The sequence below is a fragment of the Streptomyces sp. HPF1205 genome, assembly GCF_020400825.1.
Taxonomy (GTDB): domain Bacteria; phylum Actinomycetota; class Actinomycetes; order Streptomycetales; family Streptomycetaceae; genus Actinacidiphila.
On record NZ_JAINVH010000015.1, the window covers coordinates 55,149 to 165,716 of the forward strand.

Below are 110,568 nucleotides of genomic sequence, written 5' to 3' on the forward strand. Positions count from 1 at the left end.
GGCCGCTGCCCATGACGGTCGCGCTCTGCGCCTCGCAGAACAGGTAGCCGGTCAGGACGGCCAGCCACACCGTGCGGCGCCAGTCGCGGTGCCAGGCCCCGCCCGGCAGGTCCCAGATCTTGCGGTAGGCGGTCTCCACGCTGGCCACGAAGGTCAGCCCGAAGTACGCCAGCGAGGCCAGGCTCCACGCGCTGGTCGCGCTGAGGATGGTGCGCGGCGCCGCGAACAGCCCGCGCACACTCGTCGCCCCGCGCTGGTCCAGGCCCATCCCGTCCACCACCCACTGGGCGAAACCGGGCCGGTGCTCCCAGGGCGTCGCCGCGGCCACCACCACCAGCAGCGGCATCAGCGTGACGAAGCCGAGCGCGGCGAAGCCCATCGACCGGTGCATCAGCTCGATGTGGACCGCCTGCTTCCACAGCCGCCCGATCACGGACCGCTTCCAGGCGCCCTTCAGTCCGGCCATGGCGTCACCTTTCCGCAGCGTTACCGCAGTGGATACCGGCCGGGGTTCCCCCCGCGCAACTCCCATCCCACCAGGTGTCGGTGACGTGCCGCCAGCCGGGTGCCACAGCCGTGGGTTCCGGCCGCCGGCCGGGTGCTACGACAGCAGGTCCACGGCCGCCAGCACCGCCCGCGCCTGCAGCTCGACCTGGTCGCCGACCGGCACCCACTTCCCGTCCATGACGCCCACCAGGTCCCGCGCGCCGGCGTCCAGCCGCCGCTCCAGGCCGGTCCGCAGGCGGGCGCCCTCGCCGTCGCGGGCGTCGTCGGCGTCGTCCAGGCCGGCCCGGTCCAGCAGCCGCAGCAGCATCCCGCAGGCGCGCAGCGGTATGCGGCGGGCGGCGATGTCCAGGGCGGCGATGTGGGCCATGGTCAGCGGTACGGGGGACCGGCCGGCGAGCCCCTCGTAGTCGTCCGCGAGCCCGGGGAAGGCGCCGACCGCCTGCTCGACACCCCGCAGCAGGGCGCCTTGGGGGCCGTCGAGGACGGGCAGCAGGGGCAGTGCCCGCTCCAGGGCCTCGGCGGCGGCCGAGCCGTCCTTGCGCAGCCGGGAGGCGAGCAGGGTGACCGCGTAGCCGGGGTCGGGGTGCGGCGCCGGGTCCGCGACGCGCCGGGAGGCCCACATGGGGACCTCGAACAGCGCGGTCGCCCCGCCGTGGCGGTGCGGGCGGCTCCAGGTGGAGCCCTTGGCGTTCTCCGGCTCGCTGGAGAAGCGTTCCTGCGCGCCGGGCGGCGGCATCACGAACACCCCGGGCCCGGCGCACGGCCAGTAGATCGCGTCATAGGTGCCGGTCTGCACCGGGATGTCGAGCTCGGCCGCGTACTTGCCGAACGGCTCCGACAACCCGGGGATGTCGGCGGTGAGCTGTATCCAGGCGCCGCCGACGTCCGTCCCGTGCAGCGAGCACTGCAGCACCGGCCGCAGTTCGTCGATGACCGCCAGCAGGGCGAGCGTCTCGGGCAGTTCGTCGCCCGGCGCCCGGAACGAGCCCGCCCACTCGGGCTGTTCGGCCGCCGCCGGGCGGAAGACGTGCCGGTAGTGGACCGCGGGCGGGCGCGGCCCGGCCGGGCCGGTCTCGTTGAGCACCATGCCGTCGGGGTCGAGGCACAGCAGGAAGTGCCAGGTCAGATCGTCCTCGGCGAGCTGCCGCCGGTTCCGGACGGCATGCTCGGCCAGCCACAGCGCGGTCGCGCCGCCTGCTTGTTCGTCCGGGTGCGGGCCGGCGACCACCAGCACGTGCCGCCCGCCGTGCCCCACCGACAGCAGCCACAGCGGACGCCCCGCCCGCGACTCGCCGGCCGGCCGCATCCGGCACAGGTCCGGGTGGCGCCGGGTCAGCAGGCGGGCCGCGGCCGCGACCCCGGACACGGTGGGATAGGCATCCGGCCCGCGCATGACGGCTCCTCCTCGTCCGTGCTGTGTCCGGTGGCACCCCCATGCGAAGCCGTGGGGGAGGATCCGCTTGCGCCAGGTGCCGGTCCAACTGTGCTGTTGTGCCGGTCGTGTTGCCGGTGCCGCCCCCCGTAACTGCCAGTGCCCCCCGTGCCGCCGCCCCGTACCGCCGTGCCGCCCCCCGTGCATCCGGTGCCGTGCCGGTCACGCCGCTCGTCCGGCTCGCACGGACCCCGTCGCGCGCATGCCCCAGACTCATCAGGACGCGAACGGGTGTCAAGGGCGCCCGGGGGCGGTGGAGGGGGCGGTCGCGGGGGCGGTCGCGGCGGTACGCGAGCGGGCGATGTCGGGACCCCGGTACATGTCCTCGGGGATGGTGGCGAGCGTCGACTCCCGCAGCCGGCCGCCGAGTCCGTACAGCTCCTGGAAGCTCATGATCAGCGGCCGCCACGCGTCGGGGTCGACGCGGTCGTGGCAGCCGGCCATCCGTATCCGCTCGTGCACCAGCACCCGCTGGACGCGCACCTCGAAGACGAGGATGCCGCCGCGCTGCTTCTCGTCGTCGGCGGCGAGCGGGTGGGTGGCCTCGACCACGGCCTCCATCGCCACCGGGCACTGCGCCGCCCGCGGCGGGGCCACCGTCCGCGACGGGACGGGGGTCAGTCCGGCGCGGCCGAACTTGTCGCCCACGTAACGGTATCCGCGCGCGGCCTTGCCCTCGGGCACCGGGTCGCGTCCCGTGGTCAGCGCGAGCCGGTCGACGGCGCCGGCGAGCGTGTCGTCGGGCAGGTTGAGCACGCACTCGCCGGTACGCAGCAGGTTGCGCGCGGTCTGCGAACGCGCTCCCAGGCCCAGCATCGCCCGCCAGCCCAGCCAGAAGGCGGAGGACATCGGGGCGAGGTTGGGGCCGCCGTCCTCGTTGACGGTCGAGATCAGGACGACGGGGGTGCCGAAGTAGAGGATGCCCGGCTCGATCCGGACATGAGCGGGGGCATCGGATACGGCGGGGGCGCCGGGTGCGGTCGAGGCGCCGTCGAGGCGGGTGTGCTCGGTGGTCATGCGGCCAGTCTCGCCACGCCGACGGCCCCTCGGCTGGCGGCTTTCGGACCTCGCTGTCGGCCCGCCGGACGCGGGCGGCGGGGGGCGACGTGACTGCTCCGGGGCAAAACTGTGACGGACCTATGACGAAGCGGTGGGGCTTCGGGGGGCCGCGAGGCGATAGCGTCGGGAGGCTTCCGTCGCGGAGTTCTACCCGCGCGAAGCACGGAACAATCCCATGAGGGGGACCCCAAGTGAACTCGCATCAGTCCCGCCCCGCCCGCTCCGGCCGCCGCGTCACCGCGAAGCTGGCCGCGGTCACCGCGGGAGCGCTGGCCCTCGCCCTCGGCACCACGGTCGCCGCGAGCGCCAGCCAGGGCACGCAGGCGGCGGGCAAGGCGGAGACCGCCCAGCCCGTGCACTCCGCGAAGACGGCCTTCAGCGCGCAGAGCCCGAACACGGCCGCGCTGACCACCTGGTCGTTCGGCATCGACGGCCGCGACTCGGCCGGCCGGATGTGGAGCTACGCGCCCGGCGACTTCTCCCACCGCGATCAGACCGGTTACGGCATGAACAACGCGAGCGCGTTCTTCAAGAACAACCCCGCCGGCAACGGGACGGTCTACACGTACGCCCGATTCGGCGGCACGCTGCGCATCTTCCGTGACGCGTCCGCCGACGCCGGCGACCCGATCGGCAACGGCTGGGACGTCTACAACGCCTTCGTGACGCCGGGCAACATCGGCGGCGCCTCCAACCCGGACCTGCTGGCCCGGGACAAGAGCGGCGTGCTGTGGGAGTACCTGTCGTACAGCGACGGCAACTTCGCCAAGCGCGTCAAGGTCGGCGGCGGCTGGAACACCTACAACCAGATCGCCGGCCGCGACGACCTGACCGGTGACGGCAAGCCCGACATCGTCGCCCGCGACTCGTCCGGCGTCCTGTGGCTGTACAAGGGCACCGGCAACTACAAGGCGCCGTTCACCGCCCGCACCAGGATCGGCAGCGGGTGGAACACCTACAACAAGATCCTCGGGCTCGGCGACACCAATGCCGACTACCACAACGACCTGATCGCCCGCGACTACAAGGGCGTCCTGTGGCTGTACAAGGGCACCGGCAGCGCGAGCGCCCCGTACCAGAAGCGGGTGCAGATCGGCACCGGCTGGAACACGTACAACTACCTGTTCTGATCGGCCCCGGCGGTGCCGGGCGCGCGATCCGTCCGCGCCCGGCGCCGCGGCCCGCACCACCGCCGTGACGGCGCCGCGCCACGGCGGGCGCGCCTTTGGCCCGCGGGCCGGAAGTCTCCTTCCGGCCCGCGGGCCTTTCGCGTGGGCGCCGGGGTCCCGCCGGCCGTCTCAGGCGCCGACGTACGCCGCGAGGTGCTCCCCGGTGAGGGTCGAGCGGGCGGCGACGAGGTCGGCGGGCGTGCCCTCGAAGACGATCCGGCCGCCGTCGTGGCCCGCGCCCGGTCCCAGGTCGATGATCCAGTCGGCGTGCGCCATCACCGCCTGGTGGTGCTCCACGACGACCACCGACGTGCCGGAGTCGACCAAGTGGTCGAGCAGGCCCAGCAACTGCTCGACGTCGGCGAGGTGCAGGCCCGTGGTCGGCTCGTCCAGGACGAAGACGCCGCCCTTGCCGGACATGTGCGTGGCCAGCTTCAGGCGCTGCCGCTCGCCGCCGGACAGCGTGGTGAGCGGCTGGCCGAGGGTGAGGTAGCCCAGGCCCACGTCGGCCATCCGCCGCAGGATCCGGTGCGCCGCCGGTACGCCGGCCTCCCCGGCGCCGAAGAACTCCTCCGCCCGCGCCACCGGCATCGCCAGCACCTCGCTGATGTCCAGGCCGCCGAGGCGGTACCGCAGCACCGACGCCTCGAACCGCTTGCCCTCGCACTCCTCGCAGGTCGTGGCGACCCCGGCCATCATCGCCAGGTCGGTGTAGACGACCCCGGCGCCGTTGCAGTTGGGGCAGGCGCCCTCGGAATTGGCGCTGAACAGCGCCGGCTTGACGCCGTTGGCCTTCGCGAACGCGCCGCGGATCGGGTCGAGCAGCCCGGTGTACGTCGCCGGGTTGCTGCGGCGCGAGCCGCGGATCGGGGTCTGGTCGACGGACACGACCCCCGCCCCGGCCGGTATCGATCCGTGCACCAGCGAGCTCTTGCCGGACCCCGCCACGCCGGTGACGACGACGAGCACCCCGAGCGGGATGTCGACGTCGACGCCGCGCAGGTTGTGGGTCGTCGCGCCGCGGATCGGCAGGACGCCGGTGGGCTCGCGTACCACGCCCTTCGGCTTCGCCCGGTCGTCGAAGTGGCGCCCGGTGAGGGTGCCGCCGGCCCGCAGCTCCTCGACGGTGCCCTCGAAGCACACGGTGCCGCCCGCCGTCCCCGCGCCGGGCCCGAGGTCCACGACGTGGTCGGCGATCGCGATGACCTCCGGCTTGTGCTCCACGACCAGCACCGTGTTGCCCTTGTCCCGCAGCCGCAGCAGCAGGCCGTTCATCCGCTGGATGTCGTGCGGGTGCAGGCCGATGCTGGGCTCGTCGAAGACGTACGTCACGTCGGTGAGCGAGGAGCCGAGGTGGCGGATCATCCTCACGCGCTGCGCCTCCCCGCCCGACAGCGTGCCCGCCGGCCGGTCGAGCGAGAGGTAGCCGAGGCCGATCTCCACGAACGAGTCGAGGGTCTGCCGCAGCGCGGCCAGCAGCGGCGCGAGCCGGGGCTCGTCGAGGCCGCCCACCCACGCGGCCAGGTCGCTGATCTGCATGGCGCAGGCGTCGGCGATGCTGACGCCCTTGATCTTCGACGACCGGGCCGCCTCGGTCAGCCGGGTGCCCTCGCAACGTGGGCAGGTGGTGAACGTGACCGCCCGGTCCACGAACTCCCGGATGTGCGGCTGCATCCCCTCCCGGTCCTTGGCCAGCATCGACTTCTGGATGCGCGGGATCAGCCCCTCGTAGGTCATGTTGATGCCCGCGATCTTCATCCTGACCGGCTCGTGGTGCAGGAAGGCGTGCAGCTCCTTCTCGGTGAAGTCGCGGATCGGCTTGTCCGGGTCGACGAGTCCCGACTCGGCGTAGAGCCGGGAGTTCCAGCCGCCGCCCTTGTAGCCGGGGACGGTGATGGCGCCCTCGTTCAGCGACTTGGAGCCGTCGAAGAGCTGGTCGAGGTCGAGGTCGGTGACCGTGCCCCGGCCCTCGCAGCGCGGGCACATGCCGCCGGTGATGCTGAAGCTGCGCCGCTCCTTCACCGTCTTCCCGGCGCGCTCCACGCTGACCGCCCCGGCCCCGCTGATCGAGGCGACGTTGAAGGAGTACGCCTTGGGTGAGCCGATGTGCGGGTGCCCGAGCCGGCTGAAGAGGATCCGCAGCATCGCGTTGGCGTCGGTGGCGGTGCCGACCGTGGACCGGGGGTCGGCGCCCATCCGCTGCTGGTCGACGGTGATCGCGGTGGTCAGCCCGTCCAGGACGTCGACGTCCGGCCGCGCCGACGCGGGCATGAAGCCCTGCACGAACGCGCTGTACGTCTCGTTGATCAGGCGCTGCGACTCGGCGGCGATCGTGTCGAACACCAGCGAGCTCTTGCCCGAGCCCGAGACACCGGTGAAGACCGTCAGCCGGCGCTTGGGGAGTTCGACGTGGACGTCCTTGAGGTTGTTCTCGCGCGCTCCGTGCACGCGGATCAGATCGTGGCTGTCGGCGGCGTGCGGCGACGATGGCCGCGGGTCCGTCGGGGCCGTGCTCATCCTGTCTCCCTGTGTGCTGTGCGGGGCCGGTCCGGCGGTCGGGGTCCGGGCCGTGGCGGTCCGGGTCCGGGCCGTGGCGGGTCGTACGGGGGCTTGCGGGGCCGATCCGGCGGTCCGTGCCCCTTGCCGGTGCCCCGTGGCCCCGTGCCCCGTGCCCCGGGCCGCGCGGCCCGGGGCGGCCGGCTCCGCATGCTACGTCCGCCCCGCGCGAGTTCCCCCGTCGATTCGAGCGGGAACCGCTCGGGGCACCCCTTCGGGGAAGGGCGGTCAGCGGTCCTGGATCAGCCCGAGGACATTGCCGTCGGGGTCGCTGACGGTGGCCACCAGGCGGCCGCCGCCGACGTCGCGCGGGGACTGCTTCACGATGGCACCCGCGGCGGTCACCTCGGCGAGCTTCGCCTCGATGTCCGGTACGTGCCAGTAGGCGGTCACCGCCTCCGGGCTCTGCGGGCCGCCGGCGGGCACCAGCCCGATCTGCTGGCCCGCCGCCTCGTAGCCGACGTAGTAGGGCGAGTCCGTGGCCGGCGCCACGCCGAGCAGCGCGGTGTACACGTCCTTGGCCTTGTCGAGGTCGGACACGGGGTGCAGGACGGTCTTGATCCCTTGGGTGGACGAGGTGCTCATGGTGGCTCCGTGAGGTCGTGGTCCAGGCGGACCAGAGGCCCGGGAATCGGTCGATCCGGGCAGGTCGGCGGCGCGCCGGCCTGCCCCTCACGGTAGGCGCGGCCCGGACGGGGCCGCTTCTCGAATCCTGACCGGTTCCCTGCCGGCTGTACGGGGGCTGCCCCCAGGGCCAGGACGGTGGTCAGCAGGAGTGTGCCCGCGGTGTCCCCCGCCTAGATTCGCTCGTCGAGGACAGCGACGGCGCCGAGGGGGAGGGCGGATGATGGTGCGGGGGAAAGGCCTGCTGCCACTGGCCGTGGCGGGCGCGATCGCGGTCACGGCCCTGGCCGCGACCGCTCCGCCGGCGACCGCCGGGACGGGGGCGGGGACCGCGAACGCGGCCGTGAGCGCGGGCGGGCCGGCCGCGTGCGGGGGCCACGCGGCCCTGCGCCGCGCGCTGCACCGGCTGACGCACACCGACGGCCTGGCGGGCGCGGCGGTCCGGGTGGACGCCCCCGGGTGCGGCGAATGGGCCGCGGCCGCCGGGGCCGCCGACCTCCGCACCGGCCGGCCGATGCCGGTCGCCGGGCGGATCCGCATCGGCAGCACGACCAAGACCTTCACCGCCACCGTGCTGCTCCAGCTCGTCGCCGCGCACCGGGTCGACCTGGACGCCACCGTGGACCACTACCTGCCGGGCCTGATCGACCGCAACGGATACGACGGCCGGAGGATCACCGTACGGCAGCTCCTCCAGCACACCAGCGGACTGCCGGACCACGTGGACGCCCTGGACTTCGACCACCCGCGGACCTGGCGGACGCACGACTTCACCCCCGGGGAACTCGTCGCGCTCGCGCTGGACCAGCCGCGCCCGGCCCGGGCCTGGTCGTACTCCACGACGAACTACATCGTCCTGGGGATGATCATCCGGAAGGTGACCGGGAACTCCCCGAGCCGGGAGATCACCGGGCGGATCATCCGCCCGCTGGGGCTGAAGGACACCTACTGGCCGCACGCGGACCGGGCGATCGAGGGCCCGCACCCCCACGGCTACGAGCGCCTGCCGCGAGGCGGCGGGACCGTCCTGACCGACACCACGGACTTCAACATGACCTACGCGGGCGTGGGCGGGGCGCTGGTCTCCAGCCTCGCCGACGAGAACCGCTTCTTCGCCGCACTGCTCGGCGGCCGCCTGCTGCCGCCCGCGCAACTGGCGCAGATGAAGGCCACGGTGCCCGCCGACCCGGACAGGATCTGGCCGGGTGCCCGGTACGGCCTGGGCCTGATCTCCACGCCGCTGCCCTGCGGCGGGACGTACTGGGGCCACGGGGGCACCACCCCCGGCTTCGAGACGACCGGCGGCGTCGCCCCGGACGGCCGCCGCGTGCAGCTCGTGATCAACCAGAACATCGACAGCGCGCGGTCCTTCGAGGACGAGCTGGCCACGATCAGCACGGCACTGTGTGAGAACCGGTAGTCGAACGGGTGGCCGAACCGGTGACGGAACCGGCGCTGCGGCGCGGCGCGGGCGCGTGACGAGCAGGACGACGGAGCACGACCACGGAGCAGGACGACGGACAGGAGGACCATGATTCGCGGCAGGTCGCTTCCGGCCGCGAGGACCCCGTCGGCGGTGAGGGCCGCCGCCGGGATGCTCGCCGCCCTCACCCTCACCGCCTCCGGGCCGGCGGCCGCGTCCGTCCCCGCGTCCGTCCCCGCGGGCGGCGTCCGGGCCCCGGCCCTCGCCCGCTTCGAGCACCAGAAGATCACCTGGACCGCGTGCGCGACCGGACCGTCGGACGAGGTCGGCCAGGCCCTCGACCGGGCCGGTGCCCAGTGCGCCGCGATCAAGGTGCCGCTGGACTACGCCCACCCGGCCCGCCGCGCCATCACCGTGGCCGTTTCCCGCCTGAAGGCCACCGACACCAGGCACCGCGTCGGCGCCATGGTGCTCAACGGCGGCGGCCCCGGCGGCGGCTCCATCGACCTGCCGCCGGACATCCGCGATCTGCTGGGCGGTGTCGGCGCCCGGTACGACCTGATCGGCATGGACCCCCGGTCCAGTGGCCGCAGCACCCCGGTCGACTGCCACTGGCCGACCAGCACCTGGATGCGCGCACCCGGGAACGGCAGGAAAGGCTTCGACGAGGTCGTCGCCCTGGAGCGCGGCCTGGCCGCCGACTGCGAGCGGACGGACGGCGACCTGCTGCCGTACATCAGCACGCGCAACATCGCGCGCGACATGGATGTGCTGCGAGCGGCACTCGGCGAGCGCAGGCTCTCCTATTACGGCGCCTCGTACGGCACCTACCTCGGCGCCGTATACGCCCGGATGTTCCCCGGCCACGTGGACCGCATGGTGCTCGACAGCGCGGTCGACCCCGGGAACTACGGGGCCCGGCGGATGCTCGCGGACGCCACCGGGGCCAACGAGGCCGCGCTGCGCGACTGGGCCGCCTGGACGGCCGCCCGCGACGCCCGGTACCACCTGGGCGGCACGCCCGGCGCGGTACTGGCCGCGGTGAACCGCGTCATCGCCGCCTCCGCCCGGCACCCGCTGACGGTGGGCGGCTACCGGGTGGACGCCCACGTCGTTCCGTTCGTGCTGTTCAACGGCCTGGACGACGACCGGGACGCGGCCTCCGCCTCCCTGGCCGGCGCTGTGCGCGTGCTCGCCGAGGCCGCCGCGGGCTGGCGGGCCGAGCCCACCGCCGATCTGGCGGACACCCTCGCCTTCGTGTCCACAGGCGTGGAGGAGGCGGCCGGCGGCTCCCAGGCCGCGATCTTCTGCGGCGACAGGGCGGTCGACCGCGACCCGGACGCCTACTGGCGCGACATCCGGGCAGCCACCGCCGACGGGCAGGTCCTCGGCCCCATGCTCCACGACATCAGCCCCTGCGCCTTCTGGCCGACGGCGCCCAGGGAGCGGCCCACCGCGGTCCGGAGCGGCGTCCCGGCGCTGATCGTGAACTCCACCGGCGACACTCGCACCACCTACCAGGACGCCGAGGCCCTGCACCGCCGCCTCACCGCGTCCCGCCTGCTCACCCTGCGGGGCGCCCGTATCCACGCCGTCTACCCCCGCTACGGCGACGCGTGCGTCAACACGGTGATCAACGCCTACTTCCGCACCGGCTCCCTCCCACCCACCGACGTGACCTGCGCGAGCCGGTGAACCCTACCGCCGGTACGCCGGTATCCGCGCTGCCGCCGCCGCACCCCTCGCGGGGTCCGGCGGCGGCCGGTGCCGTTCCCGGCGGCGGCCTCAGCCGGCCCCGATGATCCGCCACTGCTGGTTGGTGCTGTTGCTGCTGCTGTACTGCCCCAGGTCGGTGCCGGAGCCGGTACGGCCCATGCCGTCCAGGTACAGGCCGGTGGCGCGGTTCTTGATGCGGACGTTGTTGGCGTCGGTCACCACAGACCACTGCTGGTTGGTGCTGTTGCTGTCGCCGTACTGGCTCACCACGGAGCCGCTGGAGGTGCGGCCCCCGCCGTCCAGGTAGAGGCCGGTGGCGCGGTTCTTGATGCGGACATAGTTGCCGTCGTTCTCCACGGTCCACTGCTCCTCGTAGCGGCCGGCGCTGTCACTCCACTGGTCGGCGGTCGAGCCGGCGGCCGTACGGCCGGCGCCGTCGACGTACAGTCCGGTGGCCGCGTTGACGATCCGGACGTACGTGCCGCCGCCGCTGCCGATGCCCCACGCGTACTGCAGGCGGGTCAGCCCTGAGGGGTTCACCAGGGACAACTGGATGGCCGAGCCGGTGCCGGACTTGGTGGTCAGGCTGTACCAGTCGCCGTCCCGCAGGCCCGGCCAGTACACGCTGCCCATTCCGAGGGCGCGCAGTTCGCTGCTGACTCCGCGGATGTAGTCGGCGAAGAACGAGCCGCTGGGGATGCTGTAGTCGATCGTGCCGTACTGGACGCCGTTCTTGCTGCCGGGGCTCATCGGGCCGCCCCATTCGGTGGCGACGGTGCGGTCGGCGTATTTCCCGATGTATCCGGCGATGTGGTTCGCCCATTCCGTTTCGTCCTCGTATCCGGCGAAGAACGAGTAGTCGTGGACGGCCAGCAGGGTGTTGTCCAGGCGGGTGTCGTCGCCCACGGCCGACACGTTCTGAGCGTCTCCGGCGCCGTCGAGGATCACCCGGCCGCGCGGGACGGAGGAATAGCGGGCCAGCCAGTTGTTGTAGAAGTTGTCCAGGTCACCGGTGCCGTAGGCGTAGGGCTCGTTGATCACCTCGAAGTAGGCGTTGGGGTTGCCCCCGTACCTGGCGACGACGGTGTCCCACATCGAGTAGAAGGCGCTCGTACTGGCCGGTTTGCCACCCGAGTACGCCCAGTAGGCCAGTATCACCTTGCCCTTGCCGAGCGCGGTGTCGATCGCCCCGGTGTACGTCGACCAGTAGTTGGCGACGGTGGGCTCGTTGATCGGCATGCGCACGGTGTTGGCGCCGGTGATCGAGTACATCTGGCCGACCACCCGGTCCGCCACCGTGGCCGCCGAGGCGTTGGTGTCCGAGGGACCGAGCCCGGACACGTACAGCACGCCGTTGACGAAGTTGTCCCTCTGGTCGGCCCAGTTCACGCCCCTGAATTGGCTGGTGGCCGCGTGCGCCTGGTGCGAGCCGAAGGTCAGTGTGCCGGCGGCGAGTGCGAATACGGCGAAGAGTCGGCAGAGCAGGAAAAGCGTTCTGCGGGTGACCGCTTGATGCTGCGACAGCACGGATGGGTCCTTTCTTTTTCACGGCCGGGTGCGCGGGAATCCCGAGCAGTGTGGGACCTGGGTAACCGGCCGACAAGCCTTCCGATGCGACCCGAACCGAAAGGCTCACAAACGCAGGTATGCGAAACCGGACCCCGTCCTTCCGCGCCGCCCCTCGCGGGGGTGTCCGCGGCCGGCCGGCCGCGCGGTTTCCCGCGCTCGGTGAGCGGGCGTCGTGCGGAGGAATACGTGCGATCCGTTGCGCTTGCGATCGCAAGGGCGCGGCAGCGGGGGATCGCCATTACGGTGCCGGTGGCGCCGTTCCTTTCAGCAGCTTCCGGGAGCCCGTGTGAACGACCGTGCCCGCCATCCGGCCGGAACCGCCGCGCCCGGCAGTCTGGCGGGGCGTCTCGGCCCCGCCCTCGACCCGCCGGCGCTCCGCGACGCGCTGCACGGGGCGACCGGGCGGCTGCCCGTGCCCACGGCGGAGACGAGGGGGACCTGGGACGCGGTGCACCCCGCGACCCGCGGCGCCCTGCTGGCGGCAGCCGAGGCCGAACTGGCCCGGCCCGCCCCGGTCCTGCGCGCCTCCGACTGGGCCCGGACGTTCCGCGACGGGCTCCGCACGGCCTACGAGGACCCAGCGCGGGCCCTGCGTGAACGCGTCGCCCTGCTGGTCCTGGCCGCGGTCCTGCGCGACGAGTCCGCCCCGGCGCAGGCTCCGCCCGGGGCCGCGCCCTGCCTGGACGCCGCCGCCGACGGGCTGATGGCGCTGGCCGAGACCAGCACTTGGTGCTGGGCGCCGCACGACCGGTTCACCGCCGCCCGCCGGGAGCTGGTGCCCGACCCGGCCGAGCCGTTCCTGGACCTCGGGGCCGCCGAGGTGGCCTCCCTGGTGGCCTGGTCCGACCATGTCCTGGGCGGCAGGCTCGACCGGCGGGTCCCCGGGCTGCGGCGGCGGCTGCGGCACGAGGTACGGGCCCGCGTGCTGGAGCCCTTCCGCCGGATCGGCGACTGGCACTGGACCGGACGGGACGGCGACGCCCACAACTGGAACCCGTGGATCCACGGCGCCGTCCTCACCGCCGCGCTGCTCATGGCCGGCCACGGGGCCGAGCGAGCCGCCCTGGTCCGCCGGGCCGTCCTCGGCCTCGACCACTTCGTCGCCGTACTGCCCGACGACGGGGGGATCGACGAGGGCGTCGCCTACTGGTGGCACGGCGCCGGCCGGCTGCTGGAAGCACTCGACCTGCTCGCCGCGGCCGGCGGCCCGGCCCTCGACGCCCGCGACCTGCCCGTGCTGCCCGAGCTCGTCCGCTACCCGCACCGCGTCCACCTGGGCGGACCCTGGTACGTCAACGTCGGCGACGCCCCCGCGCGCCCGCCCGCCGAGCAGCCCTGGCACGTCCTGTTCCGGTGGGGCCGTCGCATCGCCGACCCGGCGGTCCGCGCGCACGCCGCGGACCGCGGCCGCGCCCGGGGCCTGGCCGCCGGCCCCCAGGAGGGGCTCGGCCGCGCGCTGGCCGGTCTGTGCGACCCGGACTGGCGCGCGGCACTCGAACAGCAGGTGCACGGGGGGCGCCCGTCCGCGGCGGTGCCGGAACGCCGTGCCGCGCGGCCGACGGCCGGGACCGTGCGGGAACACCCGCGGCCGGCCGTCCGCCCGGCGGCCCGGGCCGGCGAGCGGACTTGGGCCGCCCGGGACGTGTGGCTGCCCGGTGTCCAGCTCCTGGTCGCCCGTGAGGCGGCCGGGGCCACTGAGGGACTCACCGTCGCCGTCAAGGGCGGCCACAACGCGGAACGGCACAACCACCTCGATGTCGGCTCCTACTGGGTGGCCCTCGACGGCACCCCCCTCGTCGTCGACGCCGGCCAGCCCACCTACACCGCCGCCAGCTTCGGCCCGGACCGCTACCGCGCCTGGCCCCTGCGCAGCGGCTGGCACAACGTCCCCGACCCGGGCGCGGAACAGCTGCCCGGCGCGGACCACCGGGCCCTGGACGTACGGGTCGAGCGGCGCGCGGCCGGGACGGTGTGGTCGGCGGAGTTGTCGGCGGCCTACCCGGAGGGTCTGGTCGCGGGGTGGCGCCGCACCCTGCGCCTGGTCCGCCCGGGCGTGGGGCGCCCGGCGCACGTGCTCGTCGAGGACCGGCCGTACGCGCCCCGCGGCCCGGTTCGGCTCCACCACCTCCTGGCCGGGGACGTCACCCTCGCCGAGGGCCGTGCCCTCGTCGGGGACGGCACCGGGCGCACCCTCCGCCTCACCTGGGACCCCCGCCGGCTGACCGGCAGCCTCGAACACCGCCCCCTGGACGACCCGCTGCTGCGCGGCTCCTGGGGGGAACGCCTGACCCGGCTGACCCTTGCCTGCGACGCGACGGCCGAACCGGGACGGACGCCGGCACCGCTGCTGGTCCGTATCGAACGGGCGGAGGGCTGAAGGGTCCGGCCGCGCAGGAGCGGCCCCCGCGGTCAGCCCGCCGCCCCGCCTCCCGGCAATTCCACCGCCGTCCGTTCCCCGTCCCCCCAGGTGACCACCACCCGGTGCCCGCCCCCTGGCGCGGTCTCCACCGACAGTTCGGGCACGGCCGAGGCTCCCTGCGGGCCCTCCAGGACCACCGCCGCCGCCAGAAGCTCACCCGGCGGCGGGGGTTCCGCCGTGGCCAGCCACGGGACCGCCGTACACGTGCCCAGCGGGCTCGTGTCCCGCTCGGCCGCGACGCCCGCCTCGGTGAAGCCCCGCAGGCCGTGCAGGGCGGAACGCAGGGCCGGGGTCACGGCCTCGGCCCAGGGGCCGGGGCCGGAGCGTTGGCGGTCACGGGGTGGCAGGTCGGCGGAGACGGGCCAGCCGCCGAGCCGTACGGACCGCCAAGGGGCCTCCGGCGCGGGGAAGTCCGCGGGCGCGTCGATCCGTACCACACGGACCTCGATGCCGAGGCGCAGGACGGAGGCGACGGTGACCAACGGGCCGTGTGTGACGGCGCCGCGGCGGCCCGAGCCGTGGTCCGGGCTGTCGTCGCCGGTGGTGTCGGCCCAGCGGACCCGGCCGCGGGAGGCGGCCGCGAGGGCGCCGCCGGGCAGGGACAGCGCGAAGAGGGTCTCGAAGCCGCTGCGGTGGGTGGCGCGACCGGCCGGGTCGAGGAGGACGACGCTGTTGTCGAGCGGGTCGGCGACGGTGGGACCGGTCAAGGGCGGCAGGGTGGCGGTGGAGTAGCCGAGCCGGGCGTAGAGCGGGGAGTCGGCGCACTCGTCCCCTGGGCGGGCGTGGTCGGTGCCGTGGTTGACGACCCGGACGACGCCGTCCGCCCGCCGGGCGCAGACCAGCCAGCCGGGCGCGGCCATCACCCGGGCCTGGTCGGCCCGTTCCACCGGCAGCGGCTCCTCACGAGCCGTCCACACGGGGTGCGCGGCGGGCAGCATCAGGCCGAGCATGCCCTTGGCCGCCCAGTACGGCGAACCGGGCCCGGAGTAGGACTGCCGGATGGCCGGCCACTCCCGGTGCCAGCCGAGGGTCAGCAGCCCGTCGGGCTCGAAGGCGCCGCGGTCGGCGAAGTGCCGCAGCATGCCGCTCGCCGCCCGCCGTACCAGCCCCGGGGCGAGACCGCCGGCCCCGGTGACGGCGCCCGTCCACAGCGGCGCCGCCGCCGCGAAGCGGTAGGTCAGGCTGCGGCCCTGCAGCAGTGGTGAGCCGTCCGCTCCGATCAGCGCCACCGCGTCGTCCAGGTAGGCGGCCAGGTCCCGTTCCCAGCGCAGGCGCAACTCCGGCGGACACAGCGTGCCGGTCACGTCGAACAGGCGGGTCCACAGCAGCGGGTACAGGTGCAGTGCCCAGCCGGTGTAGTGGTCGTACGCCCGCTCCTGACCGTCGCTCAGCCAGCCGCCGGGGCGCCGCAGCGAGGCGTGGACGGCGAGGTCCTGCTCGATGTCCGCGACGGAGAACGGGCCGCCGGCCTCGCGCAGGAAGGACTCCACGACGATCCGGAACCACACCCAGTTGATGGGCGGGTACTCCTGGCCGACGACCGTGCCGAGCCAGTCCACGACACGTTCGCGTACGCCCTCGTCCAGCCGGTCCCACAGCCAGGGCCGGGTGAGCTGGAGGACCAGGGCGACCGAGGCGGCCTCCACCTTGGCCTGCCCGAGCCGGTCCGGCCGCGGCCACGCCTCGGGGGAGCGCGGGTCGGTGCCCGCGGCCAGGCCGCGCGCGTACGTCTCCAGCAGGCGGCCCACTCCGGGGCCGGCGCCCCGCGAGCCGGCGGTGAGGAATCCCGCGAGCAGGAACGTGCGGGCGAAGCCCTCCAACCCGTCGGACCGTACGCCGCTGCCGCTCGCCGGGCCGGGCAGGCCGACCAGCGCGCCGCCGGGGGAGCGGTAAGGGTCCACGGCGGCGAGCATCCGATAGGCCAGCGTGACCCAGTGGTCCCGGGTCCAGCCGGTGTACGGGGAGCGGGCCCGGTCCTCGGGCGGCAGGCCGTCGGGCATGGCAGTCTCCGTACGACGTCAGGGGGACGCGGCGCCGGAGCACCCGTCGCCCTGCCGGTCACTCAAGCGAACCGGCCGGCCGCGGTCAACCACCCCGTGATCACTCGAACGCGAACGATCGAAAACGCACCACGGGAATGCCGCCCGCCCGGGCGCGGCCGGCGGCGGTGGAGCACGGTGGGGCGGGCGGTTCGTACGGCCTCAGATGCCCGCCGCGGTGTTCACCGAGGAGTTGCGGATGACCAGTTCGGGCAGGATCAGCACCCGCTGGGCGGGCCGGCGCCTGCCCTCCACCAGCCGGGCCACCATCATCTCCACCGCCTCCCGGCCCACCCGCGGCTTCGGCGGCCGGACCGCGGTCATCGCCGGCTCGGCCAGGTGCGCGACCTCGTCGTCGTAGGTCACCATCGCCATGTCGCCGGGGATGGACAGCCCCTCCTCGGCGAGGTACTGCGCGATGGAGATCGCGTCGGGGTCGCTGTGCACGATCAGTGCGGTGATCCGCGAGCGGCGGGCGCGGACCAGCAGGTCCTGGATGATCTCGCGGTGCCCGGGCACGTTCAGGGCGACGCTCTCGCGCACCACGAAGGCGTCCGGCAGGCCGAGTTCCGCGCACGCCCGGGTCCAGCCCCGCGCCAGGTGGGCGGAGGTCGGGCTGCCCTTGGACAGGACCAGCCCGATCCGGTGGTGGCCGTGCTCGTGCAGGTGGCGCACCGCCATCTCCAGGCCGAGCGCGTGGTCGCTGCGCACCCACTCCAGCTGGCGGGGCGTCGGCGTCCACTGCGGGGTCTGCCGCTCGACCAGGATCACCGGCACCGGGAGGTTGCCGATCCAGTCGATCATCTCCTCGACCCCGTCCCCCTCCAGGTTCGGCGCGAGCAGCAGGCCCTGTACCTGCTGGGCGGCGATCAGCCGGCTGATCTGGCGACGGTCCTCGGCCTGGTCGTAGCTGGAGCCGCGCAGCTGTATCTGCACGCCGAGCGCGGCGGCCGCGGCGCGGGCCCCGTTGACGATCGGCGGCCAGTAGTAGTCCAGGGACGGCACCACCATGCCGATGGTGTACGCGGCGGCGGCCGGGCGGGGGCGGCGGACCGGGACGGCGTCCAGCTCGGTGGCGAGGGTGGCGCCGCCGTGCACCCGGGTCAGCATGCCGCGGGCGGCGAGCGCGGTGATGTCCCGGCGGATGGTCAGTTCGCTGACGCCGAGCACCCGGGCCAGTTCCCGGACGCGTACCGCTCCGCGTCGGCGCAGCTCGTCCATCAGGCGTTCTCTGCGCTGCAGCGCGAAGAGTCGTTCATCGGTCATCCCGGGCGCCCTCGCCAATCGTCGGCTCTGCGTCGGCTCTGGTCGTGTACCTGCTTACGGTGTTCGCATCTGTTCGTTTGATTGCTTTTGTGTCCGGACTCTGGTGGGTCCGATCGCTACACCACTATTCCTGTTCCAACGTGTTCAGCAAGTAGCTCTTTTGCACACAGCTCCCAACGTGTGCAGGGGGAGGACCCACCACCGATGCAGACCAAACCCAAGGCGCTGGTCGTGATGAGCGGGCAGAGCTTCGCCGCGCACTTCGACGCCGAACGGCTTGCCCGCCTGGCCGAGCTGGTGGACCTCGGTGAGCCGCTCTGGACCGACGACCTCGAACGGCCCGCCGCCCGGGCGCGGTTCGCGGCGGCCGAGGTGCTCCTCACCTCCTGGGGCGCCCCCCGCCTCACCGCGGAACGCCTGGCCGCCGCCCCCGGGCTGCGCCTGGTCGTGCACTGCGCCGGCAGCGTACGCGGCCTGGTCGGTGGCGAGGTGTGGCAGCGCGGCGTCCGCGTCACCAGCGCCGCCGACGCCAACGCCATACCGGTCGCCGAGTACACCCTGGCGGCGATCATCTTCGCCGGGAAGAAGGCGCCCTTCCTGGCGGCCGACGAACGGCGCGCCTACCAGGGCTGGGGGACGGTCACCGGCTACGGCGACCTGTCCAACTTCGGCCGGACGGTGGGCATCGTGGGCTTCTCCCGGATCGGCCGCAAGGTGGTCGACCTGCTCAAGGTGCTCGGGCGGACCACCGTCCTGGTCGCCGACCCGTACGCCGACCCGGCAGAGGTGGCCAGGGCCGGAGCGGCCCTCGTACCGCTGGACGAACTGCTGCCCAGGGCCGACGTGCTCTCGCTGCACGCGCCCGAACTGGCCGAGACCCGGCACCTGATCGGCGCCGCGCAGCTCGCCCTGCTGCCCGACCACGCCACCGTCATCAACACCGCCCGCGGCAGCCTGGTCGACTCCCAGGCGCTGGCCGCCGAGTGCGCCTCGGGACGGCTCTTCGCCATCCTCGACGTCACCGACCCCGAGCCGCTGCCCGTCACGTCACCGCTGCGCAGGCTGGCCCGCGTCATGGTCACCCCGCACATCGCCGGCTCGCTCGGCACCGAGATCGGCCGGCTGACCGACCACGCGCTGGACGAACTCACCCGCTTCACCGCCCGCCGGCCGCTGCAGGCCGAGATCACCGAGGAGCACTGGGCCCTCGGCCTGAGCGCCTGAGCGCCCGGCCGCCGAGCTGCCCGGCCGCCCGACCGCCCGACCCGTGAGCCCGCCGGACCCCCGGACCACGCCAAGGAGCCGCACACCATGAGGAAGATCCCCGCCAGAATCCTGCCCGTCGCCACCGCCGTGGCGCTGCTCGGCGCCGCCGGCTGCGGCGGCGACGGCTCCGGCAGCACCTCCGACGGCCGGACCGTCGTCAAGATCGCCGTGTGGAACTACGCCAAGACCCCCGAGTTCAAGGCGCTCATCGACGGCTTCGAGGCGAAGTACCCCAAGATCGACGTGCGGCCGGTGGACATCCTCGCGGACAACTACTCCGACAAGGTCACCACCATGCTGGCCGGCGGCGACAGGACCGACGTGCTCACCATGAAGAACGTCACCGACTACGCCCGCTACGCCACCCGCGGCCAGCTGGCCTCGCTGACCGACTACGCCACGACCCTGGACAAGGCGTCCTACTCCGGCCTCGGCGACTTCGACCTCAAGGGCCAGTACTACGCGCTGCCGTACCGCAACGACTTCTGGGTGCTCTTCTACAACAAGGCCCTCGTCGGCGGCACCGACCTGTCCCACCTGACCTGGTCGCAGTTCGACTCGGTCGCCAAACAGCTCACCAAGGGCTCCGGCTCGTCCAAGGTGTACGGCACCTACCTGCACACCTGGCGCTCGGTGGTCCAGGCGATCGCCGCCGCCCAGACCGGTGGCGACCTGCTGGGCGGCGACTACTCCTTCTTCAAGGACCAGTACACGATGGCCCTGGACCTCCAGAAGGCCGACGCGACCATGCCGTTCGGCACCGCCAAGAGTCAGAACGTCGGCTACGACTCGATGCTCACCACTCACAAGGCGGCGATCGTCCCGATGGGGACCTGGTGGGCCGCCGCGCTGCTGGCGGAGAAGTCCCAGGGCGCCAACGACGTCGACTGGGGCATGGCACCGATGCCGCAGATCACCGCCAACGGGAAGACCGTCACCTTCGGATCGCCGACCGCGTTCGCGGTGAACAAGCACGCCCGCAACGCCGACGCCGCCACCAAGTTCGTCGAGTGGGCCTCGGGCCCCGAGGGCGCCGCCGCCATCGCGAAGATCGGCGTCGTACCGTCCTACACCGACGGCAAGATCCTCGACGCGTTCTTCGGCGTCAAGGGGATGCCCACCGACGCCCTGTCCCGCAAGGCCATGCGGCCCGACACGGTCAAGCTGGAGATGCCGGTGAGCGACAAGTCCTCCGACGTCGACCAGATCCTCACCGAGGAGCACGAACTGGTGATGACCGGCGAGAAGTCCGTCGACAAGGGCATCGACGAGATGGACCACCGAGTGAAGACCGAAGTCCAGTGAGCGCCGCCGACGCCCGTGCGGCCGCGGAGGCCCGGGCCGGGACCACCGCGCACGCCGCCGCCGCCGCGCGGCGGCGCCGCCGCCGGGGCATCCTGGTCGGCTGGAGCTTCGTGCTGCCCAACTTCCTCGGCTTCGCCGCCTTCACCCTCGTTCCCGTCGTCGGCGCCCTGCTGGTGTCGTTCACCGACTGGAACTCCTACAGCTCGCCGCACTGGGTCGGCCTGGCCAACTTCCGCCGGATGTGGCACGACGACAACTTCCGTACCGCACTGGAGAACACCTGCTGGTACGCCGCCGGGCACATCCCGCTGACCCTGGCGGCCTCGCTGGGCCTGGCCGTGCTGCTCAACCAGAAACTGCGCGGGGTGGGCATCCTGCGCACCGCGTTCTTCTTCCCCTACGTCACCTCGCTGGTCGCGGTGGCCGTGGTGTGGAACATGCTGCTCAGCCCCGATGTCGGCCCGGTCAACCAGATCCTGCGGCACCTGGGCGTCGCCCACCCGCCGGGCTGGACCACCTCCACCGACTGGGCGCTGCCCGCGCTGATCGTCACCAGTGTGTGGCGGGACATGGGCTACTACATGGTGCTCTACCTGGCCGGACTGCAGGCCATCCCGGCCGAGCTGTACGAGGCGGCCCGGGTGGACGGGGCCGGCCCCTGGCAGCGCTTCCGGCACATCACCCTGCCGGGCCTGCGGCCCACCACCTTCTTCGTCCTGGTCATGCTGACCATCTCCAGCTTCAAGGTCTTCGACCTGGTGCAGGTGATGACCGAGGGCGGCCCCGGCCGCTCCACGCTGGTGCTCTCCCAGCTGATCTTCCGCGAGGGCATCACCCACGGCCGGTTCGGCTATGCCTCGGCGATCTCCCTGGCGCTGTTCGCCATCTGCCTGGTGATCACCCTCGCCCAGTTCCGGCTCCAGCGAAGGAGGGAGCGGTGAACACCACCCTGCTGCCCGGTGACCGCGCCCCGGCCAGGACGCTCCGCCGGGCCGGCCGCGGGCCGGCCCGGCGCCCGCCCCGGGCCCGCCGCATCGCCGGCCGGGTCCTGCTGTACGCGCTGCTCATCGGCCTCGCCGCGGCGATCATGCTGCCGTTCGCCTGGATGCTCTCCTCATCGGTGAAGGCCGATCGGGACGTCTTCACCGTCCCCGTCCACTGGATCCCGCAGAGCTGGCACTGGGACAACTTCGTCCACATCTGGACGGACATCCCGATGCTCACCTACCTGAAGAACTCGCTGATCCTCAGCGTGGTCATCACGGTCCTCCAGGTGCTCACCGGCAGCTTCGCCGCCTACGGCTTCGCCAAGGTGCGCTTTCCCGGCCGCGACGCGCTGTTCCTCGGCTACGTCGCCACCATCGCCGTGCCCTGGCAGGCGTACATGGTGCCGCAGTACATCATGATGCAGAAGCTCGGCCTGGTGAACACCCGCCTGTCGCTGATCCTGCTGCAGGCGTTCGGCGCGTTCGGCGTCTTCCTGATGCGCCAGTACTACCTGACCATCCCGGACGAGATGAGCGAGGCCGCCCGCCTGGACGGGCTGAGCGAGTACGGCATCTGGGCCCGGATCGTGCTGCCGCTGTCCCGGCCGGCCCTGGCCGGCCTGGCCCTGCTGACCTTCGTCAACACCTGGAACGACTACATGGGCCCGTTCATCTACCTCACCGACAACGACCTGTGGACCGTGCAGCTGGGCTTGCGTTCGTTCGTCGGCATGTACGACTCCCGGTACGCGATGATCATGACCGGCTCGGTGCTGTCCGTCCTGCCGATCCTGGTGGTCTTCCTGCTCGGGCAGCGCTACTTCGTGCAGGGCATCGCCACCAGCGGAATGAAGTGAGGTGCCTGAGATGAGCGGTACGGACACCACCGCCCGGTGGCCGCGCCTCAATCCCGCGAACAGTTCCTGGGACCTGATCTGGACACACGTCCACCGGGTCCTGGTGGTGAACCTCGGGGTCGCGGCCACCAACCTGCCGCTGCTGGTGGCGCTGCAGCGGGACCACCGGCCCTGGCACCACCCGGTGGTCTTCGCGGTCCTCGCACTGGGCACCGGCCCCTCGCTGGCCGCCGCCTTCGGGTACCTGCGGCTGGCCGACGAGGAGGACCGCCCCCCGGCCGCCGCCTTCGCCCGCGCCTACACCCGGCTGCTGCGGCGGGCGCTCACGCTGTGGACCCCGCTGGTGCTGCTGGCCGGCATGGCGGCCGCCGACGCGGTCTTCCTGAGCCACCGCGCGCCCGGCCCGGCCCTGGCCCTTGTCCCGCTGCAGGCCGTGGTCGCGCCGGCCGCGGCCGGCTGCGGGCTGGTGGCCATGGCGTTCGCCGCGGACGACGCGGGTGCCGCCGTCCCGCGCACGCTGCTGGCCGCGGCGTACGCCATGCTGCGGCGCCCGGTCCTGGCCGTGACGAACCTGGTGCTGGCGGCGGCCGGCCTGGCGGCCGTCAACCAGGCGCCGCTGTACGGGCTGGCCGTCGTCCCCGGCTGCGTGCTGTACGTGGTCTGGCGCAACTGCCGGGCCCTGTCCGCCGTGGTCGGCGCGGCGGCCGGCGGGTCACTCGCGGGGATCAGGCCGGGCCGGCGGGAGCGTCGTAGACCAGGCTGTACCGCCAGAACAGGCGACGCCGGATCCGGGCGCCGGGCAGCTCTTGCGCGGCCGCGGCCCGGATGTCGCCCAGGGTCTCCCGCGCATCGGCGGTGGGCGCGGTCATGTGCAGGGGCGGCGCGGCGGCGCGAGCCGGATGCTTGATCAGCCCCATAACCGGATTCAGGAGCACCGACAGCAGGGAGACGAGCAGATCGGCACGCCCGGTCTGCCGGTAGCAGCCGACGACCACCAGGCGCCCGCCCGGGGCGAGGCAGTCGCGCAACTCCCGCAGCGTGGGCGCCAGCGGCATGTGGTGCAGGACGGCGACCAGGGTGATCGCGTCGAAGCGCGCCCGCGGGCCGCGGCCGTCGAAGCCGGCTTCGACGACGGTGACCGCGGGGTCGTCGGCGAACCGCTCCGCCGCGGCCCGGGCCATCCGGGGATCGGGTTCGAGCCCGGTGACCGTGGCGGCCCGCTGCCGCAGAAGTGCGACGAGATTCCCCGCCCCGCACCCGACGTCGAGGACGTCGCGGGCCCCGGCCTCCGCCACCCGGGCCGCGATCCAGGGGCCGTAGTGGTCGTTGTGGCTCCACGGGTGCCGCTGATTGAAACGGTGGAGGCGGGAACGCAGTGCCATGAGGCCACGGTAGACGGGAGCGACGTACCGCTCGGGCGTGGGGCCCAGCCGTCCCGGCGTCCCGGCGTCACGCCGAGCCCAGGATGACACTTGCAAGCGATGTGCTTGCAAAAGTTAGCGATGCGCGGCATGGTGGAGTCATGGGTGCGCTGAAGCTCGGGGAGTATCTGCGGGAGCAGCGGCGCAACGCGCAGCTCAGCCTGCGGCAGCTCGCGGACGCGGCAGGGGTGTCGAATCCGTATCTGAGCCAGATCGAGCGCGGGCTGCGCAAGCCGAGCGCGGAGATCCTGCAGCAGCTCGCCAAGGCGCTGCGCATATCCGCGGAGACGCTCTACGTGCAGGCGGGGATCCTCGACGCACGGGAGCGGGACGAGCTGGAGGTCCCGGCCGCGATCCTCACGGACCCGTCGATCAACGAGCGCCAGAAGCAGGTGCTCATCCAGATCTACGAGTCCTTCCGCAAGGAGAACGCCGCCGCCGCGGCGGCCGGCGAGCACGACGAGCGCGGCCGGAACGACGAGCGCGGCCCGAACGGCCAGTACGACGAGAACGACGAGAACGACGAGTACGGCGAGAACGACGAGAACGACGAAGCAGTGGAGGCGGGGCGGCACGAGGCGCCCGGCCCCGCGGGGAAGGAAACGCACCATGACGATCACCGATGACATCAGGAAGAGCTTCCGCGACCCGACGCCGCTCTACGCGGTGGCCGGAGCGGCGGACCTGGCCGCCGAGAAGCTGCGGGAGGTCCCGCCGCTGATCGGGCGGATCCGCGAGCAGGCGCCCGAGCGGATCGAGAAGCTGCGGGCCACCGACCCCAAGGTGGTCCAGGAGCGGGTCACCGCACAGGCCAAGGACGCCCAGACCAGGATCAACCAGACCTGGCACGACCTGGACCTGAAGGAACTGCGGGACCTGAGGAAGATCGGCGAGTCCGTGCAGAACGCGGCGCTGCAGGGCGTGGGCCGTGCGGCCGGCGCCGCCGTGGCGCTGCGCGAGACGTACGACGACCTCGCCGTGCGCGGCAAGGGCGCCGTCGCGAACTGGCGCGGGCAGGCGGCCGACGAGGTGGTGGAGATCGCCGCCGCCGTCGAGCCCGACAAGTCCCCGGCGGCCCGCAGGAGCGAGGCGGCGAAGAAGCCGGCGGCCCGCAGGACGACCCCGCGCAAGCCGGCCGCGAAGTGAGCCCGGGCGGGCCGGCGGGCGGCCCGCCCCGCTCCGCGGCGCCCCCGCCCGGCGGGGCACCGAATGCCGAGCCGGGTCGTTGTCCTGACGGGACCGGTACCGTGGGGGCCGGAAGCCAACCGACTGAGGCGGTGGACGCGTGCTGATCACAGGGTTCTTCGGGGTGGTCGCCCTGCTCTCGTGGGCGCTCTTCCTGCTCGCGCTGTTCGCGTTCGTGGACGCGGCGATCCACCGCGAGGACGCGTACCGGGCGGCGGACAAGAACAGCAAGCCGTTCTGGCTGGTCATCCTGGGCATCGCCGCCGTGGTGATGAAGTTGTTCTCGGTGCTGTCGTTCCTGCCGGTCATCGGCCTGGTCGCGGTGATCGTGTACATGGTTGACGTACGCCCCGCCGTGCGCGCGGCCTCCGGCCGCGGCGGCGGGCGCGGCTCCTGGCGCCGCAACCGCGGAAGCAGCAGCGACGGTCCGTACGGCCCCTACAACGGCCGCCGCTGACCCGCCGGCTGACGACGGCCGGCGTACGCGCTCGCCCGACGGCCGCCGCCGACCCGCCGGCCGACGTGGCTGAAGGCCGCGCGGCCCTCGACGGCGGACCGGTCCGGCCGGGCCGCCGTACCGCCCGTCAGGCCTGCCGCTCCAGCAGCACCACGGCCACGTCGTCGGTCAGTTCGCCGCCGTTCAGCTCCCGTACCTCGGTGACGGCGGCGTCCAGGAAGGCCTCGCCGCGCAGGCCCGAGGCGAGCAGGCGGGCGGCCAGTTCGACCATGCCGTCCTGGCCGAGCCGCCGGGTGTCCTCGCCGACCCGGCCCTCGATCAGGCCGTCGGTGTAGAGCATCAGCGCCCATTCCCCCGAGCCGAGCGCGACCCGCACCCGCTCCCAGGAGGCGTCCGGCAGCAGCCCGATGGCCGGGCCGCCGTCCTCGTACGGCAGCAGGGCCGGCACCCGGCCGGGGGCGGCGAACAGCGGCGCGGGGTGGCCGGCCAGGTGCAGCCCGGCCGAGCGGCCGTCCGGCGCGATGTCCACCAGGCACAAGGTGGCGAAGACCTCCTCGCTCGCCCGCTCGTGGACCAGCACTTCCTGCATCGTGCGCAGCAGCGACTCGCCGCCGAGCCCGGCGAAGGTCAGGGCCCGCCAGGCGATGCGCAGCTCGACGCCGAGGGCCGCCGCGTCCGGGCCGTGCCCGCACACGTCGCCGATCATGGCGTGCACGGTGCCGTCGGGGGTGCGGATGGTGTCGTAGAAGTCGCCGCCGAGCAGCGCGCGGCTGCGGCCGGGGCGGTAACGGGCCGCGAACCGCAGCCCCGTCGCCCCCTGGAGCAGCGGGGTGGGCAGCAGGCCGCGTTCCAGGCGGGAGTTCTCCTGCGCGAGCAGGCGGCTCTCGGTGAGCTGGCGCTGGGCGAGGTCGGCCCGCTTGCGCTCCATGGCGTAGCGCACCGCCCTGGTCACGGTGGGCGCGTCGATCTCGTCGCGCGAGATGTGGTCCTGGGCGCCGACGCGCACGGCCTCCGCCGCGTGCGGGTCGTCGGCGCCCTCGGTCAGCACGAGGACCGCCGTGTTCGGCGCGAGGCGCCGCACCCGCGGCAGCGCGTCGAGCACGTCGGGCAGGTCGAGCAGGACGCAGTGCACGTCGTCGGTGAGGAGGCGGGCCGCCGCGGTGAGGTTGCGGGCCCGCAGGATACGGATGCGCGGGCCGCCGCCCTCCTGGAAGTACGGGGCGGTGAACGCGCCGTTCGGGTCGTCGCCCACCACGAGCACGGTCAGCGCCGCCGGTCCGCCCGTGCTCTGGCGCTGCCGGGGGAGGGTCACGGCGGTGGGCTCGTCGCGCGGGGCGCGTGTCTCGGCGGCCTCGCCCGCCTCGATCGCCTTGCCGGCCCCGGTGGCCCCAGCGGCCTCACCGGGTTCGGCGGCGGTGGCGCGCTCGGCCCGGTTGTCGCGGCCCGCGCTCCCGGAGGCGGGGCCCCGGTCCTCCGTGGGCACGACCGGTCCGCCCGCTGCCCCGGGACCGGTGGCAGGGGGCCGCTCAGTGCCGCGCCTTGCGGACATCAGCCGACTCCTTCCCTCCCCCGAGGGCCTTCCGAGACCCTAATGGCTGCGCGAGGCGGGACGGGAGAGCCAGTTGTAAACGGTCAGTGTCATATGCGGAGGTCAGCGGGCGATTTCGGCGCGGATGTGCCGATCCGCACATGACAAACATCACGCGCACCCGCCGCAACCGTGGCCCCGGCCCGACCCACTTGCGGGTTCGCGCCCCGTCCGACGCCCCGTCCGACGCCCCGTCCGGCGCCCCCTGCAGCGCCCGTCCGGCGCCCCGTACAGCGCCCCAACAGGCCCTCCGCCGGGCGCCCGCGAGGCCCGCCCGCACGCGAGGCCCACCCGCCCGCACGCCCCCGCGGCCGGGCCCGGGCCCGCCCTCACCCTTTCGGCGCCAGGGCCTCCCACCGCACCGTGACCTCGCCCTGCCGCCACCGCCCCGGCCCGTCCGCCACCGGCCATCCGGCCGCCCGCAGTGCCCGTACCGAGGCCATCCAGCGCTGGCGCGCGCCCAGGGCGGACAGCGGGGCGGCGGCGGCCCAGGCGCGGTCGAAGGCCGTCAGGAACGCGTGCACGGGTTCGCCCGGCACATTGCGGTGGATGAGCGCCTTCGGCAGGCGCTCGGCCAGGTCGGACGGGCGGGACAGGGAGCCCAGACGGGTGGCGAAGGTGACCGTGCGGGGGCCCTCGGGGCCCAGCGCCACCCACACGTGGCGGCGGCCGATCTCGTCGCAGGTGCCCTCGACCAGCAGCCCGCCGGGCGCCAGCCTGCCCCGCAGCCGCGCCCACACCTCGGCGACCTCGGCCTCGTCGTACTGCCGCAGCACGTTCGCCGCACGGATCAGCACGGGGCGGCGCCCGCCCGGCAGCGGCACCTCGAAGCCGCCGTGCGCGAAGGTGAGTCCGTCCCGGGCGTACGGCAGGGCCGCCGCGACCCGCGCGGGGTCGATCTCCAGGCCGACCACCGCGAGGTCCGGCCGGATCCGGCGCAGCCGGCCGAGGAGTTCCACGGCGGTCCAGGGCGCGGCCCCGTACCCGAGGTCCACCGCGAGGGGATCGGCGGCCCTGCGCAGCCCGGGGCCGTGCGCGGCGGCGATCCAGCGGTCCATGCGGCGCAGCCGGTTGGGGTTGGTCGTGCCGCGCGTCACCACGCCGACCGCCCGTACCGCGCCCACCGCCCGTACCACGCCACCCATGCGGACGAGGGTAGCCGCAGCGGTACGGGGCACCCGTAGGTCGCGGCGGCCGCTCCCGCGATCCGGGCCCGCGGCGCCGCCCGGCACCTGCCGGCGCTCCCGCGGCACCGGACGGAGGCGGCACGTATCGGTTTGGCGACAACGGCCGCGTCCCGGAAATGGAATGTCCGATTCCGATGTTGTGCGGAGTTGACGGCCGCCACCCGGCCGCCCACCCGGTCGCCATGCGGACCCTCACGGGACCGACCGGCACGCACGTCATGCACGAACGGCCCGGCACGACCGGCGGAAGGAACAGCGAACGTGACCACCTACACGTCCCGGCTCGGAGCGCTGCGCGCCCGCCCGCACATCCGCTGGGGGGCCGGGCGGCGGGTGCGGCGCGTGGCGATGCTGAGCGTGCACACCTCGCCGCTGCACCAGCCCGGCACGGGCGACGCGGGCGGCATGAACGTGTACGTCGTGGAACTCGCCAAGCGGCTGGCCGAGCAGAACGTCGAGGTGGAGATCTTCACCCGGGCCACCACCGGCGGCCTGCCGTGCAGCGTGGAACTGGCCCCCGGCGTGCTGGTCCGGCACGTGGACGCGGGGCCCTACGAGGGACTGGCCAAGGAGGAGCTGCCCGGCCAGCTCTGCGCCTTCACCCACGGCGTGATGCAGGCCTGGGCCCGCCACCGCCCCGGCCACTACGACCTCGTGCACTCCCACTACTGGCTGTCCGGCCACGTCGGCTGGCTGGCCGCCCAGCGCTGGGGCGTCCCGCTGGTGCACGCCATGCACACCATGGCCAAGGTCAAGAACGCCTCGCTCGCCGAGGGCGACTGCCCCGAGCCGCCGGCCCGGGTGATCGGCGAGACGCAGATCGTCTCGGCCGCCGACCGGCTGATCGCGAACACCGCGGAGGAGGCCCGCGACCTGGTCCGGTACTACGAAGCCGCGCCCGGCAAGGTCTCCGTCGTCCACCCCGGCGTCAACCTCGACCTGTTCCGCCCCGGCTCCGGCCGCGCCGCCGCCCGCGCCCGGCTCGGCCTGCCCCACGACGCCGTGATCCCGCTGTTCGCCGGCCGCATACAGCCGCTGAAGGCCCCCGACGTGCTGGTCCGCGCGGTCGCCGTACTGCTGGAGCAGATGCCCTCCCTGCGCGACCGCCTCGTCGTGCCCGTCGTGGGCGGTCCGAGCGGCAGCGGCCTGGCCAAGCCGGAGGCGCTGCACAAGCTGGCCGCCCGGCTGGGCGTGAGCGACGTCGTACGGTTCCAGCCGCCGGTCGACCAGATCCGGCTCGCGGACTGGTACCGGGCGGCGACCGTGCTCGTCATGCCGTCCCACAGCGAGTCCTTCGGGCTGGCGGCGATCGAGGCGCAGGCGTGCGGCACCCCGGTGGTCGCCGCGGCGGTCGGCGGGCTCCCGGTCGCGGTGCGCGACGGGCACACCGGCTTCCTCGTACCCGGCCACGACCCGCGCGCGTACGCGGAGGTGCTGCGCCGGTTCGTGGACCACCCGCACCTGGTCGACCGGCTCGGCGCGGCGGCGGCCCGGCACGCCCGCGACTTCGGCTGGGACGCGGCGGCGGCGGACACGGCCGGGGTGTACGCCGAGGCGGTCCACGACCACCGCCGTCGCCTACGATCGGCCCATGGCTGAGGACGTACGCGGCGGGGTACCCGAGGGCGCGCCGGGCGGCGCGCCCGCCGAGGAGGGCGCCCGCCGGGCCGTCGAGCAGGCCCTGGCGGAAGCCGGCCTGGAGTGGGAGTCGCCGCGGCCCGGCACCTATGTCACGCAACTGCCCGGCACCCGGAAGCTGTCCACCACCTGCCAGATGGTGGTCGGGCGGCACACCCTCTCGCTCAACGCCTTCGTGGTCCGCCGCCCCGACGAGAACCACGAGGCGTTCTACCGCTGGCTGCTGGAACGCAACCTGCGCCTGTACGGCGTCAGCTACGGCGTCGACCGGCTCGGCGACGTCTACCTGAACGCCCGGCTGCCGCTGGCCGCCGTCTCGCCCGCCGAGGTGGACCGGCTGCTCGGCGCGGTGGTGGAGAACGCCGACGGCTCCTTCAACACCCTCCTTGAACTGGGCTTCGCGACCTCCATCCGCAAGGAGTACGCCTGGCGGGTCTCCCGCGGCGAGTCCACTCGCAACCTGGCCGCGTTCAGCCACTTGACCGGCGAGCGGGAGTCCTGACGGCGGTCGTACGGGGGGTGGGCGCGGGGCGGGTGCCGCGCGGGTGACCGTCCCGACGGCTTCGCGCGGTTGCCTGCCGTGCGGTTGCTCGCCGCGCGGCGCGTTCAGCCGGTGACCGGCTCCTCCCGGGCACCCGCGGAGGCGTCCGGCAGGGCAGCCGGGAGGACATCCGCCGTGCCGTCCGCCGTGCCGTCCGCCGGGACATCCGCGGTGGCGGCCGGCGGGAGCGGGGCGGGGGAGGCGGCGGCGCGGACGCGCAGCAGCAGGTAGTAGCCGGTGGCCGCGGCCGTGCCGACCAGGGCGCAGCCGGCCCAGACCGCGTCGCGGCCGAGGCGGTCGTAGGCCAGGCCGCCCAGCAGCGGGCCGGCGAAGGTGGCCGCCGACCAGGCGAGGCTGTAGACGCCCTGGTACCGGCCGCGGGCGGTGGCGGGGGCGAGGTCGGAGACCACGGACATCGAGGCAGGGGCGTGCATGATCTCGCCCAGCGTCCATACGGCGACGGTGAGCGCGTACAGCCCGAACGTCCCGGCGAAGGCGGTCAGGCCGAGCCCCCAGGACAGCACCAGCGACCCGATGGCCAGCAGGCTCGCGCTGGAACGGCCGCGCAGCAGCCGCGTCACGGGGAGCTGCAGGATCACGATCACCACCCCGTTGACGGCGGCGGCCAGCCCGAACTGGCGGCTGCTCAGCCCGTGCGCGCCCATGTCGACGGCCAGGGTGGAGTTGCCCTGCTGCATCACGCTGCCGAGGAGGAAGGTGCACAGGACCATGACCATGAAGCGCTGGTCCCGCAGGACATCGACGAGGCGGGTGGCCGTACGGGGGCCGGCCGGCGCTGTCCGCACGGTCCGCGCGGCCTGCGTGGACTGCCTGGCGTGAGCGCGGGAGGCGGCCGGGGCCCCCGTATCCGCCGCGGCCGGCAGGGATTCGCGCACCCTCACGTACACCACCAGGGCGCACACCACCGTGCTGAAGGCGTCGCCGAGGAACAGCCACAGATAGCCGGCCGAGGCGATGAAGCCGGCCGCCGCGGAGGACACGCCGAAGCCGATGTTGATGGCCCAGTAGTTGAGGGAGTAGGCGCGGACGCGGTCGGCGGCCGGGACCACGTCGGCGATGATCGCCTGCACGGCGGGGCGGGAGGCGTTGCTCGTCAGGCCGACCGCGGCCGCGACCAGGGCGATGGCCGCGGGGTGGTGCACCAGGCCGAGCAGGGCGGTGGTGGCGGCGGCGCCGAGCTGCGCGGCGAGCATGGTGCTGCGGCGGCCCACCCGGTCGGCGAGCACCCCGCCGAGCACGGCGCCGGCCGCGCCGCCCAGCCCGAAGAGCCCGGCCACCAGGCCGGCGTACGAGGCGGAGTAACCGCGCTGGACGGTGAGGTAGAGGGCCAGGAAGGTGACGACGAAGCCGCCGAGGCGGTTGACGAGGGTGCTGGTCCACAGCCACCAGAACTGCCGTGGCAGTCCGCCCGCCGCCTCGCGCATGCCGCGTGACAGTGCCACGTCGTGCCCTCCCCCGTAATAGCCGCAATCGCCGTCGGCAGATTACAGAGGGCTCCGGTGAGGCGCCACGGCATTTCGATTAGGCTCAGCGGCATGGCTGCTGCTGCGTACAAGCTGATCCTGCTCCGCCACGGCGAGAGCGAGTGGAACGCGAAGAACCTGTTCACCGGGTGGGTGGACGTCAACCTGAACGAGAAGGGCGAGAAGGAGGCGGTCCGGGGCGGCGAGCTGCTCAAGGAGGCCGGCCTGCTTCCCGACGTGGTGCACACCTCGCTGCTGAAGCGGGCCATCCGCACCGCCCAGCTCGGGCTGGAGGCGGCCGACCGCCACTGGATCCCCGTGCACCGCACGTGGCGCCTGAACGAACGCCACTACGGCGCCCTCCAGGGCAAGGACAAGGCGCAGACCCTCGCGGAGTTCGGCGAGGAGCAGTTCATGCTGTGGCGCCGCTCCTACGACGTCCCCCCGCCGCCCCTGGCGGACGGCGCCGAGTTCTCCCAGTTCGACGACGCGCGCTACGCCACCGTCCCCCCGGAGCTGCGCCCGCGCACCGAGTGCCTCAAGGACGTCGTCGACCGGATGCTCCCCTACTGGTACGACGCCGTCGTCCCCGACCTGCTGGCCGGCCGCACCGTCCTGGTCGCGGCCCACGGCAACTCCCTGCGCGCCCTGGTCAAGCACCTCGACCAGATCTCCGACGCCGACATCGCCGCCCTCAACATCCCCACCGGCATCCCCCTGGTCTACGACCTCGACACCGCCTTCCGCCCCACCACCCCGGGCGGCACCTACCTCGACCCGACCGCGGCAGCGGCAGCGATCGAGGCGGTCAAGAACCAGGGCAAGAAGTAGGTCTTCCAGCCGACAATACCCCCGACCTGCGGTTTCGTCCGCGGGGCGGGGGCATGAATGCGTTCTGGGCCGTGTGTGGGCCGTGACTCTTCCCGTGGCTCGGACTGTGGCAGGTCGTTACGGCCTGGCCATGAGATCCAGTGGTTCGAGAAGCGACGGCCCCAGGGCCGAGCGCATCTACCGGTATGCTTTGCACGCTTCACTTCTCTTCCCCTGAACTCCGTTCGGGGCGACGCGAGTTCGCAGGCCCCGGCCCGGCGAGCGGGTCGGTCGGAAGAGGAAGGAGGCGGTGGGATGGGTGAGAAGCCCAAGCCCCGAAGGCCGTGGACCGGCGCCGAAAGGTGGCAGGTCTGGTTGGCGGGTGCTGGTCTGATCATGACCATCGTCACCAGCATGGCGCAGTTAGTGCGGTGACCATGCTGCGCGTGAGGACGGTAGCGACCGGAAGCCATACATGCGGCGAGCCCGGTCTGCGGAGGAGCGACCGGGCTCGGTAACGCGCAACGGGCCTGGTTCCGGCGGCATCCGGGGCCGGGCCCTTCTTGCATCGTTACGTTCACTGCGCCGACATACTGCGCAAGCGACACGGGAATCCTACTGCAAAATAGCCAGTTATTCAGAGGCCCCGTTGCCTCTGAAGCTAACGCGCAGTACCAGGACGCCGTGACGGGTGGTACACCGAGGCCACAGCCTTCCGCGTCCGTTCCTGGCTGGTCGGCATCAGATGCGCGTACACCCGCAGGGTGAGCCCCGGATCCGAGTGCCCGAGGTACTCGGCCAGCGCCTTGACGCTCTCGCCCGCGTCCAGCAGCACGGAGGCGTAGAAGTGCCGGAGCGCGTGCATGCCGTGCTCCCGCGCGAAAGCGTGCTCCTGACCCTTGGCCGGCACCGGGATGACCCCGGCCGCAGCGAGCGCAGGCTTCCAGGCGTCGGGGTTGAACGAGCTGCGCCAGACGTGCCCCACCCATGGGCCCGGTGAAGACCAGCTTCCTGGTCGCCAGCGGCCCGCTCGCCACCTTCCACGGCAGCGTGACGTCCACCGGCGGGAACCGCTCCATGTGCGCTCGTAAGGCATCCGTCACGGGACCGGGCAGCGGCACGTCCCGCAGCTTCCCGCCCTTCGGGGGAGCGAACACAGCCTTGCTCCGGCTGAGCTTGAGCTGCTGCACTACGTGCACCGTGTCCGCCTTGAAGTCGATCGCGTCGACGGCGATGCCCAGGATCTCGCCTTGCCGCAAGCCGCGGCGCGCACCCAGGTCGACGGTCGCCTGATACCGCTCCGACAGAGCCGCCCGCACGGCGAAGACCCGCTCAGCCGTCCGGGGCGCGACCCGCTTGATCTCGGCTGTGGGCGCCTTGACCGAGCGCGCGGCACACGGGTTCGTCGGCAGATGACCGTCGTCCACAGCCGCGCTGAGCACGCTGAAGCAACTCCTCCCGCGGGTGTGTCCAGTAGACGGCTGATCCACTTTTGTGTGTAGGGGGCCGGTTGACGGCCGGTGTGAGGGGCCTTCGAAGGCGATCTGGAAGGCGTTCAGGGCTGCCTTCCAGCGCATGGTCCACCGCTTGCGGCCCTTACCGGTCGGGTCCAGGCTCACCAACGCCATGTAGACGCACTTCAGGGCGGGCCCCTTCGAGTGCCGCTCGGGGGAGCAACTCCCCAAGGGGTGACAGCAGTACAACACCCAGATCGCGTTCGTCGAGCAGATGACCGTGCGTATCTCGACGTCGAACGAGAGGAAGGGCACGAACTCGGCCCGGGCGTTCTCCCAGAGCCGGATGACCGCCGGTCATGCCGTCGAAGCGATCAACCGTCAGGAAAGCGGCATTCCCGCCACCATCACCGCGTACACCGGGGAGTCCGGGAACGGCTGACGCTCGCCCACCTTGCGGAGACCCCAGGACTCGTACAGGGCCTGAACTTTCGGGTGCTCGACATCGACCAGGAGCACGACGAGGTCCTCATCCCGATCGGCGAGGAGGGCACGGGTGAGGCGCTCCGCCAGTCCCGTGCCCCGGTACTGGGGACGGAGTGCCAGCTCGGAGAAGGAGAAGGTCCGGTCCTTCTCCGGGGCGGGCTTCAGGTGCTCGCGCCACCACTCGCGCTGCGGGGTGGCCGGAGCGCCGTAGGCGAAGCCCACCGCTTCGTCACCGGAGTACGCGATGACGCACGCGAAGCCGGGGTTGCCACCCCAGTGGTCGACGAACCAGGGGAACCGCTCGTCGAACTCGGACATGTTGTCCTTGTACGCCTCGGCGTGGATGTCGATGATCGTCTGCCGTATCGCCGCGAGGTCCCCGTGCCTGAAGTGCCGAAGGTCGATAACGGCGGTCGTCATGCACGACTCCATTCAAGTCGGAAGCGATCTCCCCACTGTCGCGTGACGGGGGCGTTGGGCGCCAGTGTGATCAAGTCACGGTAGTAGTCGCCGAGCAGCGAACGCATCCGGCCTGGCAGGGGGGTGCCACTCATCAGACCGAAGACCGAGGCGGCCGTGTCGCACGCCTGGTCCACATCCCGCTGGTGGAGCTGCGCCAAAGCGAGCCGGGCGGTGGCCAGGGCCCGGTTCCGGCGAAACTGCTCCGGGATCGCGGACAGCGCCTGGTGCGAGGCGGCCTCGGACTCCGCGGCGTCCCCGATGCGGTCCCGGACGATGGCGGTGATGGCGTTCAGCTCAGCCGGCCCGTAGAAGGCCATCCAGCTCGGACGGGGCTCGGCCTGGTCAGCCTTGGCGAGCGCCTCCCTGGCGTGCCCCAGGGACCGCAAGGAGGCCTGCCGGTCGCCGAGGTTGGAGTGCCCGACAGCCGTGCGCGCGTGGGCGAGGGAGGCGAACAGCGGGTCACGGCGGGTGATGGCGGTGGCCTGGGCGGCCTGGGCGGAGTCGACAGCCTGAGTGAAGTCCTGCCGCTGGTGCGCCAGCATGGCGAAGGAGTTCCAGACCCGCAGCTCGACGATGGAGTCCTGGGCCAGCCCAGCTAGATACAGGGCGCGGCTGAGGTGCCGTTCGGCCCGGTCGGAGTGCCGGGCGTCCAAAGCCGACCAGGCCGCTGTGGCGGTGTAGTCGGCGGCCACGGAGAACAGGCGCTGCCTGATCCGCTGAGAGGCCGCCTGGTGTTGCATCTCGAGCGCCCGGGACGCCCCGACCAGAGCAGCCTGTTCGAGGCTTTCGTGGCCGCCTCGGGTGTCATCGAGGGCCATCAGATCGTCAAGACCGTTGCGGAGACGGATCACATCGGTGATGCCGACCATCGACCGCCTGGAGCTGATAGGGGTGACCATGGCCGCGGTCGTGCCGGTGGTGGCCATCAGGAAGTTTCGGCGCCTCACGTGCTGCTCCGGTTCGGTGGCGGGGCCCGGGCGACCGGGCGGGACGAATCCCAGTTCCTCGGCCTCACGGCCGAATACTGCCGCCAGCGCTTCCCGTTGCCGAGGATGGGGCCACCGGGTTTTTCCGGTCAGCCAGAAGCGCACTGTGCGGTCGCTGACCGATCCCTCGTGACCCCTGGCGCGTAAGTATGTGTTCACGGCGTCGGCCAACTCGCCTTGCGTCAGGCCCGCCTCGCGCAGTGCGCCGGTGAGGACTTCGTTCTCCTCCACGCACCGAACGTAGCGACACAGGACCTGTCGGTAGAAGCGCTGGACCGGGAATTTCCGGTGACCGCGACTGCACGACCCGTCGATTCTTCCTCCTCGCCGCGGACCGGTGGTCGTTGACTGAAACGGCCCACCCGTACTCACCGAGGTCGAGATGCCAGTGAGCAGCGTCGCACGCCCTACGGGACACCCCGGCTACACCCAAATCCTGCCGTGCGCGGCGGTACGCGGAGCGAGGACGGGGCCTGGCTCTCATCGAGCTGCTGACGGACCGCTGGGGAACCGAGGTGCTGCCCTTCGGAAAGCGGGTCCGGGGTGTGCTCAAGGAGCAGCAGACCGTCACCGTGTGACGGGCGATCGACCAGAGAGGTGAATCATGGAGTCGTTTGAGCGAGCCCGCCTGGATACCTACTTCAGCAAGATCACATCCCAGTTCCGCCCGGAGGAACAGCCCGCGTCGTTCCTCGTCACGCACCTGCTTCCCGAGCGCCCGAGCTTCGTCCGCGCCGTCGGTGCCGCCTCCGACCTCCGGGCCGTGCTCCCCAAGCCCAAGTCCATCGCTCTGTCCGCCCAGCGCGAGGTGGAGACCGTCGCGCAGTGCGACCCGCTCAGCCGGGACCTGTTCGCAGACCAGGACCGGACCCTGGAGTACTTCGAGAACCGAGCGCGCGGCGAGCGCCTCGTCCTCCTTGACGTCGGCGGCTACTTCGCCCCAACCCTCAATGCCATGGGGGACCGCTTCTCCGGGACGATCCTCGGCGTGATCGAGGACACCGAGAACGGCCACAAACGGTACGCCGAGCTGGACAAGCTCCCCTGCCCGGTCATCTCGGTGGCCCGCTCCCCGCTGAAGGACCCCGAGGACTTCCTCGTCGGCCAGTCCGTGGTCTTCTCCACCGAAGCCCTCATGCGGAGCCGGGGCGACATCCTGCACGGCCGGCCCGCGCTCGTCATCGGCTTCGGCAAGCTCGGCTCGTCCATCGCCCGCCTGCTGCACGCCAAAGGTGTCCAGGTCACGGTTTACGACATCGACCCGATCCGGCGCACTCAGGCCCTCTCCCAGGGCTTCACGGTCGCCCGGGACCGGGACGCCGCCCTGCACAACGCGGGCCTGGTCCTGTGCGCCACCGGGGCCGTTTCGCTCCGCAGCGAGGACTTCTCCACGCTCCGCAACGGGGCGTACGTCGCCACCGTCACCAGCAGCGAGGACGAGCTGGACCTGACCACCCTCCCTGCCGTGTACGACCGCACCAGGGACACGGAGCACGTCACCCGTTACCAAACCACGGGCCACTACTTCTACCTGCTCAACGGCGGCAACGCCGTCAACTTCCTGCACGGCGCCAGCGTGGGGCCGTTCATCTTCCTCGTGCAGGCCGAGATACTCGCGGCCATCCGGATGCTCGCCCGCGGCGACCTCACGGCCGGTATGCACGAGGTGTCCGCCGCCGACCGGGCCGTCATCGCCCACACCTGGCTGACGTACTTCAACCGCTAAGGGGACCTGTGACCATCACCGCCCAGCACATCCGCGACACCCTGACCGCCTACCTGGACCAGCGTCCTGAGGACAAGGACTCCATCTCGGCCCTCACCGACGCCCTGGAGGCCACCGCCGAGACGATCACCTCGCGGAAGGAGTTCCAGGGGCACGTCACGGCCGGAGCCCTGCTGCTGCGTGCCGACGGCCGCGTCCTGCTCGTGGAGCACAAGGCCCTCGGCAAGTGGCTTTTCCCCGGCGGGCACCTGGAAGAGGACGACGAGAGCCTCATGAGGGCCGCCCTGCGGGAGCTGGCCGAGGAGACCGGCATCGACCCCGGCCTGGTCACGCTCGTCAGCCCGGTGCCCCTGCACATCGACGTCCACCCCATCCCGGCCAACCCCTCCAAGGACGAGCCGGACCACATGCACTTCGACTTCCGGTTCCTGTTCCGCACCGATGCCGACGTCGCCGCTCTCCAGGCCGAAGAGGTCCTTGACTACTCCTGGCAGTTCGCCGACCAGATCACCGCCGAGCCGCTCCGCAGCCGCCTGCTGGCCGTCCCGACGCGCTGATCCCCCATACGGCCCGCCCGACCGCGCTCCCCCGTCGCGGCGGCCGGGGCCTTCCTTGCGATCACCCCTCAAACGACCCGGCTCCCCGGCCCAACCGGGTGATCGTCAGGTGCCTCGGCGCAGGCTTCTTCGCCATGAACCCCCTGGGGCGGGTTGGACTGTCAGTATTCGTTCAGGGAACTCGGGGCGGGTCGCGGGGGGCGTGTCAGGGTGATGTCGATCGGGTCCCGGGACTGCTCGGTGAAGCCGTGGCGCTCGTACAGGCGGCGGGCGGGGCTGCCCTGGAGGACGTGGAGGCGGACGGGGGCGCGCTCGGTGTCGGTACGTTCGAGGAGGGCGCGCAGGACGGCCGAGCCGAGACCGCGGCCCTGCTGGTGCGGGGCGAGATAGAAGTGCTCCAGCCACCACCCGTCCCCGGCCGGGCGGAGGGTGACGCAGCCCGCGAAGGCGCCGCCCACCTCGATGACCGACGTGTGGAGCGGGGAGAAGGAGTCGCGCAGGCGCTGCCGTACCCGGTGCTCGTCGTAGCGGCCGAGCCGCTCCAGGTCCGGGCGCATCACCACCGCCCGCAGCTCCGCGATCACCTCGATGTCCCCTGGCACCGCCGGGCGCAGCGCCCAGTCCGCGGCATCCGGCCGGCCGGACCGTGTCCCGTCCGGCGCCTCCGTACTCGTGTCCATGGCCGGAGTATTCCGGAGTTTCCAGGAGCGGGCCCGGGGACCCGGCGCGAGTGCGAAGCTCAGATCGTCATCAAGTCCGGTGTCGCGGGCCGCGGCCCGGGCAACACTCGGGAAGCAGGGCCCGGGCAACGGGCACGGAAGCGGGGGTACGGGGGGTTCGGATGTTGGTGTTCGTCGTGGTGTTCGTCGTGATCGTCGGGTGCGTGGCCCTGGCGGGCATCTGCGGCGCGGTGGCCGCCGGGAGGCGCGGTGGGCGGCGTGGGGGCCAGGGCCGGGGGGACCTCCGCTTCGAGGAGGATTCCGCCGGGCGCCACCACGGTCTCGGAGGTTCCGCCGCCGATGCCGCCGGCTGGAGCGGCGGGAACGGGGACACCGGGCACGGGAGCGGGCACCATGGACACCACGGGCACAGCCACGGACACGCCGGGCACGTGAGCGGGCACGGGCACGCCGGTCACGGGCACGGCGGGGCGGACGCGGGTGGCGGGTTCGCCGGAGGGCACGGAATGAGTCATGGGGGCGGTCACCACGGGTGAGCGCTGAAACGGCCCTCCATGCGTGAGGCCCTGCCCGACGGGATCGGGCAGGGCCTCACACCCGACGCCTGGAGGCGTCGGCGTCCGGTGCCGTTCGTTCGTCCTCCGTTCGTCCGTTCGTACGGACGACACGGCTCAGTGCGTGCAGCCGCCGCACTGGCAGGGGCGGCCCGACTGGCAGCCGCAGCCGCAGCCCGAGCCGCAGCCGCAGGCGGCGACCAGGGGGAGCGGGGCGCGCAGCAGAGCGGCGTCGGGCGGGGACTGGTCGCGGACAGGCTGTGGCGTGGCGGATTCCGGCATGGGAGCACCCTCCTCTGGCTGACCTACCAGGCAGTCAACCGCCCGGCACTCCCGCGCATCAACGGCGCACAAGGGCAAACCGCCCGCGTGCACCGACCCCGCGCGCCCGCGCGCACACCGCCCGGCCGCCGCGCGCCCAGCGCACCCCGCCCGTCCCGTAGCGCCCGCTCACCCCGCCGCCCGGCCCCAGGCGCCCCCGCGCGTACCGGCCGCGCCCCGCGCGTACCGGCCGCGCCCCGCGCGTACCGCCCGCGCCCCACGCCCCCGCTACGCCGGCTCCACCGGCGCCGGCATCAGCTCGTCCGCGTGCTCGCCCGTCACCAGGTAGACCACCCGCTTGGCCACCGACACCGCGTGATCGGCGAACCGCTCGTAGTACCGGCCGACCAGCGTGACGTCGACCGCCGTCTCGATGCCGTGCTTCCAGCGGTCGTCCAGCAGGTGCTGGAAGAGGGTGCGGTGCAGCTCGTCCATGCGGTCGTCGTCGGCCTCCAGCTGCAGCGCGTCGTCCACGTCCTTGCTGACGATGACCTCCGTGGCCTTGGCCATCAGGCGCTGGGCGAGCTGGCCCATCTCCAGGATGGTGCTGTGCAGGTCGCTCGGTACGGCGGAGACCGGGAAGCGCAGCCGGGCCAGCTTGGCGACGTGCCGGGCCAGGTCGCCGGAGCGTTCCAGGTCCGCGCTCATCCGCAGGGAGGTGACGACTATCCGCAGGTCGGTGGCCACCGGCTGCTGCCGGGCCAGCAGGGTGATCGCCCGGTTCTCCAGGTCCCGCTGCAGGCCGTCGACCTTCTCGTCGGCGGCGATCACGCTCTCGGCGACGTTCAGGTCGGCGTCCAGCAGCGCGGTGGTCGCGCGGCCGATCGCGGAGCCGACGAGCCGGGCCATCTCGACCAGCCCGTCAGCGATCGAGTCCAGCTCCTCGTGGTATGCGTCGCGCATCGCTTTCCTTCCTTCCGGGCCCCCTCTGGGCCGTTGCGCGGCCGGCCCGGCCCGGCGGGCCCGTACCGCGTATGGACGAGGCCGGGGCGCCGGAAACGTCCGGTGCACCGCGCGGCCTGCCTCCCCCACGCTGCCACGCTTCCGGCCGCACACATACCGGCCGCGCACCCGGAGTGAACCGGTCCCCACGTGGAGGTGAACTCTTGGCAACGTACATCCGAGAGCTGTCTTCCGGGGTTGTCCGGTGTGTGAACCGGCCACCTACCCTGGGGCCATGGACGTGAACGCGGCCGTCGCCGCGGCCTCTGCGCTCGCCGGTCTGCTGACCGGCGTGATCGCCGTGCTCGCGTTCCGCTGGAGCGAGCGGGAACAGGCCCGCCCCACCCGTAACGGGCCGCGTCCCGACAGCGGTACGGCGGTACTGCCCCCGGGCGTGGACACGGTCCTGTCGGTGCTCCGGTCCTCGGCGGTCGTCCTGGACGAGGGCGACACGGTGGTCAAGGCCAGCTCGGCGGCGTACGCCCTTGGGCTGGTACGGGGCGGCCGCCTCGCCGTGGACCAGATGCTGCAGATGGCGCGGGAGACCCGGCGCGACGGCGAGATACGGCAGGTCGAACTGGACCTGCCGCGGCGTGGCGCGGGCCGCGGGGAGGGTCTGGCGGTCTCCGCCCGGGTCGCCCCCCTCGGTTCCCGGCTGGTGCTCCTGCTGGTCGAGGACCTCACCGAGGCGCGGCGGATCGAAGCGGTGCGCCGGGACTTCGTCGCCAACGTCAGCCACGAGCTCAAGACGCCGGTCGGCGCGCTGTCCCTGCTGTCCGAGGCCGTGATGGACGCGGCCGACGACCCCGAGGCGGTAAATCGTTTCGCCGGCCGGATGCAGATCGAGGCCACCCGGCTGACCAGCCTCGTCCAGGAGATCATCGACCTGTCCCGGGTGCAGGACGACGTGGCGCTCGTGGACGCCGAACCGGTCGCCGTGGACGACCTGGTCGGCGAGGCCGTCGACCGCTGCCGCCACCAGGCCGCCGCCAAACAGATCACCATGGCCACCGGAACCACCCCCGACCTGTTCCTGTGGGGCAACCGGGGCCAGCTCGCCGCCGCACTGGGCAACCTGGTCGAGAACGCCGTCAACTACAGCCCGGCCCGTACCCGGGTCGGCATCGCCGGACGGCGCGTTCCCGGCGCAGGGCCGGGGGGCGGGGACCTCGTCGAGATCTCCGTCACGGACCAGGGCATCGGCATCTCCGAGAAGGACCGCGACCGGATCTTCGAGCGCTTCTACCGGGTCGACCCGGCGCGATCGAGGGCCACCGGCGGCACCGGGCTCGGCCTGTCCATCGTCAAGCACGTGGCCGCCTCCCACGGCGGGGAGGTCACGGTGTGGAGCGCCGAAGGACAGGGCTCCACCTTCACCCTCCGGCTTCCCGAGACCGGGATCGCCCGCGACCGCGCCCTCGCGCCCGGCACCGATCCGGACAACGAGGACGCCGAGGACGCGGACGCGGCCGACGAGCCGTCGGACGACCAGCTCTTCCAGACCCTCCCCGAACACATCCCCGCCCCGGAGGTCCTTCCGTGACCCGCGTACTCGTCGTCGAGGACGAAGAGTCCTTCAGCGACGCGCTGTCGTACATGCTCCGCAAGGAGGGATTCGAGGTCGCGATCTCCGCGACCGGACCCGACGCGCTGGACGAATTCGAACGCAACGGCGCCGACCTGGTCCTGCTCGACCTGATGCTGCCCGGCCTGCCCGGCACCGAGGTGTGCCGCCAGCTGCGCCTGAAGTCCAATGTCCCGGTCATCATGGTGACCGCCAAGGACAGCGAGATCGACAAGGTCGTCGGTCTGGAGATAGGCGCCGACGACTACGTCACCAAGCCGTTCTCCTCGCGCGAGCTGGTCGCCCGCATCCGCGCGGTGCTGCGCCGCCGCGGCGAGCCCGAGGAGGTCTCGCCCGCCGCCCTTGAGGCCGGCCCGGTCCGCATGGACGTGGACCGCCACGTCGTCACGGTCGGCGGCGGCAAGGTCGACCTCCCGCTCAAGGAGTTCGACCTCCTGGAGATGCTGCTGCGCAACGCCGGCCGTGTGCTGACCCGTATGCAGCTCATCGACCGGGTCTGGGGGGCCGACTACGTCGGCGACACCAAGACCCTCGACGTCCACGTCAAGCGCCTGCGCGCCAAGATCGAGCCCGACCCGGGCGCCCCGCGCTACCTGGTGACGGTGCGGGGCCTGGGCTACAAGTTCGAGCCGTAACGGGCGGCTCCTCCCGCGGATCCCCTCGCCGGCCCCCGCTGCCGGACGCGGTCCGGACGCGGTCCTGGCCGGGGCGGGGAGGGCGGACGCGAGGGGGCCCGGCCGACGAGACGACCGGACCCCTGTTCGTACGTGTCGTACGGTGTCGTACGTGTGTCTGCGTGCGCCTGCCCGCCCGCTCAGGACGTCGCGGTCGTACCGGTGGGCGTGGCCTTCGCCGGGGCGGTGCCCGCGGGGGTTCCCCCGGTCGGGGTGGCGCCGGCGGCCGGCGCCGACGGGTTCGCGCCCGGCTTCACGGTGGGCGCGGTCGACGGGGCCGGCGGCGGGGTGGTGGGCAGCGAGCTGGGGCCGTACGACTCGAAGTAGCCGGCGGCCGGGAGCACGTTGATCGGCAGCGCGACCGGCCCGGTGCTGCTGAAGACGAAGACCGCGTCCTGCACGCCGCCGTTCTGCAGCGACTCCGTGCCCGTGTTCAGGACGGCCGACGGGTTGCCCGTGCCGCCCAGCAGCACCGTGCCGTGCGCGGATACGGTGACGCTCCCGCCGCCGTTCGCCCCGGACAGCGTCGCCGAGAGCCCGCCCGCGAGCTGCACGGCCTGCAGGGTCTGGTCGGAGGAGCTGTTGTTGAACAGCCGGGCGGTGATCGTCGCCGGTCCGCTCGTCTGGGTGAGGACGAAGGCGTTCTGCACCTTGATGGGGCCCTTGCTGGTCTCCGGGCTGTCGGGGCGCACGTGCAGCGTCTGCGATCCGTTGCCGGAGGCGCAGGCGGCCAGAGGTGCGAGCGAGAGCGCGATGACGGCGGCGACGGCGCCGCGACGGAAGCTGCGGACCACGGCGGCGCATCTCCTTGGGCAGGTGTGGACGATCTTCTGGCGGCCTTAGATTACCGAGCCCCTCCGCGGGCCGCGCACCGGCCCCGGCTTTACCGCGGCGCGCCGCGGGGCCAATACCGCGCCGTACTCGCGGTGTACTCCCTCCGTTTTCCGTGGCGGACCGGAAATGGATCTTCGGACTCGCACAACTGCCACGAAACCCGAACGGAGTAGCGAAGATCCACTCCTGCGGGATGGACAAATGCGGATGTATCGCCGCGTCTTCCGGCCCATCCGGGGGTGTGACGGGGGTGTTTCGAGCCCGCCGTATACCCGCTCCGACCTGCGAATACCCCGCTCCCGGGGCACCCTCCAGCACGTCCCGGGGGCCCTTGTCAAGCCCCGAGATATGCCCTGACCTGCGAAAACGCCATTCAGATGAGGGCGTTCCCGTGTTACCCTGGATAGCCACGGAAGGGGTACCTGTCACATGACGTTCAAGGTTGGCGACACCGTGGTCTATCCCCATCACGGGGCCGCGCTGATCGAGGCCATCGAAATTCGCCAGATCAAAGGCGTGGACAAGACCTACTTGGTGCTCAAGGTCGCCCAGGGCGACTTGACGGTACGCGTGCCCGCGGACAACGCGGAGTTCGTCGGCGTACGCGACGTGGTCGGTCAGGAGGGTCTGGACCGGGTCTTCGAGGTGCTGCGCGCGCCGTACACCGAGGAGCCCACCAACTGGTCCCGCCGGTACAAGGCAAATCTGGAGAAGCTCGCCTCCGGTGACGTCATCAAGGTCGCGGAAGTGGTGCGGGACCTGTGGCGCCGGGAGCGCGAGCGCGGCCTGTCGGCAGGCGAGAAGCGCATGCTCGCCAAGGCCCGGCAGATCCTGGTCAGCGAACTCGCACTGGCCGAGAACACCAACGAGGACAAGGCCGAGGCGCTCCTCGACGAGGTCCTCGCGTCGTAAGACCGTCCCCTTCGGACGCTCTCGTGCCGCTCGTCACATCGGCGTGCCACCCCCTGGTGTCCTGACGTCGTCCCGGCGTCCGCGCCGGGGGGCCGCCCGACGGCCCCGCCGCTGTGACCTGCCGGCGTTCGCAGACGCAACCAACCCCAGGCCACGGGACGCCGCCCGTCCCGTCCGGGGACCGTGCCGCGGCACCCGGTTGAGCGCGTCGGCCGGGTGCTGCGGCATGCTTGCCACGGCTCCGCTTTCCCCGGGTTCACGGAAGGGGTCCACGCGAGGCCGTTCCCGGCACTTTGAGTGCGATACCCATCTCATACAAGGACACAAACCTGCGTACCGCAGCCGTCATTCCCGCCGCCGGACGTGGCGTCCGGCTCGGCCCCGGCGCGCCCAAGGCGCTGCGCACGCTCGGCGGGGTCCCGATCCTCGTCCACGCCGTGCGCGCGATGGCCGCCGCCCGGGCCGTCCAGGTGATCGTCGTGGTGGCGCCGCCCGAGGGCACCGCCGAGGTCAGGGCACTGCTCGACGCCCACGGACTGCCCGGGACGACCGACATACAGGTCGTGCCGGGCGGCGAGGCCCGGCAGGACTCGGTCAGGCTGGGCCTGGCCGCGCTGCCCGACGACGTGGACGTGGTCCTGGTCCACGACGCGGCCCGCCCGCTGGTCCCGGTCGAGACGGTCGAGGCGGTCGTGGACGCGGTACGCGCCGGGGCACCCGCCGTCGTCCCCGCCCTCCCGCCGGCCGACACCATCAAGACCGTCGACCCGGACACGGGCGCCGTGACCGGCACCCCGCGGCGCGACCTGCTGCGGGCCGTCCAGACCCCGCAGGGCTTCGACCGGGCCACCCTCGCCAAGGCCCACTCCGAGGTCACCGACGGCGTGACCGACGACGCGAGCATGGTCGAGCGACTCGGCGTGCGCGTCGTGGTCGTCCCCGGCCACGAGGAGGCCTTCAAGGTCACCCGCCCGCTCGACCTGGTCCTGGCCGAGGCGGTCCTGGCCCGCAGGAGGGCGACGGATGGCTACTGACGCCGCCGGCGGTACGGCCGCGGGAGCCGGCGCGGCCCCCGAGGCCGTACCCCCCGCACCGCCCGTACTGCCCCAGGTCGGTGTCGGCACCGACATCCACGCCTTCGAGGAAGGTCGCCCCCTGTGGTGTGCCGGGCTGCTGTGGGAGGGCGAGGGGCCGGGCCTTGCCGGGCACTCCGACGCCGACGTGGTCGCGCACGCCGCCTGCAACGCGCTGTTCTCGGCGGCCGGGCTCGGCGACCTCGGCGTCCACTTCGGCACCTCCCGGCCCGAGTGGTCCGGCGCCTCCGGCGTCACCCTGCTCACCGAGGCCGCCCGTGTCGTGCGCGCCGCCGGCTACACGATCGGCAACGTCGCCGTCCAGGTCGTGGGGCAGCGCCCGAAGATCGGCAAGCGGCGCGAGGAAGCGCAGAAGGTGCTCTCGGCCGCGGTGGGCGCCCCCGTCGCGGTCAGCGCCGCCACCACCGACGGGCTCGGCTTCACCGGCCGCGGCGAGGGCCTCGCGGCGATCGCGACCGCACTCGTCGTCCGCACCCCGCCGGCCGCCTGACCGCCCGACCGCCGGGCGGACCCCCGCCGAGCCCGGCGGACCCCGGCGAACATTGCGGTCCCGTGTACCCTGTGCGGCTTCCGCGCAAGGCACGGGCCGCCGCCCACTACCCTGGTGTCGTGACTATTCGCCTGTACGACACCAACGCGCGCCAGGTCCGTGACTTCGTCCCGCTCACGCCGGGTTGCGTCTCGATCTACCTGTGCGGCGCGACCGTGCAGGCCGCCCCGCACATCGGCCACATCAGGTCGGGGCTGAACTTCGACATCATGCAGCGGTGGTTCCGCTACCGCGGCTACGACGTCACCTTCGTCCGCAACGTCACGGACATCGACGACAAGATCATCGCCAAGTCCGCGCTGCAGGGCCGCCCGTGGTGGGCCATCGGCTACGAGAACGAGCGCGCGTTCAACGCGGGCTACGACGTCCTCGGCTGCCAGCCGCCCACCTACGAGCCCCGCGCGACCGGCCACGTGCCCGAGATGATCGAGATGATGCGGGGCCTCATCGAGCGCGGCCACGCCTACGCCGTGGACGGCAACGTCTACTTCGACGTGCGCTCGTACGACCGCTACCTGGAGCTGTCCAACCAGGAGCTGGAGAACCTGCTGCAGCCCGAGGGCGAGGGCGAGACCGGCAAGCGGGACCAGCGGGACTTCGCCATGTGGAAGGCGGCCAAGCCCGGCGAGCCGTCCTGGGAGACCCCCTGGGGCCGCGGCCGGCCCGGCTGGCACCTGGAGTGCTCGGCCATGGCCCACAAGTACCTGGGCAGCGCCTTCGACATCCACGGCGGCGGCATCGACCTGATCTTCCCGCACCACGAGAACGAGATCGCCCAGGCCCGGGCCTACGGAGACGAGTTCGCCCGGTACTGGGTGCACAACGCCTGGGTCACCATGAGCGGCGAGAAGATGAGCAAGTCGCTCGACAACTCGGTGCTGGTCGCCGACATGGTCCGGCACTGGCGACCCGTCGTGCTGCGCTACTACCTGGGCACCCCGCACTACCGGTCGATGATCGAGTACAGCGAGGAGGCGCTGCGCGAGGCCGAGGCGGCGTTCGCGCGGATCGAGGGCTTCGTGCAGCGCGTGGTGGAGAAGGCGGGCCCGGTCGAGCCGGCCGCCGAGGTGCCGCCCGCGTTCGCCGAGGCCATGGACGACGACCTGGGGGTGCCGCAGGCGCTCGCCGTCGTGCACACCACCGTACGGCAGGGCAACAGCGCGCTGTCCGCGGACGACAAGGAGACCGCGGTCGCACGTCTGGCCGAGGTTCGTGCGATGCTCGCAGTACTGGGCCTCGACCCGCTCGACCCGCACTGGACGGGCGCGGACCGCGGCGACGACCTGCACGGTGTCGTGGACAGCCTGGTCGGCATGGTGCTCGAACAGCGCCAGTCCGCACGGGCCCGCAAGGACTACGGGACCGCCGACGCGATCCGCGACCAGCTCGTCCAGGCCGGTCTGGAGATCGAGGACACGCCGACCGGTTCGCGGTGGACGCTGCGCGGGTGACGCAGCCGTCCGCGTCCCCCGTCCCTGTTCCCGTTCCCGTTCCCGTGTCCGGACCGCCCGTTCCCGACCGCCCCGGACGGTCACCGCACCGTCCGACCGCCAGACCGAAGAAGTGAGAGTGCCCCATGGCCGGCAACAGCCAGCGCAGGAACCGCCGTACCAGCAACAAGAAGGGCGCGACGGTCGGCAGCGGCGGGCAGCGGCGCAGGGCCCTGGAGGGCAAGGGCCCGACGCCGCCCGCCGAGATGCGCAAGGGCCACAAGAAGTACCGGGCGGCGGCCGCCCAGGCCAAGCGGGGCGTGTCCGCCCAGTCCCGGCGCCCCTCCGGGCGCGGTGCCAAGGACACCGCGGAACTCGTCGTCGGCCGCAACCCGGTGGTGGAGGCGCTGCGCGCCGAGATCCCGGCGACCGCCGTCTACGTCCAGCAGTTCATCGACAACGACGACCGGGTCCGTGAAGCGGTCAGGCTCGCCGGCGACCACGGGGTGCCGCTGCTGGAGGCCCCGCGCCCGGAACTGGACCGCCTCACCGCGGGCCTGAACCACCAGGGCCTGGTGCTGCAGATCCCGCCGTACGAGTACGCGCACCCCGACGACCTCGTCGCCCTTGCGGCGGATCAGGGTGAGGACCCGCTGATCGTGGCGCTCGACGGGGTCACCGACCCCCGCAACCTTGGCGCCGTCGTCCGCTCGGTCGCCGCCTTCGGCGGCCACGGCGTGGTGGTGCCCGAGCGCCGGGCGGCCGGGATGACCGCGGGCGCGTGGAAGACGTCCGCGGGTACGGCGGCCCGGGTGCGGGTGGCCCGTGCCACCAACCTCACCCGCGCCCTGGAGGCGTACCAGAAGGCCGGGCTCACCGTCGTGGGCCTCGCGGCCGACGGCGACGTGGAGCTGCGCGACCTCGAAGTGCTCGACGGCCCCGTGGTGATCGTCGCCGGCAGCGAGGGCAAGGGCCTGTCCCGGCTGGTCGGCGAGACCTGCGACCTGCGGGTGCGCATCCCCATGCCGGGCGGCGCCGCCGAGTCCCTCAACGCGGGCGTGGCGGCCGGCGTCGTGCTGTACGAGGCGTCCCGGCGCCGCGCGCGCTGACGCCGAGGGGCGTGCTCCTTGCTGACGCCAGGGGGCGCGCGTGCCGGCGTCACAGCCGCGGGCGCGCGCCCGCGGACATGTGAGACGGCGGCGCACACCTGTTCCCCTGGTCGCTGAGCGTCAACGTCAACCAACCCAGTGTCCTAATCCCCTGTCACTCGGTTAGATGAGTGTGGACACCAGAACACCCCGCACTCCCACGGGGGGAGGGGCGCCCGGATACGACGAGCGCGTGCTGACCATGCCTCGGGTGCCGAGCGATCCTGCCCAGGTCATCGTCAATCACGCGAGCTTCCGCGTGCAGCTCGGCGCGGCTTCGGCGCGTGCGCTCGGCCTCGACGACACCAGGAAGCTGCCCGTGGTGGCGGCCGCCCTCGCCTCCGCGGGGGCGAGGGGTGCCGGTGCTGTCGCCGGTGCCGGTTCGCGGTCAGGTGCGGGCTCGGGTTCAAATTCCGCCGCCGGGCGGCGCAGGCAGGCGCCCCTGGTGTGGTCCGGGCGCTCGCGGCCGGGCGACCCCCTCGCGGGTGAGTTGCTGCGGGCGGTGCGCCGGGCCGGCTCGGGCGGCGCGGGAGGCGTTGACGGTGCGCCGGGCGAGGACCTCGGCAGGGGAGCCGCCACCCAGGTGCTGCCGCGGGTCGACGAGACGGCCGTCCTCCCGCCGCTGCCCACCGTCGTCGGCCAGCGTCCCGCGCACGAGCCCACCCGGCTGCTCAGCGGCATGCGCCCGACCGGCAGCGCCTACGAGCCGGAGCCGCCCGGCTTCACGGGGCCCGATGCCGAGGGCGGTGCGTACGACGGGCCGGGCGGCGGCCCGGGCGGCGGCCTGGGAGACGGCACGTACGGTGCGGACGCCGGTTCGCACGGCGAGGAGCGCGAGGAGCGCTCGTCGCGCAACCGCCGCGGGGAGCCCGTGCGGCACGCCTGGTACCCCGGCCGCCGGATGAACCTGGGCATCGTGCTGCTGCCGCTGCGCGTCTTCCTCGGCTTCGTCTGCATCTACGCCGGCATGGGCAAGCTGTGCGACCGGGTCTACTTCGACGGCGGCCGGCGCGGCTCCATGGTCACCTGGCTGACCTCGCTGCACCCCTGGCCGCTCGCCGAGCCGCTGCGCGAGGCGGCGCTGCACCACCCGGTCGGTGCCGGGCTCAGCATCGCGTTCCTCCAGATCGTGGTGGGCGTCCTCACCGTCCTCGGCCTGTGGCAGCGGGTCGCGGCCGTGTTCGGCGCGAGCCTGTCCATCGCCCTGCTGGTCACGGTGAGCTGGCGGACCGTCCCCGTCTACGATGCCCCGCACTTCATCTACCTGGCCGCCTGGAGCCCCCTGGTCATCGCGGGCGCCCCCGTCTACTCCATTGACGGCCACCTCGCCGGCGACGCCTGGCGGCGGCTCGGCCCCCGGGTCTCGCTGTGGGACCTGCGCCGCCGGGTGCTGCGCCGCGGCAGCGTCCTGGCCGCCGTCATCATCGGCCTGACGCTGGTGGTGGGATCACTGCTGGGCGCCGCCGTGCGCGCCAGCACCCCCGTCCGCCACGACGGCGGCGACCCCACCGTCGTACCCACCAACAACCTGCCGGGTGTTCCGCTGCCCTCCGCCTCCGGAGGCATCGAGCCCGGCGGCTCACCCCGCCCGACCGGCGAGGCGACCTCCCCGGTCAAGCACCGCAAGCCCGCGGGCCGTACGCCGTCCGCCACCCCGGCCACGGGCACGGGCGGCTCGCCCTCCTCGACCGGTTCCTCGGGCCCCACCCGGCCGGCCGGCTCCCCGCCCTCGTACGGCACCTCGTCCGGGACCTCGGGCGGCACCTCCGCGGGAGGAGGCACGAACTCCGGCTCGGGCGGCGGCACCCACCACCCGCAGACCCCGTCCGCGCCCCCGGCCCAGCAGCCTTCCCAGCCGGAGCCGTCCGCCAAGCCGACCCAGGGCGCGATCGGCGGCCTGCTCGGCAGCCACTCACCGACCGGCCTGCTGCTCGGGATGTCCCCGCGCCGCCAGGGGAACCCGGCGGGTATGGCGTAACTCCTCCTGGACAGCGGCGGCCCGTACCGATCCCTCCCCGGTACGGGCCGCCGCGTCGGTACGCCGCCGGTCTCCCAGGTTCCCGTACCGGCCGCTCGCCGCCTCTCAGATCTCCTTGCGGATGCCGAGCTCCCTGGCGGCCTCGGTGAGGTCCTTGGCGGTGTCGATGGCCCGCCAGTAGGCGCCCTGGGGAATGGGGTAGCCGGCCAGCCGGCGCATGCGGGCCAGCCGCGGGAAGGTCGTGCGCTCGTGGTCGCCGAGATCCGGCAGCAGCCCGGTGAACTCGGGCGCGAAGACGTAGACGCCCGCGTTGATGAGGTACGGCGACAGCGGGGCCTCGATGAAGTCCAGCACCTGGCCGAACTCGTTGGTCTCCACCGCGCCCCAGGGGATACGCGGCCGGGCGAGCGCGATCGTGGCGGTGGCGTCCCGCTCCTCGTGGAAGGCGGCCATGTCGCGCAGCGAGAAGCGGGTCCAGATGTCGCCGTTGGTGGCGTACCAGGGCTCGTCGGGGCGCGGCAGCGAGGCGGCCGCATACTTCAGACCGCCGCCGCGGCCCAGCGGCTCGTGCTCGACGACCGTGGTGACGTTGAGCGGCAGCGGGGTGGCGTCCAGCCACTCCTGGAGCACCTCGGCCAGGTGCCCGCAAGAGACCACGGCGTCGGTGACGCCCTCTGCGGCCAGCCAGGCCAGCTGGTGGCCGATGATCGGCGTCCCGGTGCCGGGGATCTCCACCATCGGCTTGGGCCGGTCGTCGGTGTAGGGCCGCAGCCGCGACCCCTGCCCGCCGGCCAAAAGGACGGCTTGCGTGACCGGGCTGACGTCGTGGGGAGTGGCGGGGTGGTGGTCGGCGCGCGTCATGCAGCGCACCTTATGCGACGGGGGCGGGCGGGCGTCGGCGACAGGCGTACGGGTGCCCGGCCGGAGGGGCCGGTCCCCCTCCGGCGCCCGGCGGTCGGCGCCCGGCGCCCGGCGGGCCGTCACGCCCCGGCCGTGAGGGGCCGACCGTCACATCGGCCGCGGCACGGGCGTAGAGGCGGCCGGCCGCGGCACGGGCGTAGAGGCCGTCAGGCGCGACACGGGCGTAGAGCGGCCAGGCGCGACACGGGCGTACAGGCCGCCGCCGCGCCTGCCGTCACCCCACGGAGGCGACGCCGGTCGCGAAGGCCGTGTCGCACACCGGGCGCGACCAGCGCTGCGCCCGCTGGATCGAGCCGGCGTACTTCGCGACGGCCGCGCGCCCGAGGGAGCGGGCGATGGAGAAGCAGTAGCCGGACAGGGAGGGGTGCCGGGCCATGGCGATCTGCAGGTCGGTGAGGGCCACCCCCGGGTCCTTCGCCTGGAGTTCGGCGAGCAGTTGGCGGCGCAACGCCTCCTGGGGGGCCTTGGCGGCTGTCGCCGCGACCTCGGCCGGGCTCTTGGCGGAGGCGGTCAGTACCTGCGCGTCCGACGACGAGACGGCCCATGGGACGCGGGTGACGGCGAGCGTTCCCGACAGGACGAGAACGACCGGAAGAACGAGCGCGAGTGTCTTGCCGAGACGGCGTGCTACCTGGTTCACGCATGGGATGGTAGCGACTGGTAGTGATTTGGCGACATTTAGTCACCCTTACGAGGGAAAGCGCCTTGGATACGGCACAGCGATGGGCGGGTACGTACCATTACGTACCCGCCCATCGCTTTCGTACCGCTGCTGTACCGGCTGCTGCCAGCGGCCGGACGTCAGTTGCTCAGCTACTCAGCTACTCAGTCGCTCAGGCGCTCGCCGGTGGAGGTGGAGAAGACGTGGGTCTCGCCGGCCCGCGGGACGACGTGCAGGACCGCGCCCTTGTCCGGGATCTGGCGGCCGCCGACGCGGATGACCAGGTCCTTGGACTCGCCGCCGACCTCGGCGGTGCCGTAGACGTAACCGTCGGCGCCGAGCTCCTCGACCACGTTGACGGTGACGGCCAGGCCCGCGGGGGCGTCCTTGGACAGGGCGGCGCTGCTGTTGCCGTTGGCGATGTCGAAGTGCTCGGGGCGGACGCCGACCGTGACGGTCCTGTCGCCCTTGTTGGCGGCGGCCTGGACGGCGTCACGGGCCACGTTGACCACGGCGTTGCCGAACTTCACGCCGCCGTCGATGATCGGGACCTCGACGAGGTTCATCGCGGGCGAGCCGATGAAGCCGGCGACGAAGAGGTTGGCCGGCCGGTCGTACATGTTCCGCGGGCTGTCGACCTGCTGCAGGATGCCGTCCTTGAGCACCGCGACGCGGTCGCCCATGGTCATGGCCTCGACCTGGTCGTGCGTCACGTACACGGTGGTGACGCCGAGCCGGCGCTGCAGGCTCGCGATCTGGGTACGGGTCTGCACGCGCAGCTTGGCGTCGAGGTTCGACAGCGGCTCGTCCATGAGGAACACCTGCGGCTCGCGGACGATGGCCCGGCCCATCGCGACACGCTGCCGCTGACCACCGGACAGTGCCTTGGGCTTGCGGCCGAGGTACTCGGTCAGGTCGAGGATCTTCGCCGCTTCCTCGACGCGCTTGCGGATCTCCACCTTGTTGACGCCGGCGATCTTCAGGGCGAAGCCCATGTTGTCGGCGACCGTCATGTGCGGGTACAGCGCGTAGTTCTGGAACACCATCGCGATGTCCCGGTCCTTGGGCGGCAGGTGCGTGACGTCCCGCTCACCGATCCGGATCGCCCCGGAGTTGACGTCCTCCAGCCCCGCCAGCATGCGAAGCGAGGTCGACTTGCCGCACCCCGAGGGGCCCACCAGGACGAGGAACTCGCCGTCCCCGACCTCGATGTCCAGCCCGTCCACCGCGGGCTTGTCGCCACCCGGGTAGATCCGGGTCGCCTTGTCGAACGTGACAGTTGCCATGACTGTGTGCAGTCCCTCCACCGGCAGGAACGTGCCGGACGATCCGAGTAAAGGAGTGCGCCGCCCCCGCCATGTGACCCGGACCACTGGTCCAGTCCACGGCGAGCGGCACTGCCGGTGACGCTACCTGCCGGAACGCCCCTTGTCACCAGCCTCCCCCCGCGAATTTCCCCACCCCCCTCCCACCCCGACCCCGCTACACTGCACATGCGCCTCCTTAGCTCAGCTGGCCAGAGCACCGCTCTTGTAAAGCGGGGGTCGTCGGTTCGAACCCGACAGGGGGCTCACGCATCAGGGCCAGGTCAGGGGTGTGATTCCCCGAACCTGGCCCTGTCTCGTGATCACGGGCGTGCCACTTGCTGCCAGTGTGCGGCCCGAGCCGGATGGCACGCGGACCCCCGGCGGGGCCCGCGTGCGTCAGCGGCTCTCCTCGGAAGCGGCCAGTTCGTGGCGGTTCCCGAGGAAGGCCGGCCCGCACCGCGGAGGCAGGCGTTCGACCACCATGGCCACGGCTGCTTCCACCGTCGGCGCGGGCCCGACGACCTCCGCCCGGGACGGACCCGCAACGAGGAAGCCGCCGCCCTTGAGTGGGGCAATGTACGGGATATCCCAGGTGGGCGGGTGCTCGGTGCACCGGCTGAAGTGCAGTTCCCACATGCCGGACCACGGGAAGAGCTGGCGGAGCCGGGGTTCGGCGTAGGCCGCCTCCGCCAATTCGTGGTCGATCCGATCGGAGCTCAGCACCTTTTGCCACGCTGCCTCAACGACGCTCGTCGATGGTTCTGTCCCGGTCACACCGGCATTTTGGCCCTGGACGCACGCGAACCGGGCCAGTACCGAGGAAGAACCTCGACCGGCCCGGACGCAGTGCGGTTGCTGTTCAGGCGCCGCGACGCTGCGGCGGGCTGTCTTCAGGTGCCGCGTCCCTGATCACGGCGCCCACGCGGCCCGTGAGGTCGACGTCCTTGCGCCGGAGTGACGCCGGCTCCCCGAACCGGAGTGTGGTGAACGCCGCCAGGAGTACGAGGAGCCGGTACCGGGGCCCGATGGCGTCAGCGACGGTGTAGACCTCTGGCACGGTGAGGACGGGCCGCTCGGGCACGTCGTAGCGGTCGGCGCCCTTGATGCGGCATCGGTTGCTGCGGATCAACTCGTCGTCCACGGCGGTGTTCAGGACGGTCCGCAGGAGTTCGTACGCCTTGACGACGGTCGTTCGCCGACCCCGGCCGCCAGCAGCCGACCGCGCCAGGCCCGTACAAGGGCGGTGGTGATGCGGCCCGGACCACCTGCCGGCCGCTGACCGTAAGCGCAGCCTCGCGGCATTCGGAGCGACGGCGAGGTCTTCAGCAGGGCATGGGACGGAGTTCGTCGGCGTGATCGCATGTGGCCCTGTTTGCGGGTGGATCCCGTGTGGGCCAGGTGATGTATGGGGAGTCCAGGTGGATCGCCCTGGTGGGTGGGCGTCTGCCGCCGCCGGCAGGGATGACGGCGCAGTCGCGTGCCGGGGCCGGCGGTAGGATCCCGCGAGCGTCGCCGGCCCGGTCGGGCCGGCGAGTCCTGTGGGGGGAAGATGACGTTCCGGCTGCGCGCCGTCAGGGCGCTTGTGCTGCTCGCGGGTTTCCACGTGATGGGCCTCGTTCTGCTGGCGGCCTTGGCGGTGCTCGACTGGCTGCTGGTGACCCGGCTGTTCACTGCCCAGGCGGCCTGGTTCGAGGGCACGATCCTGACGGTCACCGTTCTGCTCGCGCTGGCCATCGTGCGGGGCATGGTCGCGTTTCTGCGGGCCGGGCGTCTGGGTCCGCTGCCGCACGCGGTGCAGGTCACCCCGCACGACCAGCCCGATCTGTGGGAACTGGTGTCCGCGGCAGCCGAGGTGACGGGAGAGCGGCCGCCCGACGAGCTCTACCTGGTCGCCAGGGTCAACGCGGGGGTCGCCGAGCAGAGCCGGCTGCTGGGGCTGCTGCCCGGGCGGCGCCGTATGCTGCTCGGCCTGCCGCTGATGGCCGGGCTGACCGTATCGCAGGTGCGTGCCGTCCTGGCCCACGAGTTCGGGCACTACGGCAACCTCGACACCCGGCTCGGCGGTGTCACCATGCGCGGCCGGGAGGCGGTGCTGCACACGGTGAAGGTGCTGGGGAAGGGCAGCACTCGGCTGCATCACGCGGTCGGCGCCCTGTACGTCGGCTACGCGCGGATGTTCCTGCGCACCTCGCAGTCCGTGGCCCGCCACCAGGAGTTCGCCGCCGACCAGGTGGCGGCCCGGCACGCGGGCCGTGACGCGACGGTGGCCGCGCTGCGGGCCCTTCCGGTGATCGAGGCCGCGCACACCTACTACATGGAGACGTACGCCCGCATGGGCGGGCCCGTCGGGGCGCTGCCGCCCGTGGGCGAGGTGCATGGCGGCTTCCGGCGACTGCTCGCCGCGCAGGAGGGCGAGCGGCTCGCCGCGCTGTCCGCGGGACGTCGTCCGCCGCGGCCGCACCGGTACGACTCGCACCCGCCGATCGCCGAACGGATCGCGCTGATCGAGAAGCTGCCGGCGGACAGCGGAACCGACGGGCCGGCCGACGAGCCGCCCGCGCTCACCCTGCTGCGTGAGCCGGACCGGGTGTTCGCCGACCTCGAAGCGCGCACGCTGCCGCGGGAGGCCGCGGAGCTGCGGCGCGTGAGCTGGGCCGGCCTCGTCATGGCCCGCGCGGTCGCCGACGCCGAGGGCTGGTCACGGCCGCTGCGGCTCGCCGTGGCCCGAGCCCTGCGCGCGGAGGCCCGAGGCGCGGACGCGGCGGCTCCCGTACGCCGGAACGCACCTGTCGAGGAGGTGGCCGACGACGAGTTGCCCGGCATGGGGGAGGTACTCGACGCGTTCGACCGCGGCCTGCTGTGGATGGCGGTCGCGGACCGCATGCCCAAGCCGCCACAGGCGGCGCGGCTGACCGGGTCGTCGGCCCGCAACTTCATCCGGCCCAGGATCTTCGACGGTCTCGCGGGCATGGTCCATCTGTGCCTCGCCGAGGCCGGACAGGCATCCCCGGACATCGCGTGGTCGGGGCAGCCGGGACTCGCCCTGCCGGAGGCGTGGGAGAAGAACATGGACGATGCCCTCGACGCTGCCGTCGCCGACGAACCCGACACCGCGCCCCTGCGCGCGCTGCTCGCCGGCGGCGACCGTATCTCCGCGTGACCACGGGCGGGTTGTCCCAACGCTGCCCCAGCGCTGCCCCAACGCTGAACGCGGGGGACCGCCCGGACCACCGCGCGTCGGCAGGCGGCGTCCGGAGACCCCGGTACGGCCGGTCAGGCCAACCGCCGTGCCCACTGCGTCACTTCACGGGGCCTGCGCGGCCTGCTGAAACCGCCGTGATCGGTACCGGTACGGCTCGGCCGGGTTCCGCGAACCGCCCGGCGCCTTTCCGCCTCCGGCGTCTTCGCCCCGCGCGTCGGGATCGGTTACGGCTACCAGAACTACGACCTGATCGCCGGCGTCCACGACCTGTCGCCGGCCGACCAGCCGGCTGGCAACGACGACCTGGTCGCCCGTGACAAATCCGGAGTGCTGTGGCGCTACCTCAGCGACGGCCACGGCCACCTCGCCGCCCGCCGGCGCATCGGCGGCGGCTGGAACGTCTACAACGCCCTGGTGGGCGTGGGCGACCTGAACAACGACGGTCTCAACGACCTCGTCGCACGCGACAAGAACGGCGATCTCTGGCGCTACAGCGGCCTGGCCGACGGGCTGTTCGCGCCGCGCGTGAGGATCGGCAGGGGCTGGCAGACCTACAAGGCGTTGTTGTGACCCGTACCCCGCGGCCGAACGGCCGCGCTCGGGATCGTCCTGGAAGGTGGGCTCAGGGCTCGTCGGGGACCCATTCGACCGGAGGCGGCATGCGGCTGTAGTGGGGGCCTCTCGGGCCGTAGAAGGCGAGGTGCAGGATCTCGCCGCCGACCTGGAGTTCGGCCGGGGGAGGGTTGGGAACGTGGACCCGCGGAAGGCGGTGGCCGTCGACGACGATGCCCTCGTGCGGGTCGTTCCGGGCGTCCGCCCAGCTCTGGGCACGTTCGCGGGTCCACGGGTTCTGCAGGGTCCGCGGGGCGGCCGGGTCGTGGTCCCGGCCGTTGAGGCTCCGGACGAGGGCCTCGCTGTAGACACCCTTGACGCGGAAGTTCTCCAGGTCGTCCGCGCGCACGACCATGGTGACGTACCGGCGGCTGTTGCCTCTGTGCCGCCCGACCGCGTGCCAGCGGCCCCAGCCGGGGTCCCAGCGCATGGGCGGGATCCACAGCAGGGCGCCTACGCGGAAGTGCTTCGTGCCGTGCTGGATGTCGAGGCCGCTCTCCCCGCGTGCGGTCTCCCGCGCCACGTTGGCCACCAGGCACCAGCCCAGCAGCCCCTCCGGCGTCTCGTCGTCAGTGGGTTCCGTGTCTGCCACGCCGTGAACTGTGAGGCATGGCACGGGGCGCGGGCCACCTCTTATCGGGACCGGGAGTGCACGGCACCGCCTGCGAGGGGCCTGCGAGGAAGCACCGGCGCAGCCGCCGATCACGAACCCGCGCGGGATCACCGGTGCCGGAGGCCGATCCCTCCCGCTCGTTCAGCGCGCTCAGGGGTGCTGGGCCCGGCGGCGGAGCAGGGTGCGGACGACCAGGGCGGCGGCGAGCAGAACCACGACCGCGAGCAGGTACAGGGAGTAGCGGTTGACCTCTCTGTACACGGTGGCGATGTGGTCGCCCGCGGCGTATCCGAGACCGGCCCACAGGCCGACCCACAAGGCCGCGCCGAGGGCGTTGAAGGCCAGGAAGCGGCGCCAGGGCATACGGGTGGCGCCGGCGATGATGCCGTTGGCCTGGCGCAGCCCCTCGACGAAGCGCGCGATCACGACGACCTTCCCGCCGTGGCGGGTGAAGAAGCGCTCGGCCTTCTCGAACCGCTCCGGGGTGAGCAGGACGTACCTCCCGTACCGCAGGACCAGGGGGCGGCCTCCGGTCCTGCCGATGAGGTAGCCGATGTTGTCCCCGGCTGTCGCGGCCAGGAATCCGATCACGATGACGGCGACGATGTTCAGCCGCCCCGCCCCGGCGTACAGGGCCGCGGCGATCAGGACGGTCTCGCCGGGCGCCGGGACGCCGAAGTCCTCCACCAGCACCAGGCCGCCCACGGCCCAGTAGCCCCAGTGGTTCAGCACCGGTGCCAGATCGCCCAGCACGCCGGGAAGAGGGGGTGCGCTCATCGGGCGGTCACCCCTTCCGTGAGACGGGGAAGGCGGGACGGATCGCCGCGCTCCTCTCTTTGGACAACGCACGGGCGCGCGGGTCGTTCCCGCTCCGGCCGCGTCGGCCGGACCGGGTTTCGCGACGGCTGTCCCGTGTGCCCGCCGGGGAGCAGCGGGACGGCACGCGCGAGGAGGGGCCTTCGCGGTCAGCCGTGCCCGGGCCCGGCCGGGGTGGCGGTCGGGGTGGCGGTCGTGCGCGGCACGGCCGGGCGGTCGGCCGTGCGGGATGTGGGTGACGGGCGGGGGGCCGGTGTGGCGGGGGGAGGCTCGGTGGCCACCGGCGGAGTGGCCGCTGTGGTGGGCAGGCGGAGGCCGGCGGTGAGAAGGCTGTAGTCGCCGACGAGGTCGCCGAGGAGGGCCCCGGCGAGGACGTCGCCGCGGAAGTGGCCGGCCATGTAGAGGCGGGAGTAGACGACCTGGGCGGCCATCCAGCGGTATTCCGCGGCCTGCCGGGGTGCGGCCTGGGTGAGCACGGTGGCGGCCGCGGCGGACAGGGCGGCGTGCTTGGAGGGGTAGGAGCAGGGGCATGGCTGCCCGGGAGTGATCTTCTTGTCGGGGCGCAGCGCTGGGTCCTGGACGTACGGCGCGGGGGAGGCGTACTTGGCGGCCAGGGTCTTGGTCAGGGTGCCGGCGAGTTTCATGGCGGCCTTGAGCCGTGACTTGTCCGCGGACGCGGCGGCCTTCGGCAGCAGGTCGCCCTGGTCCTTGGCGTACATCTTCCAGATGTCCTTCTTGCCGTGGATCTCCAGCCAGGTGGCGGCGCTGACGCCGGCGGAGGTGCGATGGCGTGCGAGGTCCTGGTCCTGGCGCAGTTCCGCGGTGTGTTCGGCGCCGCTGGGTGGCCTGGGGATCTGTGCCTCGGCCCAGGCGGTGAAGGCGGTGTCGTCGCGGGTGGTGCCGTGGGCGGCCTGCCACTGGGCGATGAGACGGTCGGCGACGCGCTGCTGGGCCGCGAGCGCGGCGGCGATCGGGGCCGTGTCGGCGTCGCTGAACAGGGGCGGGGGCGGGTCGGCCTGGATCTTCCGGGCGGCCGACTTCTTGGCGCCGACGTCGAGACCGACCGCGGGACCGACGATGCCCGCGCTCGCGGCGAGGGCGGCGACGACGGTGACGGCCACGTAGCGCGCGGGGATGCGGCGCCGGGTCCTGGGCGGGTTCATCGGGTGGGCTCCGTGATGGTGGCGCCGGCAGCCGGGGCGCTGCGGGTGAAGTGGGTGCGGGCCAGGCGGCGTACGTCGTTGTCGGGCAGGCCGGGGACGAGCAGCGCCAGCGCGGTGACGTACTTGCTCACGGAGACCTCGCGGGCGCCGAGGCGGTGCAGCAGCCGGTCGGCGGGTGCCGGGCGGGGGGTGCCCTTGGTCTCCACGAGCACCCAGCCGGGGGCGAGGGACGCGGTGAGGTTCTCGCGGTGAAAGGTCAGTTCGCTGTCGAGGGTGACGCGGGTGCCGGCGGTCAGGTCGGCGAGAGCGATGCGGCGGTAGCGCACGTCAGCGGTGGGAACGAGGGCGTCGGCCCGGTGCGCGATCGCCTCGCGGGCGAGGATCCCGCCGATGAAGCGGGCCTGTTCGCGGTCGAGGGTTCCGTGGGCTGTGCCCGGCACGGTGAGGGAGTGCTTGACCGTGGCGCCGCGCCCGTCCTTGGTCTTGACCTCCGTCCGGCACAGGCCGTCCTCGACGTAGAGGCGGGTGCGCACCTTCCAGCGTTTGCGGCGCCGCTGGGCGTGGCCGCGCCAGGCGGCGAGGCCGCGGGTGTCGAAGTACACGCTCCGGTAGGAGGTGCTGCGGCGCCCGTCGAGGTCGAGCACCCGGTGGGTGGGCGCGAGCTGCGACACCAGCCGGGCCGCGGCGGCCACGGGCAGCAGGTACTTGCGGTCGGTGCGGTGCTGCAGGGCGGCGGCCCGGTCGACCTCCGCCAGAGTGGCGCCTTCCAGCAGGTCCGCGCCGAGCAGGTCCGCGCCGAGCAGGTCCGCGCCGAGCAGCCCGGCCGTCATGTCGGGGGCGGCCCCGCGAAGTGTGGCCGGGGTCACGCGATCAGCTCCCGCTCGGGCGACGACTCGTCCGCGTCGTCCGTGGAGGCTGCCGGCGGTGCGGGGTCGTCGACCGCGTAGAGCACGGTCACCCGGGTCGTCTCCCGTACGTAATCCACGTCGTCCACGGTCACCGACAGGGGTTCGACGGCCATACGGCGTATGACGTCGGCTCGGATGTCCTCCGGCCGGGAGTAGAGCCGGTCCAGCGTCACACGCATCATCCGCGTACAGGGGTGGGAACGCGGGTCGTCCACGATCAGCACCATGACCAGCAGCGCGGCGTCGATCCCGGCCACCATCGGGAAGCCGCGCTCCGGCAGCCCGCCGGTCAGGGCGATCACCAGGGCCAGGAAGGTGTAGGCGACGTCGCGCAGGGTGAAGGCGGCGCTGCGCAGCCGTACCAGCGACAGGATGCCGAACAGGCCGAATCCGACACCGGCCGGGAACTTGCCCGCGCTGATCGTGGTCATCGCCGCGAACAGGCCCAGATTCAGCGCGGTCAGCACCATCGGCATCTCCGGCGCCGCCTTGCGCCGCCGGTACAGCCAGCCCACCAGCAGCAGGACCGTCAGCGTGTTCACGCCCGCCCGGGAGATCAGGTCGCCCACAGCCGACTGCCCGGCCGACCCGCTCGCCGCGAGCAGTACCGCCTGGTGATCCACGAGGTCTTTCCCTCCCTCTGCGGCGCGCCGTGACCGCCGGGTGATCCGGGCGCGGGTACCGCGAGGTGGCGAACGCTAGATGTTCCGCATGAAGGGAGCATGAACTGCCGGCGTCCGGCGTCCGGCGTCCGCGGCGGGCCGCCGGACGCGGCCGTCTATCCTTCATCGGTGCGCATCCTGGTCGTGGAGGACGAGATCCGTCTGGCGGAGCTGATAGTCCGCTACCTCGGCGAATGCGGGTACACCGCCCAAGCCCGCCACGACGGGGAAGCCGGCCTGCGGGCCGCGCGCGACCCGCGCCTGGACGCCGCCGTGGTGGACGTGATGCTCCCCGGCATGGACGGCACCGAGCTGTGCGCGCGCCTGCGCCAGGAGGGCAACGACCTGCCGCTGCTGCTGCTCACCGCCCGCGGTACCGTCCCCGAGCGTATCGCCGGGCTGGACGCCGGAGCCGACGACTACCTCGTCAAGCCCTTCGCGATGGACGAACTGCACGCCCGGCTGCGGGCTGTCACCCGGCGCCGTCCGCCCGCGACCGGCCTGCTGGCCGTACAGGATCTCGTCCTCGACCTGGAGCGTCACCGCGCGTGGCGCGCGGGAGCCGAACTCGACCTGTCCCGGCGCGAGTTCGCGATCCTGCGGGTCCTGATGGAGGAGCCCGGCCGGGTCATCGGGCGGGCGAGGCTGCTGCAGGAGGTGTGGGACGGTGAACCCGACATCCGCAGCAACGCGATCGACGTCCACATCTCGCGGCTGCGCGCCAAGGTCGACCGGCCCTTCGGCCGTGCCTCCATCTCCACGCTCCGGGGCGTCGGCTACCGGCTCGAAACCTCGGCATGACACCGTCGGCGCTGCGGGGTGCCGCGATGCGCGCCGCCAGGGTCCGCCTGCGGCCGCTTCGGCGGGTCCCGATCGTGCTGCGCCTGGTGCTCGCGGTCGCCGCCGTCATGACCCTCGTGCTCACCGTGGCGGCGGGGTTCGTCTACTGGCGGGTCGAGTTCGCCCTCGACCGGCAGCTCGACGGTGACCTGACGGCCTACGGCACCGACGTCACGCGTGCCCTGTCCGACCACGGCCCCGTACCGCGCGGCCCGGCCGCGAGCGCCTACCAGGTCCTGACGCCCGGCGGACGGATCGTGCGGGCCAGCCCGGACCTGAGGGGAGAGCGCCTGCTGACGGCCGCCGACCTCGCCGCCGTCGGCCGTGGCGGCACGGTCCGGCGCGACGTCGGCGCCCTGCTGCCCGCCGACCCCGCCGCGCTGCGGGTACGGGCCACGGGTACGCGCTCGGGCGGCCGGCCCCTGGTCGTCGTCGCCGCCATGGGACGCGGCCACCGCGACGAGGCGCTGCGTGAACTCCTCGCCCAGCTCGCCATCGCGGCCGGGCTGACCCTGCTGGCGTCCTCACTCGTCGGATACAGGGTGGCGCGCGCCGCCCTCGACCCGGTCGAACGCTACCGCCGCAGCGCCGCCGACCTCGCCGGCCACACCGCCGGGGCCCGGCTGCCCGTACCCGCCGACCGCGACGACGAACTGACCCGCCTCGGCCACACCCTCAACGGCATGCTCGACCGGCTCCAGGCCGCCGCCGACCGCGAACGCCGCTTCCTGGCCGACGCCAGCCACGAGCTGCGCACCCCGCTGACCCTCCTGCGGGCCGAACTCGACGTCGCCCTGCACCGCCCAAGGACCGCCGCCGAACTCACCGCGACCCTCACCGCCGTGGACGCCGAGGTACAGCGCCTGATCGACCTGTCCAACGCCCTCCTCGACCTTGAGGAACTCGGCGGCAAAGGGCGCGTCGCCCCCGTCCTGGTGGACCTCGCCGACCTGCTCCGGTCCACCGCCGACCGGCACCGGGCGGCGGCCGCACGCGCGCACCGCGCCGTCACGTACGACGTCACCGCCGACCCCGGCACCATCGTCCGGATCGACCCCCGCTGGATACGGCCCGCCCTGGACAACCTCGTCGACAACGCCCTGCGCCACGCCGCCGGCCCCGTACGCATCACCGCCACCGCCCGCGACGGCCGGCTGCGCCTGTCGGTGGCCGACCGGGGCGACGGCTTCCCGCCCGGCTTCCTCCCCCACGCCTTCGACCGGTTCAGCCGCGCGGCCCCTGGCCGTACCAGCCCCGGCTCGGGTCTCGGCCTGGCCCTCGTCGCCGCCGTCGCCACCTCCCACGGCGGCACCGCCCACGCCGAGAACGGCCCCGAGGGCGCCGTCGTCACCCTCGACATCCCCTGCACGGCTCAGGGCTCATTCTGACGCCGGCGGGGCCTTAGCTGTCGCCGACCGCGAACAACCGTCAGTGCCGCGGTTTCGTAGCGGTCGGTGCGGCGTGGGATCACGGTGGCCGCGCTCAGGACGTGCGGCCCCGGACTCAGGTGACGCCGAGGTCGGCCTCCACAGCGAAAGGCGCCACAGCGTTGACGACGCCGGTGAACACCTCGCCGTCGCGATAGACCCTGCCGGCCGGATCGAGAAGGTACGTGTACACGAGGGTGACGCCGGTGGGAACCTGCTCGACCCGCCAGTAGAAGGGGATCCCGGCCTTCGCGTACTGGTCGACTTTCACGAGCCGGTCGGTGGTCTCGGAACCGGGTGAGACCACCTCGACGACCAGCAGGACGTGTTCGGGACGGGTCGGCGTGACGTCGATGGTGTCCGCGCGGTAGACGACGACGTCGGGCCGGCGGTTGGTGAGCGGCACGTCCTGCAGTCGGACGTCGAAGTCCGTGTCCGCGTTCCAGTCCGGACCGGCGGCGGCGTCCAGGGCGTTCGCCAGGATGCGGGCGAGCCGGTTGTGCCGTTTGGAAGCACTGGGACTCACGACGACCATCCCGTCCACGATCTCGATACCCGCGCACTGCTCCTCGGACCAGGACTCGTACTGCTCGGCCGTGATCTGGGCGTGCATCCACGCGGGGGCGACCATCTCCGCGGCCATGGTGTGCCTCCCCTGATCAAGGTCGATGGACCCGACGGCGCTGAGATCAGGTTACCCCTGGCCCGCGCGCGGGCCGCGCTGTCGAATTCCGCTGGGTACGGGGCCGCGGCGCGACCCGGGGTTCCGCCGGGGGAGGGTTGGGAACGTGGACCCGCGGAAGGCGGTGGCCGCCGACGACGATGCCCTCGTGCGGGTTGTTCCGGGCGTCCGCCCAGCTCTGGGCACGTTCGCGGGTCCACGGGTTCCGCAGGGGCCAGGGCCCGCAGGGCCGGCCGGGGCGCGGCTCACCCCTCGTCGGGCGACTGGCCGTGCAGCAACCGCTCCAGCAGCCGTTCGTCCTCCGCGGACAGCTCCGACACGAAGCGGGCGAGCACCGCCGCGCGGTCCCCGCCCTCGTCCAGCAGGGAGCGCATGCCCGCGGCGGCGAGCCCGGCCCGGTCGTGCACGGGCGCGTACACGTGGCCGCGGCCCTGCCGCCGCCGGGTGACCAGGCCCTTGTCGCGCAGGCGGGTCATGATGGTCAGTACGGTCGTGTACGCGGCGCCGGTCACGTTCTCCTGGACCGCGGCCGCGGTCACCGGCCCGCCGGCCGCCCACAGGGCGGCCAGCACCTCCGCCTCCAGTTCGCCCCTCGCCCGCCGCCGATGCTCCTGCCGGTCGCTTCCTTCCCCCACCCGGCATCTCCTCCCTCCGCCGCCGGCGCACGCCGACCGTCTCAAGCTACTGCGAGCCGCGGACAACCGGCCGGTGCTTCGGGGGAGGGCAGGGGTCCCCGTATCCGGGGCGCGGGCCCCGCCGGTCAGGCGCGGGCCGCGCGGCGGGCGAGCAGGGCGGCGCGCCTCTCGTCGAAGCGCGCCGCCTGCTCGTTGAGCCCGCCCATGAACAGCCCCAGTTCCTCCTGGGCGCGCAGTCCCTCGGGGCCGAGCCCGTCGCGCTCCAGCACCTTCAGGTGGCGCAGCACCGGCATCAGTACGTCGTCGTGGTGGATCCGCAGGTTGTAGATCCCGCCGAGGGCGATGCGGGCCGCGGCCCGTTCGAAGCCGGGCATGCCGTGCCCGGGCATGCGGAAGCCCGCCACCACGTCCCGCACGGCGGCCAGCGCCAGGTCGGGGGCCAGGTCGAGGGCCGCGGCCAGCAGGTTGCGGTAGAAGACCATGTGCAGGTTCTCGTCGGTGGCGATCCTGGCGAGCATCCGCTCGCACACCGGATCGCCGGACTCCCGGCCGGTGTTGCGGTGCGAGACGCGGGTGGCGAGCTCCTGGAAGGCCACGTACGCCACCGAGTGGAGCATGCTGTGCCGGTGGTCGTGCTCGAACCCGTCGGACATGTGCCGCATCCGGAACCGCTCCAGCTCGACGGGGTCGACCGCGCGGCTGGTCAGCAGGTAGTCGCGCATCACGATGGCGTGCCGGCCCTCCTCGGCGGTCCAGCGGTGCACCCAGGTGCCCCAGGCGCCGTCGCGGCCGAAGACGGTGGCTATCTCGTGGTGGTAGCTGGGCAGGTTGTCCTCGGTGAGCAGGTTGACCACCAGGGAGATCCGGCCGACCTCGGAGACCTTGGACTGCTCCGGCGCCCACGCCTCGCCGCCCATCACGCCGTCGAAGTCGCGGCCCTCGCTCCAGGGCACGTACTCGTGCGGCATCCACTCCCTGGCCGCCGCGAGGTGCCGGTTCAGCTCGCGCTCCGCGACCTCCTCCAGTGCGTACAGGAGCGACGTGTCGCTCCGGGCGCCGGGACGGGACAGGTACGGGGAGGTAGGGGTCACGAAAGCTCCAGGGCAGAGTCGGGGTCAGGCCGCCACGTATGCGACGGCCAGGGCGAGCAGGTACAGGGCGACGGCGAGTACCCAGCCGGCCGGGCCGGCCCGGCGGCGCGTGCCGGGCGAGCGCATCGCCGCGGTCCAGGCCCCCGCGGCGAACGGCAGGACCACGGCCAGGCACTGGACGGCGATCCCCACTCCGGCCGCGAGGAGGTGGTGGGGGAGGACGGACGGCATGGACGGGCTCCATCGGGGCCGGAACGGATCCCCGACAAGCTACTACGTCATGTAGAAAGACGGGAGGGCCGAGCCCCTGGTGACCGCCGCTTCCGCGGGGGCGGGTTCGAGAGGGGGCGAGGGGCATTTCCGGCCGGTTCGGAACGGTTCGGGGAGGCCGGGTCCGGCCGGCCCACCCCCTGACCGGACAACGCGCACCCGCCCAGGTGGTTCCCGCCGGCGTCCTTGGTTTGCGCCGGGTTGTCAGGGCATACGGATACGTGGTGGCTGCCGGGCGCCGCTCACGAGCCGGTCGCCTCACGTCTGCGGAACGACGTCGGCAGGCGGCCGAGCTGTGTGTGGGGGGGCCGAGGTGGCAAATCCTGGTGGGGAGCGGGAGGAAGGTGTCCTGCGCCTGGACCGCAGGGACGGCGAGGACCGCAGGGACGGCGAGGACCGAGGGGACGGCGGCAGGGACAGCGGGGACGGCGAGGACCGCGGGGACGGCGGCAGGGACCGCAGCGGCGGCAGGGACCGCGGTCGTGCCGGGGACCGCGGTCGTGCCGGGGACCGCGAAGACCCGAAGGGCGGCGGGGACGGCGGGGACGGCCTCGTACTCCGTCACTCCTTCGAGGGGCAGCCGGGAAGCGTCGGCATGGCCCGTGACGCCGCGAAGCACTTCCTCGGCGCGCTGGAGGCCGCCCATCCCTCGGCCGACGACCGGGCAGCCGGCGACATCCTCCTGGCGGTCTCGGAACTCGTCACCAATGTGGTGCGGCACACCGCGGGACCGGGCGTGCTGGTGATGACCCACCAGGAGGGCCTGGTGCGGATCGTGGTCCGCGACACCGGCACCGCGTGTGTGCCCCCGCCCGGACGGGTGCCGCGGCTGGACGGCCAGGGCGGTCTGGGCTGGCCCATGCTCCAGGCGCTGGCCACCTCGTTGACCGTCGTGCCGCTGCCCGGCGGCAAGGAGATCCGCGCCGACCTGCCGTGGCCCGCGGAGCGCGAGGCACGGTAGCCGCAGCCCCGGCTCCTTCCCGCCCCGGCTCCTTCCCGCCCCGGCTCCTTCCCGCCCCTGCTCTTCCCGCCCCGGCTCTTCCCGCCCCTGCTCTTCCCGCCCCGGCTCTTCTGTCGCCCCGGCTCTCCCGCGGCCGTATGCTCGTCTGCGTTCGCATTCGTATTCGTGTTCGCATCCGCGTCTGCGGGCGACGGGCGGGGGCGGGGAGCATGGCGGGCATGGCGGGTGTGACAGGCATGACAGGCATGGAGGACTCCGCTTTCGCGGCGGCGATGAGACGGCTGCTGGAACGGGCGCACACCAGCGATTCGGGGCAGTTGGCGGAGCTGGTCTCCCGTGCGGCCCGGGAGATGGGCCTGCTGTCCGCGGAGGTCTACCTGGCCGATCTGCAGCAGCGCGACCTGGTGCCGCTGCCGGGCAGCCGCGGTAGTGACGGCGAGCCGAGCCGGCCGGTGGCGATGGAGGGCACGCTCGCCGGGCGGGCCTACCGTACGACGTCGACGCAGACCTCGGACCACGGCCGGCCCGCCCTGTGGCTGCCGGTCGTCAACGGACGGGCCCGCGTCGGTGTCATGGGCGTGGCCGTCCGGGAGGCGACCGCCGAGGTGCTCGAAGGGTGCCGTGCGCTGGCCTCGGTGACCGCGTTGCTGATCGCCTCGCACGCGGCTCACAGCGACGAACTGGCCCGCGCCGCACGGAGCAGGCCCATGCGCGTGGCGGCGGAAATGGTGTGGGCCTTCCTGCCGCCGCCGACGATAGGCAACGGCCAGGTGACCTCCACCGCGCTGCTGGAACCCGCCTACGAGATCGCCGGGGACGCCTTCGACCACACCCTGACCACGGGCATGCTGCACCTGGCCCTGGTCGACGCCATGGGCCACGACCTGGTCTCGGGCCTGGCCTCAGCGGTGGCCCTGGCCGGCTGCCGGGCCACGCGCCGCGCCGGCGGCACCCTGTCCGACATCGTCGCCGGCGTCGACCGGGAGCTGGCCCGCTGGGTGCCGGGGCGGATGCTCACCGGCGTCTTCGCACACCTCGACCTGGCCACCGGCGCGCTGGAGTGGGTCAACCGCGGCCACCCGCCGCCACTGCTCGTCCGCGACCGGGGGATCGTCACCGGCGCCCTGGAACGCGAGCCCGCCCTTCCCCTGGGCGTGGGGGACCGCGGTCCGCGCGAGAGCGCCCCCCACCGCGTCGTGCTGCAGCCCGGCGACCGGGTCCTGCTCCACACCGACGGCATCACCGAGGCCCGGTCCCCGACCGGGGAGGTCTTCGGCGAGCGGCGCTTGGCCGACTTCGTCATCCGCGCCACCGCGGCGGGCGAACCCACGCAGGAGACCACCCGCCGCCTGCTGCACGCGATCCTGGACCACAACGACCACCAGCTGCGCGACGACGCGGCCCTCATGATCATGGAGTGGCACCCGCGCACTGACCCGTGACCGTATGTGTACGCCTCGGTGTTCGTACGTGACCATGTTCGTGCGTATTCGTGTCTGTATGCATACCCGTACCGACCGGTACGGCACCGGCTCGCGCGGTGGCGGGCAGAGCGTCGCACCCCGGATCCGCGATCTTTACAATCACCTCCCGGGACGGCGGCTCCGGTGCTCCCGGCGGACGGGACAGTGAACGGCCGGGCCAGGGAAGGCCAGGTCAGGCCAGGGAAGGCGGGGGCGCAGGCGTGGGGAGAGACGACATGGCCGGGCTGGACGTAAGGGTCGCCTACCGCGCCGGCACCCTGGCCCTCACGTTGACCGGCGAGATCGACCTCGACTCGGTCGCCGTGCTGCACCAGGCGATACGGGAGGCCCGCGCCCCCTGGGGCACCCACGTGGCCATCGACCTGTCCGGTGTCACCTTCATGGACTCGACCGGCATCCACGCCCTGCTGACCTGCTACCAGCGCGCCCGTGACCACGGCGGATCCCTGAGCGTCACCGGCGCCCAGGGCGTGGTCGAACGGGTCCTCCACCTCAGCGGCATCCTCCCCCTCCTCCAGCCGCAACCCCCCGGCGGCACCCGCCCCGGCCTCAACTGACCACCGGGCCACGGGCGGCGGGGGCCGGTGCTGCGCGCGCTCGACCGGACCCGGGCCGGCCGGGGGCGCCGGTGGGTCAGTGGCCCGCGCTCTGGCCGCCGTCGACGTGCGAGATCTCGCCGGTCACGAACGGGGCCCGCTCCAGGTAGAGGATGGCGCGCACGACGTCGTCGATCTCGCCCATGCGGCCCACGGGGTGGCGCGCGGCCTGGAAACCGTCCGGGTCGGTCGGGTGCATCGGGGTGCGGATCACGCCCAGGGAGACGGCGTTCACCCGGATCCCGCGGGTGGCGTACTCGATCGCCAGCGACTTGGTGACGGCGTTCAGGCCGCCCTTGGTCAGCGAGGCGAGCGCCCCGTTCACCTCGGCGTCGGCGTTGTCGACCAGGCTGGTGGAGATGTTCACCACGTGTCCGCCGCCCTCCCGGGAGAGCATCGCGCCGATCGCGGCGCGCGAGAGCTCGAAGAAGCCGCGCAGGTTCACCGCGGTCACCTTCTCGAAGTCCTCGTCGGTGTACTCGGTGAAGGGTTTGGAGACGAAGATCCCCGCGTTGTTGACCAGGGTGTCCACGCGGCCGAAGCGCCCGACCGCCGCGTCCACCAGCCGGGCGCCGGCCCCGCGCTCGGTGATGTCGGCGGGCAGGGCGAGCACGCCGGGATCGTGCGAAGGCCGGATCGAGCGGGCGATCGCGGTCACCGCGTAGCCGAGCCCGCGGTAGGCCGTGACGAGGGCTTCCCCGATGCCCCGGGACGCCCCGGTGATGACGGCGACTTTCGGCGCGGTGTCCATGGCCGGATTCTCGGCCTCCCCCGCCGGCGGGCGGGCGCACCGGGCGGCGTGTCCCCACGCGGTACGCGCAATGTACGTGCAATGGGCGTACGGCGTGGCCGCCCCTGGTTCACCCGGCGCCCGGTGCGGCGGCCCACAGCTCCCAGGCGATGCCGTCCGGGTCGGTCACGGAGACGAACCACGCGTAGCCGGTGTCCCGTACCGGCGAGCGGGGCACTCCCAGGGCGTCCAGGTGCCGGGTCCAGCGGTCGAGGGCGGCGCGGTCGCGGACGGTGAGCGAGATGTGGTCCAGTCCGGTGCGGGACGGGTCGAACATGTCGCCGCTGCGGCGCAGCGGTTCGTGCACGGCGAGGACGAGCGCGCTGTCGGCATGACGCATGAGCTGCCGCGGGTGCCCGACGCCGGCCGGCCCGGGCATCACCTCGCCGACGGGCCGGAACCCGAGCGCGCGCCGGTACCAGTCGACGCTGGCGGCCATGTCGCGCACCACGAGGGCGATGTGCGCGACGCCGGTGAACGTGCCCATGCGGTCGCTCATACGGTGTGGTCCTCCCGGTGCGAAGGGACGTCCTCGGCCGCGGGCCCGGCGGCCCGCCGCTCCACGGGCCGGGCCGCGGCGGCGCGCACCGGCGCATGCCCGGGCGCCGGCGTGTTCGGCGTGTTCGGCGCGCCCGGCATGTGGTGCGGGAATCCGGCGCGCAGGACCAGGGCGGCCAGCGCCGCGGTCAGCACGACCGACGAGGCCAGGAGCAGCGCCTGGTGGTAGCCGTGGTGCAGCAACGGGGTGACGACCAGCGGCCCGGCGATCTGGCCGACCGAGTATCCGGCGGTCAGCAGGGCCACGGCGCGGGGGAACCGCAGGTGCGCGCCCGTCGCGAGGGCCAGCGTGCTCACGCCGATGAACGTCGAGCCGAAGAGCACCGCGGAGACCAGCGCTGCGGTGACCGCGCCGACCAGCGCGGGCAGCGCGATGCCCACCGCCTGCACGACGAGCGCGGCGAGCAGCAGGTCAGGACGCGACCACCGGCCTCCGAGCCAGGCCCACAGCGCGGACGACGGAACAGCCGCCAGCCCCACCAGCACCCAGGCGCCGCTGCCTATCCAGCCGGGCGAGGACTGCCCGATGGCCGCGACCAGGAAGGTGCCCGCGATGATGTAGCCGATCCCCTCCAGGGTGTACGACGCGAACAGCGCGCTGAACCATCGGTGGGTGCGGACGCCGGGGGCTGCCGGGGTCCCGGAGTCGCCGGAGGCGCCTGCCCGTGCCGCTTGTGCGGCGGCGGGCCCGGGCGGCGGTTCGGGGGCCGGTGCCGAAGCCGGTTCGGGGCTTGGTTCGGGTCGCAGGCCCCAGGCGGCGGCGGTGAGCGCCGCGGCCAGGGCCGCGGAGGCCCACCACGCGCTCTGCCAGGTGCCGACCGTCCGCAGTGCCAGGACGAGCAGACCCGACAGGGCGATGCCGCCGCCGACCCCTCCGAACGCCCACCCGGACAAGTGCGCGGGGTGCGCGCGCAGGTGGCTGAGCAGCGCGCCGGCGGTGATGACGAAGATCAGCGCGCTGAACACCCCCGCGCCCAGCCTGAGCAGCACCCACACGCCGGTGCTGTGGGTCAGCGGCATCGCGGCCAGGGACCCGATCAGCGCGACCATGCCGAGGCGCAGCACGGCCGCCGAACGCACCAGCCGCGGCAGGAAGGTCCCGGCGAGGGCGCCGATCAGGTAGCCGACGTAGTTGGCGGTGGCCAGGTTCGCGCCCGCCCCGGCCGACAGGCCGGCCTGCGCGTGCATCAGCGGGAGGATCGGGGTGTAGACGAAGCGGCCCACGCCCATTCCCGTCGCGAGCGCGGCGGCGGCCTGCCCGACGTGTCGCCAGGGGGCCGGGAGCGCGCCGCCGGCGCCCGGTGTCCCCTCCGTGAAGTGCTCCGCGTGTGGCATGCCCTCAGGCTGCTCCCGCGGCCCGGCGGGGGGCCACGACCGGCTTCCTCGCTGCTGCGAGCCTCAGCCTCCCAAGCGGCTACGGACGGTACGGGTCGTCGTCCGGCAGCCAGGCGCCGGAAGCCTGGACGCCCAGGTCGCCCACGCCGTCGGTCAGGGCCTTCACGGTGTCCAGCACGGCCGCGCGCACCTCGCCGCGCCGCCACACCAGGGACCAGGTCCAGTAGGGCTTCGGCTCGACCACAGGACACGCCACCAGCTCGGGCGGAAGGGGAGTGGTCTGGCCCTTGGGCGAGTTGAGGACCGGCCGGCCCGCCCGGCGCACATGCTCGAAGAACGCCGGTCCGGTGACGCCGCCGTCGGAGATGCGGACCGTGCGGGCGCCGGTGTCGCGGGCGAACTGCTCGGCGTAGACGTTCCAGGAGCTCCAGGTCGCCGCGTCGTCGTCCAGCAGGACGAGGACGTCACGGGCCCGCACCTCGCGCGCCTCGTGGCCGACGGCGACCGCGTACAGCCGGTCGGCGCCGAGCAGCCGGGCGTCGAGATTCCGCGCGTCCAGGTCCTCGCGGCGCGTCCAGCACACCGCGAGGTCGAGGCTGCCGCCCGCGACCCGGTCGGCCTGCGTGTGCGAGGGCGCGACCCAGGTGTCGACGTGCACCTGCGCCACGGTCGAGGTCCGTGCGGTCAGGTCCGCCGGCAGCCAGTTGACGTAGCCCAGTCGCACCGCTTCGGAACCGGCGAGCCGCGCCGCCTGCCGGCGCAGGTCGTCGGCGTTGTCCAGCAGCGCGCGCACGCGCGGCAGAAGCGCCGCCCCGGCCGGCGTGAGGCCGACCGACCGGCGGTCGCGGTCGAACAGGCGCACCCCGAGGTCGCGTTCGAGGGCCTTGATCTGCTGGGACAGCGAAGGCCCGGCGATCAGCAGCCGACCGGCCGCCCGGCCGAAGTTCAGCTCCTCGGCGACGGCGACGAAATACCGCAACTGGCGCAGTTCCACACGCCCATGCTACGTGCGGCGCGGAGCCCCACCGACCGGCGCCGACGCCCCCGGGCGGCGCTCCGCCGGACACGACGCCGCCGGGTCCGGCGCTCCCGCCGATCGCGATGACGTGGTGTCCGGCGTCCCCGTGCCCGGCCGCCGGCACGGCGCGTTTACGACGGCGATCCGGTCCCGGCCTGCTCGCGGACCATGTACGTCGCGTACCAGTCCGGCCAGTCCGGGTCCTCGGCGCCGATGCGCGCCTCGTGCTCGCCGTGCGCCGCCGCCGCGCGCCGCAGCGCGGCGGCGAGGTCGTCGGCCGAGGAGAAGGAGGTGACCGCCGGATCCAGCCGGCCCGGCAGCCGTTCGGTGATCTCCTGCACGATCCAGCCGTTGCCGTCCGGATCGCTGAACGACAGGAACGAGCCGTAGCTGCCGCGCCGCGGATCGGGTCCTGGCACCCGGCCGTCGGTACCGGCGTGGTGGAAGATCCCGCTCACGTCGTGGAAGACCTCGCTCGGGTCCGCGCCACGCCGCTTCAACTCCTCGTGGGCCGCCTCGATGTCGTCGGTCACCAGGTGCAGCCCCCGGGCCGAACCGGGCGGCTGCTCCGTGACCGAGGCGCCGAAGATCACCGACGCCGGCGAACCGGGCGGCGTCATCTGCACCACCCGGTAGCCGTCCTCGGGCGAGACGTCCGCGTCCAGCCGCCAGCCCAGCGAGGTGTAGAAGTCCTTGGCCCGGTCGACGTCGGACACCGGTACGACGACGACCTCCAGTTTCATGTCCATGACTCGCGTCTCCGTTTCCGGTACTCGACCTCGTACCGGTGCCCCGCCCTGCCTTCGCGGGCACCCGGTCGCCGTCCGCCGCGCGCCGGTCCTCTTCCGGCGGGGCGGCGATGGTCGATGGTGAACGTGCTGAGCCGGCCAGTTCCCAAGCTAGGCCAGTTCCCAAGCTAGACGGGCGTCCGACCGGTCGCACGCGGAGGGCCCGGCCCCCGGCCGGCGCGTGCTCCGCGCCCCCGGGGGTCCCGTGCGACACACGGCGCCGTGCGCGCGCCGGCCGGCGCGGACACGGCAGGATCCCTCATGGGTGCCGCGCGCCGGGCGCCGGGACCCGGCGGTCCCGCGCCGCCGCCCGCCCGCGTACGGCGAACCGCCCGCGTACGGCGAACCGCCCGCGTACGGCGAACCGCCCGCGTACGGCGAACCGCCCGTATCCGACCGACAGGAGGGTCCGCATGACCGGCACGGCAGCAGACGACCAGGCGATTCTGCGAGGCGTCCTCGACGAGTGGAAGGCGGGTGTCGACGCGCACGAACCCGAGCGCGTCGCCGCCTGCTTCACCGAGGACGCCATCTTCCAGGGGCTGCACCCGTACACCGTCGGGCGGCGGGGCATCGCCGAGTACTACGCGTCCCAGCCGCTGGGACTGACCGCGGCCTACGAGATCCTGGAGACGCGGCGGTTCGCCGACGACCTGCTGCTCGGCTACCAGGGCGTGGTGTTCTCCTTCACCGACCGGGCGCCGCTGAGCGTCAACCTCGGCCTGCTGCTCAGGCGCCTGGCGGACGGCTGGTCCATCGCGCACTACCAGGTGTCCCTGCTGCCCTGACCCCTGCCCACGGCCTCGGCCGTCTCCCTTCACGGACCGGACGGCCGGGGACGCCCGCCGCGCGGGCGTCCCCTCGGGGGCCGTTACTTCGCGCGCAGCGGAGCGAGTGCCTCGCTCCAGGCGACGACCTGGTCGATCGTGGTGTTCAGGGCCTCGACCTGGTGGTCGCCGGGCTTGAACTCGCTGAAGTTCACGAAGTCGTGGACGAGGGACAGGGCCACCTGCGCGCGCACGTCGGCCATGTGCAGCTCGCCGGCGATCAGGCGCAGGTGCTCGACCGCGCGGGCGCCGCCGAGCGAGCCGTAGGAGACGAAGCCGACGGCCTTGTGGTTCCACTCCGCGAAGAGGTAGTCGATGGCGTTCTTCAGCACCCCTGACGTGGAGTGGTTGTACTCGGGCGTCACCATGATGAAGCCGTCGTACGCGGCGATCGTGTCCGCCCACTCCCGCGTGTGCTGCTTGGCGTACTGGGCCATCAGCGGCGGAACGGCCTCGTCCAGGTGGGGAAGCGGGTGGTCGAGCAGGTCGATCAGCTCGAACTCGGCGTCGCCGCGCCGCTTGGCCACGTCGTGGACCCAGCGGGCCACGGCCTCGCCGTTGCGGCCGGGCCGGGTGCTGCCGAGGATTATGCCGATCTTGGTCATGCCAAAGCCTTTCGATGCGGGTCCTGGACCCGTGGATGTCTCGTGGACTCGACTGGCGCCCGGGCGGCGGGAGTTCGCCGCCCGGATCGGGGGCGCGGGGAGCGGGGGGTCAGTGGCCCGCGCTCATGCCGCCGTCGACGTGGAGGATCTCGCCGGTGACGAAGGGGGCGTTCTCCAGGTAGACCACCGCGTCCACGATGTCGCTCTCCTCGCCCATGCGGCCGACGGGGTGCAGGGCGGAGAGGAACTCGTGGTTCTCCTCGGGGTGCATCGGGGTCTTGATGGTGCCCGGGGAGACGGCGTTGACGCGGATGCCGCGCCCGGCGTACTCGATGGCCAGCGACTTCGTCGCGGACTGCAGCCCGCCCTTGGTCAGCGAGGCCAGCACGGACGGGACCCGCGAGTCGGCGCTGTCGACCAGGCTGGTGGTGATGGACACGATGTGCCCGCCGCCCTGGGCGAGCATCCGCTCGACGGCCAGCTGCGTGATGCGGAAGAAGCCGCCGAGGTTCACACCGGTCACGGCCGCGTAGTCCTCCGGCGTGTAGTCGGTGAAGGGCTTGGCGACGAAGATGCCGGCGTTGTTGACCAGCGTGTCGACACGGCCGAACCGCTCGACGGCGGCGGCGATGACGCGCTCGGCGGTGGCCGGGTCGGAGATGTCGCCGCGGACGGTGACGAGGTCCGGGTCGCTGCTCGGGGCGATCGTACGAGAGGTGGCGACGACGCCGTAGCCGAGCTTGCGGTAGGCCTCGGCCACGCCCGCGCCGATGCCCTGCGAGGCTCCGGTGACGACTGCGACCTTCTGGTTCTGAGAGCTCATGGTGACCTTCGATGGGATGAGGAGGGTGAGGTGGGATGATGTGCTGCCGGCCTTTGTAGACGTTCGGTCGACTATTGGCAGTTAACGCACTCGGGCCCGGTGAAGTCAAAGGTCAGAGGGGGTCCGCACAGGACCGGGTTCCTCCTACGTATGAGGAGAAAGCTCCCAGTGCAGGTCGGAGCGGAGATGGGCGTCGCGCGCGGCCGCGACCCGGGACCGACCGCCCCCGGAAGCGTGCCACAGGACGGCGGGCCGTGGGAGGTTCGGCCTCCCAGGAGAGAGGCAGCCGGTCATGGCCCGGCTCCCCGGCCCGGCGTAATGCTGTCAGGGCAGAGCATCCTCGGCGTCCCCGCAGGTGCGGGGCGCCCTTATCGAGTCGGAGAGCGTCATGCGAGAGTTTCTGGTCCAGCTCGTCACAACGATCCCGGAGGGGACGAGCCCCGAGGAGGTCGCCGAGCGGCGGGCCGCCGAGGCGGTGCGGGCGCGGGAGCTGGCGGCGGCCGGTCACCTGGCGCGGCTGTGGCGTCCGGTCGGCGAGCTGCGCAGCCTCGGTGTGTGGCTGGCCGAGGACGAGGCCGAGCTGCACGAGAAGGTGCTGGGCACGCTGCCGCTGCGCCCGTGGATGACCGCGACCGTCACCCCGCTGGAGTCCCACCCCAACGACCCCGGCAGGTGAGGCCCGTCCGCGGGCGCCGGTCCGCGCGGGCGGTCACCGCGGGCGCCCGGTCCCGTCGCCCGCTCCCGTTCCGCCGGTCCCGTCGCCCCGGTCCCGTCGCCCCGGTTCCGCCCGCCCGTGCCGCGGCGCCGGTCCCGTCACGCGGCTGCCGCGGCCCTCGTCACCGGGCCTGGCGGGCGCCCGGCGCCACGAGGTGCGCGTCGGCGCCGAGCAGCGCCCGGCAGTTCGCCCAGAGGGCGTTCAGCCGGCCGGTGTTGTTGTAGAGCTTGGCGAACAGCACCTGGCCCTCCAACTGGGCCACGACCGAGCGGGCGGCCTCGTGCACGTCGGCCACCGCCACCTCGCCGCGGGCCAGCGCCTCGGCGACGACCGCCTCGACCATGTCCACCTGCGCGTCGAAGATCTGCTGCAGCCGGGCGCGGACCACCTCGGTCTGGTTGCTCATCTCCAGCGTGAGGTTGCCGAACATGCAGCCCGAGACGGTGCCGCAGTCCCGCTGGCCGGCGAGCTGAGCGGCCTCGGTGAGCTCGAACAGCCGGCGCAGCCGCGGCAGCGGTTCCAGCGACGTGTCGCCCAGTACGGCCGCCCAGTCCCGCCGCTGGGCCGCCCACTGCTCGTCCAGAACGGCCAGCGCGAGGGCCTCCTTGGACTCGAAGAAGTAGTAGAAGCTGCCCTTGGGCACCGCCGCGGCCTTGCAGATCTCGGCCACCCCCAGCGCGGAGTAGCCCCGCTGCTCCATGAGTGACTGCGCCGCTTCGAGGATCTTCCGCCTGGCATCACTGGTCCGTCCCATGAGTCCAGTTTACGACCGGTCGTATATTCTTTACTAGACCGGTCGTCTACGACCGCCCCCCTCCACGCACACCCGCACGAAAGGCAGCCCGTCATGAGCCCCGCGACCACCCACCCGATGCACGCCGCACTCGCCGACTGGAGGTCCGCGTTCGACAGCCACGACGCGGACGCCATGGCCGAACTCTTCACCGCCGACGCCCTCTTCCAGGGCTTCGGGCCCGTACCGACCGCCGGCCGCGACGCCGTGCGCGCGTACTACGAGGCCGTTCCCACGGACCGCACCACCGACGGGACGGTCCTGCACACGTACGCGATCGGTGAGGACACGGCGGGCGGTTTCGCCGACGTCACGATCCGGGACCCGCACGGGTGGCAGGCCCACCTGTACATGTCGCTCGTCCTCGTACGGGAAGGGGCGGGGGAAGGGGCGAGGTGGCGGATCCGCCAGTACCACGTCTCGCCCGTCATGACGCAGTCCTGAGCGACGGACCGTTCGCTGACTGCCGCTGACTGCCGCTGACTGCCGCTGACTGCCGCTGACTGCCGGCTGCCGACCGCTGCCGACCGCTGCCGACCGCCGCCGGGCGCCGCCGGGCGCCGCCGACCGCCGCCGGGCGCGGCCCGCGGGCGCCGGGCCGTCCTCGTCCACATGCGGCGGGTGTGCCCTGTGCCTACGGTGGGAGCGGTTGGGCCCCAATCGCTCGGGAGCAGCCAGGAGGCTGAACGCAATGGCGAGAATTCTTTTCATAGTCAGCGGGGCCACTTACTGGGTTCTGAAGGACGGCACACGGTACGCGACCGGCTACTGGGCCGAGGAGTTCGCGATGCCGTACAAGAAGGTCACCGAAGCCGGGCACGACGTCACCGTGGGGACGCCCGGTGGCGTGACGCCGAACGTGGACATGATGAGCCTGCGCCCGTCCATGGCCGGCGGTGAGGACGGCGCTCTGGAACTGGAGGCCATCATCCGCTCCGCGGAGGTCATGCGGCGGCCGCTGAAGCTGTCGGACGTCCGTCTTGAGGACTACGACGCGGTGTACCTGCCCGGCGGCCACGGCCCGATGGCGGATCTCGCGTTCGACGCCGACGCGGGCCGGCTGCTGACCGCGCAGCTCGCCTCCGGCAAGCCGCTGGCGATCGTGTGCCACGCGCCCTCCGCGATCCTTGCCACCAGGATCCACGGCGAGTCCCCCTTCAAGGGGTACGACGTCACGTGCTTCACCAACGAGGAGGAGGAAGCCGTCGGCCTCGCGCCCCGGGCGCCGTGGCTCCTGGAGACGGAAATCCAGGAGAAGATCGGCGTGAACTTCAGCCGCGGCCCCATCTGGGAGCCGTACCGGGTGGAGGACCGCAACCTCATCACCGGCCAGAACCCGCACTCGGCGGACGTCCTGGCGGACCGGCTGCTGGAAGTCCTCGGGTGAGAGCCGCCCGCGGGTGACTCGCCCGTCCGTCGGTCACCCCGCCGCTCGCCCCGCCGCGGGATCCCGTGGCCACCGGCGGCGGGACGACCGATGGGCCGATGGGCCGATGGGCCGACGGGCCGACGGGAACCCCGGGCTTCGATCGGAACGCGGCGGCTCAGTCGGGCCGGCCCAGTTCGACCGAGATCCGCGCGAGCTGGTCCAGCCGGCGCTCCAGGGTGGGGTGGGTGGAGAAGAGGTTGGCCACGACCGTGCCGGGACCGAGGGCGGGGGTGAAGAAGAAGGCGTTGAACGACTGGGCGGTGCGCAGGTCCTCGGTCGGGATGCGGGCGATGTCGCCGGTGACCTTGGTCAGCGCGGAGGCCAGCGCGGAGGGTTTGCCGGTGAGCATGACGCCGGCCCGGTCCGCCGCCAGTTCCCGGTAGCGGGACAGGGCCCGGATCAGCAGGAAGCTCAGGGCGTACACGAGGGCGGAGACGGCCATGACGGCCAGCAGCAGCGCCGCGGTGTTCTGGTCGTCGCGGCGGCCGCGTCCGCCGAACAGCTCGGAGTAGAAGGCGAAACGCACCAGCAGCCCGGCGATCACCCCCAGGAACGAGGCGATCGTGATCACCGCCACGTCGCGGTGCGCGACATGGGACAGCTCGTGGGCCAGCACGCCCTCCAGCTCGTCGGTCTCCAGGCGCCGCTGCAGCCCGGCGGTGACGCAGACGACCGCGTGATCGGCGTTGCGGCCGGTGGCGAACGCGTTCGGCATCGGTATCGGGGAGACGGCCACCCGCGGCTTGGGCATGTCCGCGGTCGCGCACAGCCGGTCGATGATTCCGTGCAGCTGCGGCTCCTCCTCCTCGCCGACCGGACGGCCGTGCATCGCCATCAGCGCGATGCGGTCGGAGAACCAGTACTGCACGGCCAGCAGCCCGGCGGCGATGACCACCACCAGCACCCAGGAGTGCAGGAGCGCGATCAGCACGGCGACGAACGCCACGTACACCAGTCCCAGCAGGAACAGCGTGACGCCCATGCGGGCGGTCAGCTGCCGGTCGGGAGCGAAACGGCTGCGCATGTCATCACCCCGGGATCAGGCCTTCGCCGGCCAGCAGCTCGCGCACCTCGCGCAGGGTGGACTCCTCGCCGGGCAGGATGAGGTCGGACGGCACGATGGCGTCGTCCGGCAGGGGGGTGCCGCGGGCGCGTACGGCGGCCAGCAGGGTCCGCAGCCCGGCGGCGAACGCGGCCTCGTCGCCGCGGTCGGCGGCCGACTGCAGTGCGGCGTCCAGTTCGTTGAGCTCGGCCAGGTGCGCGTCGGCGATCTCGTACTGGCCCTCTCCGAGGATGCGCATGATCATGACGGTGCCTCGTCGTCCCGGCCGGCCGTGTCCGCGCGCCCGCCGTGTGCCGCCTCGTCCGCGGCCGGCCCGCCGGGGCCCACGGCGAGCCGCTCCCGCATCGCGGCCAGTTCCCGCTCCACGTCCCGGCCGGCCGCGGCCCGGTCCAGCTCGGCCTGGATGTCGTCGTGTCCGGCCGGCGCGGTGGCGTCCTCCAGCGCGCCGGAGGCGACGAGCTCGTCGAGGGCGCCGGCCCGGGCCTGGAGTTCCTCGGTCCTGTCCTGGGCCCGCTGGACGGCGAGCCCCACATCCCCCATCTCCTCGCCGATCCCGGTGACGGCCTCGGTCACGCGGCTCCGGGCCTCGGCGGCGGTGTAGCCGGCCTTGATCGTCTCCTTGCGGGTCCGGAAGGCGTCCACCTTCGCCTGGAGCCGCTGCGAGGCGAGGGTCAGCTTCTCCTCCTCGTCCCGCAGCGCGGCATGCTGTCCTTGCAGGCCGGTGAGCTGCTCGGTCACGGTGGTACGCCGGGTCAGCGCGTCGCGGGCCAGGTCCTCGCGACCGGTCGACAGCGCCTGCCGGGCCTGCTCCCGCAGCTTGCCGTCGGCCCCCTCCAGGTTGCGTATCTGCAGCTCGACGCGCTTGCGGCTGGTGGCGACGTCGGCCACGCCCCGCCGCACCTGCTGCAGCAGTTCGAGCTGCCGCTGGTAGGAGTAGTCCAACACCTCCCGCGGGTCCTCGGCCCTGTCCAGGGCCTTGTGGGCCTTGATCCGGAACAGTTCCGCCATGCGGTGCGCGATGCTCGCCACGGCCCTCACTCCCCAGCGGATCGACAGCCGGCCCTACCGATACGGCCTGCTATCTCCACTTTCCACCCATGGGCGCGATCGGGCACGGCGGCACCGGGCCGGGCCCCCCCGCCGGGCGGCCTGCCGCACGCCGCTCCCCCTCCCCGCGGCGTGCGGCAGGCGGCTTCATGGGAGCTGTCGGGGGCTGTTACGAGCCGGGCAGCTTGGCGCAGAGGATGTCGGCGAACTCGACCGCGGGCGGCCGGGCGAACAGTTCGCCGGCCGCCTCGCGCAGGGCGCCGCCGTAGGCGTCCAGGTGAGCCCGGCGGCCGGCCTCGTCGGCGAAGGCGTCGAAGACGGCGAACGTCGTCGGCCCGAGGCGCGCGGCGACCCAGACCGCCGTCGCCTCCTCCTCGCGTACCTGGTCCAGCGCCGATCTCAGGACTGCTTCGACGTCCGCCGCCCGGTCCGGCTTCGCCTCGATGCGGATGTGCAGGCCAACGGTCACCACGGGCGCGCTCCCCACTTCTGTGCCGATCACTTCTGTAACGATCACTTCTGTAACGATCGCTCCAGAAGGAGCGTAGCCCACTTCCCGAACGATCGCTTTAGAATTGGCGCATGAGGACGGGACGACCCCGGTCGTTCGACCGCGACCAGGCACTGGACCGGGCGGTCGACGTGTTCTGGGAGCGCGGCTACGAGGCCACGTCGGTGTCCGCGCTCACCACCGCCCTGGGCATCGGCCCGGCCAGCCTCTACGCGGCCTTCGGCGACAAGCGGACCCTCTTCCTCGAAGCGCTCGACCGCTACCTGCACACCTACGGCGCCTTCACCATGTCCGTCCTGGAGCGGGAGCCGCGCGCCGGCGCCGCCGTCGAACGCCTGCTGTACGAGGCGGCCGCCGCGTACACCAGGCCCGACCACCCGCCCGGGTGCCTGCTGATCACCGCGGCGACCAACTGCACCGAGCAGTCGGCGGACGTCGCCGCCCGGCTGCGGGACCTGCGCGCCGCCGGGAAACGCGCGCTGCACGACCGGATCTCCGCCGCCGTGCGCTCCGGCGAACTGCCGCCCGGCACCGACGCGCACGCCCTGGCGACCTTCTACTCGGCCGTCCTGCAGGGCATGTCCGCCCAGGCGCGGGATGGCGCCTCCCGCGCCGACCTGGAGCACGTCGCCGGCATCGCCCTCAGCGCCTGGCCGCCGCGCTGACGCGCTGCCGCCCGTGCCGGCGCCGCCCTCCCGGGCGCCGGGAACGGCCGGGCGCGGCACTACATTCGGGGCGTGGGCGACGACAGGACACCCGGGCGCGGCACGGTGGCGGCACTGTACGCCGCCGGGTTCACGACCGCCTTCGGCGCGCACGGGGTGGCCGCCACGCTCGGCGCCCGGTCGGCCGGCTCGGTGACGTCGCTGATGACGCTGGGCGCGCTGCTGGCGCTGTACGACGGGGCCGAGGTCGTGCTCAAGCCGGTCTTCGGGTCGCTCGCCGACCGGATCGGCGGCCGGGCCGTCCTGCTCGGCGGCCTCGCCGCGTTCGCGGCGGCGTCCGGGGTGTACGCCCTGGCCGGCGGCCAGGGGTGGCTGTGGGCGGCGCGGCTCGGGCAGGGCGCGGCCGCCTCGGCGTTCTCCCCGGCCGCGTCCGCGCTCGTGGCGCGGCTCAACCCGGCCGCCCGGCAGGGGCGGGCCTTCGGCGGCTACGGCTTCTGGAAGTCGGTCGGCTACACGCTGGGGCCGCTGCTCGGCGGCGTACTGGTGTGGGCCGGGGGCTTGCGGCTGCTGTTCACGGTGCTCACCGGGCTGGCGCTGGCCGTCGGGGGCTGGGCCGCGGCGGCCGTGCCCCGCGTACCGCCGCTGCCGCGTGCCCGGCAGACGGTCCTCGACCTGGCGCGGCGCCTGGCCGAACCCTCCTTCCTGGCCCCCACCGCGGCTCTGGCCGGGGCCACGGCCGCGCTGTCGGCCGGGGTGGGCTTCCTTCCGGTGTCCGGCCGGGCCGCGGGGATGGGGGCGGTGGCGACCGGCGCGGCCGTGTCCGTGCTCGCCGCCTGCGCCGCCGTCGTCCAGCCGCGTGCCGGGCGCGCCCTCGACACCGGGCGGCTGACGGCCTCCGCGGGGATCACGGCCGGCCTGCTGACCGCCGCCGCGGGCCTGGCCTGCGCGACCCTGCCGGGACCCGCCGGTGTCCTGCTGGGCGCCGCCCTGACCGGTGTCGGCACCGGCCTGATCACCCCCCTCGGCTTCGCGTGGCTGGCCGCCTCGACGCCCAAGGAGCGCCTCGGCCGGACCATGGGCACCGCCGAACTCGGCCGCGAACTGGGCGACGCGGGCGGCCCGTTGCTCGTCGCCTCCATCGCCACCGGGGCGAGCCTGGCGTACGGCTACGCGGCCCTGGCCCTCGTGCTGGCCGCCGTCCCCGCGGCGCGGCTGCTGCGGGCCGCGGCGCGCCCCCGGCGGTGACCCGTCCCACGCACGCCGCCGTGCACACGAGCCGGGCGAACCGGCGGTGCGGCGCGATCCGTTCCGGAGGTGTCCAGATTGGTAGCTGTCCCTTTTTGGACACGAGTCGGCTCATGAACGGGAAGGCACAGGTCGGAACCGGTTCGTGAGCGGAAGTGACCTACCGCGGGCCGGATTTCCGGTAGGCAGGGCCGGGGCTGATCGGGTACCAATCTCTTACGGCACTTCGAGGCGTGACTCCCCGTCTACCGAGAGTGCCGCAGGCACCCGCAAGGTGCCGGCTGGTCGCGGTATCCCCGAGCCACCGCGGCCGGTGCCGTCAAGCGCCAAGAAACCGGATTGCTCGCCCGGTGTCCCGGGGGGGAAACGCTTGGCGGCGCGTGGGGGCCCGGCCGGCCCGCCGACCCCCACTGCCTCCGGCGGCCGCTCGCTGCCCAGCTTCGCCCGCAGGGTTACGAGCGGCCGCCAGCGAGGTCACGAGCCCGGCGGTGCGCGGTGCGCGCTGCGCGTCCGACCGCCCCGCGACCCGGCGACCCGCCGTCAGCGGTTCGCGGGCTCGCGCCGCACCGCGCGCGCGAACTCCGGGTCCTGCGCCAGCCGCAGCCCCGCCTCGAACCGGCTCGCCGCGCCCAGGCGCTCCATCAGCTTGGCGACCGTGCGCTGCACCGTGCGGCGGTGGATGCCCATCCTGCGGGCTATCCGGTCGTCGCTGAGCCCGCCGGCCATGAGGCGGACCACCACCCGCTCCTGCGGGGTCAGCTGGGTGCCGCCGCGGGCCTCCAGCCCCCGCTCGTACGGCTCGGACCGCAGCCAGTAGTCCTCGAACGTCGCCAGGTGGATCTTCACGAGCATCGAGCCGCGGACCACGATCATCCCGCCGGAGGGCCGGTCCGGGTCCGTGGTCACGCAGACCACGAGCCGGTCGTAGATCACCAGGTCGGCCGGGCCGTGGTCGATCAGGCGCACGCGGATGCCCGCCTCCGCCAGGCGTTCCAGGTAGCGGGCGTGCCGCGGGTTGTGCAGCACGGACCGGTCGTAGATGTTCCGCACCTGCACGCCGCGGCCGATCATCTCCGCGTCCCGCTCCAGCGACTCCTCCAGCACCTCCATCGGTGCCATGCCGGTGGGGTGGAGTGCGTCCGAGGTCTCGCGGACGGTGGCGTCCAGCTCGGACATGACGCGCATCTTGCGGCGGGGCTCGGTGACGTACTCGATGTCCACGTGGGAGTTCTCGCGGGCGACGGCCGGGCGGTACACCGTCACCAGGGAGCGGGTCAGCCCCTCCATGTGGACCTGTGCGCGGGCGTGCTCCGCCGCGTTCAGCCGGTAGGCGTCAAGGGTGCGGACCAGCGCGGTGTCCGGCTCGACCGGTTCGAGCGTGCCGTCGGTCTCCTTGACCAGGCCGAGCTCGGCCAGCCTGGCCACGCCGCGGCCGGCCTGCGCCTCGTCCAGACCCGCCGCCTTGGCGACGCGGGCGCGTGCGAGGCCGCCCTGCGCGCGGAGGACCTGGTAGACCGCGAGAGCGTGCTGCTCCTCGTCTTCTGGCATGGGACGCCCCCTCGAACCGCCGCACTCCCTCCCCGTGGCCTCCGACCATACCCACGTGGTCGGACACCCGGGCCCGCCGGGGCGCCGGCGGGCGGCGGCGCCGCGGCGGGTCAGCCGCTCACAGGTCGAACTCCGCCGGGTTCAGCCCGACCGCGTAGCACGCCTCGCGCACCACGCCCTGCTCGGTCTTGTCGAACGTGCCGTCCGCGCCGCCGATCACGATCCCGATCTGGATCACCGCCCGGGCCTCGGCCGGCTTCTTCTGCACCTTGGCGATCTCCTGGAGGACCGAGACCTTGCCGAAGTCGAAGTCGGCGGTCAGCTTGCCCAGGTAGTCGTCGAAGCGGCGCTGGAGGTCCATGGCGGGGAAGTTCTGCAGCACCTCGTTGCTCGCGATCAGCGCGGCCACACGCTGCCGCTCGGCCGGGTCGACCGAGCCGTCGGCCGCGGCCACCAGCGCGCACATGGCCATGCTCGCGTCCCGGAACGCCCCGCTCTTCAGGTCGTTCTTCTTCGCGTTGAGCTGGGCCTGCATGGTCTGGGCGGATTCCTTGAACCGGTCCCACAGGGGCATCGCGGGTCTCTCCTCGTACGTCGTTCTCGGGGTCGTCGGCGGGCCGCCGCACGCGAGCGGCCTTTCGCTGACGACAACTCTCCGGGAGGGTAAAGCAGTTCCCAAAAGCCCGGAACAGGGGTCCCGGAGCGGGGTCCCCGCGGACGGCAGCGGCCCCCGCTCACCTCGCGCGAGGCGGGGCGGCCGGGGGCCGTGCGGGCGGCGGACGACGGATGCCGGGTGCCGGGTGCCGGACGGCGTCCGGGGCGTCCGGGGCGTCCGGGGCGTCCGGGGCGTCCGGGGCGTCCGGGGCGTCAGACGGTGACGCCGAAGTCCGTGGCGATGCCGACCAGGCCCGAGGCGTAGCCCTGACCGACCGCGCGGAACTTCCACTCGGCGCCGTTGCGGTACAGCTCGCCGAAGACCATGGCGGTCTCGGTGGCGGCGTCCTCGCTCAGGTCGTAGCGGGCGATCTCGGCGCCGCCGGCCTGGTTGATGATGCGGATGTAGGCGTTGCGCACCTGGCCGAAGTTCTGGTTGCGGCTGTCGGCGTCGTAGATCGACACCGGGAAGACGATCTTGTCGATGTCGGCGGGCAGCCCGGCGAGGTTGACGTTGATCTGCTCGTCGTCGCCCTCGCCCTGGCCGGTCCGGTTGTCCCCGGTGTGCACGATGGTCTGGTCCGGCGTCTGCTTGTTGTTGAAGAAGACGAAGTGGGCGTCCGAGTAGACCTTGCCGGTCGCGTTGACGGCGATGGCGCTGGCGTCGAGGTCGAAGTCCGTTCCGGTGGTGGTCCGGACGTCCCAGCCGAGGCCGACAGTCACGGCCGTCAGACCGGGCGCCTCCTTGGTGAGCGAGACGTTGCCGCCCTTGGACAGGCTTACCGCCATGGGAAGTCCCCTTTTGTGGTCGCGGGTGTTGCCGACGAAACTACCGTCACCCCTCCATACGCGGCGCCCGCCCCGGATGGTTCCGCGACCGGTGGCGAAACCCCCGTGACGGGCGGCCGGACGCGCGGGATCATGGAGCCATGTCCGGGCCACTGCTCATCCGCGGTTCGGTCGCCGTGCCGGAGGCGGAGCTGACGTGGCGCTTCTCCAGGTCCTCCGGGCCCGGCGGCCAGCACGTCAACACCTCCGACTCGCGCGCCGAGTTGCGGTTCGACCTGGCCGGCACGCCGTCGCTGCCGCCGGTGTGGAAGCAGCGCGCGCTCGAAAGGCTCGCCGGCCGGCTGACCGACGGGGTGCTGATCGTCACGGCGTCCGAGCACCGCTCGCAGTGGCGCAACCGCGAGACCGCGGCGGCCCGGCTGGCCGCCCTCCTCGCCGAGGCGACCGCCCCTCCGCCCAGGCCCCGCCGCCCCACCCGCGTCCCGCGGGGGGTCAACGAGCACCGGCTGCGCACCAAGAAGGCGCGCGGCGAGACGAAGCGGGGCCGCGGCCGCACGTGGGACTAGCCGCGCGCGGACCGGCCGTGCGCAGGACCGGCCGCACCAGCCGCGCGCGTCCCCGGTCTCAGGGCGAGCGGCTACCCCAGGTACCGGTACCGGCCGCGGAAGTAGGTGAGCGGGCCGCCGTCCGCGCTCGGCGTGCGGGCGGTCAGGACACGGCCGATGATCAGGGTGTGGTCGCCGGCCGGCACCCGCTGCTCGGTCTCGCACTCGAGTATCGCCAGCGCGCCGCCGAGGACCGGCGCGCCGGACTCCTCGCCGCGGTAGTACGCGATGTCCTCGAACAGGAGCCGGTCGCTGATCCGCCCGCGCAGCGCGAAGCGCCCGGCGATGTGCCGCTGGCTCTCGCTGAGTACGGACACCGCCCACCGCTCCTGGCGTTCGAGGAGGTCGTCCATCCGCGAGCCGATCCGTACGCTCACCAGGACCAGCGGCGGCTCCAGGGAGACGGACATGAAGGCGGTGGCCGTCATGCCCACGTCCTCGCCGCGCGGGCCGTCCTCGGGGTCGTGCGCGGTGACGAGGACGACGCCCGCGGCGAGGCGGGCCATGGCGGCGCGGAAGTCATCGATGTTGACGGTCTGACCCATGGTGGTCCCAGGATGCCGTCCCGGCGAGGTCTGCAGCACGCACCTCACGTTACGGCCCGGTAGGAATGCGGGCATCGGGCTGCGGGACCAGAACCGCAGGACGGGGGTCCTAGGTCCGCCACCCACCAGAGGATATACGTTCTGTATTCAACTGCTTACCTGATGGTGTGACTTGGATCACAAGGCGCGGGAATTGTTGACCCTGTGTACCGGTTGCACAGCTCGCTGTGATTCAGTGGCCGTGTCATCGGGTGAGTGCGTACGCGCAAGCGATGGCGCGGGCGCCCGCCGCACCCGCGGCGACCGCACGGAAGCGACCGGGAAGACCGCGGACCGGCCACCACCACCATCGGACCGGAAGCCGTCGACGACGCGGAGGGGGCATGGACACCGAGTCGGAGCCGTACGTCCGCCTCTCGACCTTGCGTCGGCTCCACAAGGTCGTGGCGGATCTCAACACGGCACGCAGTCTCGCCGACACCCTGCAGGCAGTCGCCGACGGGGTGGTCCGCGGGCTGGGCTACGAGCTGGCCGCCGTCAACCTGGTGCGTCCGGACGGCGACCTCGTGGTGGCCGCGTTCGCCGGGAGCCCGGCGGGGGAGGCGCTGCTGGCCGGCCGGGTCGGCTCGCGCGCGTCCTGGGAGCGGCGGCTGGCCATGGGGGAGCGCTGGGGCGCCCTGCGGTTCATCCCGCACACCGAGGGCTGGGTGCTGATCGACGACGACGTGCCGCAGTGGCACAGCGAGGGCCCGCTGCCGCGCTTCCCCGACGAGTGGCACCCCGGCGACCGGCTGTACGCGCCCATGTACTCCTCGCAGAGCGCCGGCAGCGACCTGATCGGCGTGATATCCGTCGACCGGCCGGCCAACGGCCGCCACCCCGGGCCGTGGGGCTGCGAGGCGCTGCAGATGTACGCCTTCCAGGCCGGCATAGCCATCAGCAACGCCCGCATGCGCGCCAACATGCAACGCGCGCTGGTGCGGCTGGAGCGCGACCAGCAGGCGCTGCGCGCGAGCGAGGAGAGCTTCCGGCAGGCGTTCGAGTACGCGCCCAGCGGCATGGCCATCGCCGAGATGGGCGGTGACCAGCACGGGAAGCTGCTGCGGGCCAACGACGCGCTGTGCCGGCTGCTGGGCCGCTCGGCGTCGGTGATGAGGCGCTACTCCTTCTCCGACCTGGTGCACCCCGAGGACGTGGGGCTGCTGCTGCGCACCTCCGCCGAGGGCGGCCGGGCCGAACTGCGGCTCGCCCGGCGGGACGGCAGCTACGTCTGGGTGTCCCTGCGCAACTCGGTGGTCGCCGACACCGCCGACGGGCCGCGCTTCCTGCTCACGCACGTCGAGGACATCGAGGAGCGCAAGAGCCGCGAACTGCAGCTCGCCCACCGGGCCAGCCACGACTCGCTGACCGGTCTGCCCAACAGCGCCGAGCTGCGGGCCCGGCTGTCGTCCCGGCTGTGCGGCAGGCCGCACGACAAGGACGCGGCCGCGGCGGCCGCGGCGGCCGCCGATCCCGAGGACCTGGACGAGTTCGCCTTCAGCTACGGCTACGGGCCGGACGAACTCGCCGCCCCCCTCGGCGCGCTCGACTCGCACACCCACGCCGTGACGCCGGACGAGAACGACGAGGCGGCGGGCAAGGGGCTGGCGGTCCTCTTCTGCGACCTCGACGGCTTCAAGCTGATCAACGACCGGTACGGGCACCACGCCGGTGACGCGGTCCTCATCGAGGTCGCCCGCCGCCTGACCGGCGCGGTCCGCGACGGCGACACCGTTGCCAGGCTCGGCGGCGACGAGTTCGTCGTCCTCGCCGACGGCCTCGCCCCCGCCGACGCGGCCGACCTCGCCGTGCGCCTGCGCAACGCGATCGTCCCGCCGATCCGGGTGGACGGCCGCTCGGTCCGCGTCGGCGCCAGCTTCGGCATCGGCTGGGCCGGCTGCGGCATGACCGCCGAGGAGGTCCTCCACTCGGCCGACCAGCGGATGTACGTGGAGAAGCGCAGCCGGTCGGCGAAGCCGAACCACCGCAGGGCGGGCTGACCCCGAGGGGTCCGCCCCGGGCCGCGGACGGCCGCGCGGGCGGGGGAGGGTCCACCTTGCGGCGTAGAGCGGATCGCTCTGGGGGGTGACCCCGGGACGGCATCGGCGTGCATACGCTGGGTGATGTGCAGCGCATCTACGATTTCCTCCGCCGGCACCCGATGTGGGTCGACAGCTTCTGGGCCGTCGTCCTGCTCGGCGTGTCCGGGGTGTGGATCGTGGCGGCCCCGGACCTGACGCCGGCGTCCCGGGTCGCCGCCGTGCCGTTGTCGGTGGCCCTGGGCCTCGTGGTCGCGCTGCGCCGCAGGGTCCCGGAGCGGATGCTGCTGGTCGCGGTGGCCACCGGTCTGCTGCAGCTCGCCCTGGACGTCTCGACCAACCCGGGCGACATCGCCTTCCTGGTGATCATCTACACCTGCGCCTCCAACGGCGCCCGCTGGTCCTCCCGGCTCGCCCTGGCCGCCGGCCTGTGCGCCGCCCCGCTGTCGATCATGCGCTGGCCCCCGCACGGCGACGGCACCACGATCTGGACCACCCTGCTGACCACCGGCTTCCTGATCGGCATCTACGCGCTGTCCTGGGTGGTCGGCGACCGTCTGCGCACCCGCCGGGCGTACTACGCCGAGCTGGAGGAGCGCGCGGCCCGCCTGCACCGCGAGCGCGAGGCCCAGTCCAAGGCCGCGGTCGCCGCCGAGCGCGCCCGTATCGCCCGGGAACTGCACGATGTGATCGCGCACAACGTCTCCGTCATGGTCGTCCAGGCCGACGGCGCCGCGTACGTCCTGGACTCCGCCCCCGACCAGGCCAAGCAGGCGCTGGACACGATCTCCACCACCGGCCGCCAGGCGCTGGCCGAGATGCGCCGCCTGCTCGGCCTGCTGCGGGCCGGGGACGACGCCGGCGGCGAGTACGTGCCGCAGCCCGGCGTGGACCAGCTCGGCGACCTCATCGACCAGGTGCGCGGGGCCGGCCTGCCGGTCCGCTTCGAAGTGGCCGGCGAGGCCCGCCCGCTGTCCAGCGGGGTGGAGCTGACCGCGTACCGCATCGTGCAGGAGGCCCTCACCAACGTCCGCAAGCACGGCGGCGACGGCGCCAGCGCCAGCGTCCTGCTCGGCTTCGGCGACTCCGCCCTCGACCTGCTGATCGAGGACGACGGCCGGGGCGCCCGCACCGACGTCTACGAGCACGGCGGCCACGACGGCCTCGGCCAGGGGCTGATCGGCATGCGGGAACGTATCGGCATGATCGGCGGCACCCTGGTCGCCGGCCCGCGGCCCGGCGGCGGCTTCCGGATCAGCGCGGTGCTGCCGCTGCGGACCGGCCGGTGACGGCGGATGGGACCGTAGGACGGCACAGGCGGCGGGACGGCGACCAGCCGGCCCCGCGACCCGTACCCACCCGTACCGCCCGAGGAAGGCTCACGATGGCGATCCGCGTCATGCTCGTCGACGACCAGGTCCTGCTGCGCACCGGCTTCCGGATGGTGCTGGCCGCACAGCCGGACATGGAGGTCGTCGCCGAAGCCGGGGACGGCGCGGAGGCGCTGGAGGTGCTGCGGCGCACCAAGGTGGACGTCGTGCTGATGGACGTGCGCATGCCGCGCATGGACGGGGTGGAGGCGACCCGGCGGATCTGCGGCGGGGAGCGCGGCACGGAGCCCGAGGCGGGCGTGCCGCGCGTGCTGATCCTGACCACTTTCGACCTCGACGAGTACGCCTTCGCCGCGCTCAAGGCGGGCGCGAGCGGCTTCATGCTCAAGGACGTGCCGCCGGACGAGCTGCTGACCGCGATCCGGGCGGTGCACAGCGGCGACGCGGTGGTGGCGCCGAGCACGACCCGGCGGCTGCTGGATCGTTTCACCCCCATGCTGCCCAGCTCCGGCGCGGAGGAGCGGAACAAGGAGCTCGACCGGCTCACCGAACGGGAGCGCGAGGTGCTCATGCTGGTCGCCCAGGGCCTGTCCAACGGCGAGATCGCCGCCCGCCTGGTGCTGTCCGAGGCCACCGTCAAGACCCACGTCGGCCGGATCCTGACCAAGCTGGGGCTGCGCGACCGGGTGCAGGCCGTCGTCCTCGCCTACGAGTCGGGACTGGTGCGCGCCGGCGGCGGCGCCATGTGATACCAATCCGCCTACCGGGACGTAACGTTGGGCTCACAGCGCCCCCGCGGGAGCGGAATGATCCTTACACTCCTGGGTGTTGGCCCCGACAGCGAGTGCCATCAGGCGTCGGGAGCGCTGCCGGCGCCCCGCCGGCGCCCGGACCGAGCAACACCCGTACTGCTAGGGGGAGCACGACATGCGTGCCATCGTCATCGAAGAGTTCGGCGGTCCCGAGGTACTGAGGTCCGCTGAACTGCCGGCGCCGCGACCGGGCCCGGGCGAGGTCGCCATCGACGTCGCGTACGCCGGGGTGAACTTCGCCGACATCAAGGCACGCGCGGAAGGCTACCGGGTGGAGTCGCTGCCCTTCCGGCCCGGCCTCGACGTGTCCGGCACGGTCCGCGCGACCGGCCCGGGCGTCACCGGCCTCGCCCCCGGCCAGGAGGTCGTCGCCTTCATGACCGGCGGCGGCTACGCGGAGACCGCCGTCGCCCCCGCGGACACCGTCTTCCCGCTCCCGGCGGGCGTCGGCCTGCGGACCGCGGCCTCCCTGCCGACCGTGCTGCCCACCGCGTACGCGCTGCTGCACGAGATCGCGCGGCTGCGCGAGGGCGACACCGTCCTCATCCAGGGCGCGGCGGGCGGGGTCGGCACCATCGCCGGCCAGCTCGCCAGGACCTTCGGGGCGTCGGCGGTCTACGGGACGGTGTCCAGCCTCGACAAGGCCGAGCACGCCCTGAAGTCCGGCTACGACCAGGTCTTCCTGGCGGACACGTTCGACACCGATGTCATGGAGGCGACGGGCGGGCGCGGGGTCGACATCGCGCTGGACGCGCTGGGCGGGGAGACGTTCCGCCGCACGCTCGCGGTGCTGGCCCGCTTCGGCCGGCTGGTCTCCTTCGGCAGCGCGGGGACCGAGGAGCCGTGGCAGGTCGGCCCCGGGGAGACGTACGGGCGCGGGATCTCGGTGGCCGGCTTCTCGATGATGGCGATGGCCGCGAACGACCCGCGCGCGCTGCGCGACCTGGTGATGCGCTCGTTCGCCGTACTGACCGACGGCGGCCTCGAACTGCCGATCAGCGCGGAGTTCCCGCTGGCGGAGGCGGCCGAGGCGCACCGGCTGGTCGAGTCGCGCACGACGACCGGCAAGCTGCTGCTGCGGGTGGCGCGGTAGCGCCGTAGCGACCCCGCTCGGGCGGGCGGCCGTCCGAGCGGCCGGGGCGGGGGCCGCCACCTCCTCGGGCCTGCCTTCTCGTACGCCGTCCCGAAGCTCTCCCAGTACGTCCGCCCGTACGTCCGCCCGTGCGTCTGCCCGTACGTCCGCCCGTGCGCCCGTGCGCACGTCTCCGGTGCCTCTTCCCGTACGCCGCGCCCGTCCGCTCCGGGGCAGCCGCCCCGCGGCCCCGATCCCGGGGCGGGGCGCTACGTGCGGACCGTCACTCCGACGGGGAACCTCCGGCCGGAGGGTCTTCGCGTAGGATTGACGAGAAGTGCTGCCCCGGGAGGCGTTGTGGTCGTGGACGAGAAGCCGGCGAGGCTCGCCGTGGGGGTGGTGGGCGCCGGCCGGGTGGGGCCCGCCCTGGCCGCCGCCCTGCGTCTGGCCGGGCACCGGCCCGTCGCCGTGTCGGGGGTGTCCGACGCGTCCAGGAGGCGCGCGGAGGCCCTGCTCCCGGGCGTGCCGCTGGTGGAGCCGCACGCGGTCATGGAAGCCGCGGACCTGGTCCTGCTGACCGTGCCGGACGACGCCCTGCCCGACCTGGTCACCGGCCTCGCCGAGACCGGCGCCGTCCGCCCCGGCCAGCTCCTGGTGCACACCTCGGGCCGCTACGGCACCGGTGTCCTGCGCCCCGCCCTGCGGGCCGGCGCCCTGCCCCTCGCCCTGCACCCCGTGATGACCTTCACCGGCACCCACGTGGACGTCCAGCGGCTGGCCGGCTGCAGCTTCGGCGTGACCGCCCCCGGCGAGCTCCGGCTGGCCGCCGAGGCCCTGGTGATCGAGATGGGCGGCGAACCGGAATGGATCGAGGAAGCCGCCCGCCCGCTCTACCACGCGGCCCTGGCCATCGGCGCCAACCACCTGGTCACCCTGGTCGCCCAGGCCAGGGACCTGCTCGGGCAGGCCGGCGTGGCCGAGCCCGGCCGCATGCTCGGCCCCCTGCTCGGCGCCGCCCTGGACAACGCCCTGCGCTCCGGCGACGGCGCCCTGACCGGCCCGGTGGCCCGCGGCGACGCCGGCACCGTGGCCGCCCACCTGCGGGAACTGGGCGAGCACGCGCCCGAGACCGTGGCCGGGTACGTCGCCATGGCACGGGCCACCGCGGACCGCGCGCTGGCCAACGGAATGCTCAAAGCGGAATACGCCGAGGCGCTGCTGGGCGCCCTCGCCGACGGGGGGACCCGATGACCGAACTCGTACACCACGCGCGGGACCTGCCCCCGGCCGCCGCCGTGGTGATGACCATGGGCGCGCTGCACGAGGGGCACGCCTCCCTGATCCGCGCCGCCCGCGCCCACGCCGGGGACGGCCCGGTCACCGTCACGGTCTTCGTCAACCCGCTGCAGTTCGGCCCGAACGAGGACCTCGACCGCTACCCCCGCACCCTCGACGCCGACCTCGAACTCGCCGCGGCGGCCGGCGCCGACCGCGTCTTCGCCCCCGCCGTCGAGGAGGTCTACCCGGGCGGCGAGCCCCAGGTCCGCGTCACCGCGGGGCCCATGGGGGAGCGGTACGAGGGCGCCGCCCGCCCCGGCCACTTCGACGGCATGCTCACCGTCGTCGCCAAGCTGCTGCACCTCACCAGGCCGCGGGCCGCCTTCTTCGGCCAGAAGGACGCCCAGCAGCTCGCCCTGATCCGCCGCATGGTCACCGACCTGAACTTCCCGGTCGGGATCGTCGCCGTCCCCACGGTCCGCGAGCCCGACGGCCTGGCCCTGTCCAGCCGCAACCGCTATCTGAGCGCCGAGGAGCGCACCCGCGCCCTGGCGCTGTCGCGCGCCCTGTTCGCCGGCCGCGACCGTCTCGCGGAAGGCCCCGAGGCGGTGCGCAAGGCAGCCCGCGAGGAGCTGTCCGCCGCCGGCGGCCTGGCCGTCGACTACCTGGACCTGATCGACCCGGCGACCTTCACCGGGGCCGGCCCGGACCACACAGGACCGGCCGTCCTCGCCGTCGCCGCCAAGGTCGGCACCACCCGCCTGATCGACAACGTCCCGCTGGACTTTCCCGGCGGGTCGCCCGCCACCTCGGAGTTGGGAGCCGCCCGATGACCGCGAACGGAGCCGGGGCGAGCAGCGCCGGCGCACCCCCGGCGGGCCGGCCCACCGGCATACGCCTGTACGCGCCCGCGCCCGGCTGGGCGATCGACTCCGACGTCGTGGTGGTCGGCTCCGGCGTGGCCGGGCTGACGGTGGCGCTGCGCTGCGCCGCGGCCGGGGCGAAGGTCACCGTGGTGACCAAGGCGAAGCTGGACGACGGCTCGACCCGCTGGGCCCAGGGCGGCATCGCCGCCGCGCTCGGCGAGGGCGACACCCCCGCCCAGCACCTGGACGACACCCTGGTCGCGGGCGCCGGACTGTGCGACGAGCCGGCCGTACGCACCCTGGTCACCGAGGGGCCCGGCGCCGTACGCCGCCTGATCGACACCGGCGCGCGCTTCGACGTGGACGACCTCGGCGAGCTCATGCTGACCCGCGAGGGCGGCCACCACCGCCGCCGCATAGCCCACGCGGGCGGCGACGCGACCGGCGCCGAGGTGTCGCGCGCGCTCATAGCGGCGGTCCGGCAGGCCGGCACCGCCCGCGACGGGGACGGCGGCACAAGCGTGGCAGGCGGCACAAGCGTCGCCGGCAGCATAAGCGTCGTCGAGAACGCGCTCGTCCTGGACCTGCTCACCGACGCCCACGGCAGGACCGCGGGCGTCACCCTGCACGTGATGGGCGAGGGGCAGCGCGACGGGGTCGGCGCGGTCCGCGCCCGGGCCGTGGTGCTGGCCACCGGCGGCATGGGCCAGGTGTTCTCCGCCACCACCAACCCGTCGGTGTCCACCGGTGACGGGGTGGCGCTGGCGCTGCGGGCCGGGGCCGAGGTCAGCGACCTGGAGTTCGTCCAGTTCCACCCGACGCCCTTGTGGCTGGGCCCGGACGCCGAGGGCCAGCAGCCCCTGGTGTCGGAGGCGGTGCGCGGCGAGGGCGCGTACCTGGTGGACGCCGACGGCGTGCGCTTCATGGTCGGGCAGCACGAACTCGCCGAGCTCGCGCCCCGCGACATCGTCGCCAAGGGCATCACGCGGCGGATGCTGGAGACCGGCGCCGACCACATGTTCCTCGACGCCCGCCACTTCGGCGCGGCCATGTGGGAGGAGCGCTTCCCGACCATCCTCGCCGCCTGCCGCGCGCACGGCATCGACCCGGTCACCGAACCGATCCCGGTCGCCCCGGCCGCGCACTACGCGTCCGGCGGCGTCCGTACCGACCTGTACGGGCGGACCACCGTCCCGGGCCTGTACGCGTGCGGCGAGGTCGCCTGCACCGGCGTGCACGGCGCCAACCGCCTCGCCTCGAACTCCCTCCTGGAGGGCCTGGTCTTCGCCGAGCGGATCGCGGCCCGGGTCCTCGCCGACCCGGTCGTCCCCGGCCCGCCGGTCGTCCCCGAGCCCACCCACGCCCCGCTGCTGGCCTCCGAGGCGCGGTACGAGGTGCAGCGCATCATGACCGCGGGCGCCGGCGTGCTCAGGAGCGCGGAGAGCCTCGCGGTGGCCGCGGGCGCCCTGGAGCGGCTGCACACCGCGGCCGTGGAGGCGTACGACCGGGACGGCAAGACCGCCGAGCCCTGTGTGGAGACCTGGGAGGCCACCAACCTGGGCCTGGTCGCCCGGGTGCTGGTGGCCGCCGCTAGGCGGCGCGAGGAGACCCGCGGCTGCCACTGGCGCGAGGACCGGCCCGAGCGCGACGACGAGGCCTGGCGCCGCCACCTGGTCGTCCGGCTGACCCCGCACCGTACCCTTGAGGTCCGCACCACCCAGGGGCCGGACTTCGACGCCACCGTGCCCGTACCGCCCCCGGCCGGCGTCGTGGACCCGGCCGCTTTCGGGGATGATGGGGCGGCCGCCGCGCACCGCACAGCACCGACAGCACCCATCGGATACGCCGCTTCGAAGGAGCAGCCGTGACCACCCCGGACCGCCCCCAGCCCCCCGTCGTCCTCCCCATGCCGCAGTTCGGGCCGCCCGGCGAGGCCGCGTCCGCGGCGGCCGGCGGCTGCGGTGACGGCTGCGGCTGCGGCGCGGGAAGCGCCGGGGAGTACGAACTGGACCCGCTGGAGTGCGGCCTCGACCCCGACCTGGCGCAGTTGATCGTCGCGGACGGGCTCGACCCCGTGCAGGTCGAGGACATCGCGCACATGGCCATCGAGGAGGACCTCGACCAGGGCGTGGACATCACCACGATCGCCACTGTGCCCGAGGACGCGATGTCCGTGGGCGACTTCACCGCCCGCGAGGCCGGCGTGGTGGCCGGGCTGCGGGTGGCCGAGGCGGTGCTCTCCGTGGTGTGCACCGACGAGTTCGAGGTCGAGCGGCACGTGGCGGACGGCGACCGGGTCGAGGCCGGGCAGAAGCTGCTCACCGTGCGCACCCGCACCCGCGACCTGCTCACCGCCGAGCGCAGCGCGCTCAACCTGCTGTGCCGGCTGTCCGGCATCGCCACCGCCACCCGCCGCTGGGTGGACGCCCTGGAGGGCACGCGGGCGCAGGTGCGCGACACCCGCAAGACCACCCCGGGCCTGCGGGCGCTGGAGAAGTACGCCGTCAGGTGCGGCGGCGGCGTCAACCACCGGATGTCGCTGTCGGACGCGGCACTGGTCAAGGACAACCACGTGGTGGCCGCCGGCGGCGTCGCCCAGGCGTTCAAGCTGGTCCGCGAGGAGTTCCCCGACGTGCCCATCGAGGTCGAGGTGGACACCCTGCACCAGGTGCGGGAGGTGCTGGAGGCCGGCGCGGACCTGATCCTGCTGGACAACTTCACGCCCGCCGAGACCGAGGAGGCCGTCGCCGTCGTCGGCGGCCGGGCCTTCCTGGAGTCCTCCGGCCGGCTCACCCTGGACAACGCCCGCGCCTACGCCGAGACCGGCGTCAACTTCCTGTCGGTCGGGTCGCTCACCCATTCCTCCCCGATCCTGGACATCGGCCTCGACCTGCGAGCGGAAGCGTAGAGGCGGATGCTGCTCACCATCGACGTCGGCAACACCCACACCGTGCTGGGCCTCTTCGACGGCGAGGAGATCGTCGAGCACTGGCGGATCTCCACCGACGCCCGCAGGACCGCCGACGAACTGGCGGTCCTGCTGCAGGGTCTGATGGGCATGCACCCGCTGCTGGGCGACCTCGGCGACGGCATCGACGGCATCTCCATCTGCTCCACCGTGCCGTCGGTGCTGCACGAGCTGCGCGAGGTGACCCGCCGCTATTACGGCGACGTCCCCTCCGTGCTGGTCGAGCCCGGCATCAAGACCGGCGTGCCCATCCTCGTCGACCACCCCAAGGAGGTCGGCTCCGACCGGATCATCAACTCGCTCGCCGCCGTGCACCTGTACGGCGGCCCGTGCATCGTCGTGGACTTCGGCACGGCCACGACCTTCGACGCGGTGTCCGCCCGCGGCGAGTACGTGGGCGGGGCCATCGCCCCCGGCATCGAGATCTCGGTGGACGCCCTCGGGATGCGCGGCGCCCAGCTCCGCAAGATCGAGCTGGCCCGGCCGCGCAGCGTGATCGGCAAGAACACCATCGAGGCGATGCAGTCGGGCATCCTCTACGGTTTCGCCGGTCAGGCCGACGGCATCGCCGAACGCATGGCCCGCGAGCTCGCCGACGACCCGGACGACGTCACGGTGATCGCCACCGGCGGCCTCGCCCCCCTCGTCCTGGGCGAGGCCTCGATCATCGACGCCCACGAACCGTGGCTCACCCTGATCGGCCTGCGCCTGGTCTACGAGCGCAACGTCCAGGTGAGCTGACTCCCGCGGGGGCAGGGGGCCCGGGCGGCGAGCGCCGGAGGGGCGGGCGCGACGAGCGCGAGGCGACGCACCGCGTATACCTTCTTACGCGAAGTTTGTCCTCTTAGCACTTAAAGTCCATGCATGCCCACGCCACACGGAACCCGAGGCGCACTGGCGTTCAGCGCGGACGAGGTGCGGGTGGTGCGGCGCGTCCTGGCGGAGGCGCTGCGCCCGGGCCGGACCGCCGCCGCGGCCGGCCCCGCCTGCCGTACCGTCGTCGCGCCGCGCGCCCCCGCGCACACCCCCGCACACCTGCAGGCGCACGTGCTGGACTGCCTCCGGCTGGCGGCGGCGGTGGACGACGCGCTGGAGGAGGCGGCCCGCACGCGCGCCTTCCTGCTGGCCGAGCTGCGCCGCTACCGGCACGCGCTGCCGGGTACGGCGGCCGGCTACCTGGAACGGCTGCGGGCCGCCCTCGCGGACGGCTACGTGCCCGGTTCCGCCGACCTGGCCGCGCTGCGGGCGCTGCGGGCGCTGCCGTGCGGCACCGCCGAGCACCAGCGCCGCACCGCGCTGCTGCGCCGCTGCGAAATCCTCGCGGACCACGACGTACGACTGCGCCTGGAGGCCCATATGCCCGCGCCGCGCCGCCTGCCGACCCCGCCGCCGGTACCCGCCCTGGCCGAACCCCCGGCCGAGGAGCCGGGCAAGGAGCCGAACAAGGAGCAGGAGCGGCCGGAGGAGTCCCCGGCCCCGGAGCCCGAGGAGCCGCGCCCCCAGCCGCACCGGCCGCGGCCGCGGCCCGAGCCGGGCCGCCGCACCCCCACCCCCGCCGAGATCTGGCCCCCGCACCGCCGCCCGCACCACCCGCCGAAGTCGCGCTCGGCGTGACTCGGCGTGACTCGGCGTGAGGCGGCCGCCCTGCCCGCCGCCGTCCGGGCAGGGCGCCCCCGGGGCCGCCGGAGGCCATGGCTACGCTGGACGCCATGGACTACGTTTCCGCGATCGTGCCGCCGCTGGTGATGGCCGTGTTCTTCATCGGCCTGGTCGTGACGATCATCAAGCACCAGGGCGGTGCCAACAAGGCCAAGGAGGACGCCGCCGTGGACGCCGCCTTCGCCGCCCAGGCGGAGGCCGCCCGCCGGGCCGGCCGGCCTGCCGCCGGCGACCAGTAGACCCGGTTCGCGGCACCGGTGGTCCGCGGCACCGGTCCACCGGCACGGCCGGACAACCAGCTGCGATCCCGGCAATTCGGGCAATTACCTATAGTCGCCCGTAGTATTTCCAGTGTGCCCCGACCACTGGGAGAGCTCGAAGACGCCGTCATGACGCGGGTGTGGGAGTGGAACCGCCCGGTCACGGTTCGTGAGGTTCTGGAAGACCTGTCGCAGGACCGTACGATCGCCTACACAACCGTGATGACCGTAATGGACAACCTGCGCCAGAAGGGCTGGCTGCGCCGGACCGAGGAAGGCCGGGCTTATCGCTATGAGGCGGTTTCGACAAGGGCGGCATACGCGGCCGCACTGATGAACGAAGCGTGGTCGGCCAGTGACAACCCCGCCGCCGCCCTGGTGCACTTCTTCGGGATGATGTCGGCGGAACAGCGCGAAGCCCTCCGCGACGCAATGCGCATCATCCAGTCCGTGGACCCCTCCGGACCGCCGGAACCCGAAGGACGATAGCGTCCGGTCCATGCCCCTGCTCTCGAATGAGGTCACCATCCGCCGCGCCAGGACCGGCGATGTCCGCGCCCTGCGCCGGCTGCTGGACTCCTATGTCCGTGACGGCATCCTGCTCGACAAGGCGACGGTGACGCTTTATGAGGACATCCAGGAGTTCTGGGTGGCCGAACGCGACGAGGACGCCGCCGTGGTCGCCTGCGGCGCCCTGCACGTGATGTGGGAGGACCTCGCCGAGGTCAGGACGCTGGCGGTGGACCCGGCGCTGCGCGGCCGCGGCGTGGGCCACCTGCTGCTGGCCAAGTTGCTGCAGACCGCGCGCTGGCTGGGAGTCAGGCGTATTTTCTGCCTCACCTTCGAAGTCGACTTCTTCGGCAAGCACGGCTTCGTGGAGATCGGCGAGACCCCGGTGGACGGCGATGTCTTCGGCGAGCTCCTCCGTTCCAATGACGAGGGCGTCGCCGAGTTCCTCGGCCTGGAGCGGGTGAAACCCAACACCTTGGGCAACAGCCGCATGCTGCTGCAACTGTGAGTGATCCGGTTTGTCCGGATCGCGCTACCTCGTGCGAACCTCTTCGCGCAAGGGGTTTGAGTTTTCCGGTGAAAGGCGCTTTGCTTTTACCGTTAATCCGTTTTCGATGAAAGGGAAGCCGGTGGCACAGAAGGTTCAGGTCCTTCTTGTCGACGACCTCGACGGTGGCGAGGCGGACGAGACCGTGACGTTTGCACTCGACGGTGTGACGTACGAGATCGACCTCACCACGGAGAATGCAGACAAGCTGCGCGGGCTGCTCAGCCCGTACACGGACAGTGGCCGCCGGACCGGCGGACGGGCCGGACGCGGCCGTACCAAGGCGGTCCGCGGCAGCGGCGGCTCCGGTCCCGACACCGCCAAGATCCGTGCGTGGGCCAAGGAGAAGGGCTACGAAGTCAACGACCGCGGCCGCGTGCCGGCGACCATCCGTGAGGCGTACGAGAAGGCCCACGGCTGATCCTGGCAGCGTGTCCGCAGGGTGATCCGATGGCAGGCCGTCGCCAGGGCGGCCACCAGCGCCGGAAGTCCGACGGGCGCCCCCGTTCCGTCGGCCTGGCCCGCGCCGTCCAAGCGGAGCGCGGGCACGGTGGACTCCACGTCGATCCCGGAGCGGGGAGGCCGCAGCCACACCGGTGCCGACCGGTCGTAGGCGGCCTCCCGGCGCCCCCACTCCGGGTGGGCGGGCGCCCGCATCACCTGCCCCGCGCCCATGGCTGTCAGGTCCAGTGGGATCCCGCCCCACTCCAGCCACTCCAGGAGCCCTGGCAGCTCCTCGGCGGATCCGGCGGCGACCAGCAGCCGGATCCGGTGGCCCTCCAGCGCCACCGGACCCAGTAGCCCCGGCCGCGCGAAGCGGCTCAGCATGGCGAAGCCCGCCTCGGCCGGCGCGTCCAGCGCGTCGAACCGCACCCCGGTGACCAGCCCCGGGGGCACCGTGCCGGTCACCGGCCAGCCCAGTTCGTGCTCGTACCAGCCCATGCCGTGTGCAACTGCGGGCCCCGCGCCCGGTTACGCGGCGGGGCGGCTCGTAACTGTGTGCTGTCCGCCCGGGACCGCCCCCGGCAGCCTCCGGCCGACCCCCGGCCGACCCCCGGCCGACCCCGGGCCGATCCGGGGCGCTCGGGCCCGTCCGGGGACTTGTCCGGCGGGGCGAATCTGTTCGCCCGTAGCGCACTCCGGATCGCCCGGCGATGTGGATTACGGGCGGCTGAGGGTAAGAAGTACCTAGTGAGAAGGGCTGGTGTTCGAGCAGGGAACGGCAGGCGTTCGCCACGGGCGTAGTGGTTCGCGGGGTATTCGTCTGGCCTGCGGGAACATCGTCTCGCACCATCGAGGTTGTGGGAGTGACGTCAGCCGGTAGCGAGGCTTTCCCCGCGCGAGCGGGGGTGATACGTGAGCCGCGCCGCTGTGCGGGACTAGCATGCGGTAGGACAGGGAGGGGACCGACCCCTCACTGCCCGACCGCTCTGAGGAGCGATTAACGATGTTCGAGAGGTTCACCGACCGCGCGCGGCGGGTTGTCGTCCTGGCTCAGGAAGAAGCCCGGATGCTCAACCACAACTACATCGGCACCGAGCACATCCTCCTGGGCCTGATCCACGAGGGTGAGGGTGTCGCCGCTAAGGCCCTGGAGAGCCTCGGGATTTCTCTTGAGGCGGTCCGCCAGCAGGTGGAGGAGATCATCGGCCAGGGCCAGCAGGCCCCGTCCGGTCACATCCCCTTCACTCCTCGTGCCAAGAAGGTCCTGGAGCTGTCGCTCCGTGAAGCCCTTCAGCTCGGCCACAACTACATCGGCACCGAGCACATCCTGCTCGGCCTGATCCGCGAGGGCGAGGGCGTCGCCGCCCAGGTCCTGGTGAAGCTGGGCGCCGATCTCAACCGGGTGCGGCAGCAGGTCATCCAGCTGCTGTCCGGGTACTCCGGCGGGAAGGAGTCGGCCACGGCCGGCGGGCCGGCCGAGGGCACCCCCTCGACCTCGCTCGTCCTGGACCAGTTCGGCCGCAACCTCACCCAGGCCGCCCGGGAGAGCAAGCTCGACCCCGTCATCGGGCGCGAGAAGGAAATCGAGCGGGTCATGCAGGTGCTGTCCCGCCGTACCAAGAACAACCCCGTCCTGATCGGCGAACCCGGCGTGGGCAAGACCGCCGTCGTCGAGGGCCTGGCCCAGGCGATCGTCAAGGGCGAGGTCCCCGAGACCCTGAAGGACAAGCAGCTCTACACCCTGGACCTGGGCGCCCTGGTGGCCGGCTCCCGGTACCGCGGCGACTTCGAGGAGCGCCTGAAGAAGGTGCTCAAGGAGATCCGCACCCGCGGCGACATCATCCTGTTCATCGACGAGCTGCACACCCTGGTCGGCGCCGGCGCCGCCGAGGGCGCGATCGACGCGGCCTCGATCCTCAAGCCGATGCTGGCCCGCGGCGAGCTGCAGACCATCGGTGCCACCACCCTGGACGAGTACCGCAAGTACCTGGAGAAGGACGCGGCCCTGGAGCGCCGCTTCCAGCCCATCCAGGTCGCCGAGCCGTCCCTGCCGCACACCATCGAGATCCTCAAGGGCCTGCGCGACCGGTACGAGGCGCACCACCGCGTCTCGATCACCGACGAGGCCCTGGTGCAGGCGGCCACCCTGGCCGACCGCTACATCTCGGACCGCTTCCTGCCGGACAAGGCGATCGACCTGATCGACGAGGCCGGCTCCCGGATGCGGATCCGCCGGATGACCGCGCCGCCGGACCTGCGCGAGTTCGACGAGAAGATCGCCGAGGTGCGCCGGGAGAAGGAGTCCGCGATCGACTCGCAGGACTTCGAGAAGGCCGCGTCCCTGCGGGACAACGAGAAGCAGCTCCTGGCCGCGAAGGCCAAGCGGGAGAAGGAGTGGAAGGCCGGCGACATGGACGTCGTCGCCGAGGTCGACGGCGAGCTGATCGCCGAGGTCCTCGCCACCGCCACCGGCATCCCGGTCTTCAAGCTCACCGAGGAGGAGTCCTCCCGGCTGCTGCGCATGGAGGACGAGCTCCACAAGCGCGTCATCGGCCAGAAGGACGCCGTCCAGGCGCTGTCCAAGGCGATCCGCCGCACCCGCGCCGGTCTGAAGGACCCCAAGCGTCCCGGCGGCTCGTTCATCTTCGCCGGCCCGTCCGGCGTCGGTAAGACCGAGCTGTCCAAGGCGCTCGCCGAGTTCCTGTTCGGCGACGAGGACGCGCTGATCTCCCTGGACATGTCGGAGTTCAGCGAGAAGCACACCGTCTCGCGGCTCTTCGGCTCGCCCCCCGGATACGTGGGGTACGAGGAGGGCGGCCAGCTCACCGAGAAGGTGCGCCGCAAGCCGTTCTCCGTCGTCCTCTTCGACGAGGTCGAGAAGGCCCACCCGGACATCTTCAACAGCCTGCTGCAGATCCTGGAGGACGGTCGTCTGACCGACTCCCAGGGCCGGGTCGTGGACTTCAAGAACACGGTGATCATCATGACCACCAACCTCGGCACCCGGGACATCTCCAAGGGCTTCAACCTGGGCTTCGCCGCCCAGGGCGACACGAAGTCGAACTACGACCGGATGAAGGCCAAGGTCAGCGACGAGCTGAAGCAGCACTTCCGGCCCGAGTTCCTGAACCGCGTGGACGACGTGATCGTCTTCCCGCAGCTCACGCAGGAGGACATCCTGCAGATCGTCGACCTGATGATCAGCCGGGTGGACGAGCGCCTCAGGGACCGCGACATGGGCATCGAGCTGTCCACCGAGGCCAAGGTGCTGCTGTCCAAGCACGGGTACGACCCGGTGCTGGGCGCCCGGCCGCTGCGCCGGACGATCCAGCGCGAGATCGAGGACTCGCTGTCGGAGAAGATCCTCTTCGGCGAGCTGCGCCCCGGTCACATCGTGGTCGTCGACACCGAGGGCGAGGGCGAGTCCGCGAAGTTCACCTTCCGCGGCGAGGAGAAGGTCACCGTGGCCGACGCCCCGCCCGTGGAGGCGGCCAGCGGCCCGCCGAACCTCTCCAAGGAGGCATGAGAGCCGCTGCCAGTCCCGTGGACTGACGGCTCCCATCGGCCGGCCCCGGCTCCGAGCTCACCGCTCGGAGCCGGGGCCGGCCGCTATTTTTGCCGTGCGGCCACGAGAAGCACTCGTGCGCAGTGAGTGAGGGGGCCGGCCGGTGACAGTTCTGGACGAGCTGTGGCGGGAGATCGACACCACGGTGAAGACCGAGGGTTTCACGATCGAGATCCTGGACGGGAAGGTCGTCATGACGCCCCGGATTCCGGAGCAGGACTGGACGACGGTCCGCATCAGGCAGGCTGCGGAGGGCTCCGGTATCTCCTTCGAGCGCCTGGTCAGCGATGTGGCGATCGACTTCCCCGACGAGACGTCGTCCGCTCCGGACGTCTCCATTCTCGACAAGGGCGCCCACCGCCGTCAGAACCGCTTCACCTGTGTGGACCTGCTGGCTGCCTTCGAGGTCGTCTCCAGGCCGGGCGACCCCAACGACTACGTCCTCAAGGTCGAGAAGTACGGCCGCTACGGCGTCGGCGTCTATGTCATCGCCGACCCCTTCACCCGCCTGTGCACCGTCTTCGAGCAGCCCACCGGCTCGGGCTACGCCGAGCGCACCGAGGTCCCGTACGGCCACTCCGTGGAGGTTCGGCTGCGCACGGGGGAGACGTTCACCGTCGACACCGGGACGTTCCCGGGGAAGGTGTGACCGGCGACACGGAACAGGCGGGAACGGCGGGGGCGGAAAAACACGGGAACGGGGGGCGGGGGTGAAGTGTCCCACGTGACGTGAACCACGTACGAAGGGAAATAGTGGGGGCCGGGCCGGGGACGGGGCAGGCCCGGGGGTGGCGGGGGATCGTGTCCGGCTTGTGTGGATACGGGTAGGAGCGGGTTCCCGGCGATTCGCAATAAAACGGGCAATTCCCTCCGAGGTGCCGAGTGGACGTCCGCTACGAACACTCCTAGTAATTGCGCCTCTTGTCGGCCTCACGAATGGCGGGTTACCAAGGATTCGCGGCGCACCGCAGCCGGAATCGCCGCTCCCCCATCCAGTGAGGTCATTTCTCCATGCGCAAGAACTCGACGATGAAGAACCGCACCCCGAAGTCCCTGCTCCGCGGCCGCGCGGCCGTGGTGACCGGAGGCGTGGTGGCGGCGCTCGCGCTGGGCTCCACCGCGGCGTTCGCGGCGGGCGGCACGCAGCACGAGGGGTTCCTCGCCGCCGGGAGCACGAGCACCGTGGCGCAGGCCGTGCACCAGCAGGCCGCCGGCCAGAAGGCCGCCGCCGCCAAGGCCGAGGCCGCCGCGCACAAGGCCGCGGACATGGCGAAGGCCAAGGCCGCCGCCCAGAAGAAGGCCGCGGCCAAGGCCGCGGCCGCCAACGAGAAGCGCGCCGCCTCCTGGGTGACGCCGACCACCGGCTACGTGCTGGGCGCCCACTTCAACCAGGCCGGCTCGCACTGGATGCACAAGCACTCCGGCCAGGACTTCGTCGTGCCGTCCGGCACCACGGTGCGGGCCGCCCACGCCGGGACCGTGGTGGAGGCCGACTGGGGCGGCGCCTACGGCAACAACATCGTGATCAAGCACGGCGGCCACCTGTACACGCAGTACGGCCACCTGTCGAAGTTCCTGGTGCACGTCGGCGAGCACGTGAACACCGGCGAGACCATCGCCAAGTCCGGCTCCACCGGCAACTCGACCGGCCCCCACCTGCACTTCGAGGTGCGCACCACGCCGTACTACGGCTCGGGCGTCGAGCCGGTCCACTTCCTGAAGGAGCACGGCGTGAACCCGTAAGGGCGTCACCCGGTCAGCGCCGCCTCCGCCTGGGCGGCGAGATCGAGGGCGACCTCAAGGATGGCCGCGCGCTTCTCCTCGGGGTCGCCCTCGACGTTCTGCATCACGAACATCCCGGCGTGCATCGACAGCAGCGCGCTGACGGACCGCACCTGGGCGGTCAGGGGGGCGTCCGGCTCCTTGAGCAGGTCGCTGAGCGACACGAACCGGGTGCGGAAGGACTCGCCGATGCTCAGCTCGCGCACCGCCGCCTGGTTCTCCTGGATGAAGCGGAAGAAGGCCGCCGAGGCCCACAGCGCGTCGGCGTAGCGGCGCAGCAGCTCCTGCTTGGTCGCCAGCGAGCGCGGCTGGGACTCGCCCCACTCGATCAGCTCGTCCAGCGGCCTGGCCAGGTCCTCGGAGAGGCTGATGAGGATGTCTTCCTTGGTCTTGAAGTGGTAGTAGAGCGCGGCCTTCGTGACGTCCAGGTGCTCGGCGATCTCGCGCAGCGACGTCTTCTCGTAGCCCCGCTCGGCGAACAGCTCCAGCGCGACGTCCTGGATCCGGCGCCGGGTGTCGCCACGGCGTGCATGCGGTGGCTGCTGCTGCGGCTGCGGTGTGGCCATGACTGTGTCGCTCTCCTGCTGCTGCGCCGTGCGCCACGCGGTGTCACCGAGTGACGGTCCCAATGCCCAACGGTACGGCCTGGCCGGGCCTCAGGGCACTTACTTGACGCCCGGCTAGTTGGCACCTACCTTTGACGATGACAGATGTGCTAACCGGGCGGCAAGTAAGAGTCGCGGACGGTCCCCGGGAAACCCGCGGGTCCCGCGGACCTTCCGGGTCCGAGGACCAGAGAGGCGCCGCCCTCGACGGGGGAGGAATCCGGTCATGACCCCGACCGAACCGGCGGTCACCGCCGCCAAACCAGGGCCCCGCCCCCGCAGCGTGCGCGTGGTGATGGTCGGCCTGCTGATCGCGATGCTGCTGGCGATGCTCGACAACATGATCGTCGGCACCGCGATGCCGACCATCGTCGGCGACCTGGGCGGCCTCAACCACCTGTCCTGGGTGGTCACCGCCTACACGCTCGCCACGGCCACCTCGACCCCCATCTGGGGCAAGCTCGGCGACATGTACGGCAGGAAGGGCATCTTCCTGACCTCGATCGTGCTGTTCCTGTGCGGTTCCGCGCTGTCCGGCATGTCGCGGTCGATGGACCAGCTCATCACCTTCCGCGCGATCCAGGGCCTGGGCGCGGGCGGCCTCATCGTCGGTGTGATGGCGATCATCGGCGAGCTGGTCCCGCCCCGCGAGCGCGGCAAGTACCAGGGCATGATCGCGGGCGTCATGGCCATCGCGATGATCGGCGGCCCGCTGGTCGGCGGCTCGATCACCGACCACTGGGGCTGGCGCTGGAGCTTCTACATCAACCTCCCGATAGGCGCCGTCGCCCTGACGATGATCACCATCGTGCTGCACGTGCCGAGGAAGCGCGCCGAGGGCCGCGTCGACTACCTGGGCGCGTCGCTGCTCACCGTCGCCATCACCTCGCTCGTACTGCTCACCACCTGGGGCGGCACGCAGTACGCCTGGGGCTCGGCGACCATCATCGGGCTGCTGGTCGTCGGCCTCGCCGCCCTGGCCGCCTTCATCCACGCCGAGACCCGCGCCGCCGAGCCGGTGCTCCCACTGCGGATCTTCCGCAGCGGCAACTTCACCCTCATCTCGCTGATCGGCTTCCTCGTCGGCTTCACCATGTTCGGCGCGATGACCTTCCTGCCGCTCTACCAGCAGACCGTCCAGGGCGCCTCGGCCACCAACTCCGGTCTGCTCCTGCTCCCGATGCTGCTGGCCATGATGGCCGTGTCCATGGTCGCGGGCCGGGTCACCACCTCCACCGGCAAGTACAAGATCTTCCCGATCATCGGCGGCGCCCTCATCACGGTCGGCCTGTTCCTGCTGTCCACGATGGGCGTCCACACCAGCCGCCTGACCTCGGGCCTGTTCATGGCCGTCCTCGGCGCCGGCATGGGCTTCATCATGCAGATCACCATGCTGGTGGCCCAGAACAGCGTCCAGCTCGCGGACATAGGCGTCGGCTCGTCCTCCGCCACCTTGTTCCGTACGATCGGCGGTTCCTTCGGCGTCTCCCTCTTCGGCGCCCTGTTCTCGCACCGCGTCCAGCACGGCATGGCCGGCGGCGCGGGTTCGCGGGGCGCCGCGGTCACCAAGGCCGGCGCGCAGCTCGACCCGGCGACCATCGCCAAGTTCTCGCCGGACATCAAGAACGCGTACTTCCACGCGGTCGCCTCGGGCACGCACATCGTCTTCCTGTGCGGCGCGGCCGTGAGCGTCATCGGCTTCATCGCGGCCTTCTTCCTCGTCGAGACGCCGCTGCGCGGCTCGGCGGCCAAGAAGCCCGCCGAGGGCTCCGAGGAGCAGCCGCAGCTCGTCGCGGACGCCGTCTGAGGGCGGTGTCACGGGGGTACCCCGCCACGGTGGTCCCGGCCGATTCCGTACGGCCGCGGGCCGCCGTGGTGGTACGTTGCCGGTGCGGCGGCCGGATGTCAGGGCCGCCCGGCGTACGTGACACCGCGAACAGCAAAGGCACCGTCTGAGATGGCCGACGCACGGGAGAAGGAAGCGCTGTACGCCCTCGACTTGAGCGGCGTGGAGTGGACGGCCGCGCCGGACAGCGACCCGGCGAACCGCGTGGAGATCGCGTACCTCCCCGAGGGTGCCGTGGCCATGCGCAACTCGGCCGACCCGGACGGGCCGGTCCTGCGCTACACCGCCGCCGAGTGGCGCGCCTTCGTCCTGGGCGCCCGGGACGGCGAGTTCGACATCTGAGGCCCGGGCGCCCGGGCGTCTCGGCGCCTGTACGCCCCGACGCCTGTGCGGCCGGACACCCTGGCCGCGACGACCCGGCGCCCTTGCTTCGCTTCGACGCCTATGGCCCGCGACGCCTCGACGCCATGCGTCCGGCGGCGGGAAGGCCCTGCCGCGCGCGGGCGTTGCCCCTGCCATGAGGATCGGCGAAGCCGCCAGGACCAGCGGCGCGAGTGCCAGGTCGCTGCGGTACTACGAGGACGAGGGCCTGATCGTCCCCGGCCGGCTGGGCAACGGGTACCGGGACTACTGCCCCTCCACCCTCGACCGCGTCCGCGTCATCCGCGACCTGCTGGGGTCCGGACTGCCCGTGCGGCTGATCAGGGAGATCCTGTCCGAGCCCGCCTCGGGACCCGGCGCGGGCACCGGCTCCGGCGCGGACGAGGCGTGCGCGCGGTTCCTGCGGGAGGTACGCGGGTACCGCGACCGGCTCGCCGAGCGGATCGCCGGTCTCAGCGAGCGGCAGGCCGCCCTCGACGCCTA

General features: G+C 73.0%; 109 protein-coding genes, 1 tRNA gene and 1 pseudogene (2 of these 111 running past the window's edge). 59 read left to right on the top strand and 52 right to left on the bottom strand.

The genetic code is table 11. From position 1 onward, the window contains the following. The 3 genes from K7G61_RS18750 to K7G61_RS18760 all read right to left on the bottom strand — a co-directional run. A protein-coding gene (locus K7G61_RS18750; RefSeq protein ID WP_225848030.1) for a YhjD/YihY/BrkB family envelope integrity protein crosses the window boundary here: on the bottom strand, positions 1 to 466 show its 5' portion. 431 nt of this gene lie to the left of the window's left edge; the window shows 466 of its 897 coding nt (coding positions 1-466); it begins with the start codon at positions 464 to 466; the stop codon falls past the left edge of the window. A 135-nt stretch (positions 467 to 601) separates the two neighbouring features. After that, on the bottom strand, positions 602 to 1,900 hold the full coding sequence (locus tag K7G61_RS18755; protein ID WP_225848031.1) for a M14 family zinc carboxypeptidase: 1,299 nt from the start codon (positions 1,898 to 1,900) through the stop codon (positions 602 to 604). Positions 1,901 to 2,173: 273 nt separating this feature from the next. Further along, complete coding sequence (locus tag K7G61_RS18760; RefSeq protein WP_225848032.1) at positions 2,174 to 2,956, bottom strand: flavin reductase family protein; 783 nt, start codon at positions 2,954 to 2,956, stop codon at positions 2,174 to 2,176. A gap of 233 nt (positions 2,957 to 3,189) precedes the next feature. Here K7G61_RS18760 and K7G61_RS18765 point away from each other — a divergent pair, with 233 nt between their 5' ends. Continuing rightward, entirely contained in the window at positions 3,190 to 4,128 is a 939-nt protein-coding gene (locus K7G61_RS18765) for a VCBS repeat-containing protein (protein ID WP_225848033.1), read from the top strand. 168 nt (positions 4,129 to 4,296) lie between these two features. Here K7G61_RS18765 and K7G61_RS18770 read toward each other — a convergent pair whose 3' ends face one another. Then, a complete protein-coding gene (locus K7G61_RS18770; protein WP_225848034.1) occupies positions 4,297 to 6,684 on the bottom strand; it encodes an excinuclease ABC subunit UvrA in 2,388 nt (795 codons plus the stop codon). A 267-nt stretch (positions 6,685 to 6,951) separates the two neighbouring features. Continuing rightward, a complete protein-coding gene (locus K7G61_RS18775) occupies positions 6,952 to 7,308 on the bottom strand; it encodes a VOC family protein (RefSeq protein ID WP_225848035.1) in 357 nt (118 codons plus the stop codon). Between the two features lie 262 nt (positions 7,309 to 7,570). Here K7G61_RS18775 and K7G61_RS18780 point away from each other — a divergent pair, with 262 nt between their 5' ends. Beyond that, complete coding sequence (locus K7G61_RS18780; protein ID WP_225848036.1) at positions 7,571 to 8,767, top strand: serine hydrolase; 1,197 nt, start codon at positions 7,571 to 7,573, stop codon at positions 8,765 to 8,767. 111 nt (positions 8,768 to 8,878) lie between these two features. Then, positions 8,879 to 10,465, top strand: coding sequence for an alpha/beta fold hydrolase (locus K7G61_RS18785; RefSeq protein WP_225848037.1), 1,587 nt, complete (start codon positions 8,879 to 8,881; stop codon positions 10,463 to 10,465). 90 nt (positions 10,466 to 10,555) lie between these two features. Here the strand turns inward: K7G61_RS18785 and K7G61_RS18790 are convergent, their stop codons facing one another. Beyond that, the gene (locus K7G61_RS18790; RefSeq protein WP_225848038.1) at positions 10,556 to 12,013 is read right to left on the bottom strand and encodes an RICIN domain-containing protein; all 1,458 of its coding nucleotides are present in this window, start codon (positions 12,011 to 12,013) and stop codon (positions 10,556 to 10,558) included. Between the two features lie 328 nt (positions 12,014 to 12,341). Here K7G61_RS18790 and K7G61_RS18795 point away from each other — a divergent pair, with 328 nt between their 5' ends. After that, positions 12,342 to 14,432, top strand: coding sequence for a heparinase II/III family protein (locus tag K7G61_RS18795; RefSeq protein ID WP_225848039.1), 2,091 nt, complete (start codon positions 12,342 to 12,344; stop codon positions 14,430 to 14,432). A gap of 32 nt (positions 14,433 to 14,464) precedes the next feature. Here the strand turns inward: K7G61_RS18795 and K7G61_RS18800 are convergent, their stop codons facing one another. After that, the gene (locus K7G61_RS18800) at positions 14,465 to 16,474 is read right to left on the bottom strand and encodes a DUF2264 domain-containing protein (RefSeq protein ID WP_225848040.1); all 2,010 of its coding nucleotides are present in this window, start codon (positions 16,472 to 16,474) and stop codon (positions 14,465 to 14,467) included. Positions 16,475 to 16,675: 201 nt separating this feature from the next. After that, positions 16,676 to 17,779, bottom strand: coding sequence for a substrate-binding domain-containing protein (locus K7G61_RS18805; RefSeq protein WP_225848041.1), 1,104 nt, complete (start codon positions 17,777 to 17,779; stop codon positions 16,676 to 16,678). A gap of 204 nt (positions 17,780 to 17,983) precedes the next feature. Here K7G61_RS18805 and K7G61_RS18810 point away from each other — a divergent pair, with 204 nt between their 5' ends. From K7G61_RS18810 to K7G61_RS18825, 4 genes are all read left to right on the top strand, one after another. Then, on the top strand, positions 17,984 to 19,003 hold the full coding sequence (locus K7G61_RS18810) for a hydroxyacid dehydrogenase (protein ID WP_225848042.1): 1,020 nt from the start codon (positions 17,984 to 17,986) through the stop codon (positions 19,001 to 19,003). A gap of 87 nt (positions 19,004 to 19,090) precedes the next feature. Further along, positions 19,091 to 20,350, top strand: a complete 1,260-nt coding sequence (locus tag K7G61_RS18815; protein WP_263984541.1) for an ABC transporter substrate-binding protein — start codon at positions 19,091 to 19,093, stop codon at positions 20,348 to 20,350. After that, positions 20,347 to 21,291 (top strand): carbohydrate ABC transporter permease, encoded by a 945-nt coding sequence (locus tag K7G61_RS18820; protein WP_225848043.1) that lies wholly within the window; start codon positions 20,347 to 20,349, stop codon positions 21,289 to 21,291. Before K7G61_RS18815 ends, K7G61_RS18820 begins: the two co-directional genes overlap by 4 nt. Further along, complete coding sequence (locus K7G61_RS18825) at positions 21,288 to 22,193, top strand: carbohydrate ABC transporter permease (RefSeq protein WP_225848044.1); 906 nt, start codon at positions 21,288 to 21,290, stop codon at positions 22,191 to 22,193. The genes K7G61_RS18820 and K7G61_RS18825 overlap by 4 nt, the downstream gene beginning before the upstream one ends. Before the next feature lie 725 nt (positions 22,194 to 22,918). Here the strand turns inward: K7G61_RS18825 and K7G61_RS18830 are convergent. Further along, complete coding sequence (locus tag K7G61_RS18830) at positions 22,919 to 23,575, bottom strand: bifunctional 2-polyprenyl-6-hydroxyphenol methylase/3-demethylubiquinol 3-O-methyltransferase UbiG (protein ID WP_225848045.1); 657 nt, start codon at positions 23,573 to 23,575, stop codon at positions 22,919 to 22,921. 140 nt (positions 23,576 to 23,715) lie between these two features. On the opposite strand from K7G61_RS18830, the gene K7G61_RS18835 reads away from it, so the two are divergent. From K7G61_RS18835 to K7G61_RS18845, 3 genes are all read left to right on the top strand, one after another. Beyond that, positions 23,716 to 24,240 carry a helix-turn-helix domain-containing protein gene (locus K7G61_RS18835; RefSeq protein ID WP_225848046.1) on the top strand — a complete coding sequence of 175 codons (525 nt, stop codon included), beginning with the start codon at positions 23,716 to 23,718 and terminating at the stop codon, positions 24,238 to 24,240. Next, positions 24,224 to 24,760 (top strand): hypothetical protein, encoded by a 537-nt coding sequence (locus tag K7G61_RS18840; protein ID WP_225848047.1) that lies wholly within the window; start codon positions 24,224 to 24,226, stop codon positions 24,758 to 24,760. Before K7G61_RS18835 ends, K7G61_RS18840 begins: the two co-directional genes overlap by 17 nt. Before the next feature lie 139 nt (positions 24,761 to 24,899). Then, positions 24,900 to 25,256: a DUF2516 family protein gene (locus tag K7G61_RS18845; RefSeq protein ID WP_225848048.1), complete on the top strand. Its 357-nt coding sequence runs from the start codon at positions 24,900 to 24,902 to the stop codon at positions 25,254 to 25,256. A 127-nt stretch (positions 25,257 to 25,383) separates the two neighbouring features. Here the strand turns inward: K7G61_RS18845 and K7G61_RS18850 are convergent, their stop codons facing one another. Together K7G61_RS18850 and K7G61_RS18855 are read right to left on the bottom strand one after the other, a co-directional pair. Then, on the bottom strand, positions 25,384 to 26,805 hold the full coding sequence (locus K7G61_RS18850) for a PP2C family protein-serine/threonine phosphatase (protein ID WP_225848049.1): 1,422 nt from the start codon (positions 26,803 to 26,805) through the stop codon (positions 25,384 to 25,386). Between the two features lie 368 nt (positions 26,806 to 27,173). Beyond that, positions 27,174 to 27,989, bottom strand: coding sequence for a class I SAM-dependent methyltransferase (locus K7G61_RS18855; protein ID WP_225848050.1), 816 nt, complete (start codon positions 27,987 to 27,989; stop codon positions 27,174 to 27,176). A gap of 303 nt (positions 27,990 to 28,292) precedes the next feature. Here K7G61_RS18855 and mshA point away from each other — a divergent pair, with 303 nt between their 5' ends. Together mshA and K7G61_RS18865 are read left to right on the top strand one after the other, a co-directional pair. Continuing rightward, entirely contained in the window at positions 28,293 to 29,630 is a 1,338-nt protein-coding gene (gene mshA, locus K7G61_RS18860; protein ID WP_225848051.1) for a D-inositol-3-phosphate glycosyltransferase, read from the top strand. Further along, positions 29,623 to 30,171, top strand: coding sequence for a YbjN domain-containing protein (locus tag K7G61_RS18865; protein ID WP_225848052.1), 549 nt, complete (start codon positions 29,623 to 29,625; stop codon positions 30,169 to 30,171). Before mshA ends, K7G61_RS18865 begins: the two co-directional genes overlap by 8 nt. A gap of 104 nt (positions 30,172 to 30,275) precedes the next feature. Here the strand turns inward: K7G61_RS18865 and K7G61_RS18870 are convergent, their stop codons facing one another. After that, positions 30,276 to 31,655 carry an MFS transporter gene (locus K7G61_RS18870; RefSeq protein WP_263984561.1) on the bottom strand — a complete coding sequence of 460 codons (1,380 nt, stop codon included), beginning with the start codon at positions 31,653 to 31,655 and terminating at the stop codon, positions 30,276 to 30,278. A 111-nt stretch (positions 31,656 to 31,766) separates the two neighbouring features. On the opposite strand from K7G61_RS18870, the gene K7G61_RS18875 reads away from it, so the two are divergent. Further along, entirely contained in the window at positions 31,767 to 32,525 is a 759-nt protein-coding gene (locus K7G61_RS18875) for a phosphoglyceromutase (protein WP_225848054.1), read from the top strand. Between the two features lie 640 nt (positions 32,526 to 33,165). On the opposite strand, the pseudogene K7G61_RS18880 reads toward K7G61_RS18875, so the two are convergent. From K7G61_RS18880 to K7G61_RS18890, 3 genes and pseudogenes are all read right to left on the bottom strand, one after another. Then, a pseudogene (locus K7G61_RS18880) lies at positions 33,166 to 33,949 on the bottom strand (tyrosine-type recombinase/integrase); the annotation flags it as partial. A 390-nt stretch (positions 33,950 to 34,339) separates the two neighbouring features. Continuing rightward, positions 34,340 to 34,864, bottom strand: a complete 525-nt coding sequence (locus K7G61_RS18885) for a GNAT family N-acetyltransferase (protein ID WP_225848055.1) — start codon at positions 34,862 to 34,864, stop codon at positions 34,340 to 34,342. Then, positions 34,861 to 36,123 carry a helix-turn-helix transcriptional regulator gene (locus K7G61_RS18890; protein ID WP_225848056.1) on the bottom strand — a complete coding sequence of 421 codons (1,263 nt, stop codon included), beginning with the start codon at positions 36,121 to 36,123 and terminating at the stop codon, positions 34,861 to 34,863. Before K7G61_RS18890 ends, K7G61_RS18885 begins: the two co-directional genes overlap by 4 nt. A 373-nt stretch (positions 36,124 to 36,496) precedes the next feature. Here K7G61_RS18890 and K7G61_RS18895 point away from each other — a divergent pair, with 373 nt between their 5' ends. Continuing rightward, a complete protein-coding gene (locus K7G61_RS18895) occupies positions 36,497 to 37,618 on the top strand; it encodes an adenosylhomocysteinase (protein WP_225848057.1) in 1,122 nt (373 codons plus the stop codon). An 8-nt stretch (positions 37,619 to 37,626) separates the two neighbouring features. Then, complete coding sequence (locus tag K7G61_RS18900; protein ID WP_225848058.1) at positions 37,627 to 38,175, top strand: NUDIX hydrolase; 549 nt, start codon at positions 37,627 to 37,629, stop codon at positions 38,173 to 38,175. A gap of 161 nt (positions 38,176 to 38,336) precedes the next feature. Here K7G61_RS18900 and K7G61_RS18905 read toward each other — a convergent pair whose 3' ends face one another. The 3 genes from K7G61_RS18905 to phoU form a co-directional block, all read right to left on the bottom strand. Further along, positions 38,337 to 38,855 (bottom strand): GNAT family N-acetyltransferase, encoded by a 519-nt coding sequence (locus K7G61_RS18905; RefSeq protein ID WP_225848059.1) that lies wholly within the window; start codon positions 38,853 to 38,855, stop codon positions 38,337 to 38,339. Positions 38,856 to 39,526: 671 nt separating this feature from the next. Next, on the bottom strand, positions 39,527 to 39,691 hold the full coding sequence (locus K7G61_RS18910) for a hypothetical protein (protein ID WP_225848060.1): 165 nt from the start codon (positions 39,689 to 39,691) through the stop codon (positions 39,527 to 39,529). Between the two features lie 267 nt (positions 39,692 to 39,958). After that, positions 39,959 to 40,633 carry a phosphate signaling complex protein PhoU gene (phoU, locus tag K7G61_RS18915; RefSeq protein WP_225848061.1) on the bottom strand — a complete coding sequence of 225 codons (675 nt, stop codon included), beginning with the start codon at positions 40,631 to 40,633 and terminating at the stop codon, positions 39,959 to 39,961. A gap of 274 nt (positions 40,634 to 40,907) precedes the next feature. On the opposite strand from phoU, the gene K7G61_RS18920 reads away from it, so the two are divergent. Both K7G61_RS18920 and K7G61_RS18925 read left to right on the top strand, forming a co-directional pair. Next, positions 40,908 to 42,215: a cell wall metabolism sensor histidine kinase WalK gene (locus K7G61_RS18920; RefSeq protein ID WP_225848062.1), complete on the top strand. Its 1,308-nt coding sequence runs from the start codon at positions 40,908 to 40,910 to the stop codon at positions 42,213 to 42,215. Next, positions 42,212 to 42,892 carry a response regulator transcription factor gene (locus K7G61_RS18925; protein WP_202235241.1) on the top strand — a complete coding sequence of 227 codons (681 nt, stop codon included), beginning with the start codon at positions 42,212 to 42,214 and terminating at the stop codon, positions 42,890 to 42,892. Before K7G61_RS18920 ends, K7G61_RS18925 begins: the two co-directional genes overlap by 4 nt. 179 nt (positions 42,893 to 43,071) lie before the next feature. Here K7G61_RS18925 and K7G61_RS18930 read toward each other — a convergent pair whose 3' ends face one another. After that, entirely contained in the window at positions 43,072 to 43,725 is a 654-nt protein-coding gene (locus K7G61_RS18930; RefSeq protein WP_225848063.1) for a DUF461 domain-containing protein, read from the bottom strand. A gap of 469 nt (positions 43,726 to 44,194) precedes the next feature. On the opposite strand from K7G61_RS18930, the gene K7G61_RS18935 reads away from it, so the two are divergent. From K7G61_RS18935 to K7G61_RS18960, 6 genes are all read left to right on the top strand, one after another. Next, positions 44,195 to 44,677 (top strand): CarD family transcriptional regulator, encoded by a 483-nt coding sequence (locus K7G61_RS18935; protein ID WP_033174074.1) that lies wholly within the window; start codon positions 44,195 to 44,197, stop codon positions 44,675 to 44,677. A 302-nt stretch (positions 44,678 to 44,979) separates the two neighbouring features. After that, positions 44,980 to 45,711 carry a 2-C-methyl-D-erythritol 4-phosphate cytidylyltransferase gene (gene ispD / locus K7G61_RS18940; protein WP_225848158.1) on the top strand — a complete coding sequence of 244 codons (732 nt, stop codon included), beginning with the start codon at positions 44,980 to 44,982 and terminating at the stop codon, positions 45,709 to 45,711. After that, positions 45,701 to 46,261, top strand: a complete 561-nt coding sequence (gene ispF, locus K7G61_RS18945; RefSeq protein ID WP_225848064.1) for a 2-C-methyl-D-erythritol 2,4-cyclodiphosphate synthase — start codon at positions 45,701 to 45,703, stop codon at positions 46,259 to 46,261. Before ispD ends, ispF begins: the two co-directional genes overlap by 11 nt. Positions 46,262 to 46,380: 119 nt before the next feature. After that, entirely contained in the window at positions 46,381 to 47,772 is a 1,392-nt protein-coding gene (cysS, locus tag K7G61_RS18950; protein ID WP_225848065.1) for a cysteine--tRNA ligase, read from the top strand. Between the two features lie 125 nt (positions 47,773 to 47,897). Continuing rightward, positions 47,898 to 48,860, top strand: coding sequence for a 23S rRNA (guanosine(2251)-2'-O)-methyltransferase RlmB (gene rlmB, locus K7G61_RS18955; protein ID WP_225848066.1), 963 nt, complete (start codon positions 47,898 to 47,900; stop codon positions 48,858 to 48,860). A 241-nt stretch (positions 48,861 to 49,101) separates the two neighbouring features. Then, complete coding sequence (locus K7G61_RS18960; protein WP_374204172.1) at positions 49,102 to 50,877, top strand: DoxX family protein; 1,776 nt, start codon at positions 49,102 to 49,104, stop codon at positions 50,875 to 50,877. A gap of 105 nt (positions 50,878 to 50,982) precedes the next feature. Here K7G61_RS18960 and K7G61_RS18965 read toward each other — a convergent pair whose 3' ends face one another. The 3 genes from K7G61_RS18965 to K7G61_RS18975 form a co-directional block, all read right to left on the bottom strand. Beyond that, positions 50,983 to 51,738 (bottom strand): nucleotidyltransferase family protein, encoded by a 756-nt coding sequence (locus K7G61_RS18965; protein ID WP_225848068.1) that lies wholly within the window; start codon positions 51,736 to 51,738, stop codon positions 50,983 to 50,985. Positions 51,739 to 52,012: 274 nt separating this feature from the next. Continuing rightward, the gene (locus K7G61_RS18970; RefSeq protein ID WP_225848069.1) at positions 52,013 to 52,438 is read right to left on the bottom strand and encodes a hypothetical protein; all 426 of its coding nucleotides are present in this window, start codon (positions 52,436 to 52,438) and stop codon (positions 52,013 to 52,015) included. A gap of 185 nt (positions 52,439 to 52,623) precedes the next feature. Continuing rightward, positions 52,624 to 53,745, bottom strand: a complete 1,122-nt coding sequence (locus K7G61_RS18975) for an ABC transporter ATP-binding protein (RefSeq protein ID WP_225848070.1) — start codon at positions 53,743 to 53,745, stop codon at positions 52,624 to 52,626. Between the two features lie 211 nt (positions 53,746 to 53,956). Here K7G61_RS18975 and K7G61_RS18980 point away from each other — a divergent pair. Then, positions 53,957 to 54,030: transfer RNA gene (locus tag K7G61_RS18980), tRNA-Thr, on the top strand. Between the two features lie 132 nt (positions 54,031 to 54,162). Here the strand turns inward: K7G61_RS18980 and K7G61_RS18985 are convergent. After that, on the bottom strand, positions 54,163 to 54,540 hold the full coding sequence (locus K7G61_RS18985) for a DUF6193 family natural product biosynthesis protein (protein ID WP_225848071.1): 378 nt from the start codon (positions 54,538 to 54,540) through the stop codon (positions 54,163 to 54,165). 85 nt (positions 54,541 to 54,625) lie between these two features. Further along, a complete protein-coding gene (locus K7G61_RS18990) occupies positions 54,626 to 54,907 on the bottom strand; it encodes a hypothetical protein (RefSeq protein WP_374204164.1) in 282 nt (93 codons plus the stop codon). Positions 54,908 to 55,315: 408 nt separating this feature from the next. On the opposite strand from K7G61_RS18990, the gene K7G61_RS18995 reads away from it, so the two are divergent. Beyond that, complete coding sequence (locus K7G61_RS18995) at positions 55,316 to 56,926, top strand: M48 family metallopeptidase (protein ID WP_225848072.1); 1,611 nt, start codon at positions 55,316 to 55,318, stop codon at positions 56,924 to 56,926. Positions 56,927 to 57,271: 345 nt separating this feature from the next. Beyond that, complete coding sequence (locus tag K7G61_RS19000) at positions 57,272 to 57,538, top strand: FG-GAP repeat domain-containing protein (protein ID WP_374204173.1); 267 nt, start codon at positions 57,272 to 57,274, stop codon at positions 57,536 to 57,538. Positions 57,539 to 57,590: 52 nt separating this feature from the next. On the opposite strand, the gene K7G61_RS19005 is transcribed toward K7G61_RS19000, so the two are convergent. The 5 genes from K7G61_RS19005 to K7G61_RS19025 all read right to left on the bottom strand — a co-directional run bounded on the left by K7G61_RS19005 (position 57,591) and on the right by K7G61_RS19025 (position 61,703). After that, positions 57,591 to 58,172 (bottom strand): hypothetical protein, encoded by a 582-nt coding sequence (locus K7G61_RS19005; RefSeq protein WP_225848074.1) that lies wholly within the window; start codon positions 58,170 to 58,172, stop codon positions 57,591 to 57,593. Positions 58,173 to 58,343: 171 nt separating this feature from the next. Continuing rightward, positions 58,344 to 58,970 (bottom strand): DedA family protein, encoded by a 627-nt coding sequence (locus K7G61_RS19010; protein WP_225848075.1) that lies wholly within the window; start codon positions 58,968 to 58,970, stop codon positions 58,344 to 58,346. A 188-nt stretch (positions 58,971 to 59,158) separates the two neighbouring features. Beyond that, positions 59,159 to 60,172, bottom strand: a complete 1,014-nt coding sequence (locus tag K7G61_RS19015; RefSeq protein WP_225848076.1) for a phosphatase PAP2 family protein — start codon at positions 60,170 to 60,172, stop codon at positions 59,159 to 59,161. Then, entirely contained in the window at positions 60,169 to 61,038 is an 870-nt protein-coding gene (locus K7G61_RS19020; RefSeq protein ID WP_225848077.1) for a polyphosphate polymerase domain-containing protein, read from the bottom strand. The genes K7G61_RS19015 and K7G61_RS19020 overlap by 4 nt, the downstream gene beginning before the upstream one ends. Then, positions 61,035 to 61,703 carry a DUF4956 domain-containing protein gene (locus K7G61_RS19025; RefSeq protein ID WP_225848078.1) on the bottom strand — a complete coding sequence of 223 codons (669 nt, stop codon included), beginning with the start codon at positions 61,701 to 61,703 and terminating at the stop codon, positions 61,035 to 61,037. Before K7G61_RS19025 ends, K7G61_RS19020 begins: the two co-directional genes overlap by 4 nt. Positions 61,704 to 61,871: 168 nt before the next feature. Here K7G61_RS19025 and K7G61_RS19030 point away from each other — a divergent pair, with 168 nt between their 5' ends. Beyond that, positions 61,872 to 62,543 carry a response regulator transcription factor gene (locus K7G61_RS19030; protein ID WP_225848079.1) on the top strand — a complete coding sequence of 224 codons (672 nt, stop codon included), beginning with the start codon at positions 61,872 to 61,874 and terminating at the stop codon, positions 62,541 to 62,543. Positions 62,544 to 62,569: 26 nt separating this feature from the next. After that, a complete protein-coding gene (locus K7G61_RS19035; protein WP_225848080.1) occupies positions 62,570 to 63,970 on the top strand; it encodes an ATP-binding protein in 1,401 nt (466 codons plus the stop codon). 115 nt (positions 63,971 to 64,085) lie between these two features. Here the strand turns inward: K7G61_RS19035 and K7G61_RS19040 are convergent, their stop codons facing one another. The 4 genes from K7G61_RS19040 to K7G61_RS19055 form a co-directional block, all read right to left on the bottom strand. Then, on the bottom strand, positions 64,086 to 64,652 hold the full coding sequence (locus K7G61_RS19040) for a Uma2 family endonuclease (RefSeq protein WP_225848081.1): 567 nt from the start codon (positions 64,650 to 64,652) through the stop codon (positions 64,086 to 64,088). A gap of 284 nt (positions 64,653 to 64,936) precedes the next feature. Continuing rightward, positions 64,937 to 65,326 carry a BlaI/MecI/CopY family transcriptional regulator gene (locus tag K7G61_RS19045; protein WP_225848082.1) on the bottom strand — a complete coding sequence of 130 codons (390 nt, stop codon included), beginning with the start codon at positions 65,324 to 65,326 and terminating at the stop codon, positions 64,937 to 64,939. A 125-nt stretch (positions 65,327 to 65,451) separates the two neighbouring features. Further along, entirely contained in the window at positions 65,452 to 66,417 is a 966-nt protein-coding gene (locus K7G61_RS19050) for an acyl-ACP desaturase (protein WP_225848083.1), read from the bottom strand. Between the two features lie 24 nt (positions 66,418 to 66,441). Next, complete coding sequence (locus K7G61_RS19055; protein ID WP_225848084.1) at positions 66,442 to 66,648, bottom strand: hypothetical protein; 207 nt, start codon at positions 66,646 to 66,648, stop codon at positions 66,442 to 66,444. Between the two features lie 352 nt (positions 66,649 to 67,000). Here K7G61_RS19055 and K7G61_RS19060 point away from each other — a divergent pair, with 352 nt between their 5' ends. The 3 genes from K7G61_RS19060 to K7G61_RS19070 all read left to right on the top strand — a co-directional run bounded on the left by K7G61_RS19060 (position 67,001) and on the right by K7G61_RS19070 (position 69,689). Then, positions 67,001 to 67,648 carry an ATP-binding protein gene (locus K7G61_RS19060; RefSeq protein ID WP_225848085.1) on the top strand — a complete coding sequence of 216 codons (648 nt, stop codon included), beginning with the start codon at positions 67,001 to 67,003 and terminating at the stop codon, positions 67,646 to 67,648. 218 nt (positions 67,649 to 67,866) lie between these two features. Continuing rightward, on the top strand, positions 67,867 to 69,090 hold the full coding sequence (locus K7G61_RS19065) for a PP2C family protein-serine/threonine phosphatase (RefSeq protein ID WP_225848086.1): 1,224 nt from the start codon (positions 67,867 to 67,869) through the stop codon (positions 69,088 to 69,090). A 242-nt stretch (positions 69,091 to 69,332) separates the two neighbouring features. Next, positions 69,333 to 69,689 carry an STAS domain-containing protein gene (locus tag K7G61_RS19070; protein ID WP_225848087.1) on the top strand — a complete coding sequence of 119 codons (357 nt, stop codon included), beginning with the start codon at positions 69,333 to 69,335 and terminating at the stop codon, positions 69,687 to 69,689. A 76-nt stretch (positions 69,690 to 69,765) separates the two neighbouring features. Here the strand turns inward: K7G61_RS19070 and K7G61_RS19075 are convergent, their stop codons facing one another. The 6 genes from K7G61_RS19075 to K7G61_RS19100 all read right to left on the bottom strand — a co-directional run bounded on the left by K7G61_RS19075 (position 69,766) and on the right by K7G61_RS19100 (position 74,632). Further along, positions 69,766 to 70,479 carry an SDR family NAD(P)-dependent oxidoreductase gene (locus K7G61_RS19075; RefSeq protein WP_225848088.1) on the bottom strand — a complete coding sequence of 238 codons (714 nt, stop codon included), beginning with the start codon at positions 70,477 to 70,479 and terminating at the stop codon, positions 69,766 to 69,768. Between the two features lie 109 nt (positions 70,480 to 70,588). Next, positions 70,589 to 71,017 (bottom strand): VOC family protein, encoded by a 429-nt coding sequence (locus K7G61_RS19080; protein WP_225848089.1) that lies wholly within the window; start codon positions 71,015 to 71,017, stop codon positions 70,589 to 70,591. Next, positions 71,014 to 72,306, bottom strand: coding sequence for a YbfB/YjiJ family MFS transporter (locus K7G61_RS19085; protein ID WP_225848159.1), 1,293 nt, complete (start codon positions 72,304 to 72,306; stop codon positions 71,014 to 71,016). Before K7G61_RS19085 ends, K7G61_RS19080 begins: the two co-directional genes overlap by 4 nt. A 184-nt stretch (positions 72,307 to 72,490) precedes the next feature. Continuing rightward, positions 72,491 to 73,405: a LysR family transcriptional regulator gene (locus K7G61_RS19090; RefSeq protein WP_225848090.1), complete on the bottom strand. Its 915-nt coding sequence runs from the start codon at positions 73,403 to 73,405 to the stop codon at positions 72,491 to 72,493. Positions 73,406 to 73,560: 155 nt separating this feature from the next. After that, positions 73,561 to 74,178: a VOC family protein gene (locus K7G61_RS19095; protein ID WP_308190667.1), complete on the bottom strand. Its 618-nt coding sequence runs from the start codon at positions 74,176 to 74,178 to the stop codon at positions 73,561 to 73,563. Positions 74,179 to 74,476: 298 nt separating this feature from the next. Beyond that, positions 74,477 to 74,632, bottom strand: coding sequence for a hypothetical protein (locus K7G61_RS19100; protein ID WP_225848091.1), 156 nt, complete (start codon positions 74,630 to 74,632; stop codon positions 74,477 to 74,479). Here K7G61_RS19100 and K7G61_RS19105 point away from each other — a divergent pair. Further along, positions 74,631 to 75,005: a nuclear transport factor 2 family protein gene (locus K7G61_RS19105; protein WP_225848092.1), complete on the top strand. Its 375-nt coding sequence runs from the start codon at positions 74,631 to 74,633 to the stop codon at positions 75,003 to 75,005. The two genes, K7G61_RS19100 and K7G61_RS19105, sit on opposite strands and share 2 nt — an antisense overlap. A gap of 83 nt (positions 75,006 to 75,088) precedes the next feature. Here K7G61_RS19105 and K7G61_RS19110 read toward each other — a convergent pair whose 3' ends face one another. Both K7G61_RS19110 and K7G61_RS19115 read right to left on the bottom strand, forming a co-directional pair. After that, complete coding sequence (locus K7G61_RS19110) at positions 75,089 to 75,649, bottom strand: NADPH-dependent FMN reductase (protein ID WP_225848093.1); 561 nt, start codon at positions 75,647 to 75,649, stop codon at positions 75,089 to 75,091. Positions 75,650 to 75,758: 109 nt separating this feature from the next. Beyond that, positions 75,759 to 76,472, bottom strand: a complete 714-nt coding sequence (locus K7G61_RS19115) for an SDR family NAD(P)-dependent oxidoreductase (RefSeq protein ID WP_225848094.1) — start codon at positions 76,470 to 76,472, stop codon at positions 75,759 to 75,761. A 388-nt stretch (positions 76,473 to 76,860) separates the two neighbouring features. Between K7G61_RS19115 and K7G61_RS19120 the strand changes: the two genes are divergently transcribed. Continuing rightward, complete coding sequence (locus tag K7G61_RS19120; RefSeq protein ID WP_225848095.1) at positions 76,861 to 77,148, top strand: muconolactone Delta-isomerase family protein; 288 nt, start codon at positions 76,861 to 76,863, stop codon at positions 77,146 to 77,148. Between the two features lie 160 nt (positions 77,149 to 77,308). On the opposite strand, the gene K7G61_RS19125 is transcribed toward K7G61_RS19120, so the two are convergent. Next, on the bottom strand, positions 77,309 to 77,941 hold the full coding sequence (locus K7G61_RS19125; RefSeq protein WP_225848096.1) for a TetR/AcrR family transcriptional regulator: 633 nt from the start codon (positions 77,939 to 77,941) through the stop codon (positions 77,309 to 77,311). Between the two features lie 93 nt (positions 77,942 to 78,034). On the opposite strand from K7G61_RS19125, the gene K7G61_RS19130 reads away from it, so the two are divergent. Together K7G61_RS19130 and K7G61_RS19135 are read left to right on the top strand one after the other, a co-directional pair. Continuing rightward, positions 78,035 to 78,424 (top strand): SgcJ/EcaC family oxidoreductase, encoded by a 390-nt coding sequence (locus K7G61_RS19130; protein WP_225848097.1) that lies wholly within the window; start codon positions 78,035 to 78,037, stop codon positions 78,422 to 78,424. 247 nt (positions 78,425 to 78,671) lie between these two features. Continuing rightward, the gene (locus K7G61_RS19135) at positions 78,672 to 79,367 is read left to right on the top strand and encodes a type 1 glutamine amidotransferase domain-containing protein (protein ID WP_225848098.1); all 696 of its coding nucleotides are present in this window, start codon (positions 78,672 to 78,674) and stop codon (positions 79,365 to 79,367) included. Positions 79,368 to 79,524: 157 nt separating this feature from the next. On the opposite strand, the gene htpX is transcribed toward K7G61_RS19135, so the two are convergent. The 4 genes from htpX to K7G61_RS19155 form a co-directional block, all read right to left on the bottom strand. Further along, positions 79,525 to 80,433, bottom strand: a complete 909-nt coding sequence (gene htpX, locus K7G61_RS19140) for a zinc metalloprotease HtpX (RefSeq protein WP_225848099.1) — start codon at positions 80,431 to 80,433, stop codon at positions 79,525 to 79,527. A 4-nt stretch (positions 80,434 to 80,437) separates the two neighbouring features. Further along, positions 80,438 to 80,710 carry a hypothetical protein gene (locus K7G61_RS19145; protein WP_374204165.1) on the bottom strand — a complete coding sequence of 91 codons (273 nt, stop codon included), beginning with the start codon at positions 80,708 to 80,710 and terminating at the stop codon, positions 80,438 to 80,440. Between the two features lie 2 nt (positions 80,711 to 80,712). Then, entirely contained in the window at positions 80,713 to 81,480 is a 768-nt protein-coding gene (locus K7G61_RS19150) for a PspA/IM30 family protein (RefSeq protein ID WP_225848160.1), read from the bottom strand. A 208-nt stretch (positions 81,481 to 81,688) separates the two neighbouring features. After that, on the bottom strand, positions 81,689 to 81,991 hold the full coding sequence (locus K7G61_RS19155) for a putative quinol monooxygenase (RefSeq protein ID WP_225848101.1): 303 nt from the start codon (positions 81,989 to 81,991) through the stop codon (positions 81,689 to 81,691). Positions 81,992 to 82,101: 110 nt separating this feature from the next. Here K7G61_RS19155 and K7G61_RS19160 point away from each other — a divergent pair, with 110 nt between their 5' ends. Further along, positions 82,102 to 82,695 (top strand): TetR/AcrR family transcriptional regulator, encoded by a 594-nt coding sequence (locus tag K7G61_RS19160; protein WP_225848102.1) that lies wholly within the window; start codon positions 82,102 to 82,104, stop codon positions 82,693 to 82,695. Between the two features lie 72 nt (positions 82,696 to 82,767). Then, on the top strand, positions 82,768 to 83,940 hold the full coding sequence (locus tag K7G61_RS19165) for an MFS transporter (RefSeq protein WP_374204166.1): 1,173 nt from the start codon (positions 82,768 to 82,770) through the stop codon (positions 83,938 to 83,940). Positions 83,941 to 84,480: 540 nt separating this feature from the next. On the opposite strand, the gene K7G61_RS19170 is transcribed toward K7G61_RS19165, so the two are convergent. From K7G61_RS19170 to K7G61_RS19185, 3 genes are all read right to left on the bottom strand, one after another. Beyond that, positions 84,481 to 85,488: a LuxR C-terminal-related transcriptional regulator gene (locus K7G61_RS19170; RefSeq protein WP_225848103.1), complete on the bottom strand. Its 1,008-nt coding sequence runs from the start codon at positions 85,486 to 85,488 to the stop codon at positions 84,481 to 84,483. A gap of 118 nt (positions 85,489 to 85,606) precedes the next feature. Next, a complete protein-coding gene (locus tag K7G61_RS19175) occupies positions 85,607 to 86,062 on the bottom strand; it encodes a tellurite resistance TerB family protein (protein WP_225848104.1) in 456 nt (151 codons plus the stop codon). Positions 86,063 to 86,355: 293 nt separating this feature from the next. Further along, positions 86,356 to 86,931, bottom strand: coding sequence for a TerD family protein (locus K7G61_RS19185; RefSeq protein ID WP_225848105.1), 576 nt, complete (start codon positions 86,929 to 86,931; stop codon positions 86,356 to 86,358). 140 nt (positions 86,932 to 87,071) lie between these two features. Between K7G61_RS19185 and arfB the strand changes: the two genes are divergently transcribed. Next, a complete protein-coding gene (arfB, locus tag K7G61_RS19190) occupies positions 87,072 to 87,497 on the top strand; it encodes an alternative ribosome rescue aminoacyl-tRNA hydrolase ArfB (RefSeq protein WP_225848106.1) in 426 nt (141 codons plus the stop codon). Between the two features lie 71 nt (positions 87,498 to 87,568). Here arfB and K7G61_RS19195 read toward each other — a convergent pair whose 3' ends face one another. Beyond that, on the bottom strand, positions 87,569 to 88,081 hold the full coding sequence (locus K7G61_RS19195) for a flavin reductase family protein (RefSeq protein WP_225848162.1): 513 nt from the start codon (positions 88,079 to 88,081) through the stop codon (positions 87,569 to 87,571). Positions 88,082 to 88,464: 383 nt separating this feature from the next. Here K7G61_RS19195 and cdgB point away from each other — a divergent pair, with 383 nt between their 5' ends. The 14 genes from cdgB to K7G61_RS19265 all read left to right on the top strand — a co-directional run bounded on the left by cdgB (position 88,465) and on the right by K7G61_RS19265 (position 101,883). Beyond that, entirely contained in the window at positions 88,465 to 90,120 is a 1,656-nt protein-coding gene (gene cdgB, locus K7G61_RS19200; RefSeq protein ID WP_225848107.1) for a diguanylate cyclase CdgB, read from the top strand. A 125-nt stretch (positions 90,121 to 90,245) separates the two neighbouring features. Beyond that, the gene (locus K7G61_RS19205) at positions 90,246 to 91,448 is read left to right on the top strand and encodes a sensor histidine kinase (protein WP_225848108.1); all 1,203 of its coding nucleotides are present in this window, start codon (positions 90,246 to 90,248) and stop codon (positions 91,446 to 91,448) included. A gap of 95 nt (positions 91,449 to 91,543) precedes the next feature. Continuing rightward, a complete protein-coding gene (locus tag K7G61_RS19210; RefSeq protein ID WP_225848109.1) occupies positions 91,544 to 92,239 on the top strand; it encodes a response regulator transcription factor in 696 nt (231 codons plus the stop codon). Between the two features lie 178 nt (positions 92,240 to 92,417). Then, positions 92,418 to 93,395, top strand: a complete 978-nt coding sequence (locus K7G61_RS19215) for a zinc-binding dehydrogenase (protein WP_225848110.1) — start codon at positions 92,418 to 92,420, stop codon at positions 93,393 to 93,395. A 342-nt stretch (positions 93,396 to 93,737) separates the two neighbouring features. Next, positions 93,738 to 94,625 carry a Rossmann-like and DUF2520 domain-containing protein gene (locus K7G61_RS19220; RefSeq protein ID WP_225848111.1) on the top strand — a complete coding sequence of 296 codons (888 nt, stop codon included), beginning with the start codon at positions 93,738 to 93,740 and terminating at the stop codon, positions 94,623 to 94,625. Next, entirely contained in the window at positions 94,622 to 95,485 is an 864-nt protein-coding gene (gene panC / locus K7G61_RS19225; RefSeq protein ID WP_225848112.1) for a pantoate--beta-alanine ligase, read from the top strand. Before K7G61_RS19220 ends, panC begins: the two co-directional genes overlap by 4 nt. Beyond that, on the top strand, positions 95,482 to 97,386 hold the full coding sequence (locus K7G61_RS19230) for an L-aspartate oxidase (protein ID WP_225848113.1): 1,905 nt from the start codon (positions 95,482 to 95,484) through the stop codon (positions 97,384 to 97,386). The genes panC and K7G61_RS19230 overlap by 4 nt, the downstream gene beginning before the upstream one ends. A 38-nt stretch (positions 97,387 to 97,424) precedes the next feature. Continuing rightward, positions 97,425 to 98,426 carry a carboxylating nicotinate-nucleotide diphosphorylase gene (gene nadC / locus K7G61_RS19235; RefSeq protein WP_225848163.1) on the top strand — a complete coding sequence of 334 codons (1,002 nt, stop codon included), beginning with the start codon at positions 97,425 to 97,427 and terminating at the stop codon, positions 98,424 to 98,426. A 6-nt stretch (positions 98,427 to 98,432) separates the two neighbouring features. Then, entirely contained in the window at positions 98,433 to 99,227 is a 795-nt protein-coding gene (locus K7G61_RS19240; protein WP_225848114.1) for a type III pantothenate kinase, read from the top strand. 123 nt (positions 99,228 to 99,350) lie between these two features. Further along, positions 99,351 to 100,100, top strand: coding sequence for a hypothetical protein (locus K7G61_RS19245; RefSeq protein WP_225848115.1), 750 nt, complete (start codon positions 99,351 to 99,353; stop codon positions 100,098 to 100,100). Positions 100,101 to 100,195: 95 nt separating this feature from the next. Beyond that, positions 100,196 to 100,384: a hypothetical protein gene (locus K7G61_RS19250; protein ID WP_225848116.1), complete on the top strand. Its 189-nt coding sequence runs from the start codon at positions 100,196 to 100,198 to the stop codon at positions 100,382 to 100,384. A 114-nt stretch (positions 100,385 to 100,498) separates the two neighbouring features. Then, complete coding sequence (locus tag K7G61_RS19255; protein WP_225848117.1) at positions 100,499 to 100,894, top strand: BlaI/MecI/CopY family transcriptional regulator; 396 nt, start codon at positions 100,499 to 100,501, stop codon at positions 100,892 to 100,894. A gap of 10 nt (positions 100,895 to 100,904) precedes the next feature. Beyond that, positions 100,905 to 101,423: an amino-acid N-acetyltransferase gene (locus tag K7G61_RS19260; protein WP_225848118.1), complete on the top strand. Its 519-nt coding sequence runs from the start codon at positions 100,905 to 100,907 to the stop codon at positions 101,421 to 101,423. Positions 101,424 to 101,544: 121 nt separating this feature from the next. After that, a complete protein-coding gene (locus K7G61_RS19265) occupies positions 101,545 to 101,883 on the top strand; it encodes an Lsr2 family protein (protein WP_225848119.1) in 339 nt (112 codons plus the stop codon). On the opposite strand, the gene K7G61_RS19270 is transcribed toward K7G61_RS19265, so the two are convergent. Next, on the bottom strand, positions 101,814 to 102,404 hold the full coding sequence (locus K7G61_RS19270; RefSeq protein ID WP_225848120.1) for an SCO3374 family protein: 591 nt from the start codon (positions 102,402 to 102,404) through the stop codon (positions 101,814 to 101,816). The genes K7G61_RS19265 and K7G61_RS19270 overlap by 70 nt on opposite strands. 505 nt (positions 102,405 to 102,909) lie before the next feature. Between K7G61_RS19270 and K7G61_RS19275 the strand changes: the two genes are divergently transcribed. The 3 genes from K7G61_RS19275 to K7G61_RS19285 all read left to right on the top strand — a co-directional run bounded on the left by K7G61_RS19275 (position 102,910) and on the right by K7G61_RS19285 (position 107,214). Continuing rightward, positions 102,910 to 105,432, top strand: coding sequence for an ATP-dependent Clp protease ATP-binding subunit (locus K7G61_RS19275; protein ID WP_225848121.1), 2,523 nt, complete (start codon positions 102,910 to 102,912; stop codon positions 105,430 to 105,432). A gap of 142 nt (positions 105,433 to 105,574) precedes the next feature. After that, positions 105,575 to 106,120: a Uma2 family endonuclease gene (locus tag K7G61_RS19280; protein ID WP_225848122.1), complete on the top strand. Its 546-nt coding sequence runs from the start codon at positions 105,575 to 105,577 to the stop codon at positions 106,118 to 106,120. Positions 106,121 to 106,482: 362 nt separating this feature from the next. Next, positions 106,483 to 107,214 (top strand): M23 family metallopeptidase, encoded by a 732-nt coding sequence (locus K7G61_RS19285; RefSeq protein WP_225848123.1) that lies wholly within the window; start codon positions 106,483 to 106,485, stop codon positions 107,212 to 107,214. 5 nt (positions 107,215 to 107,219) lie between these two features. On the opposite strand, the gene K7G61_RS19290 is transcribed toward K7G61_RS19285, so the two are convergent. Continuing rightward, positions 107,220 to 107,819, bottom strand: coding sequence for a TetR/AcrR family transcriptional regulator (locus tag K7G61_RS19290; RefSeq protein ID WP_225848164.1), 600 nt, complete (start codon positions 107,817 to 107,819; stop codon positions 107,220 to 107,222). Between the two features lie 265 nt (positions 107,820 to 108,084). Here K7G61_RS19290 and K7G61_RS19295 point away from each other — a divergent pair, with 265 nt between their 5' ends. The 3 genes from K7G61_RS19295 to K7G61_RS19305 form a co-directional block, all read left to right on the top strand. After that, positions 108,085 to 109,665 (top strand): MDR family MFS transporter, encoded by a 1,581-nt coding sequence (locus tag K7G61_RS19295; protein WP_225848124.1) that lies wholly within the window; start codon positions 108,085 to 108,087, stop codon positions 109,663 to 109,665. 150 nt (positions 109,666 to 109,815) lie between these two features. After that, complete coding sequence (locus K7G61_RS19300) at positions 109,816 to 110,046, top strand: DUF397 domain-containing protein (protein ID WP_225848125.1); 231 nt, start codon at positions 109,816 to 109,818, stop codon at positions 110,044 to 110,046. Between the two features lie 175 nt (positions 110,047 to 110,221). Then, positions 110,222 to 110,568, top strand: the 5' portion of a protein-coding gene (locus tag K7G61_RS19305) for a MerR family transcriptional regulator (RefSeq protein WP_225848126.1). The gene runs 31 nt beyond the window's last position; the window shows 347 of its 378 coding nt (coding positions 1-347); the start codon lies at positions 110,222 to 110,224; its stop codon lies beyond the right edge, outside the window.

What these genes read in the sequence shown, in the direction of transcription:
- K7G61_RS19065 (WP_225848086.1), top strand. Translation starts at nt 67,867, where the DNA reads ATGGCGGGTGTGACAGGCATGACAGGCATGGAGGACTCCGCTTTCGCG.
- K7G61_RS18835 (WP_225848046.1), top strand. Translation starts at nt 23,716, where the DNA reads ATGGGTGCGCTGAAGCTCGGGGAGTATCTGCGGGAGCAGCGGCGCAAC.
- K7G61_RS19150 (WP_225848160.1), bottom strand. Translation starts at nt 81,480, where the DNA reads ATGGCGGAACTGTTCCGGATCAAGGCCCACAAGGCCCTGGACAGGGCC.
- rlmB (WP_225848066.1), top strand. Translation starts at nt 47,898, where the DNA reads ATGGCCGGCAACAGCCAGCGCAGGAACCGCCGTACCAGCAACAAGAAG.
- nadC (WP_225848163.1), top strand. Translation starts at nt 97,425, where the DNA reads ATGCCGCAGTTCGGGCCGCCCGGCGAGGCCGCGTCCGCGGCGGCCGGC.
- K7G61_RS19075 (WP_225848088.1), bottom strand. Translation starts at nt 70,479, where the DNA reads ATGGACACCGCGCCGAAAGTCGCCGTCATCACCGGGGCGTCCCGGGGC.
- K7G61_RS18815 (WP_263984541.1), top strand. Translation starts at nt 19,091, where the DNA reads ATGAGGAAGATCCCCGCCAGAATCCTGCCCGTCGCCACCGCCGTGGCG.
- K7G61_RS18830 (WP_225848045.1), bottom strand. Translation starts at nt 23,575, where the DNA reads ATGGCACTGCGTTCCCGCCTCCACCGTTTCAATCAGCGGCACCCGTGG.
- K7G61_RS18965 (WP_225848068.1), bottom strand. Translation starts at nt 51,738, where the DNA reads ATGACGCGCGCCGACCACCACCCCGCCACTCCCCACGACGTCAGCCCG.
- K7G61_RS19195 (WP_225848162.1), bottom strand. Translation starts at nt 88,081, where the DNA reads ATGGGTCAGACCGTCAACATCGATGACTTCCGCGCCGCCATGGCCCGC.
- K7G61_RS19285 (WP_225848123.1), top strand. Translation starts at nt 106,483, where the DNA reads ATGCGCAAGAACTCGACGATGAAGAACCGCACCCCGAAGTCCCTGCTC.
- K7G61_RS19100 (WP_225848091.1), bottom strand. Translation starts at nt 74,632, where the DNA reads ATGCGGACCCTCCTGTCGGTCGGATACGGGCGGTTCGCCGTACGCGGG.
- K7G61_RS19230 (WP_225848113.1), top strand. Translation starts at nt 95,482, where the DNA reads ATGACCGCGAACGGAGCCGGGGCGAGCAGCGCCGGCGCACCCCCGGCG.
- K7G61_RS19215 (WP_225848110.1), top strand. Translation starts at nt 92,418, where the DNA reads ATGCGTGCCATCGTCATCGAAGAGTTCGGCGGTCCCGAGGTACTGAGG.
- K7G61_RS18975 (WP_225848070.1), bottom strand. Translation starts at nt 53,745, where the DNA reads ATGGCAACTGTCACGTTCGACAAGGCGACCCGGATCTACCCGGGTGGC.
- K7G61_RS18780 (WP_225848036.1), top strand. Translation starts at nt 7,571, where the DNA reads ATGGTGCGGGGGAAAGGCCTGCTGCCACTGGCCGTGGCGGGCGCGATC.
- K7G61_RS18800 (WP_225848040.1), bottom strand. Translation starts at nt 16,474, where the DNA reads ATGCCCGACGGCCTGCCGCCCGAGGACCGGGCCCGCTCCCCGTACACC.
- K7G61_RS18785 (WP_225848037.1), top strand. Translation starts at nt 8,879, where the DNA reads ATGATTCGCGGCAGGTCGCTTCCGGCCGCGAGGACCCCGTCGGCGGTG.
- K7G61_RS19115 (WP_225848094.1), bottom strand. Translation starts at nt 76,472, where the DNA reads ATGAGCTCTCAGAACCAGAAGGTCGCAGTCGTCACCGGAGCCTCGCAG.
- K7G61_RS19080 (WP_225848089.1), bottom strand. Translation starts at nt 71,017, where the DNA reads ATGAGCGACCGCATGGGCACGTTCACCGGCGTCGCGCACATCGCCCTC.
- K7G61_RS19010 (WP_225848075.1), bottom strand. Translation starts at nt 58,970, where the DNA reads ATGAGCGCACCCCCTCTTCCCGGCGTGCTGGGCGATCTGGCACCGGTG.
- arfB (WP_225848106.1), top strand. Translation starts at nt 87,072, where the DNA reads ATGTCCGGGCCACTGCTCATCCGCGGTTCGGTCGCCGTGCCGGAGGCG.
- K7G61_RS18760 (WP_225848032.1), bottom strand. Translation starts at nt 2,956, where the DNA reads ATGACCACCGAGCACACCCGCCTCGACGGCGCCTCGACCGCACCCGGC.
- K7G61_RS18920 (WP_225848062.1), top strand. Translation starts at nt 40,908, where the DNA reads ATGGACGTGAACGCGGCCGTCGCCGCGGCCTCTGCGCTCGCCGGTCTG.
- K7G61_RS18905 (WP_225848059.1), bottom strand. Translation starts at nt 38,855, where the DNA reads ATGGACACGAGTACGGAGGCGCCGGACGGGACACGGTCCGGCCGGCCG.
- K7G61_RS18770 (WP_225848034.1), bottom strand. Translation starts at nt 6,684, where the DNA reads ATGAGCACGGCCCCGACGGACCCGCGGCCATCGTCGCCGCACGCCGCC.
- K7G61_RS19245 (WP_225848115.1), top strand. Translation starts at nt 99,351, where the DNA reads ATGCCCACGCCACACGGAACCCGAGGCGCACTGGCGTTCAGCGCGGAC.
- K7G61_RS18870 (WP_263984561.1), bottom strand. Translation starts at nt 31,655, where the DNA reads ATGCGCGAGGCGGCGGGCGGACTGCCACGGCAGTTCTGGTGGCTGTGG.
- K7G61_RS19145 (WP_374204165.1), bottom strand. Translation starts at nt 80,710, where the DNA reads ATGCGCATCCTCGGAGAGGGCCAGTACGAGATCGCCGACGCGCACCTG.
- K7G61_RS19160 (WP_225848102.1), top strand. Translation starts at nt 82,102, where the DNA reads ATGAGGACGGGACGACCCCGGTCGTTCGACCGCGACCAGGCACTGGAC.
- K7G61_RS19260 (WP_225848118.1), top strand. Translation starts at nt 100,905, where the DNA reads ATGCCCCTGCTCTCGAATGAGGTCACCATCCGCCGCGCCAGGACCGGC.
- K7G61_RS19125 (WP_225848096.1), bottom strand. Translation starts at nt 77,941, where the DNA reads ATGGGACGGACCAGTGATGCCAGGCGGAAGATCCTCGAAGCGGCGCAG.
- K7G61_RS19130 (WP_225848097.1), top strand. Translation starts at nt 78,035, where the DNA reads ATGAGCCCCGCGACCACCCACCCGATGCACGCCGCACTCGCCGACTGG.
- K7G61_RS18805 (WP_225848041.1), bottom strand. Translation starts at nt 17,779, where the DNA reads ATGACCGATGAACGACTCTTCGCGCTGCAGCGCAGAGAACGCCTGATG.
- K7G61_RS19170 (WP_225848103.1), bottom strand. Translation starts at nt 85,488, where the DNA reads ATGCCAGAAGACGAGGAGCAGCACGCTCTCGCGGTCTACCAGGTCCTC.
- K7G61_RS18995 (WP_225848072.1), top strand. Translation starts at nt 55,316, where the DNA reads ATGACGTTCCGGCTGCGCGCCGTCAGGGCGCTTGTGCTGCTCGCGGGT.
- K7G61_RS19295 (WP_225848124.1), top strand. Translation starts at nt 108,085, where the DNA reads ATGACCCCGACCGAACCGGCGGTCACCGCCGCCAAACCAGGGCCCCGC.
- htpX (WP_225848099.1), bottom strand. Translation starts at nt 80,433, where the DNA reads ATGCGCAGCCGTTTCGCTCCCGACCGGCAGCTGACCGCCCGCATGGGC.
- cdgB (WP_225848107.1), top strand. Translation starts at nt 88,465, where the DNA reads ATGGACACCGAGTCGGAGCCGTACGTCCGCCTCTCGACCTTGCGTCGG.
- K7G61_RS19300 (WP_225848125.1), top strand. Translation starts at nt 109,816, where the DNA reads ATGGCCGACGCACGGGAGAAGGAAGCGCTGTACGCCCTCGACTTGAGC.
- K7G61_RS19035 (WP_225848080.1), top strand. Translation starts at nt 62,570, where the DNA reads ATGCGCGCCGCCAGGGTCCGCCTGCGGCCGCTTCGGCGGGTCCCGATC.
- ispF (WP_225848064.1), top strand. Translation starts at nt 45,701, where the DNA reads ATGGCTACTGACGCCGCCGGCGGTACGGCCGCGGGAGCCGGCGCGGCC.
- K7G61_RS19240 (WP_225848114.1), top strand. Translation starts at nt 98,433, where the DNA reads ATGCTGCTCACCATCGACGTCGGCAACACCCACACCGTGCTGGGCCTC.
- K7G61_RS19270 (WP_225848120.1), bottom strand. Translation starts at nt 102,404, where the DNA reads ATGGGCTGGTACGAGCACGAACTGGGCTGGCCGGTGACCGGCACGGTG.
- K7G61_RS18885 (WP_225848055.1), bottom strand. Translation starts at nt 34,864, where the DNA reads ATGACGACCGCCGTTATCGACCTTCGGCACTTCAGGCACGGGGACCTC.
- K7G61_RS19250 (WP_225848116.1), top strand. Translation starts at nt 100,196, where the DNA reads ATGGACTACGTTTCCGCGATCGTGCCGCCGCTGGTGATGGCCGTGTTC.
- panC (WP_225848112.1), top strand. Translation starts at nt 94,622, where the DNA reads ATGACCGAACTCGTACACCACGCGCGGGACCTGCCCCCGGCCGCCGCC.
- K7G61_RS18935 (WP_033174074.1), top strand. Translation starts at nt 44,195, where the DNA reads ATGACGTTCAAGGTTGGCGACACCGTGGTCTATCCCCATCACGGGGCC.
- K7G61_RS18755 (WP_225848031.1), bottom strand. Translation starts at nt 1,900, where the DNA reads ATGCGCGGGCCGGATGCCTATCCCACCGTGTCCGGGGTCGCGGCCGCG.
- K7G61_RS19055 (WP_225848084.1), bottom strand. Translation starts at nt 66,648, where the DNA reads ATGCCGTCCGTCCTCCCCCACCACCTCCTCGCGGCCGGAGTGGGGATC.
- K7G61_RS19185 (WP_225848105.1), bottom strand. Translation starts at nt 86,931, where the DNA reads ATGGCGGTAAGCCTGTCCAAGGGCGGCAACGTCTCGCTCACCAAGGAG.
- K7G61_RS18910 (WP_225848060.1), bottom strand. Translation starts at nt 39,691, where the DNA reads ATGCCGGAATCCGCCACGCCACAGCCTGTCCGCGACCAGTCCCCGCCC.
- K7G61_RS18895 (WP_225848057.1), top strand. Translation starts at nt 36,497, where the DNA reads ATGGAGTCGTTTGAGCGAGCCCGCCTGGATACCTACTTCAGCAAGATC.
- K7G61_RS18775 (WP_225848035.1), bottom strand. Translation starts at nt 7,308, where the DNA reads ATGAGCACCTCGTCCACCCAAGGGATCAAGACCGTCCTGCACCCCGTG.
- K7G61_RS19040 (WP_225848081.1), bottom strand. Translation starts at nt 64,652, where the DNA reads ATGGCCGCGGAGATGGTCGCCCCCGCGTGGATGCACGCCCAGATCACG.
- K7G61_RS19275 (WP_225848121.1), top strand. Translation starts at nt 102,910, where the DNA reads ATGTTCGAGAGGTTCACCGACCGCGCGCGGCGGGTTGTCGTCCTGGCT.
- K7G61_RS19175 (WP_225848104.1), bottom strand. Translation starts at nt 86,062, where the DNA reads ATGCCCCTGTGGGACCGGTTCAAGGAATCCGCCCAGACCATGCAGGCC.
- phoU (WP_225848061.1), bottom strand. Translation starts at nt 40,633, where the DNA reads ATGCGCGACGCATACCACGAGGAGCTGGACTCGATCGCTGACGGGCTG.
- K7G61_RS18865 (WP_225848052.1), top strand. Translation starts at nt 29,623, where the DNA reads ATGGCTGAGGACGTACGCGGCGGGGTACCCGAGGGCGCGCCGGGCGGC.
- K7G61_RS19105 (WP_225848092.1), top strand. Translation starts at nt 74,631, where the DNA reads ATGACCGGCACGGCAGCAGACGACCAGGCGATTCTGCGAGGCGTCCTC.
- K7G61_RS19095 (WP_308190667.1), bottom strand. Translation starts at nt 74,178, where the DNA reads ATGGACATGAAACTGGAGGTCGTCGTCGTACCGGTGTCCGACGTCGAC.
- K7G61_RS19290 (WP_225848164.1), bottom strand. Translation starts at nt 107,819, where the DNA reads ATGGCCACACCGCAGCCGCAGCAGCAGCCACCGCATGCACGCCGTGGC.
- K7G61_RS18855 (WP_225848050.1), bottom strand. Translation starts at nt 27,989, where the DNA reads ATGGGTGGCGTGGTACGGGCGGTGGGCGCGGTACGGGCGGTCGGCGTG.
- K7G61_RS19210 (WP_225848109.1), top strand. Translation starts at nt 91,544, where the DNA reads ATGGCGATCCGCGTCATGCTCGTCGACGACCAGGTCCTGCTGCGCACC.
- K7G61_RS19135 (WP_225848098.1), top strand. Translation starts at nt 78,672, where the DNA reads ATGGCGAGAATTCTTTTCATAGTCAGCGGGGCCACTTACTGGGTTCTG.
- K7G61_RS19085 (WP_225848159.1), bottom strand. Translation starts at nt 72,306, where the DNA reads ATGGGCGTGGGCCGCTTCGTCTACACCCCGATCCTCCCGCTGATGCAC.
- K7G61_RS18875 (WP_225848054.1), top strand. Translation starts at nt 31,767, where the DNA reads ATGGCTGCTGCTGCGTACAAGCTGATCCTGCTCCGCCACGGCGAGAGC.
- K7G61_RS18960 (WP_374204172.1), top strand. Translation starts at nt 49,102, where the DNA reads ATGCCTCGGGTGCCGAGCGATCCTGCCCAGGTCATCGTCAATCACGCG.
- K7G61_RS19015 (WP_225848076.1), bottom strand. Translation starts at nt 60,172, where the DNA reads ATGAACCCGCCCAGGACCCGGCGCCGCATCCCCGCGCGCTACGTGGCC.
- K7G61_RS18840 (WP_225848047.1), top strand. Translation starts at nt 24,224, where the DNA reads ATGACGATCACCGATGACATCAGGAAGAGCTTCCGCGACCCGACGCCG.
- K7G61_RS18850 (WP_225848049.1), bottom strand. Translation starts at nt 26,805, where the DNA reads ATGTCCGCAAGGCGCGGCACTGAGCGGCCCCCTGCCACCGGTCCCGGG.
- K7G61_RS19120 (WP_225848095.1), top strand. Translation starts at nt 76,861, where the DNA reads ATGCGAGAGTTTCTGGTCCAGCTCGTCACAACGATCCCGGAGGGGACG.
- K7G61_RS19110 (WP_225848093.1), bottom strand. Translation starts at nt 75,649, where the DNA reads ATGACCAAGATCGGCATAATCCTCGGCAGCACCCGGCCCGGCCGCAAC.
- K7G61_RS18810 (WP_225848042.1), top strand. Translation starts at nt 17,984, where the DNA reads ATGCAGACCAAACCCAAGGCGCTGGTCGTGATGAGCGGGCAGAGCTTC.